The sequence below is a fragment of the Ramlibacter sp. MMS24-I3-19 genome (genome assembly GCF_050320135.1).
In the GTDB taxonomy this organism is placed as follows: domain Bacteria; phylum Pseudomonadota; class Gammaproteobacteria; order Burkholderiales; family Burkholderiaceae_C; genus Ramlibacter.
Genome location: NZ_CP190017.1, coordinates 1781580 through 1890633 on the forward strand (window position 1 = coordinate 1781580; position 109054 = coordinate 1890633).

114 protein-coding genes and 4 pseudogenes (2 of these 118 only partly in view) are annotated in these 109054 nt (G+C 69.1%); 56 read left to right on the top strand and 62 right to left on the bottom strand.

The window, feature by feature from the left end:
* Positions 1–125: the 3' end of a tripartite tricarboxylate transporter permease gene (locus tag ACPWT1_RS08920; protein ID WP_427915019.1), read on the top strand. The gene continues 1390 nt to the left of window position 1, outside the view; only the last 125 of its 1515 coding nucleotides appear in the window; its start codon lies beyond the left edge, outside the window; the stop codon is at positions 123–125.
* A gap of 37 nt (positions 126–162) precedes the next feature.
* Positions 163–1062, top strand: coding sequence for a DMT family transporter (locus ACPWT1_RS08925; protein ID WP_427915020.1), 900 nt, complete (start codon positions 163–165; stop codon positions 1060–1062).
* Positions 1063–1077: 15 nt separating this feature from the next.
* Here the strand turns inward: ACPWT1_RS08925 and ACPWT1_RS08930 are convergent, their stop codons facing one another.
* Genes ACPWT1_RS08930 through ACPWT1_RS08940 form a run of 3 tightly spaced genes read right to left on the bottom strand, consistent with a single transcriptional unit; the run spans position 1078 to position 6908 of the window.
* The gene (locus tag ACPWT1_RS08930; protein WP_427915021.1) at positions 1078–2487 is read right to left on the bottom strand and encodes an efflux transporter outer membrane subunit; all 1410 of its coding nucleotides are present in this window, start codon (positions 2485–2487) and stop codon (positions 1078–1080) included.
* Positions 2487–3710 (bottom strand): efflux RND transporter periplasmic adaptor subunit, encoded by a 1224-nt coding sequence (locus ACPWT1_RS08935; RefSeq protein WP_427915022.1) that lies wholly within the window; start codon positions 3708–3710, stop codon positions 2487–2489. The genes ACPWT1_RS08930 and ACPWT1_RS08935 overlap by 1 nt, the downstream gene beginning before the upstream one ends.
* Before the next feature lie 3 nt (positions 3711–3713).
* Positions 3714–6908 carry an efflux RND transporter permease subunit gene (locus ACPWT1_RS08940; RefSeq protein WP_427915023.1) on the bottom strand — a complete coding sequence of 1065 codons (3195 nt, stop codon included), beginning with the start codon at positions 6906–6908 and terminating at the stop codon, positions 3714–3716.
* Between the two features lie 202 nt (positions 6909–7110).
* Here ACPWT1_RS08940 and ACPWT1_RS08945 point away from each other — a divergent pair, with 202 nt between their 5' ends.
* Positions 7111–7452: a hypothetical protein gene (locus tag ACPWT1_RS08945; RefSeq protein WP_427915024.1), complete on the top strand. Its 342-nt coding sequence runs from the start codon at positions 7111–7113 to the stop codon at positions 7450–7452.
* A gap of 69 nt (positions 7453–7521) precedes the next feature.
* On the opposite strand, the gene ACPWT1_RS08950 is transcribed toward ACPWT1_RS08945, so the two are convergent.
* The 4 genes from ACPWT1_RS08950 to ACPWT1_RS08965 all read right to left on the bottom strand — a co-directional run bounded on the left by ACPWT1_RS08950 (position 7522) and on the right by ACPWT1_RS08965 (position 10217).
* Complete coding sequence (locus ACPWT1_RS08950; protein ID WP_427915025.1) at positions 7522–7662, bottom strand: hypothetical protein; 141 nt, start codon at positions 7660–7662, stop codon at positions 7522–7524.
* A gap of 31 nt (positions 7663–7693) precedes the next feature.
* Entirely contained in the window at positions 7694–8638 is a 945-nt protein-coding gene (locus ACPWT1_RS08955; RefSeq protein WP_427915026.1) for a M48 family metalloprotease, read from the bottom strand.
* Positions 8635–9234, bottom strand: coding sequence for an SH3 domain-containing protein (locus ACPWT1_RS08960; RefSeq protein WP_427915027.1), 600 nt, complete (start codon positions 9232–9234; stop codon positions 8635–8637). The genes ACPWT1_RS08955 and ACPWT1_RS08960 overlap by 4 nt, the downstream gene beginning before the upstream one ends.
* Positions 9235–9314: 80 nt before the next feature.
* A complete protein-coding gene (locus tag ACPWT1_RS08965) occupies positions 9315–10217 on the bottom strand; it encodes a DMT family transporter (RefSeq protein ID WP_427915028.1) in 903 nt (300 codons plus the stop codon).
* Between the two features lie 104 nt (positions 10218–10321).
* Here ACPWT1_RS08965 and ACPWT1_RS08970 point away from each other — a divergent pair, with 104 nt between their 5' ends.
* The 3 genes from ACPWT1_RS08970 (at position 10322) to ACPWT1_RS08980 (ending at position 12624) form a co-directional block, all read left to right on the top strand.
* Positions 10322–11305 carry a quinone oxidoreductase family protein gene (locus ACPWT1_RS08970; protein WP_427915029.1) on the top strand — a complete coding sequence of 328 codons (984 nt, stop codon included), beginning with the start codon at positions 10322–10324 and terminating at the stop codon, positions 11303–11305.
* The gene (locus ACPWT1_RS08975) at positions 11302–12108 is read left to right on the top strand and encodes an NUDIX domain-containing protein (RefSeq protein WP_427915030.1); all 807 of its coding nucleotides are present in this window, start codon (positions 11302–11304) and stop codon (positions 12106–12108) included. Before ACPWT1_RS08970 ends, ACPWT1_RS08975 begins: the two co-directional genes overlap by 4 nt.
* A gap of 129 nt (positions 12109–12237) precedes the next feature.
* Positions 12238–12624, top strand: a complete 387-nt coding sequence (locus ACPWT1_RS08980) for a response regulator (RefSeq protein WP_427915031.1) — start codon at positions 12238–12240, stop codon at positions 12622–12624.
* On the opposite strand, the pseudogene ACPWT1_RS08985 reads toward ACPWT1_RS08980, so the two are convergent.
* From ACPWT1_RS08985 to ACPWT1_RS09000, 4 genes and pseudogenes are all read right to left on the bottom strand, one after another.
* Positions 12625–14324, bottom strand: a pseudogene (locus tag ACPWT1_RS08985) (Na/Pi cotransporter family protein).
* 45 nt (positions 14325–14369) lie between these two features.
* The gene (gene lspA, locus ACPWT1_RS08990; protein ID WP_427915032.1) at positions 14370–14879 is read right to left on the bottom strand and encodes a signal peptidase II; all 510 of its coding nucleotides are present in this window, start codon (positions 14877–14879) and stop codon (positions 14370–14372) included.
* Positions 14879–17731, bottom strand: coding sequence for an isoleucine--tRNA ligase (ileS, locus tag ACPWT1_RS08995; RefSeq protein ID WP_427915033.1), 2853 nt, complete (start codon positions 17729–17731; stop codon positions 14879–14881). The genes lspA and ileS overlap by 1 nt, the downstream gene beginning before the upstream one ends.
* A 155-nt stretch (positions 17732–17886) precedes the next feature.
* On the bottom strand, positions 17887–18885 hold the full coding sequence (locus tag ACPWT1_RS09000; protein ID WP_427915034.1) for a bifunctional riboflavin kinase/FAD synthetase: 999 nt from the start codon (positions 18883–18885) through the stop codon (positions 17887–17889).
* 144 nt (positions 18886–19029) lie between these two features.
* Between ACPWT1_RS09000 and ACPWT1_RS09005 the strand changes: the two genes are divergently transcribed.
* Positions 19030–19587: an HNH endonuclease gene (locus tag ACPWT1_RS09005; RefSeq protein WP_427915035.1), complete on the top strand. Its 558-nt coding sequence runs from the start codon at positions 19030–19032 to the stop codon at positions 19585–19587.
* Positions 19588–19737: 150 nt separating this feature from the next.
* Here the strand turns inward: ACPWT1_RS09005 and ACPWT1_RS09010 are convergent, their stop codons facing one another.
* A complete protein-coding gene (locus ACPWT1_RS09010) occupies positions 19738–21141 on the bottom strand; it encodes an alpha/beta fold hydrolase (RefSeq protein WP_427915036.1) in 1404 nt (467 codons plus the stop codon).
* A 178-nt stretch (positions 21142–21319) separates the two neighbouring features.
* On the opposite strand from ACPWT1_RS09010, the gene ACPWT1_RS09015 reads away from it, so the two are divergent.
* Complete coding sequence (locus tag ACPWT1_RS09015) at positions 21320–23272, top strand: hypothetical protein (RefSeq protein WP_427915037.1); 1953 nt, start codon at positions 21320–21322, stop codon at positions 23270–23272.
* Between the two features lie 18 nt (positions 23273–23290).
* On the opposite strand, the gene ACPWT1_RS09020 is transcribed toward ACPWT1_RS09015, so the two are convergent.
* From ACPWT1_RS09020 to ACPWT1_RS09030, 3 genes are read right to left on the bottom strand one after another with little or no spacing between them, the layout of a single operon-like run.
* Positions 23291–24406: an acyl-CoA dehydrogenase family protein gene (locus ACPWT1_RS09020; RefSeq protein WP_427915038.1), complete on the bottom strand. Its 1116-nt coding sequence runs from the start codon at positions 24404–24406 to the stop codon at positions 23291–23293.
* A gap of 10 nt (positions 24407–24416) precedes the next feature.
* Positions 24417–25598 carry an acyl-CoA dehydrogenase family protein gene (locus tag ACPWT1_RS09025; protein WP_427915039.1) on the bottom strand — a complete coding sequence of 394 codons (1182 nt, stop codon included), beginning with the start codon at positions 25596–25598 and terminating at the stop codon, positions 24417–24419.
* A 54-nt stretch (positions 25599–25652) separates the two neighbouring features.
* On the bottom strand, positions 25653–26312 hold the full coding sequence (locus ACPWT1_RS09030) for a YceH family protein (RefSeq protein WP_427915040.1): 660 nt from the start codon (positions 26310–26312) through the stop codon (positions 25653–25655).
* Positions 26313–26339: 27 nt separating this feature from the next.
* On the opposite strand from ACPWT1_RS09030, the gene purN reads away from it, so the two are divergent.
* The 3 genes and pseudogenes from purN (at position 26340) to ACPWT1_RS09045 (ending at position 29555) form a co-directional block, all read left to right on the top strand.
* Entirely contained in the window at positions 26340–26924 is a 585-nt protein-coding gene (gene purN, locus ACPWT1_RS09035; protein WP_427915041.1) for a phosphoribosylglycinamide formyltransferase, read from the top strand.
* A 3-nt stretch (positions 26925–26927) separates the two neighbouring features.
* A pseudogene (locus tag ACPWT1_RS09040) lies at positions 26928–28197 on the top strand (RsmB/NOP family class I SAM-dependent RNA methyltransferase).
* 143 nt (positions 28198–28340) lie between these two features.
* Positions 28341–29555 carry a DesA family fatty acid desaturase gene (locus ACPWT1_RS09045; protein WP_427915042.1) on the top strand — a complete coding sequence of 405 codons (1215 nt, stop codon included), beginning with the start codon at positions 28341–28343 and terminating at the stop codon, positions 29553–29555.
* A 53-nt stretch (positions 29556–29608) separates the two neighbouring features.
* Here ACPWT1_RS09045 and ACPWT1_RS09050 read toward each other — a convergent pair whose 3' ends face one another.
* The 4 genes from ACPWT1_RS09050 to rpmB form a co-directional block, all read right to left on the bottom strand.
* Positions 29609–30052, bottom strand: a complete 444-nt coding sequence (locus ACPWT1_RS09050; protein ID WP_427915043.1) for a DUF3597 domain-containing protein — start codon at positions 30050–30052, stop codon at positions 29609–29611.
* 74 nt (positions 30053–30126) lie between these two features.
* Positions 30127–30621, bottom strand: a complete 495-nt coding sequence (locus ACPWT1_RS09055; RefSeq protein WP_427915044.1) for a RidA family protein — start codon at positions 30619–30621, stop codon at positions 30127–30129.
* Between the two features lie 99 nt (positions 30622–30720).
* Positions 30721–30891 (bottom strand): 50S ribosomal protein L33, encoded by a 171-nt coding sequence (gene rpmG, locus ACPWT1_RS09060; protein WP_340060315.1) that lies wholly within the window; start codon positions 30889–30891, stop codon positions 30721–30723.
* Between the two features lie 21 nt (positions 30892–30912).
* Complete coding sequence (gene rpmB / locus ACPWT1_RS09065) at positions 30913–31146, bottom strand: 50S ribosomal protein L28 (protein ID WP_427915045.1); 234 nt, start codon at positions 31144–31146, stop codon at positions 30913–30915.
* Positions 31147–31410: 264 nt separating this feature from the next.
* On the opposite strand from rpmB, the gene ACPWT1_RS09070 reads away from it, so the two are divergent.
* Positions 31411–31638 (top strand): sulfurtransferase TusA family protein, encoded by a 228-nt coding sequence (locus ACPWT1_RS09070; protein ID WP_427915046.1) that lies wholly within the window; start codon positions 31411–31413, stop codon positions 31636–31638.
* A gap of 15 nt (positions 31639–31653) precedes the next feature.
* Here ACPWT1_RS09070 and galU read toward each other — a convergent pair whose 3' ends face one another.
* Complete coding sequence (gene galU, locus ACPWT1_RS09075) at positions 31654–32541, bottom strand: UTP--glucose-1-phosphate uridylyltransferase GalU (RefSeq protein WP_427915047.1); 888 nt, start codon at positions 32539–32541, stop codon at positions 31654–31656.
* Between the two features lie 109 nt (positions 32542–32650).
* On the opposite strand from galU, the gene ACPWT1_RS09080 reads away from it, so the two are divergent.
* A complete protein-coding gene (locus ACPWT1_RS09080) occupies positions 32651–33637 on the top strand; it encodes an NAD(P)-dependent oxidoreductase (protein WP_427915048.1) in 987 nt (328 codons plus the stop codon).
* 18 nt (positions 33638–33655) lie between these two features.
* Here the strand turns inward: ACPWT1_RS09080 and ACPWT1_RS09085 are convergent, their stop codons facing one another.
* Positions 33656–34708: a CDP-6-deoxy-delta-3,4-glucoseen reductase gene (locus ACPWT1_RS09085; protein ID WP_427915049.1), complete on the bottom strand. Its 1053-nt coding sequence runs from the start codon at positions 34706–34708 to the stop codon at positions 33656–33658.
* Positions 34709–34754: 46 nt separating this feature from the next.
* On the opposite strand from ACPWT1_RS09085, the gene ACPWT1_RS09090 reads away from it, so the two are divergent.
* From ACPWT1_RS09090 to pdeM, 6 genes are all read left to right on the top strand, one after another.
* On the top strand, positions 34755–35684 hold the full coding sequence (locus ACPWT1_RS09090; RefSeq protein ID WP_427915050.1) for an NAD-dependent epimerase/dehydratase family protein: 930 nt from the start codon (positions 34755–34757) through the stop codon (positions 35682–35684).
* A 53-nt stretch (positions 35685–35737) separates the two neighbouring features.
* Positions 35738–36628, top strand: a complete 891-nt coding sequence (gene argB, locus ACPWT1_RS09095; protein WP_427915051.1) for an acetylglutamate kinase — start codon at positions 35738–35740, stop codon at positions 36626–36628.
* 13 nt (positions 36629–36641) lie between these two features.
* Entirely contained in the window at positions 36642–37343 is a 702-nt protein-coding gene (locus tag ACPWT1_RS09100; protein ID WP_427915052.1) for a response regulator, read from the top strand.
* Positions 37344–37390: 47 nt separating this feature from the next.
* Positions 37391–38791, top strand: coding sequence for a sensor histidine kinase (locus ACPWT1_RS09105; RefSeq protein WP_427915527.1), 1401 nt, complete (start codon positions 37391–37393; stop codon positions 38789–38791).
* A 103-nt stretch (positions 38792–38894) separates the two neighbouring features.
* Positions 38895–39554, top strand: coding sequence for a nucleoid occlusion factor SlmA (gene slmA / locus ACPWT1_RS09110; protein WP_427915053.1), 660 nt, complete (start codon positions 38895–38897; stop codon positions 39552–39554).
* A gap of 47 nt (positions 39555–39601) precedes the next feature.
* Positions 39602–40288: a ligase-associated DNA damage response endonuclease PdeM gene (gene pdeM / locus ACPWT1_RS09115; RefSeq protein ID WP_427915054.1), complete on the top strand. Its 687-nt coding sequence runs from the start codon at positions 39602–39604 to the stop codon at positions 40286–40288.
* On the opposite strand, the gene ACPWT1_RS09120 is transcribed toward pdeM, so the two are convergent.
* The 6 genes from ACPWT1_RS09120 to ACPWT1_RS09145 all read right to left on the bottom strand — a co-directional run bounded on the left by ACPWT1_RS09120 (position 40289) and on the right by ACPWT1_RS09145 (position 46646).
* On the bottom strand, positions 40289–41353 hold the full coding sequence (locus ACPWT1_RS09120) for a malate/lactate/ureidoglycolate dehydrogenase (RefSeq protein ID WP_427915055.1): 1065 nt from the start codon (positions 41351–41353) through the stop codon (positions 40289–40291).
* On the bottom strand, positions 41353–42879 hold the full coding sequence (locus ACPWT1_RS09125; RefSeq protein WP_427915056.1) for a UxaA family hydrolase: 1527 nt from the start codon (positions 42877–42879) through the stop codon (positions 41353–41355). Before ACPWT1_RS09125 ends, ACPWT1_RS09120 begins: the two co-directional genes overlap by 1 nt.
* Positions 42879–44273, bottom strand: coding sequence for a TRAP transporter large permease (locus tag ACPWT1_RS09130; protein ID WP_427915057.1), 1395 nt, complete (start codon positions 44271–44273; stop codon positions 42879–42881). Before ACPWT1_RS09130 ends, ACPWT1_RS09125 begins: the two co-directional genes overlap by 1 nt.
* Positions 44274–44287: 14 nt before the next feature.
* Positions 44288–44827 (bottom strand): TRAP transporter small permease, encoded by a 540-nt coding sequence (locus tag ACPWT1_RS09135; protein WP_427915528.1) that lies wholly within the window; start codon positions 44825–44827, stop codon positions 44288–44290.
* Positions 44828–44910: 83 nt separating this feature from the next.
* Complete coding sequence (locus ACPWT1_RS09140) at positions 44911–45888, bottom strand: sialic acid TRAP transporter substrate-binding protein SiaP (RefSeq protein ID WP_427915058.1); 978 nt, start codon at positions 45886–45888, stop codon at positions 44911–44913.
* Between the two features lie 29 nt (positions 45889–45917).
* Complete coding sequence (locus ACPWT1_RS09145) at positions 45918–46646, bottom strand: FadR/GntR family transcriptional regulator (protein ID WP_427915059.1); 729 nt, start codon at positions 46644–46646, stop codon at positions 45918–45920.
* A 163-nt stretch (positions 46647–46809) separates the two neighbouring features.
* Here ACPWT1_RS09145 and ACPWT1_RS09150 point away from each other — a divergent pair, with 163 nt between their 5' ends.
* The 3 genes from ACPWT1_RS09150 to ACPWT1_RS09160 are packed head-to-tail and all read left to right on the top strand — an operon-like array spanning position 46810 to position 49162.
* Positions 46810–47547: an SDR family oxidoreductase gene (locus ACPWT1_RS09150; protein WP_427915060.1), complete on the top strand. Its 738-nt coding sequence runs from the start codon at positions 46810–46812 to the stop codon at positions 47545–47547.
* Positions 47544–48290, top strand: a complete 747-nt coding sequence (locus tag ACPWT1_RS09155) for an SDR family NAD(P)-dependent oxidoreductase (RefSeq protein WP_427915061.1) — start codon at positions 47544–47546, stop codon at positions 48288–48290. The genes ACPWT1_RS09150 and ACPWT1_RS09155 overlap by 4 nt, the downstream gene beginning before the upstream one ends.
* A 23-nt stretch (positions 48291–48313) precedes the next feature.
* Positions 48314–49162: a fumarylacetoacetate hydrolase family protein gene (locus ACPWT1_RS09160; RefSeq protein WP_427915062.1), complete on the top strand. Its 849-nt coding sequence runs from the start codon at positions 48314–48316 to the stop codon at positions 49160–49162.
* On the opposite strand, the gene ACPWT1_RS09165 is transcribed toward ACPWT1_RS09160, so the two are convergent.
* Together ACPWT1_RS09165 and ACPWT1_RS09170 are read right to left on the bottom strand one after the other, a co-directional pair.
* Positions 49149–49871, bottom strand: a complete 723-nt coding sequence (locus ACPWT1_RS09165) for an RES family NAD+ phosphorylase (RefSeq protein ID WP_427915063.1) — start codon at positions 49869–49871, stop codon at positions 49149–49151. The two genes, ACPWT1_RS09160 and ACPWT1_RS09165, sit on opposite strands and share 14 nt — an antisense overlap.
* Positions 49868–50251 carry an MbcA/ParS/Xre antitoxin family protein gene (locus tag ACPWT1_RS09170; protein WP_427915064.1) on the bottom strand — a complete coding sequence of 128 codons (384 nt, stop codon included), beginning with the start codon at positions 50249–50251 and terminating at the stop codon, positions 49868–49870. Before ACPWT1_RS09170 ends, ACPWT1_RS09165 begins: the two co-directional genes overlap by 4 nt.
* Positions 50252–50388: 137 nt before the next feature.
* Here ACPWT1_RS09170 and ACPWT1_RS09175 point away from each other — a divergent pair, with 137 nt between their 5' ends.
* Together ACPWT1_RS09175 and ACPWT1_RS09180 are read left to right on the top strand one after the other, a co-directional pair.
* On the top strand, positions 50389–50835 hold the full coding sequence (locus ACPWT1_RS09175; RefSeq protein WP_427915065.1) for a LexA family protein: 447 nt from the start codon (positions 50389–50391) through the stop codon (positions 50833–50835).
* Between the two features lie 22 nt (positions 50836–50857).
* On the top strand, positions 50858–52162 hold the full coding sequence (locus tag ACPWT1_RS09180; protein WP_427915066.1) for a Y-family DNA polymerase: 1305 nt from the start codon (positions 50858–50860) through the stop codon (positions 52160–52162).
* 14 nt (positions 52163–52176) lie between these two features.
* Here the strand turns inward: ACPWT1_RS09180 and ACPWT1_RS09185 are convergent, their stop codons facing one another.
* The 21 genes from ACPWT1_RS09185 to ACPWT1_RS09285 form a co-directional block, all read right to left on the bottom strand.
* Positions 52177–53040 carry a class I SAM-dependent methyltransferase gene (locus ACPWT1_RS09185; RefSeq protein WP_427915067.1) on the bottom strand — a complete coding sequence of 288 codons (864 nt, stop codon included), beginning with the start codon at positions 53038–53040 and terminating at the stop codon, positions 52177–52179.
* Between the two features lie 49 nt (positions 53041–53089).
* Positions 53090–53863 (bottom strand): class I SAM-dependent methyltransferase, encoded by a 774-nt coding sequence (locus tag ACPWT1_RS09190; protein WP_427915068.1) that lies wholly within the window; start codon positions 53861–53863, stop codon positions 53090–53092.
* A 9-nt stretch (positions 53864–53872) separates the two neighbouring features.
* Complete coding sequence (locus ACPWT1_RS09195; protein ID WP_427915529.1) at positions 53873–54628, bottom strand: glycosyltransferase family 2 protein; 756 nt, start codon at positions 54626–54628, stop codon at positions 53873–53875.
* Entirely contained in the window at positions 54628–55395 is a 768-nt protein-coding gene (locus ACPWT1_RS09200) for a lysophospholipid acyltransferase family protein (RefSeq protein ID WP_427915069.1), read from the bottom strand. Before ACPWT1_RS09200 ends, ACPWT1_RS09195 begins: the two co-directional genes overlap by 1 nt.
* A gap of 27 nt (positions 55396–55422) precedes the next feature.
* Positions 55423–56151, bottom strand: a complete 729-nt coding sequence (gene fabG, locus ACPWT1_RS09205) for a 3-oxoacyl-ACP reductase FabG (protein WP_427915070.1) — start codon at positions 56149–56151, stop codon at positions 55423–55425.
* A complete protein-coding gene (locus tag ACPWT1_RS09210; RefSeq protein WP_427915071.1) occupies positions 56148–56618 on the bottom strand; it encodes a hydroxymyristoyl-ACP dehydratase in 471 nt (156 codons plus the stop codon). Before ACPWT1_RS09210 ends, fabG begins: the two co-directional genes overlap by 4 nt.
* A complete protein-coding gene (locus ACPWT1_RS09215) occupies positions 56612–57409 on the bottom strand; it encodes a beta-ketoacyl synthase chain length factor (protein ID WP_427915072.1) in 798 nt (265 codons plus the stop codon). The genes ACPWT1_RS09210 and ACPWT1_RS09215 overlap by 7 nt, the downstream gene beginning before the upstream one ends.
* Complete coding sequence (locus tag ACPWT1_RS09220) at positions 57406–58599, bottom strand: beta-ketoacyl-[acyl-carrier-protein] synthase family protein (RefSeq protein ID WP_427915073.1); 1194 nt, start codon at positions 58597–58599, stop codon at positions 57406–57408. The genes ACPWT1_RS09215 and ACPWT1_RS09220 overlap by 4 nt, the downstream gene beginning before the upstream one ends.
* A 48-nt stretch (positions 58600–58647) precedes the next feature.
* Positions 58648–59352, bottom strand: coding sequence for a class I SAM-dependent methyltransferase (locus ACPWT1_RS09225; protein WP_427915074.1), 705 nt, complete (start codon positions 59350–59352; stop codon positions 58648–58650).
* Positions 59349–60158, bottom strand: coding sequence for a polysaccharide deacetylase family protein (locus ACPWT1_RS09230; protein WP_427915075.1), 810 nt, complete (start codon positions 60156–60158; stop codon positions 59349–59351). The genes ACPWT1_RS09225 and ACPWT1_RS09230 overlap by 4 nt, the downstream gene beginning before the upstream one ends.
* 3 nt (positions 60159–60161) lie before the next feature.
* Positions 60162–62483 (bottom strand): MMPL family transporter, encoded by a 2322-nt coding sequence (locus ACPWT1_RS09235; RefSeq protein WP_427915076.1) that lies wholly within the window; start codon positions 62481–62483, stop codon positions 60162–60164.
* Positions 62480–63052 (bottom strand): LolA family protein, encoded by a 573-nt coding sequence (locus ACPWT1_RS09240; protein ID WP_427915077.1) that lies wholly within the window; start codon positions 63050–63052, stop codon positions 62480–62482. Before ACPWT1_RS09240 ends, ACPWT1_RS09235 begins: the two co-directional genes overlap by 4 nt.
* 7 nt (positions 63053–63059) lie before the next feature.
* The gene (locus ACPWT1_RS09245; protein ID WP_427915078.1) at positions 63060–63986 is read right to left on the bottom strand and encodes an acyl-CoA synthetase; all 927 of its coding nucleotides are present in this window, start codon (positions 63984–63986) and stop codon (positions 63060–63062) included.
* Complete coding sequence (locus ACPWT1_RS09250; RefSeq protein ID WP_427915079.1) at positions 63983–64282, bottom strand: 3-hydroxyacyl-ACP dehydratase FabZ family protein; 300 nt, start codon at positions 64280–64282, stop codon at positions 63983–63985. Before ACPWT1_RS09250 ends, ACPWT1_RS09245 begins: the two co-directional genes overlap by 4 nt.
* Before the next feature lies 1 nt (position 64283).
* Positions 64284–65627 carry an AMP-binding protein gene (locus tag ACPWT1_RS09255; RefSeq protein ID WP_427915080.1) on the bottom strand — a complete coding sequence of 448 codons (1344 nt, stop codon included), beginning with the start codon at positions 65625–65627 and terminating at the stop codon, positions 64284–64286.
* A 61-nt stretch (positions 65628–65688) separates the two neighbouring features.
* On the bottom strand, positions 65689–66333 hold the full coding sequence (locus ACPWT1_RS09260; protein WP_427915081.1) for an acyl carrier protein: 645 nt from the start codon (positions 66331–66333) through the stop codon (positions 65689–65691).
* Positions 66330–66626: a phosphopantetheine-binding protein gene (locus ACPWT1_RS09265; RefSeq protein ID WP_427915082.1), complete on the bottom strand. Its 297-nt coding sequence runs from the start codon at positions 66624–66626 to the stop codon at positions 66330–66332. Before ACPWT1_RS09265 ends, ACPWT1_RS09260 begins: the two co-directional genes overlap by 4 nt.
* On the bottom strand, positions 66627–67124 hold the full coding sequence (locus ACPWT1_RS09270) for a 3-hydroxyacyl-ACP dehydratase FabZ family protein (RefSeq protein ID WP_427915083.1): 498 nt from the start codon (positions 67122–67124) through the stop codon (positions 66627–66629). It lies immediately after the preceding gene.
* 36 nt (positions 67125–67160) lie between these two features.
* Positions 67161–67805 (bottom strand): phosphatase PAP2 family protein, encoded by a 645-nt coding sequence (locus ACPWT1_RS09275; RefSeq protein WP_427915084.1) that lies wholly within the window; start codon positions 67803–67805, stop codon positions 67161–67163.
* A gap of 141 nt (positions 67806–67946) precedes the next feature.
* A complete protein-coding gene (locus ACPWT1_RS09280; protein ID WP_427915085.1) occupies positions 67947–69131 on the bottom strand; it encodes a beta-ketoacyl-[acyl-carrier-protein] synthase family protein in 1185 nt (394 codons plus the stop codon).
* A gap of 5 nt (positions 69132–69136) precedes the next feature.
* A complete protein-coding gene (locus ACPWT1_RS09285; protein WP_427915086.1) occupies positions 69137–69427 on the bottom strand; it encodes an acyl carrier protein in 291 nt (96 codons plus the stop codon).
* A 339-nt stretch (positions 69428–69766) separates the two neighbouring features.
* On the opposite strand from ACPWT1_RS09285, the gene ACPWT1_RS09290 reads away from it, so the two are divergent.
* The 11 genes from ACPWT1_RS09290 (at position 69767) to ACPWT1_RS09340 (ending at position 80897) form a co-directional block, all read left to right on the top strand.
* Positions 69767–70519, top strand: a complete 753-nt coding sequence (locus ACPWT1_RS09290; RefSeq protein WP_427915087.1) for a hypothetical protein — start codon at positions 69767–69769, stop codon at positions 70517–70519.
* Between the two features lie 112 nt (positions 70520–70631).
* A complete protein-coding gene (locus ACPWT1_RS09295) occupies positions 70632–71339 on the top strand; it encodes a TetR/AcrR family transcriptional regulator (protein ID WP_427915088.1) in 708 nt (235 codons plus the stop codon).
* Positions 71340–71346: 7 nt separating this feature from the next.
* Positions 71347–73143, top strand: a complete 1797-nt coding sequence (locus ACPWT1_RS09300) for an acyl-CoA dehydrogenase C-terminal domain-containing protein (protein WP_427915089.1) — start codon at positions 71347–71349, stop codon at positions 73141–73143.
* Positions 73140–73568, top strand: coding sequence for a DUF2147 domain-containing protein (locus tag ACPWT1_RS09305; protein ID WP_427915090.1), 429 nt, complete (start codon positions 73140–73142; stop codon positions 73566–73568). Before ACPWT1_RS09300 ends, ACPWT1_RS09305 begins: the two co-directional genes overlap by 4 nt.
* Before the next feature lie 17 nt (positions 73569–73585).
* A complete protein-coding gene (locus ACPWT1_RS09310; protein ID WP_427915091.1) occupies positions 73586–76045 on the top strand; it encodes a 3-hydroxyacyl-CoA dehydrogenase/enoyl-CoA hydratase family protein in 2460 nt (819 codons plus the stop codon).
* 14 nt (positions 76046–76059) lie between these two features.
* A complete protein-coding gene (locus ACPWT1_RS09315; protein ID WP_427915092.1) occupies positions 76060–77268 on the top strand; it encodes an acetyl-CoA C-acyltransferase in 1209 nt (402 codons plus the stop codon).
* 68 nt (positions 77269–77336) lie between these two features.
* Positions 77337–78146, top strand: coding sequence for an acyl-CoA thioesterase (locus ACPWT1_RS09320; RefSeq protein ID WP_427915093.1), 810 nt, complete (start codon positions 77337–77339; stop codon positions 78144–78146).
* 3 nt (positions 78147–78149) lie between these two features.
* Positions 78150–78872 carry an SDR family oxidoreductase gene (locus ACPWT1_RS09325; protein WP_427915094.1) on the top strand — a complete coding sequence of 241 codons (723 nt, stop codon included), beginning with the start codon at positions 78150–78152 and terminating at the stop codon, positions 78870–78872.
* Positions 78872–79462: a 2-hydroxychromene-2-carboxylate isomerase gene (locus ACPWT1_RS09330; RefSeq protein ID WP_427915095.1), complete on the top strand. Its 591-nt coding sequence runs from the start codon at positions 78872–78874 to the stop codon at positions 79460–79462. Before ACPWT1_RS09325 ends, ACPWT1_RS09330 begins: the two co-directional genes overlap by 1 nt.
* Positions 79459–80232 (top strand): enoyl-CoA hydratase, encoded by a 774-nt coding sequence (locus tag ACPWT1_RS09335; RefSeq protein WP_427915096.1) that lies wholly within the window; start codon positions 79459–79461, stop codon positions 80230–80232. The genes ACPWT1_RS09330 and ACPWT1_RS09335 overlap by 4 nt, the downstream gene beginning before the upstream one ends.
* A 26-nt stretch (positions 80233–80258) precedes the next feature.
* A complete protein-coding gene (locus tag ACPWT1_RS09340) occupies positions 80259–80897 on the top strand; it encodes a glutathione S-transferase (protein WP_427915097.1) in 639 nt (212 codons plus the stop codon).
* Positions 80898–80901: 4 nt separating this feature from the next.
* Here ACPWT1_RS09340 and ACPWT1_RS09345 read toward each other — a convergent pair whose 3' ends face one another.
* Both ACPWT1_RS09345 and ACPWT1_RS09350 read right to left on the bottom strand, forming a co-directional pair.
* Positions 80902–81846 (bottom strand): beta-propeller fold lactonase family protein, encoded by a 945-nt coding sequence (locus ACPWT1_RS09345; RefSeq protein WP_427915098.1) that lies wholly within the window; start codon positions 81844–81846, stop codon positions 80902–80904.
* Positions 81843–82388, bottom strand: coding sequence for a cytochrome b (locus ACPWT1_RS09350; protein ID WP_427915099.1), 546 nt, complete (start codon positions 82386–82388; stop codon positions 81843–81845). The genes ACPWT1_RS09345 and ACPWT1_RS09350 overlap by 4 nt, the downstream gene beginning before the upstream one ends.
* Positions 82389–82537: 149 nt before the next feature.
* Here ACPWT1_RS09350 and ACPWT1_RS09355 point away from each other — a divergent pair, with 149 nt between their 5' ends.
* From ACPWT1_RS09355 to ACPWT1_RS09390, 8 genes are read left to right on the top strand one after another with little or no spacing between them, the layout of a single operon-like run.
* Entirely contained in the window at positions 82538–84304 is a 1767-nt protein-coding gene (locus tag ACPWT1_RS09355) for a methanol/ethanol family PQQ-dependent dehydrogenase (RefSeq protein ID WP_427915100.1), read from the top strand.
* Positions 84301–85107 carry a quinoprotein dehydrogenase-associated putative ABC transporter substrate-binding protein gene (locus ACPWT1_RS09360; protein WP_427915101.1) on the top strand — a complete coding sequence of 269 codons (807 nt, stop codon included), beginning with the start codon at positions 84301–84303 and terminating at the stop codon, positions 85105–85107. The genes ACPWT1_RS09355 and ACPWT1_RS09360 overlap by 4 nt, the downstream gene beginning before the upstream one ends.
* Positions 85104–85685, top strand: a complete 582-nt coding sequence (locus tag ACPWT1_RS09365; RefSeq protein WP_427915102.1) for a c-type cytochrome — start codon at positions 85104–85106, stop codon at positions 85683–85685. The genes ACPWT1_RS09360 and ACPWT1_RS09365 overlap by 4 nt, the downstream gene beginning before the upstream one ends.
* A complete protein-coding gene (gene coxB / locus ACPWT1_RS09370) occupies positions 85682–86734 on the top strand; it encodes a cytochrome c oxidase subunit II (protein WP_427915103.1) in 1053 nt (350 codons plus the stop codon). The genes ACPWT1_RS09365 and coxB overlap by 4 nt, the downstream gene beginning before the upstream one ends.
* On the top strand, positions 86731–88689 hold the full coding sequence (ctaD, locus tag ACPWT1_RS09375; protein WP_427915104.1) for a cytochrome c oxidase subunit I: 1959 nt from the start codon (positions 86731–86733) through the stop codon (positions 88687–88689). Before coxB ends, ctaD begins: the two co-directional genes overlap by 4 nt.
* On the top strand, positions 88686–89300 hold the full coding sequence (locus ACPWT1_RS09380; protein ID WP_427915105.1) for a cytochrome c oxidase subunit 3: 615 nt from the start codon (positions 88686–88688) through the stop codon (positions 89298–89300). The genes ctaD and ACPWT1_RS09380 overlap by 4 nt, the downstream gene beginning before the upstream one ends.
* A gap of 15 nt (positions 89301–89315) precedes the next feature.
* A complete protein-coding gene (locus tag ACPWT1_RS09385; RefSeq protein WP_427915106.1) occupies positions 89316–89657 on the top strand; it encodes a hypothetical protein in 342 nt (113 codons plus the stop codon).
* Positions 89630–90544, top strand: a complete 915-nt coding sequence (locus ACPWT1_RS09390; protein ID WP_427915107.1) for a cytochrome c oxidase assembly protein — start codon at positions 89630–89632, stop codon at positions 90542–90544. Before ACPWT1_RS09385 ends, ACPWT1_RS09390 begins: the two co-directional genes overlap by 28 nt.
* Before the next feature lie 21 nt (positions 90545–90565).
* Here the strand turns inward: ACPWT1_RS09390 and ACPWT1_RS09395 are convergent, their stop codons facing one another.
* Positions 90566–91840 (bottom strand): glycosyltransferase, encoded by a 1275-nt coding sequence (locus tag ACPWT1_RS09395; RefSeq protein WP_427915108.1) that lies wholly within the window; start codon positions 91838–91840, stop codon positions 90566–90568.
* A gap of 204 nt (positions 91841–92044) precedes the next feature.
* On the opposite strand from ACPWT1_RS09395, the gene ACPWT1_RS09400 reads away from it, so the two are divergent.
* The 5 genes from ACPWT1_RS09400 to ACPWT1_RS09420 all read left to right on the top strand — a co-directional run bounded on the left by ACPWT1_RS09400 (position 92045) and on the right by ACPWT1_RS09420 (position 95131).
* Positions 92045–92404 carry a YciI family protein gene (locus ACPWT1_RS09400; RefSeq protein WP_427915109.1) on the top strand — a complete coding sequence of 120 codons (360 nt, stop codon included), beginning with the start codon at positions 92045–92047 and terminating at the stop codon, positions 92402–92404.
* 119 nt (positions 92405–92523) lie between these two features.
* The gene (locus ACPWT1_RS09405; protein ID WP_427915110.1) at positions 92524–92919 is read left to right on the top strand and encodes a VOC family protein; all 396 of its coding nucleotides are present in this window, start codon (positions 92524–92526) and stop codon (positions 92917–92919) included.
* 10 nt (positions 92920–92929) lie between these two features.
* Complete coding sequence (locus ACPWT1_RS09410) at positions 92930–93349, top strand: YciI family protein (RefSeq protein ID WP_427915111.1); 420 nt, start codon at positions 92930–92932, stop codon at positions 93347–93349.
* A 50-nt stretch (positions 93350–93399) separates the two neighbouring features.
* Positions 93400–93807: a VOC family protein gene (locus tag ACPWT1_RS09415; protein WP_427915112.1), complete on the top strand. Its 408-nt coding sequence runs from the start codon at positions 93400–93402 to the stop codon at positions 93805–93807.
* 16 nt (positions 93808–93823) lie between these two features.
* Positions 93824–95131 (top strand): RNA polymerase sigma factor, encoded by a 1308-nt coding sequence (locus tag ACPWT1_RS09420; protein WP_427915113.1) that lies wholly within the window; start codon positions 93824–93826, stop codon positions 95129–95131.
* On the opposite strand, the gene ACPWT1_RS09425 is transcribed toward ACPWT1_RS09420, so the two are convergent.
* On the bottom strand, positions 95089–95361 hold the full coding sequence (locus tag ACPWT1_RS09425; RefSeq protein ID WP_427915114.1) for an H-NS histone family protein: 273 nt from the start codon (positions 95359–95361) through the stop codon (positions 95089–95091). The genes ACPWT1_RS09420 and ACPWT1_RS09425 overlap by 43 nt on opposite strands.
* An 86-nt stretch (positions 95362–95447) precedes the next feature.
* On the opposite strand from ACPWT1_RS09425, the pseudogene ACPWT1_RS09430 reads away from it, so the two are divergent.
* Positions 95448–95932, top strand: a pseudogene (locus tag ACPWT1_RS09430) (thioesterase family protein).
* A gap of 3 nt (positions 95933–95935) precedes the next feature.
* A complete protein-coding gene (aroD, locus tag ACPWT1_RS09435) occupies positions 95936–96706 on the top strand; it encodes a type I 3-dehydroquinate dehydratase (protein ID WP_427915115.1) in 771 nt (256 codons plus the stop codon).
* On the opposite strand, the gene ACPWT1_RS09440 is transcribed toward aroD, so the two are convergent.
* A complete protein-coding gene (locus tag ACPWT1_RS09440; protein ID WP_427915116.1) occupies positions 96695–97780 on the bottom strand; it encodes an AI-2E family transporter in 1086 nt (361 codons plus the stop codon). The genes aroD and ACPWT1_RS09440 overlap by 12 nt on opposite strands.
* 11 nt (positions 97781–97791) lie before the next feature.
* Positions 97792–98199, bottom strand: a complete 408-nt coding sequence (locus tag ACPWT1_RS09445; protein ID WP_427915117.1) for an acyl-CoA thioesterase — start codon at positions 98197–98199, stop codon at positions 97792–97794.
* A gap of 38 nt (positions 98200–98237) precedes the next feature.
* Between ACPWT1_RS09445 and ACPWT1_RS09450 the strand changes: the two genes are divergently transcribed.
* Genes ACPWT1_RS09450 through ACPWT1_RS09470 form a run of 5 tightly spaced genes read left to right on the top strand, consistent with a single transcriptional unit; the run spans position 98238 to position 101846 of the window.
* On the top strand, positions 98238–100082 hold the full coding sequence (locus ACPWT1_RS09450; RefSeq protein WP_427915118.1) for an ABCB family ABC transporter ATP-binding protein/permease: 1845 nt from the start codon (positions 98238–98240) through the stop codon (positions 100080–100082).
* 8 nt (positions 100083–100090) lie between these two features.
* Complete coding sequence (locus tag ACPWT1_RS09455) at positions 100091–100441, top strand: GlpM family protein (protein WP_427915119.1); 351 nt, start codon at positions 100091–100093, stop codon at positions 100439–100441.
* 26 nt (positions 100442–100467) lie between these two features.
* On the top strand, positions 100468–100884 hold the full coding sequence (locus ACPWT1_RS09460) for a PaaI family thioesterase (RefSeq protein ID WP_427915120.1): 417 nt from the start codon (positions 100468–100470) through the stop codon (positions 100882–100884).
* Positions 100881–101366 (top strand): GNAT family N-acetyltransferase, encoded by a 486-nt coding sequence (locus ACPWT1_RS09465; RefSeq protein WP_427915121.1) that lies wholly within the window; start codon positions 100881–100883, stop codon positions 101364–101366. Before ACPWT1_RS09460 ends, ACPWT1_RS09465 begins: the two co-directional genes overlap by 4 nt.
* A 51-nt stretch (positions 101367–101417) precedes the next feature.
* The gene (locus ACPWT1_RS09470) at positions 101418–101846 is read left to right on the top strand and encodes a GFA family protein (RefSeq protein ID WP_427915122.1); all 429 of its coding nucleotides are present in this window, start codon (positions 101418–101420) and stop codon (positions 101844–101846) included.
* Between the two features lie 12 nt (positions 101847–101858).
* Here the strand turns inward: ACPWT1_RS09470 and nadB are convergent, their stop codons facing one another.
* From nadB to ACPWT1_RS09485, 3 genes are all read right to left on the bottom strand, one after another.
* A complete protein-coding gene (gene nadB, locus ACPWT1_RS09475) occupies positions 101859–103433 on the bottom strand; it encodes an L-aspartate oxidase (protein ID WP_427915123.1) in 1575 nt (524 codons plus the stop codon).
* A 128-nt stretch (positions 103434–103561) separates the two neighbouring features.
* Positions 103562–104359: a segregation and condensation protein A gene (locus tag ACPWT1_RS09480; protein ID WP_427915530.1), complete on the bottom strand. Its 798-nt coding sequence runs from the start codon at positions 104357–104359 to the stop codon at positions 103562–103564.
* Between the two features lie 58 nt (positions 104360–104417).
* The gene (locus tag ACPWT1_RS09485) at positions 104418–104651 is read right to left on the bottom strand and encodes a DUF3460 family protein (protein WP_427915124.1); all 234 of its coding nucleotides are present in this window, start codon (positions 104649–104651) and stop codon (positions 104418–104420) included.
* A 46-nt stretch (positions 104652–104697) separates the two neighbouring features.
* On the opposite strand from ACPWT1_RS09485, the gene ACPWT1_RS09490 reads away from it, so the two are divergent.
* Positions 104698–105198 carry an outer membrane protein assembly factor BamE gene (locus ACPWT1_RS09490; RefSeq protein WP_427915531.1) on the top strand — a complete coding sequence of 167 codons (501 nt, stop codon included), beginning with the start codon at positions 104698–104700 and terminating at the stop codon, positions 105196–105198.
* Positions 105199–105201: 3 nt separating this feature from the next.
* Here ACPWT1_RS09490 and ACPWT1_RS09495 read toward each other — a convergent pair whose 3' ends face one another.
* From ACPWT1_RS09495 to metG, 3 genes and pseudogenes are all read right to left on the bottom strand, one after another.
* Positions 105202–106848, bottom strand: coding sequence for a SulP family inorganic anion transporter (locus tag ACPWT1_RS09495; RefSeq protein WP_427915125.1), 1647 nt, complete (start codon positions 106846–106848; stop codon positions 105202–105204).
* 168 nt (positions 106849–107016) lie between these two features.
* Positions 107017–107250 (bottom strand): hypothetical protein, encoded by a 234-nt coding sequence (locus tag ACPWT1_RS09500; protein WP_427915126.1) that lies wholly within the window; start codon positions 107248–107250, stop codon positions 107017–107019.
* Positions 107251–107350: 100 nt separating this feature from the next.
* A pseudogene (metG, locus tag ACPWT1_RS09505) lies at positions 107351–109054 on the bottom strand (methionine--tRNA ligase) (it continues 370 nt past the right edge of the window).

Below are 109054 nucleotides of genomic sequence, written 5' to 3' on the forward strand. Positions count from 1 at the left end.
GGGGCGTGCTGGTGACGCGCCCGCTGTCCGCCGGCCTTCTCGGCGCCGCGGTGCTGCTGCTGATCATCGTGCTGCTGCCCTCGGTGAAGTCCAAGCGCGAAGAGGCGTTCCAGGAAGACGACTGACGTGCGAGGCGCGGCCGCAGTGCACAATCGCGGCCGCGTGAACGAACGACCTCCCCATTTCGCCTCCGGCCTGCTGTTCGCGGTGTCGGGGGCGATCGCCTTCAGCGGCAAGGCGATCATCGTCAAGCTGGCCTATCGCCACGGCGTCGACGCCGTCACGCTGATCATGCTGCGCATGCTGTTCGCGCTGCCGCTGTTCGTGGCGATGGCGTGGTGGGCCAGCCGCGGGCAGCCGGCGCTGAGCCCGCGCGACTGGGGCGGCGTCGTCTGCCTCGGCGTCCTGGGCTACTACCTCTCCAGCTTCCTCGACTTCGCGGGCCTGCAGTACGTGACAGCCTCGCTCGAGCGCCTGATCCTGTACCTCAATCCCACGCTGGTGCTGCTGCTCGGATGGCTGCTCTATCGCCGCACGATCCGGCCGCTGCAGCTGGTGGGCATGGCCATCAGCTACAGCGGCGTGCTGCTGGTGTTCGGCCACGAGGTCGGGGTGATCGGCAAGGACGCGGCCTGGGGAACCGCGCTGGTGTTCGCCAGCGCGGTGACCTATGCGATCTACCTGGTCTACAGCGGGCAGATGGTGAAGCGCCTGGGATCGCTGCGGCTGGTGGGCCTCGCCACCAGCGTGGCCTGCCTGTGCTGCATCGCGCAGTTCGTGGTGCTGCGTCCGGTGGCGACCGCGTTCGACGTGGCACCGGCGGTGATCTGGCTGTCGGTGCTCAACGCGACCTTGTGCACCGCCGTCCCCGTGCTGCTGGTGATGATGGCCATCGAGCGCATCGGCCCCGCGTTGTCGGCCCAGAGCGGCATGGTCGGTCCGCTGTCGACCATCCTGATGGGCGTGCTGATCCTGGGCGAGCCGTTCACCGGCTGGATCGCCGCCGGCACGGTGCTGGTGATCGCCGGCATCTGGGTGTTCACGCGCGCCAAGGCCGTTTGACACGCACCCAGGCCGTCACCACTCTCCGCCGAGCGCCTTCACCAGGAACACCGACACCAGCATGCGCTGGCCGGTGAGCTGCGCCAGTTGGCGCTGCGCCGTCAGCAGCGACTGCTGCGCGGCCAGCACGTCAGTGAAGGCGGTGGCGCCGCCTTCGTAGCGGTCCGTCGCGATCTGCAGCACGCGGTTGGCGCTGGCCACGGCCTGCCGCGCCTGCACCAGCGCGCGATCCAGCGCGGCACTGCCGGTGATGCCGTCCTCCACCTCCTGCATCGCCGTGAGCACGGCGCGCCGGTAGTTGGCGACGGCGACCTGGTAGCCCGCATTCGCGATGGCCACGTTCGCATCGACCCGGCCCGCATCGATGATCGGCTGCGTGAGCGACACGCCCAGCGACCACAGCAGGCTGGGCGCGTCGAACAGACGCGAGAGCACGCGGCTTTCCTCGCCGACCGAAGGACCCAGGGCAATGCTCGGGAAGTAGGCCGCGCGTGCCACGCCGATCTGTGCATTGGCAGCGGCCATCGCGCGTTCGGCCGAAGCCACGTCGGGCCGCCGCTGCAGCACGGCCGAGGGCAGGTCCAGAGGGATCGCCGGCGGCTTGCGGTCGCCCGCATTGGCCGGCAGCGCGAACAGCGGTGCGGGCCGGCCGACCAGCGCCGCGATCGCATGCTCGAACTGGTCACGCTGGCGGCGCAGCACGTCGACCTGCGTCAGCGTGCTGTCCACCAGCGCCTGCTGCTGCGCGACGTCCAGGCCCGAGGCGGCGCCGAGCTCGTGGCGCGCGCTGGCCAGGTCGAGCGCGCGACGCTGCAGCGCGATGGACTGGGCGAGGACGTCCAGTTCGATGTCCAGTTCGCGCAGGTTGAAGTAGGCCGCGGCGAGATCCGTGGTGAGCACCAGCCGCACGTTCTGCCAGTCGGCTTCGGACTGCTCGGCCGACGCACGTGCCGCCTCGACGGAGCTGCGCACGCGGCCCCACAGGTCGGGTTCGTACGCGACGTTGAACGACAGCGTGAAGTCGTTCTGCACGGTGGAGAAGTTGGGCGCCGTGTAGTTGCTGAGCGGGCGGTTGGCCGACGTGCGCTGGCGTGCGGCCCGCGTCGTCAGCGCCACCTGCGGGAAGAGGCCGGCCGACGAGAGATCCACGCCGGCGCGCGCCTGCGCCAGACGGGCCGTGGCTGCCGCGAGGGTGGGGCTCGCGGCGAGCGCCTGGTCCATCAGCGTGTCCAGCTGCGGGTCGCCGAAGCGCCGCCACCACGGACCGCGCGGTGCGGCATCGTCGGGGCGCGCCACCTGCCATGGCTCCTCGAGCTTCCACTGCGCGGGCACCTCGACCTGCGGCTGCTGGTAGGCGGGCCCCACGGCGCAGCCGGCGAGCAGGAACGCAACGCCGGCCGCGACCGGCGCGAGCAGCGCCCGCATCACCGTGCGGCCTTCGCGGCCGAGGCGGGCGGCTGGCCCGCGTCCGCGACGACCTGGACCTTCTCGCCGTCGGCCAGCGAATCGGACGGATTCAGCACCAGCGATTCGCTGCCCTGCAGGCCGTCGAGCACCTCGATGGTTTCGCCCAGGTTGCGGCCCAGCCGCACGGGCTGCAGCCGCACGGTGCCCGCGCCGTCGACCTTGGCGACGAGCGCGCCCTGGCTGCGGAACAGCAGTGCGTTCGACGGCACCGTCAGCGCGCCGCTCGGGGCGGCGGCGAGCTGGACGTTGACGAAGGCTCCTGGCAGCAGCGCGCCATCGCGGTTCGGCAGCGAGATCTCCACCTGCATGCTGCGGCTGGCCGTGTCGATCGATCCGGAGGTGCGGGCCACCTGGCCCTTGAACGTGCGGCCGCGCAGCTCGGTCTGCGTGACCACCGCCGTCTGGCCGGCTCGCACCAGCTGCGCGGAGGACTGCGGCACGTTGACGTACACGCGCAGCGGGTCGGTCTGCGACAGCAGGAACAGCGGCTTGTTGCTGTCGATCAGGTCACCCACGTCGACGTTGCGGCGGGTGATGACACCGGAGAACGGCGCCACCACGCGCTTGAAGCTTTCCAGCTGGCGCAGCCGCTCGACGTTGGCGTCGGCGCCCGCCACGTTGGCGCGCGCCTGGTTGTAGGCGCTGCGCCGCTCCTCCAGCTCCTGCTGCGAGACGGCATCGCGCTTGCGCAGCGCCTCCCAGCGGTCGAGCGTGCTCTTGGCCAGCTCCAGGCTCGCGGCGGTCTGGTTGCGGGCGGCGATGGCCTGCGAGAGCTGCTGGTCAAGCTCCGGCGATTCGATCTCGGCCAGCAACTCGCCCTGCTGCACGCGGCTGCCGATGTCCTTGGTCCAGCGCCGCAGGTAGCCACCGGCGCGCGCCGCGATCGGCGCCTGCACATAGCCTTGCAGCGTGCCGGGCAGCTCCAGGGTCTGCGATGCGCCTGCGGCCCGCACGGTGGTCGTGCGCACGAACTGCAGCGACCCCTGCTCGGAGCCGGACTCCAGTGTCTTCGCGTTGGCCATGCGGCTGACGATGGTGCGGGCCGCGCCCGCGGCCAGCAGCACCAGCACCACGATGGTGGCGATGCGGGCGCGGCGCGCGATCTGGCCGCGCTTGAGCAGCTCGCCCTCGTCTCCCTCCGGGGCGTGGATCGCGAGCTGCGAGTGACTCTGGTGCGACATGGGTCAGCTTTCCTGGGGCAAGGCGGCCGGCATCGCCGCGCCGCGCGCCGCCGCGCGGCGGGCCAGGCGTTCATGCACGCCGGCGTAGAGGACGGGAACGAACAGCAGGGTGGAGACGGTGGCGAACAGCAGGCCGCCGATGACGGCACGGCCGAGCGGCGCGTTCTGCTCGCCGCCTTCGCCCAGGCCCAGCGCCATCGGGATCATGCCGATGATCATCGCCAGGGCCGTCATCAGCACCGGACGGATGCGGGTGGCGCCGGCCTCCAGCGCCGCGGCCAGCGGGGTGGAGCCGGCCTCGCGCTGCTGGCGCGTGAAGGCCACCACCAGGATCGAGTTGGCCGTGGCGACGCCCATGGTCATGATGGCGCCCGTGAGCGCGGGCACGCTGAGCGTGGTGCCCGTGATGAACAGCATCCAGGCGATGCCCGCAAGCGCCGCGGGCAGGGCCGCGATGATGATTGCCGCGTCGATCCACGACTGGAAATTGACGACCACCAGCAGGTACACCAGCACGATCGCCATCGCGAGGCCGATGCCCAGGCCCACGAACGAGGACTGCATGGTATGCACCTGGCCGCGCAGCTCGACGGAGTTGCCGCGTTTGAGCTTGGGCCTTGCCTGATCGACCAGCCTGCGCACCTCGCTCGCCACGCTGGCCAGGTCGGTGCCCTGCACGCTGACGTAGACATCCACGGCGGGCTTGATGTCGTAGCGCGAGACGATGGGCAGCTGGCGGCCGGGACGCGCTTCCACCAGGTTGCCCAGGAGTTGCGGACCACTGCCATTGGCACCGGCACCGGCCGGAGCGACAGGGATGTTCAGCAGCGAGTCCATCGAATCGACCTGGTACTGCGGGCTCTGCACAACGATGTTGTAGACCACGCCGTTCTGCGGGTTCAGCCAGAAGGCAGGCGCGGTCTGCGAACTGCCGGACAGCGCGATCAGCACGTTCTGGCCGACGTTGCTCGCAGTGAGCCCCATCTGCTGCAGGCGCGAGCGATCCATCTGCAGGTTGATGGCCGGGCCGTCCAGGCGCTGGTGCACGTGGGCATCGACCGCGCCGGGGACCTTGCGGATCGCCTTGGTCAGTTCGGCGGCCAGTTGCGCATTGCCCTCGAGGTCGTTGCCGCTGAACTGCACGTCGATGGCGGCGGGCAGGCCGAAGTTCAGGATCTGCGTGACGATGTCCGCCGGCTGGAAGAAGAACTCGATGCCGGGGAAGCGCCTGGGCAGCTCGGCGCGCAGCAGCGAGATCCAGTGCACGGTGGGACGGTGGCCCTCCTTCAGCGACAGCAGGATCTCCCCGTCCAGCGTGCCGATCGTGCCTGCGTTGCTGTACGACAGGTTGATGCCGCTGTTCGGAATGCCGAGGTTGTCGAGGATGGTCTCGAGCTCCTCGCGGGGTACCAGCTCGCGGATGGCGTTCTCCACCTGGTCGGCCAGCCGCGCCGTCTCTTCGATGCGGGTGCCGGTGGGTGCGCGCATGTGCAGGCGGATCTGGCCGGCATCGACCGAGGGGAAGAAGTCGCGCCCGAGCAGCGGCACCAGCAGGCACGACAGCAGGCAGAAGCCCATGAACAGGATGCCGAAGCGGCGCCGCTGCACCAGCAGCGTGGAGAGCGCCAGCGCATAGCCGCGGCGCAGGTGCTCGAACTGGCTGTCGAACGCGCGGTACAGGCGCTGCAGCGCGCTGGGCGAGCCGGCATCCGCGCCGTGCGAGCCGCCCATGAGCAGCATCACCAGCGTGGGCACCAGGCTGCGCGAGAGGAAGTACGACGCGATCATCGCGAACACCACCGCTTCGGCCAGCGGCACGAACAGGAACTTCGCCACGCCCGAAAGGAAGAACATCGGCACGAACACGATGCAGATGCACAGCGTGGAGACGAAGGCCGGCACGCCGATCTCGCCGGCGCCGACCTCGATGGCCTCGCGCAGCGGCTTGCCCAGGTGCAGGTGCCGCTCGATGTTCTCGATGGTGACGATGGCCTGGTCGACCAGGATGCCCACCGACAGCGCCAGGCCGCCCAGGGTCATGATGTTCAGCGTCTCGCCCAGTGCGAACAGGGCCAGGATCGACGCCAGGATCGACAGCGGGATGGTCAGGCCGATGATCAGCGTGCTGCGCCAGTTGCCCAGGAACAGCAGCACCATCGCGGCCGTGAGGCCGGCGGCGATCAGCGCCTCGGCCACCACGCCCTTGATGGCGGCGGTGACGAACAGCGACTGGTCGAACAGGGGCGTGATCTTGATGTCCTGCGGCAGCTGCTCGGCCGCGCGCGGCAGCATCGCGCGCAGGTTCTTCACGATGTCCAGCGTGGAGGCGCCGCCGTTCTTCAGGATCGACAGCAGCACGCCGCGCTGGCCGTCCTGGCGCACCACGTTGGTCTGGGGCTGGAAGCCGTCACGCACATACGCGACGTCGCGCAGGTAGGTGGTCACGCCAGCGGCGGTGCGCACCGGCAGGTCGTTGAGGCCGGCGATCGCTTCGGGCGAGCCGTTCATGCGCACCGTGTATTCGGTGCCGCCCATCTTGGCCGTGCCGGACGGCAGGATCAGGTTCTGCGTGTTGACCGCGTTCACCACGTCGGCCGGCGACAGCCCGCGTGCCTGCAGCGCCTGCGTGTCCAGGTCGACCGAGATGACCTTCACCTTGCCGCCATAGGGGAACGGGATCGCCACGCCGGGGATCGTCACCAGCTGCGGCCGCAACGCGTTCACGGCGGCATCGAACACGGATTGCTCGGGCAGCGTGCCGCTGGACAGCGCGAGCTGCACCACCGGGATGCTGGAGGCCGAGTAGCGGATCACCAGCGGCGGCGTGATGCCGGGCGGCAGCTGGCGCACCTGCGCCTGCATGCCCGCGACCACCTGCGCCATGGCGCTCTGCAGGTTGGCGTTCGGCTGGAAGAACACCTTGATCACCGCGATGCCCGGCAGCGACGTGGACTCGATGTGCTCGATGTCGCTGACCAGGGTGGTGAGGCTGCGCTCCGACTGGGACGAGATCCGCTGGCCCATCTCCTGGACCGGCAGCCCGGTGTAGTTCCAGATGATGCTCACCACCGGGATGTTGATCTCGGGGAAGATGTCCGTCGCCATGTTGCGCAGCACCAGCGGCGTGGCCAGGACGATCAGCAGCGCCATCACGATGAACGTGTAAGGGCGCCGCAGCGCCAGCGAGACCATGGACATGGGACGGACTGCGTGGAGGGACTCAGGAATGATACGAGAGGGCCCTGTTGCTGCCGTGTAAAGCCGAGGCGGCCCACCGGTGCCTGCCCAGTCGACTTCCGACGACATCGATGGTCGCGGACTGTCCGGCAGACTGCCTGCTCGCGTTGCGCCGAAATGGACGTGCGCCCGACGTGGGCGCGCATTCGAGAAGGACGCACACATGCAGGCGGATCAATTGAAGGAGCGGATCAACCGCATCGAGGAATGCGCGGACGAAGCCAAGCGGGCAGTCCAGGCAGGCTCGGTGCCCGAGCCGTTGCGGCAGGCGGTCGACCAGCTGCACCAGCAGGCGCGCCAGGCCAAGCAGCAGGCCGGTGGGCAGCAGCAGGGCCAGCAAGGCCAGCAGGGGCTCGAGCAGGCCGTGGTGCAGATGGAGCAGACCGGCGACCGGGCGATGCAGGCCTGCCGCAGCGCCGGCAACGTCGACCCGCAGGCCCAGCAGGCCGTGCAGCGCGCGCACGACGAGATCTCCAGCCTGAAGAAGCAGATCCAGATGGGATAGGGCGCTTGCCGCGCCCCCGGGGCGCCCGGCCCCGTGAATGACGCCCGCGCTCCGACGCGGGCGTTGCGCTTACTTGTTCTTCAACTTGCCCTTGGGCAGCACGGTCGTCACCGGCGGGGTCGGCCGGTCGGAGAAGCTCTCCTTCGGCGGCGCCGTGTCCTTCTTCGGCTTCTTCGCCATCTTGTTGCTGCGCTGGTCGCCTTTGGCCATGGTGTTGCTCCTTCGTGGTTGATTGGGTGGGTCAGCGCTTCTGCGCGAGACGCTGGTCGATGCGCACCGAAGGCTTGCCCGCGAGCGCGTCGAGGCGATGGCCCATGGACTGTTCGAGCAGGTCCAGCCGCTGCTGTGCCGGCGGATGCGTCGACAGCGACAGCGCGAACAGCGGATTGTCCGGCGACTGCGATCGCAGCTGCTGCAGCACGCCCGGAAGTCCATAGGGATCGAAGCCCGCATGGGCGGCGAGGGCCACGCCGCGGCGGTCGGCCTCGAACTCGTCGCCCTGGTCGAGGCCGCTCGAGTACAGGCTGCGACCGAGCAACAGAACCTGCTGCGACACCAGGCCGCCGACGGCATTGCTGGTGCGGATCTGCGAGCCGAGGAACTGGGTGGCGAGGCCCGCGCGCGCCTTGGTGCGCAGCGCGTTCAGGTGGTGGCGCTCGGTGACGTGAGTGACCTCGTGCGCGAGGATGCCGGCGAGTTCGGCCTCGTCGACACGGTCCACCAGGCCCTTGGTGACGAACACGAAACCACCGGGCGCGGCGAACGCGTTGAAGCCGGGATCGTCCAGCACCGCGAACGTCCAGGGCAGCAGCGGGCGCGCCGACTGCAGGCTGATCCAGCGGCCCAGCTGGTTGACGTAGCGCTGCAGGGGCGCGTCGGCCAGCAGCGGCTTGCTGCCCAGGAGCACCGCGGCCAGCTGGCGGCCGATCTCGATCTCCTTCGTCTCGTCGATCTCGCCCTGCGACTGCGCCAGCAGCGAGAACAGGTCGCCCCCCGTCGCTTGCGTGGCTTGCGTCGGCGCAACGGCCTGGGTGGGGCCGCCAGGGATCAGGTTGCCCAGCACGTTCGACGCGCCGGGCTGGCCGAGGATGGAATTGAGCGTGCCGCCGAACCCCTTGGTTTGCGCGAAGGCCCCTGGTGCTGCGAGAGCGGCCGCGAGCGTGGCGGCGATCAGGAGGCGCTTCATTGCGGGTTCCCCGGCACGTTGCTGGTCGTGGAGGCCGCGGGCACGCGCGAGGGCTCCGGCAGGGGCTCGACGCTCACCGGCGTGAGCTGCGCGCGGCGGGCGAACTGGCGCGCGTCGTTGTCGCTCTGGCGCAGGGCCTCCATGCGGGCGACAGCCTGCTCGTCGGGCTGGGCCTGCGCCAGGTCTTCGGCCCCGAGGCCGCGGATGCCGATGGTCGACGTCGACGTCGTGGTGCGCTGGGCGGCCGGCTTGCTGAACAGGCTGGTCACGCTGCGGAAGGCGCCGGCCACCGCGCCACTGCCGTTCCCGCTGCCGGTCGCCGGGCCGACGTCGAAGAGGTGCAGCCAGCCCGCGGTGCCTTCGGCGGTCCGAACCCGCACCCACGCACCCTTGCGTTCGCCTGTGCGCGTCACGGCCGTGTCGGCGGCCAGTGGTGCGAGCACGCGGCCGGTGTCGCCCGGTGTCTCGCGCAGTTCGCTGCCGCGCCTGACGACGGCGGCTTCCTCCTCGGCCCGTGCCGGTCCCGGCAGGGCACTGGCCACCAGCAGCGCGGCGATCCAGGCGCTGCCGGCACCACGAAAGAACCGTTGAAGCATCGCTCCTCCAGGGAACTCGACAATGGCCCGATTCTAGGGAGCGGCGCTGCGGGAGCCCATGCTCCCGGGTGTCCCGAGGCTCAGGCGCGTCGCGAGGTGACGACGATGCCGCCGACGATCAGCGCGAACGCGATCGCGTGGAATGCACGTGGCGCCTCGCCCAGGAACGCGGTCGACAGCACGGCTGCGAAGAGCGGCGTGAGGTTGCTGAAGAAGCTCGCGATGTTGGGGCCGGCGCGTTGCACGCCCAGGCCCCAGCAGCGGTAGGCGACGATCGCCGGCCCGATCGCGATGTAGGTGAGCGCCAGGAGCACGGGCCAACCCCAGGCGATGTGCTGCGGCGCCGCCGCCCACTCGCCGGCCGCGAACAGGCCCGACCACGCGACGCCGAACACCATCTGCGCGGCGAGGAACGCCGCCCAGTCGCCCCGGATCTCGGCCGGGTCGCCGGGGCGCACCAGCAGCCAGCTGTAAAGCGCCCAGGCCGCCGTGGCGACCAGCACGAAGAAGTCGCCGGGCACCAGCCGCACCTGCAGCAGCACGTCCCAGTCGCCGCGGCTCAGGACCACCAGCACGCCGGCGATCGACAGCAACGCACCGACGACGTGCCGCAGCGTGAGGCGCTGTCCGAAGAACAGCACGCCGAAGCCCAGCATCCAGGCCGGCATGCTGGCGGCCACCAGCGTCACGTTCAGCGGCGTCGACGTCTTGAGCGCGAGGTACTGCAGGGCGTTGTAGCAGCCCACGCCCAGCAGGCCGAGGACGGTGAAGCGCCGCCACCGAGGCCAGAGCGGACTGCCGGGGCGCAGCAGCCACGCGGTCGAGGGCAGCAGCAGCACGAACGCGATGGCCCAGCGCAGGAAGTTCAGCGTCATCGGCGGCACCTGGCCGGCCATCAGGCGGCCGGTGACCGCATTGCCAGCCCACAGCAGCGGCGAGATGGTGAGCAGGACGGCGGTGGCGGGCGTGAGGCGCTGTTGCATGGCGCCGCCACTGTAGCGGCGCGCGCGTGCCGGCCGCGTCCGGCGCCGCCGGGCCGTTCGTGGCACGATGGCGCCCGCCTTTTTCCAGCCGACAGGAGACACCCATGAGCAGAGCCGTCCAGATCGACCAGCACGGCGGTCCCGAGCAGATGAAGATCGTCGACGTGCAGGTCGGCGAGCCCGGTCCCGGCCAGATCCGCATCCGCCACAAGGCCGTGGGCCTGAACTTCATCGACGTCTACCAGCGCACCGGCCTGTACCAGCTGCCGATGCCGGTGCGCCTGGGCATGGAAGGCTCGGGGATCATCGAAGCCGTCGGTCCCGGTGTCACGCACCTGAAAGTGGGCGACCGCGCGGCGTACGCGAGCCATCCGCCCGGCAGCTACTGCGAGGTGCGCGTGATGCCGGCCACCACGGTGTGCAAGCTGCCCGATGCGATCGACTTCGACACCGGCGCGGCCATGATGCTCAAGGGCCTGACGGCGGAGTACCTGCTCAAGCGCACGCTGCCGCAGGGCGGCCTCAAGGCCGGCGACCATGTCCTGTTCCACGCGGCGGCCGGCGGCGTCGGCCTGATCGCCACCCAGTGGGCCAAGGTGCTCGGATTGCAGTTGATCGGTACCGCGGGCTCGGACGCCAAGTGCCAACTGGCCAGGGAGATGGGCGCCGCCCACGTGATCAACTACGCGAAGGAAGACTTCCTCGCGCGGGTCAAGGAGATCACCGGCGGCAAGGGCGTGAAGGTGGTCTACGACTCGGTGGGCAAGGACACCTGGGACAAGTCGCTCGACTGCCTGCAGCCGTTCGGCCTGATGGCCAGCTTCGGCAATGCCTCCGGCCCGGTGCCGCCGTTCGCACCAGGCATCCTCGGCGCCAAGGGCTCGCTGTACGTGACGCGCCAGACCCTCTTCACGCACATGGCCACGCGCGAGAGCACTCAGGCCATGGCCGACGACCTGTTCGACGTCGTCGCCAGCGGCAAGGTGAAGATCCGCATCGACCAGCGCTATCCGCTGGAGCAGGTGCAGCAGGCCCATCGCGACCTGGAAGCGCGCAAGACGACGGGCTGCACCATCCTGACCCTGTGAGGGCCGGGCTGGAGCCGCTGCCTCCCGAGTGGCGGGCCACGCTGCGGGCGCGACTGGTGCAGCCACCCGCGCGCCCGCGCGTGGGCCTCTGGTGGCAGGACGCGGCGTTCGGGTCCGTGGAGTCGGCGTTCGTCGCGCGCCTGCATGCGGCAATGCCCGCCACACGCCAGTTGCTGCGGGCGGCCGACGAAGGCTTCCGCCTCCATGCCGACGTCCTCACGCCGGCGCTCGCGCAACTCGCGACGTCCTTGCGCGAGGCCGGGCTGGCGCATGTCTGGCGCGATGAGCAACTGCCCGTCACCGCGGCTGACGGTCGCCTGCTGGGCACGATCGAGCGCGCGGTGGTGCGGCCGCTGGGCGTCGCGACGCGTGCCGTGCACCTGGTCGGCTGGACGCCCGACGGCCGCCAGTGGGTACAGCAGCGCTCGCACACGAAGGCGAACGATCCCGGCCAGTGGGACACCCTGATGGGAGGCATGGTCCCCGCGAGTGACTCGCTCGAGCAGGCGCTGGCGCGCGAGACCTGGGAGGAGGCCGGGCTGCGGCTGGAGCAGCTGCAGGACCTGCGCTGGGGTGGACAGGTGCACACCGCCCGCCCGGCCGGCATCGACGGCGGCTACGTGCGCGAGGTGATCGACTGGTATCGCTGCACGGTGCCGGTCGGCCTGGAGCCGATCAACCAGGATGGCGAGGTCCAGCAGTTCCGGGCCATGTCGCCCACCGAGTCGCGCCAGCGCCTTCTCGCCGGCGACTTCACCCTGGAGGCCGCGGGCGTGATGGCGGCCGACGCCACCGGCATGTGAACGGGCGCTGACCGCGCTCTCCTACAGAGGCGCGGCAGCATCGCTTGCACTCGGGCTGCCGGACCGTGGGTACATTGAACCCATCGAAGCGGCCGTGCCATTCCAGGCCGCGCCCGACGGAGCACTGAATTGGCCTTGCGCGCCTACATCGTCGAAGACAGCCCGACCATCCGCGAGAACCTCATCGAAACGCTGCACGAGCTGGCGGAGGTCGACGCCGTCGGGCTGGCGGACACCGAGCGCGAGGGCAAGGCCTGGCTGGCGCAGCATCCGGACGAGTGGGACGTCGCCGTGGTCGACCTGTTCCTGCGCGAAGGCAGCGGACTGGGCGTGGTGGAGTCGTGCCGCAGCCGCCGGCGCGGCCAGAAGGTCATCGTGCTGAGCAACCACGCCACCTCGGACATGCGGCGCCGCTGCGCGCAGCTGGGTGCCGACGCCGTGTTCGACAAGTCGACCGAGATCGACGCGCTGCTGGACTACTGCGTCAAGGCGCGCGGCGAACTCGAAGCCGCCTGATCACTGCGCTTCGCGCGGCTGCTGCGTTACCGCCACTGACCCGCGATCCGCTTCGCCCGTGAGCACGTCCGCACGCAGCCGGCTGGGTGCCAGCGCGCCGGCCGACTCCAGGATCGGGTAGGCGATCGAGCAGATGTGCGAGTTGATGCGCTTCAGGTCGCTGATCAGGTCGATGTGCAGCGAGCTCGTCTCGATGCTCTGCACGGTGTTGCCCGACAGCCGCTGGAGGTGGCTGGCCGCGTAGGCGTGCTCCAGGTCGCGGAAGCGCGCCTTCTCCTCCAGCAGCCGCTGCGCGTCGCGCACCGAGCCGTTGAGGAACACGCTCATGCCCAGCCGCAGGTTGTCCAGCAGCCGCGCATGCAGCTCGCAGATCTCGGCCATGCCGGCGTCCGAGAAGCTGCGGCCCTTGCGGATCTTCTTGTCCTCGATGTCGATCAGCACCCGCTCGATGGTGTCGCCGATCTGCTCCATGTTGATCGTGAAGCTGATGATGTCGGTCCAGCGCCGGCTCTCCGCCTCACCCAGCGCCTCGCGCGAGATCTTGGTGAGGTAGTACTTGATCGCCGAATAGAGCTCGTCGACCGTGTCGTCCAGCTTGCGCAGTTCCTCGGCCAGCCGCAGGTCGTTGGTACGGATCACGGCCAGGATGCCCACCAGCATGGTCTCGACCACGTCGGCCTGGTGCAGCGCCTCGCGGCCGCGCAGGAGATGGCCAGCGATGGCGTCTCCAGCGCCGACGGATCCAGGTGCCGCGGCCGCGCGCCGGGTCGCTGCGCCGGCCGCGGCAGGACGTCGAGCACGAGGCGCGCCACCGGCTTGGTGATGGCCAGGAACAGCACGCCCATGCCGACGTTGAAGGCCAGGTGGAACATCACGACCGTGCCTGCGTCGCTGCCGACCAGGGGGCGCGCGTGCTGCATCCAGAGGTCGATGAAGGGGGCGGCGATCAGCACGCCCAGGGCCTTGAAAGCGAGATTCCCGAGTGGCACGTGCCGGACCTCGACCGCTGAATTGGCGGTGGTGGCCACGCCCAGCAATCCGCTGCCGAGGTTGGCCCCGAGCACCATGGCGAGCGCCATGTCCACCGGCACGATGCTGCTGGCCGCCAGCGCCGCCACCAGCAGCACGACCGCCAGGCTGGAGTACGACAGCAGCGCGAGGCCGGCACCCACGAACAGCTCCAGAAGCAGGTCGCGGTTGGTCGACGTGAGCAGGGCCTGCACCACCGGCGACTGCACCATGATGCGGGTCGATTCGGAGACCAGCCGCAGTGCCAGCAGCATCAGGCCCAGCCCGATCAGCACACGGCCGAAGCGCCCTGGGTTGGTGGACGGCTTGCCGATGTACAGCACCACGCCGACGAAGATCAGCAGCGGCGAGAGCCACGACAGGTCGAACGAGAACACCACCGCCACCAGGCTGGTGCCGATGTCGGCGCCCAGCATCACGGCCAGCGCGAGCGGCAGCGTGATCAGGCCCTGGCCGACGAACGACGAGACGATGAGGGCCGTGGCCGTGCTCGACTGCAGCAGGGCGGTGATGCCGATGCCGGAGAGCGCGGCGGTCACCCGGTTGCCGATGCTGCGCGCCAGGACGTGCCGCAGGTTGGCGCCGAACACCCGCAGGATGCCCGCGCGCACGAGGTGGGTGCCCCACACCAGCAGCGCGATGGCCGCCAGCAGGTTGAGCAGATGCTTCATGCTTGAAGCATCATCATAGGCCGGACAGCGCGGCCGTAGGGGCGATCAGCGGCTGCGACGCACCCGCAACAGCTCGTCCAGCACCAGCCCGATCGCGCCGATCGTGATGGCCGCGTCGGCCACGTTGAAGGCCGGGAAGTACCACTGGTTGCGCCAGTGGAACTGCAGGAAGTCGACCACGTAGCCGTGCATCAGGCGGTCGACCAGGTTGCCCACCGCGCCACCCAGGATGCACGCGAGCGAGAAGCAGAACAGTCGCTGGCCCGCATGGCTGCGCAGCAGCCACAGGATGAACCCGACCGCGGCCACCGCGATGCCGGTGAACAGCCAGCGCTGCCAGCCCGAGGCGTCCGCCAGGAACGAGAACGCGGCGCCCGTGTTGTGCGCGCGGACCACGTTGAAGAAGCTGGTGACGTAGGTCGACTCGCCGAGCTTGAAGTAGCCCAGGATCAGCACCTTGGTGAACTGGTCGGCGATGACCAGGATCAGGGCCAGGCCCAGCCAGGGCAGAAGCCCGGCCGAGAGGGGGGCGGAGGAGGTGGCGGTGCGGGCCATCAGGCGTGCACCCGCTTTTCGCCGGGGCCGTACAGGTTGCTCACGCAGCGGCCGCAGATCTCCGGATGCGCCGGATCGCTGCCGACGTCGGCGCGCCAGTGCCAGCAGCGTTCGCACTTGGGATCGGCCGACGGTGTCGCGGCGATCGCGAGTCCGGCCGCTTCGCGCAGTGCGATGGCCGACGTGATGAAGACGAACTTCAGGTCGTCGCCCAGGCTGGCCAGCAGCGCATGGTCGTCCGCCGGCGCGTCGACCGCGAGGTTGGCCTGCAGCGAGGAGCCGATGCGGCCCTCGGCGCGCACGGCCTCGATCTCCTTGTTGGCGGCGTCGCGGATCTCGCGGATGCGGTTCCACTTGGCGAGCAGCGCCTCGTCGGGGCCGCCAATCTCGGCGTACTCCTCCAGGAAGATCGATTCGGAATCGCCGAACACCTGCCATGCCTCCTCGGCGGTGAAGCTGAGGAAGGGCGCCATCCAGCGCAACATCGCGTGCGTGATGTTCCACAACGCGGTCTGCGCGCTGCGGCGCGCATGCGACTTGGGCGCCGTGGTGTACAGGCGGTCCTTGCAGATGTCGAGGTAGAACGCGCCCAGGTCCTCGGAGCAGTAGACCTGCAGCTTGGCCACGACGGGGTGGAACTCGTACACCTCGTAGTGCGCCAGCACCTCGGCCTGGAACTGCGCCGCACGGCTCATCGCGTAGCGGTCGATCTCGAGCATCTCGGCCAGCGGCACCGCGTCCTTCGCGGGATCGAAGTCGCTGACGTTGGCCAGCAGGAAGCGCAGCGTGTTGCGGATGCGGCGGTACGCATCGACCACGCGCGCCAGGATCTTGTCGTCGCCGGCGATGTCGCCCGAGTAGTCGGACGCGGTCACCCAGAGCCGGATGATCTCGGCGCCGAGCTTCTTCCAGGTTTCCTGCGGATCGACGCCGTTGCCCAGCGACTTGGACATCTTGCGGCCCTGGCTGTCGACCGTGAAGCCGTGCGTCAGCAGGCCGCGGTAGGGCGCGCGGCCGTACATCGCGCAGGCGGTGAGCAGCGAGGAGTGGAACCAGCCGCGGTGCTGGTCGTGCCCTTCGAGGTACAGGTCGGCCTCGGGGCCGTTCTCGTGCGCCGCGCCCTTATGCGATCCCTTGAGCACCGTCGTGTGCGTGGTGCCCGAGTCGAACCACACCTCCAGGATGTCCGTGCTCTTGGTGTACTGCGGCGCGTCGGCCGCCGCGCCCACCTTGCCAAGGATCTCCTCGGTCGTGGCCTTGCTCCAGGCCTCGATGCCACCGGCCTGCACCATGTCGGCGGCCAGGTCGAGGATCTCCATCGTCTTCGGATGAAGCTCGTGCGTGTCCTTGTGCAGGAAGAACGGCAGCGGCACGCCCCAGCTGCGCTGGCGCGAGATGCACCAGTCGGGGCGGCCCGCGATCATGTCGCGCAGGCGGGCCTTGCCGTTCTCGGGGAAGAAGCTCGTCTCCTCGATCGCGGCCAGCGCCATCTGGCGAAGGGTGGCTGGCGCCTTGTCTTTGGTGAACACGCCTTCGCCTTCGTCCATGCGGACGAACCACTGCGCCGCGGCGCGGTAGATCACCGGCGTCTTGTGGCGCCAGCAGTGCGGGTAGCTGTGCGTGATGCCATGGGTGGCGAAGAGGCGGCCGGCCTTCTCCAGCGCCTCCAGGATGTGGGGCACGGCCTTCCAGATGTTCTCGCCACCAAAGAGGGCGAAGTCGGCCGCGTAGCTGCCGTTGCCCTGCACGGGATTGAGGATGTCGTCGTAGGTCAGCCCGTGCGCCACGCAGCTGTTGAAGTCGTCGAGGCCGTAGGCGGGCGAGGAGTGGACGATGCCGGTGCCGTCATCGGCGGTCGCGTAGTCGGCCAGGTAGACCGGCGACAGGCGCTTGAACGCCGGGTGCACGTCGTACAGCGGATGACGGAACTGCAGCATGCCGAGCTTTTCGCCCTTGACCGTCGCCAGCACCGTGCCGCCCTGCAGGTGGAAGCGCTCGAGGCACTTCTCGACCAGCACCGAGGCCAGCAGCAGCAGGCCGCGCGAGGTGTCGACCAGCGAGTACTCGAGCTCGGGATTGAGGTTCAGCGCCTGGTTGGCCGGGATGGTCCACGCCGTGGTGGTCCAGATGACGGCGAAGATGTCCTTGCCGGCGGGCGCGCCCTGCAAGCCAAAGGCCCTGGCCACCGACTGCGGATCGTCGGCGAGGAAGCCCACGTCCAGCGTCTGCGACTTCTTGTCCGCGTACTCGATCTCGAACTCGGCCAGCGAGGAGCCGCAGTCGAAGCACCAGTACACGGGCTTGAGGCCGCGGTAGACGAAGCCGCGCTCGATGACGCGCTTGAACGCGCGGATCTCGTCGGCCTCGTTGCTGAAGTCCATCGTGCGGTACGGATGGTCCCAGTCGCCCAGCACGCCCAGCCGCTTGAAGTCGGCCATCTGCAGCGCGATCTGCTCGGTGGCGAACGCGCGGCTCTTCGCCTGCATCTCGTCGCGCGGCAGGTTGCGGCCGAACTTCTTCTCGATCGCGTTCTCGATCGGCAGCCCGTGGCAGTCCCAGCCCGGGATGTACGCCGCGTCCAGGCCCTTGAGCTGGCGCGACTTGACGATCATGTCCTTCAGGATCTTGTTGACCGCGTGGCCCATGTGGATCTGCCCGTTGGCATACGGCGGGCCGTCGTGCAGCACGAACTTCTCGCGCCCGTGGCGCGCATCGCGTAGGCGCTTGTAGAGGCCTTCCTCCTCCCACTGCTTCACCCAGCCGGGTTCACGCTTGGCCAGGTCGCCACGCATAGCGAACGGCGTGTCGGGCAGGTTGAGGGTGGCGCGGTAATCGGTTTTCTTGTCGGACATCGCTGGCTCGCTGGGGCCCTTCGGCGGGCCCGGGACATGTGCTTCGACAGGCTCAGCCCGAACGGAGCGGCGGTGACTCCAGGCAGGGCGATCGGCGGCAGCGGGATCCGTTCGCCCTGAGCTTGTCGAAGGGCAGCGACCGGAAGCTCCCGCTTCTAAATTCGATCGCGGGTGGTCTGGCGACGGGTGGCGGCGAACCAGGCGCGTGCTTCGTCGCAGTCGCGAGCGATGCCGGCCCGGAGCGCATCCAGGCTGTCGTACTTCAGCTCGTCGTGCAGTTTGTGCAGCAGGTCCACCTGGATGATTTTACCGTAGCCCCCCTGCAGGCCCAGCTGTTGCGGCCATTCGAGGCAATGCGTCTCCAACAGCACGCGGCCGCCGTTGGCGTCGCGAGGGTCCAGCGAGGGCCGGATGCCCAGGTTCGCGACACCGGGGACGGGCTCGTCCGCGAGGCCGTGCACCTGCACGACGAAGATGCCGCTGGCGGCCGACTTCCAGTGCGAGAAGCGGAGGTTCAACGTCGGGAAGCCCAGTTCGCGGCCGAGCTTGCGGCCGTGCACCACATGGCCGCTGATGCTGTAGTGCCGGCCCAGCAGGATGGCGGTCGATTCCATGTCGCCGCGCCCCAGCGCCTCGCGCACGGCCGAACTCGACACGCGCAGGTTGCGCACCTCGTAGCTGTTCATGCGCGCGACGTCGAAGCCATGCGCCTGGCCGGCCGCATCGAGCATCGCGTAGTCGCCCGCACGCTTCGCGCCGAAACGGAAGTCGTCGCCGACCAGCACGTACTTCGCGCCCAGGCCCTTGACCAGCACGTTGTCGATGAAGGCTTCGGGAACCTGGCTCGACAACCTGGCATCGAACGGAAGCACCACGCACTGCTCGACCCCGCATGCTTCCAGCTCGGTGAGCTTGTCGCGCAGGGTGGCGATGCGTGCCGGCGCCAGTTCGGGCCTGCGGGTCGCCTTGGCGAAGTAGTCGCGCGGATGGGGCTCGAAGGTCAGCACGCAGCTGGGCACGCCGCGATGCCGTGCCTCGCTGCTCAGCAAGGCCAGCATGGCCTGGTGCCCGCGGTGCACGCCGTCGAAGTTGCCGATGGTGACCGCGCAGGCGCTGGCGATGCCCGGGTGGTGGAAGCCGCGGAAGATCTGCATGGGGCTGGTGGCCGGCCGGTATCGATTTGATAGCAACGCGCGCTGATGCGCAGAGCGCGGCGCGGCGAAATGTCACGTGAATCGGGGTATATTGTGCTTGCTGTTCCGTTCCCCGTTGGCCCTGGTTGTCAGAAGGAGCGTTCGTTGAAGGTCTTGAAGCTGTCCGCTCAGGGACTGCCCCAGTCCTGGATCTCGCTGGAGCAGGCCGTGCTGCACTACGCCGCCGATGAGGTGCGCTGGGAAGTGGGCGCGCAGGTCGCGGTCTTCCGCGGCGGCCACAACGCCATCACCGGCCAGCAGTCGGTGGTCGAGATCAGCAGCATCATCGGCACCAAGGGCGTGCCGAACATCAACCCCTTCGACCTCAAGCCCGGTCTCACCAACGCCAAGCTGTTCGCCCGCGATCGCAACGTCTGCGCCTACTGCGGCACGGTGCACCGCGACGACGAACTGACCCGCGAACACATCATCCCGTTCGCGCAGAACGGCAAGGACCACTGGATGAACGTGGTCACGGCCTGCCGGGCCTGCAACCACCGCAAGAGCAACCGCACCCCCGAGCAGGCCCACATGCCGCTGCTGTACGCGCCGTATGTGCCAAGCCTCTGGGAGGACTTCATCCTGCGCAACCGCCGCATCCTGGCGGACCAGATGGAGTTCCTCATGGCTCATTTGCCGAAGACTTCGCGGCTTCACGCTTGACGCGTGAAGGCGCTTTCGCCTTCGGCGCGAGCCTGCGGCGCTTCAGGAACCCCCTCACCCCAGCCCGACCCCTCGCGCGCTTCGCTTGCTCTCCCCCGAGGGGGAGAAGGGGCAGATCGCTGGGGTGCAGGCTGCCTGCTCGACGCCAGCTCAGTAGGTCAGTTCCAGAACGCTCACTTCGCCCATCCACGGCGTTCCTGCGGTGCGCGCGCCGCTATCGGGCCAGGTGCGGCCGACGACGCGCTCGCCGTTGAACTCGGCGACGATGGGGCGCGCCGGGCCAGTGGGACGCACGCGCGAGGTCGCCACCCCGGCTCCGGGGAGGGCGCCGGGCGGCGGTGACTGGCCATCGAACGCCATGCGGTCGCGAGTCGGGTCGAGATAGCCGCGCGGCCGCGTCATGATCGCCACGGCCGGTGCTGCGCGATCCGCTTCGGGCAGGCGCTCGGGCCGCACGGTCACCAGCGAACTGGAACGCGGAAAGGGGCTGCGGTAGATGTGCGTGATGGCGTAGCCCGGCGCGGCCACCACGAACTCGTAGCGCGCATCCCGCGCGGCTGCCATCGGGCCCCACTGTCCGTCGGCGCCGATCGTCTGCGCATGCACGGCGCCGCCCAGCCGCTCGCCGGTGTTGCCGTCGATCGCATAGACCGTGAGCTGCGCGCCCGGCAGCGGCAGGTTGTTCGGGTAGGTGCCGGAGGCCGGATCGGTGGACGACAGCCCCAGGCCCGTGACCTTGCCGCGCAGCACCACGCGGTCCTCGGGCACGATGCCCGGCGCCGAAGGTGCACGGCCGGTGATGAAGCGGTGCATGGCATCGAAGGCGGCCGGCGAGAAGGCGGTCTCGCGATGGTCCACGCGCGGGATCACGACGTTCAGCGCGCCCTTGAGTTCCGGGCCCGCGAAGGTGACATGCGTCGGCTGCCCGCGCCGTCCGATCCACTGCCCGTCGGGCTGTGCGAACTTGTCGTTGCTGTCCGAGCGGATGGTCATCCACTTCACCGGCCCGACGACTTCGTCGCCCGCCGCGTCCTTGGGTGCGTTCAGCGCCTTCAGGAACGGTCCTGCGCCATTGAATTCAGCGCCGGGCAGGAAGGCGGGATCCGCCCAGACACCGTGGTTCGGCGTGCCGCCCAGGATCACGTGGCTGACCTTGGCCGCGCCGCCCCCGTTCTGGATGTAGTTGCGCACCGCGTAGCCGCCCCGCGAGTTCGCGATCAGCACCACCTGCTTCGCACCCGTCGCGGCGAGGAACTCGTCGACTTCGGCCTTCAATGCGCCCATGTGTTCCTCGGCCGACGTGCGACCGGGTTGCGGCTTCGCATCGTCGTCGCGAGCGGTGGGGTAGGGCACGTCGATCGCCAGCAGCCGGTCGCGCGGCCAGCCGTTGGACTCGAACCGCCACAGGGTCGTGAGCCAGATGGAGGCGCTGTCGCCATTGCCATGGACGAACACGATGGGCGGCTTGTCCTGCAGCGAAGGCGTGGTCGTGGCGCACGCGGCCAGCAGCGCCGCGGCGGCGCCGGCGCCCAGCAGTTCACGTCGGGTGGTCAAGGTCGGTGTCTCCTCGTTGTCGGATGTGGTGCGGATGCCGCGACGGCCGGCGCATTGTGCATGCCGCCCGTCGGCCAACCGTTGAACATGCCACACATCCGGCAAGCACGGCATTGCACACGGGTTGCACTCCAGGGGGGAAGTGCAAATCATCGTTGCAAACAGAGGAGGGCCGGAGATGCCTGACAACAACCTGGGGAGCCCGCAACCGGCTCGAACAAATGCGGTGTGGGTGCTGGTGGCGGTGTGCTACCTGCTCACGATGCTCGTGCTGCTGCCGTGGCAGCCGGGCATGCCCGCACCGACAGTCCAAGCATCGTGGAACGATGCGATCAACGTCGCGACCGCCAGCCACCTTCGCTTCGGCAAGGACCTGGTCGTCGACGTCGGGCCGCTGGCGTCGGCCTTGACGCACCAGTACTCGCCGGGCACCGACGCCCTCATGCTGGTGGCGTCCTGGCTGCTGTCGACGGGCGTGTTCCTCGGATTCGTCCTGCTCGCGATGCCGGGGCGCTCGACGGGGCTGCTGGTCATCGTCCCCCTGCTCCTGACCCAGTTCGCCGGGCGCGAGGCGCTCTTCGCGGTGCTGCCCCTGATGCTGCTGCTCGCGGCCGAGAAGCACGAGTGGGCCAGGTGGCACCGGCCGCTGCTGTTCCTCGTGGCGGCCGCTTGCGCGCTGCTGCCCCTGGTCAAGGCGAGCCTGCTGTGGCCGGTGCTCCTGTGCACCCTGCTGGCCGTGCTGGCGCTGTGGGAACGCTCGCCGCGCGACGCGCTGGCCCTGGTGGTGATCGAACTGCTGGCGCTCCCCGCCGCCTGGGTGGCCGCAGGCCAGGCCGTCCCTGACCTGCCGCGGTACTTCCTGTCGCAGTGGACGCTGCTCGGCGGTGTCGCGGAGTCCAGCGCATCCGGGTTGCCGCTGGAGGACATGGCCGTGTACCTGGGCTCGGCCCTGTTGCTGCTGTGTGCGGCGCAGTCGGCTGCACCGCACCCACGCTGGCGCGTCACGGTCGCGACCGTCGCGATCCTGTTCTTCGGCTTCAGGGCGGGGTTCGTGCGCCATGACGCTTCCGCCCTGGTGGCCGCGGCGGCGCTCGTGCTGGTCGCCTTCCTGCTCGCGGCGCATCGCCTGACCATCGTCACCGCAGGGGGCCTGGCGGTCGCCGTGGCGGCCTGGGTGTCGATCGTGGGAAACCACGAGTCGGTCGATCCGATGGACCGGGTCGAGCGATTCACGCAGGTGGTCGTGCGCTCCCTCGACGGCCTCCAGATGCGTGTCCTCCAGCCCGACGGCATGCAGGCGCAGTTCCGCACGGCCCAGCAGGACATCGCGCGTCGGCAGCCGCTGCCGCACTTCGCCGGGACTGCGGATCTGTACCCGGCCGATGTCTCCGTGCTGCTGGCCAGCGGTGCCACCTGGGTGCCCCGGCCCGTGCCGCAAAGCCAGGCGGCCGCGACGCCGGCGTTGGCGACGCTGAACGAAGCGCACCTGCGATGGGCCGGGCCCGAGCGGCTGTACGTGGCGGTGGATCCGGCCGACCGCCACTACCCGGCCTTCGAGGACGGCCGCAGCTGGCCGGTCCTGCTGGCCCACTACGCGCCCGCTGGCATCGCGGGCAACTACGCCGTCTTCACGCGGCGCGCGACACCGGTGAAGGTGCAGGCCGGCGCGACGGTGTTCGATGGATCGGGGCACCTGGGAACGCCGTTCCGGCTTCCGGCTGCGGGGCCGCTGTGGGCCGAGATCGACGTTTCGCCGACCGTGCTCGGCCGGCTGGCCGGCCTGGTGTTCAAGCTGCCGCCACTGACGCTGGTGGTCCGTTATGCCGACGGCAGCCGCAAGACGTTCCGCTTCGTCCCCAGCATGGCGCGCGCCGGATTCCTGCTGTCGCCGACGGTGTCCAGCGCGCGCGACCTCGTCGCCTTGCAGTCCGCGCAATCCAAGGCGCTGTCGGGTGCGGCGACGCCGGTGTCGTTCGGCTTGCGCGGCAGCACCGCCACGCGGCTGTTGTGGAACGAGAGCTTCGACGTCCGGATCGCTGCCTTGCACGTCGACCCGGTGCCGGAGGCGGACGCGGTGCTGGCGAAAGCCGCCGAGGCACCGGCGGCGGCGACGCCAGCAACGTCGCACTGAGTCCCGGGACGCGCTCCGTCAGGCGAACACGCCGGCCGTGTCCTGCATGCGCGCGGACACTTCGCCCAAGTGGTGCAGGGTGTCGCCGAACGTGAGCTCCAGCTGGGTGAGCTTCTTGAAGTAGTGGCTGCCGATGTATTCGTCGGTGACGCCGATGCCGCCATGCAGCTGCACCGAGTTCTGGCCGACGAAGCGCATCGCCACGCCCAGCTGGTACTTCGCGCGGGAGAGCGCACGCCGACGCTCGTCGGCCGGCGCATTGAGCTTCAGGCTGGCGTAGTAGCTCATGGAGCGGGCCAGTTCCTGCTGCATCTTCATGTCCGCCATGCGATGGCGCAGCGCCTGGAAGCTGGCGATGGGCACGCCGAACTGCTTGCGCGTGTTCATGTACTCCGCGGTGAGCGCCATGGTCTTGTCGATGACACCCACGGCTTCGGCGCAGGTTGCCGCGATGCCGATGTCGACCGCATGCTCCAGGGCCTTCAGGCCGTCGGCCGTCACCAGCGTGGCTGGCGCGTTCTGCAGATTCACCTCGGCGGCGCGGCTGCCATCCATGCAGACGTAGCCACTTGCGGTGACGCCTTGTGCCTTGCGCTCGACGAGGAACAGCTGCTGCTTGCCACCGGCAACGGCCGGCACCAGGAACGCGTCGGCCTGGTCACCGGCCGGGACGATGCTCTTGGTGCCGCTGACCGACCAGCCGCCGCCTTGCTGCGCGGCCTGGGTGTCGCAGACATCGAGGCGGTAGCGGGCCTTGCGCTCGATGTGCGCCAGCACGACCAGTGCCTCGCCCGAGGCGATCTTCGGCAGCCAGGCCGACTTGACTGCGTCGGGGGCATAGCCACTCAGCACGCCACCCGCGATCAGCGCCTGGCCGACCGGCTCCAGCACGATGCCGCGGCCCAGTTCCTCCATCACCACCATGCCCTCGACCGGGCCCATGCCCATGCCGCCCTGGTCGTCGGGAACGTAGAGGCCGGTGAGGCCCAGCTCGGCCAGTTCGCCGTAGGTCTTGCGATCAAAACCTCCCGCGCGCACGGCGGCGCGACGGCGCTCGAAGTCGTAGCTGCGGTCGACCCATTTGCGCACCGCGTCGCGCAGCTGTTCCTGGTCGTCGGAAAAATCGAAATCCATGTGTGCCTCCTCAGCCCAGGACGGTTTGGGCGACGATGTTGCGCTGCACTTCGTTCGACCCGCCGTAGATCGTCGTCTTGCGCAGGTTGAAGTACGTGGCCGCCAGCGGCGCGAGGCCCTGGGCCCCACCAGGGAAGTCACCCTGCCAGCCCGCTTCCATCGCTTCCTTGATGAAGGGAATGCTGAAGGGACCGCCCGCCAGCATCATCAGCTCGCTGTAGCGCTGCTGGATCTCGCTGCCCTTGATCTTCAGCAGGCCCGCGATGTCCAGCGAGTTCTTGCCCGATTTCTCGGCGGATAGCACGCGCAGCACCAGCATCTCCAGTGCCACGACGTCGACCTCCAGCTTCGCGATCTCGTCGCGGAAGCGCACGTCGTCCCACACGCCTTCGGCTTTCGCGATGCGCTTGACGCGCTCCAGTTCGCGCTTCGCGCGATTGACGTCGGCGATGTTGGTGCGCTCGTGCGAGAGCAGGTGCTTGGCGTACGTCCAGCCCTTGTTCTCCTCGCCGATCAGGTTCTCGGCCGGCACTTCGACGTTGTCGAAGAACACCTCGTTCACCTCGTGGCCGCCATCGAGCATGATGATCGGCCGCACGGTGACGCCGGGCGACTTCATGTCGAGCAGCAGGAACGAGATGCCGGTCTGCGGCTTGCCCTCGGTGCTGGTGCGCACGAGGTTGAACATCCAGTCGCCGTACTGGCCCAGCGTGGTCCAGGTCTTCTGGCCGTTGACGATGTACTTGTCGCCCTTGCGCTCGGCGCGGGTCTTGAGCGAGGCCAGGTCGGAGCCGGAGCCCGGTTCGCTGTAACCCTGGCTCCACCAGACCTCGCCGCTGGCGATACCGGGCAGGAAACGCTTCTGCTGCTCGGGGGAGCCGAACGCCATGATCACCGGCGCCACCATCACCGGCCCGAACGGGATGATGCGGGGTGCGCCCGCGAGGGCGGTCTCTTCCTCGAACAGGTGCTTCTGGATGGCGTTCCAGCCAGGGCCGCCGAACTGCTTGGGCCAGCCGTAGCCGAGCCATCCCTTCTTGCCCAGGATCTTGGCCCAGCGCTGCATGTCGTCGCGCGTGAGATGCAGGTTGTTGTGGACCTTGTGCGCGATGTCCTGGGGAAGGTTCTCGCGCACCCAGGCGCGGATCTCCTCGCGGAACTTCTGTTCCTCGGGCGTGAAGGCCAAATCCATGGTGGGTCGTCTCCGGTCTGCGGTACAGCCGGAGTTCTAGCACGCCCGTGCGCTTCAGCCCTGTCCGAGGCGCGACAAACCGAGCTGTTGCTGGAGGGATTGCACCGTGGCGCGCAGCTCGGCGAGATCGGTCTCGAGCTGCGCCACGCGGTCGTGCAGTTCGGCGCCGTCACCGGCTCGCACTGGCGATGGCGCCGGCTCCGAGGCTGCCGCCACCGGGCCGCACAGCAGGTGGGCCCAGCGCTGCTCGCGGGCACCCGGCGCCCGCGGCAGGCGAACGACCAGCGGACCGCCCTTGGCTTCCGGCCGCTCCTCCAGCTCTGCCAGGAACGCCTCGACCGACGAGATGTCGGCGAAGCGATGCCAGCGCTCGGCGTTGATGCGCAACTCGCCCGCAGTCTGCGGACCGCGCAGCACGAGGAGCCCGACGATGGCGGCCGACTGGTCCGGGATCGCCAGCGCACGCGGCGCGTTGTGCTCCCAGCGGGCGACGCGGCTGCCGCTGGATTCGAAGGCCAGCGACAGGCGCTTGAGTTCGTCGAGCGCCTCCTGCGCCTCGGCGTCGCTGACGCTCATCACCGGGTCGCGGCTGCTTTTCTGGTTGCAGCCCGCGACCACCGCATTGAGCGAGAGCGGATAGCTGTCGGGAACGGTGCGGGCCTTTTCCATCAGCGTGCCGAGCACGCGCGCTTCGATCGGTGTCAGGGGACGCATGGTCGGGATGGGACAATCGTGGTCTGCATGAAGAACATCGTGATTCTGATCTCGGGCGGGGGCTCCAACATGGCCGCGATCGTGCGGGCTGCCCGTGCACGCGACTGGGCCCGCCGCTGCGGCGCGCGCGTGGCCGCCGTGCTGAGCAACCGGGCCGATGCGGGCGGGCTGGCGTTCGCGCGCGAGCAGGGCATCGCCACGGCGGTGATCGACCACAAGACCTTTCCCACCCGCGAGGCCTTCGATGACGCGCTGGCTGCGCAGGTCGATGCGCACCAGCCCGCGCTGGTGGTGCTGGCCGGCTTCATGCGCATCCTCACGCCGGGCTTCGTGGCGCGCTACGCCGGCCGACTGGTGAACATCCATCCCTCGCTGCTGCCCGCGTTCCCCGGCCTGCACACGCACCGCCGGGCGATCGAGGCGGGTTGCCGGTTCGCGGGCGCCTCGGTGCACATGGTCACGGCCGAGCTGGACCATGGCCCCATCCTCGACCAGGCCGTCGTGCCCGTGCTGCCGGACGACACCGAGCAGGTCCTCGCCGCGCGCGTGCTGACGCAGGAACACCTGCTGTACCCGCGGGCCATCGAAGCCTGGCTGCAGAAAGGGCACTGAGGCATGCATCCCAAGGCATTGCTGGAAGCCTGCACCGACCTGCTGCAGCAGGTGCTGCGGCTGGACCATCCTGCGGACAGCGTGGTCTCGCGGTACTTCCGCGAGCACCGCGCACTCGGTCCGCGCGAACGGGCAACGCTGGCCGAGACTGTCTACACGGTGCTGCGTCGCAAGCTGTTGTTCGACCATCTCGCCCCTTCGGGCAGCGGTCCCAGGGCGCGCCGGCTCGCCATCCTGGGATTCCACGGGCCGCGCGACTTCCTGGCTGCCGCACTCACGCCGCAGGAGAAGGACTGGCTCGCGCAATGCGATGCCATCGATCCGCGCGACCTGCTCGAGCGGCACCGGCACAACCTGCCGGACTGGCTGGCGACGCCACTGAAGGAGCAGCTGGGCGACGAGTTCTGGGCCCTGGCGGAAAGCCTGAACCAGCCGGCGCCGCTGGACCTGCGTGTCAATGTGCTCACGGACAAGCGCGACGAGGTGCGCCAGGAACTCGCGCTCGCCGGCATCCAGGCCCAGCCCACGCCGCATTCACCCTGGGGCCTGCGCCTGGCCGACAAGCCGCCGCTGACGAAGCTGGACGCTTTCGCGCGCGGCGCGATCGAGGTGCAGGACGAGGGCTCGCAGTTGCTGGCGTTGCTGCTGGACGCCAAGCGCGGCGAGATGGTGGTCGACTTCTGTGCCGGGGCTGGTGGCAAGACGCTGGCGATCGGCGCGGCCATGCGCAACACCGGCAGGCTGTATGCGTTCGACGTGTCGGCGCACCGGCTCGACGCGCTGAAGCCGCGGCTGGCGCGCAGCAAGCTCAGCAACGTGCATCCGGCCGCCATCGCGCACGAGCGCGACGACCGCATCAAGCGGCTCGCCGGCAAGATCGACCGCGTGATCGTCGATGCGCCGTGCACGGGCCTGGGCACGTTGCGGCGCAATCCCGACCTGAAGTGGCGCCAGTCGCCCGATGGCCGTGGCCGAGATGACCGTGAAGCAGGCCGCGATCCTGCGCAGTGCAGCGCGGCTGCTGAAGCCCGGCGGCCGGCTGGTCTACGCCACGTGCAGCCTGCTGCAGGCCGAGAACGAGGCGATCGCCCTCGGCTTCACGGCCGAGATGGCGGAGTTCCGTCCGCTGCCGGTCGCGCAGATCCTGCGCGACGCCAAGGTCGACCCGAGCGGGCTCACCAGCGGCGGGGAGAGTGGGGAGGAGTTCCTGCGGCTGTGGCCGCATCGACACGGAACGGACGGATTCTTCGCGGCGGCATGGCAACGGAGTTGACGGATCTCAACAAAAGGCAAGTTCCTCGCAGGCGAACGCGCCAGTAACACGAAAAGCTGCCGTTCGGGAACCCCAAGCCCTAAAATCAATCGGATGGGTTGACGGTGTCCCGCCGTGCCCGATGCGAAAGAGATCCCGAACGTATGCTGCTTCCTGACTCGGCCGTCCTGTACGCGGCCACCGACTGGCTGGCCAACGGCCTCTGGAACCTGTCCTGGTGGCAGATCGTCCTGTACACGCTGGTGACCACGCACATCACGATCGCGTCGGTCACGATCTTCCTGCACCGCACCCAGGCGCACCGCGCCATGGACCTCGGGCCCATCCCGTCGCACTTCTTCCGCTTCTGGCTGTGGATCGGCACCGGCATGGTCACCAAGGAGTGGGTCGCCATCCACCGCAAGCACCACGCCAAGTGCGAGACCGAAGACGATCCGCACAGCCCGCAGACGCGCGGCATCGACACGGTGTTCTGGCGCGGCGCCGAGCTGTACCGCGCCGAAGCGAAGAACAAGGAGACCATCTCCAAGTTCGGCCACGGCACGCCGAATGACTGGATCGAGCGCAACCTGTATTCGCGCTACAGCTGGCAGGGCGTGGGCCTGATGCTGGTGCTGAACCTTGCGCTGTTCGGTGCCCTGGGACTCACCGTGTGGGCGGTCCAGATGCTGTGGATCCCGATCACGGCGGCCGGCATCATCAACGGCATCGGCCACTACTGGGGCTACCGCAACTTCGAGGCGCCTGACGCCAGCACCAACATCTCGCCCTGGGGCCTGATCATCGGCGGCGAGGAACTGCACAACAACCACCACACCTACCCGACCTCGGCCAAGTTCTCGGTCAAGAAGTACGAGTTCGACATCGGCTGGGTCTACATCTCGCTGATGCAGCGCATCGGCTGGGCCAAGGTCAAGAAGGTGCCGCCGAAGCTGCGCCTGGGTGCCATCAAGCCGGTGGCCGACGAGAAGACGCTGGAGGCGCTCATCGCGCACCGCTACGAGGTGATGGCCGGCTACGCGCGCGAGATGCGTCGCGTGTGCAAGGACGAGATCGCCGGGCTCAAGGCGAAGCAGGCCGACCTGTCGCCGCTGCGCGCCGCCAAGCGCTGGCTGCACCGCGACGACGACAAGGTGCCGGCGGCCGCTCGCGTGCACCTGCAACAGGCCCGCGCCGCGCACCCGGTGCTGGACCAGATGGTTACCATGCGCGAGGAACTGCGCCAGATGTGGATGAACACCTCGCACTCGCGCGAGCAGCTCGCGGCCGACCTGCAGGCGTGGTGCCACCGCGCCGAGGAGAGCGGCATCGAGGCGCTGCGGCAGTTCTCGCTGCGCCTGCGCGCCGCGCACGCCTGACCGGCTGCTGCCGCGAGACGAAAGGCCCCGATCGGGGCCTTTTTCATTGGTGCTCAGTCCTTGAGGTCGGCAGGCACCTTGCCCCCGTTGGCGGCCAGCTTCTGCATCACCTGCTTGTGCAGCCAGATGTTCATGCTGGCCGAGTCATTCTTGTCGCCGGTGTAGTGCAGTTCGTCGGCCAGCTGCTTGCGCGCCTGCAGGCTGCTGTCCAGGTCCAGCAGCTTCATCAGGTCCACGATGGACGTGCGCCAGTTCAGCTTCTGCGGGTTGTTCTTCGCCATGCCGTTCAGCACCGCCTCGACATCGACGGGTTGCTGTACCGGCGCGGCCGGCATCGCGGGTGCGGGCGAGGCCGGCGCTACTGCGCCGGCAACGGAAGCAGGCCCCGCCTGCGGCGTGACTTGCTGGGGCGCCGGCGCAGCTGTGGTGGTCGTTGCCTGCGGCTGCGATTCGCCGCGATGCAGGATCTTGCCGAAGATGGACGAGAGGATGCTCATGCGTTCTCCTTTGGATGGATGTGCCATCCATCCTCGACAGCGGGCCGCGCGCCCGGTGTCGGAGAACGGCGCGTTCAGGCCGTTCCCGAGGCCGTCGGGCGCGTGCGCACGGTCATCTCGATTTCGACCGAAGCATCCTTGGGCAGCTGGTACACGCCGACCGAGGTGCGCGTGTGGGCGCCGGCATCGCCAAGGACGGTCTTGAGCAGCGCCGAGGCCGCGTCCGCCACTTCGCTCTGCTGGGTGAAGGTCGCCGCCGACTGCACGTAGACGCCGACTCGCAGCACGCGTGCGATGCGGTCCAGGTCGCCCAGCTGCGCCTGCAGCAGGAGCAGGCCGCGGATGGCGCAGATGCGCGCCGCCTGCTGCGCTTCGGCGAGCGTGACCGACCCGCCGACGCGACCGGTGACCACGACTTTCCTGCCCACGCGCGGGACCTGCCCGCTCACGTACGCGACGTCCCCGTCGTGGACCACCGGCACATAGTCGCCGCCGCCCAGGATCGGGCCCTGGAACGTGTGGCCGGTGTCGGCGATGGCCTGTTGCAGGCGCTGGGTGCGGGTCGTCATGGGAGGAGCATGCCAAAAGAAAAAGGCCCGCGACAGCGGGCCTCCTGGATCCCCGCTTGCGCGAGGATGAAGCGATGCGGCGCGCGAAGCGCGCCTGTGTCACTTCAACTTGGTCTCTTTGTACTCGACGTGCTTGCGAGCCTTCGGGTCGAACTTCATGATCGACATCTTCTCGGGCATCGTCTTCTTGTTCTTGCTGGTCGTGTAGAAATGGCCGGTGCCCGCCGAGGACTCCAGCTTGATCTTCTCGCGTCCGCCTTTGCTTGCCATGGTGCTGCTCCTTCGCGGGGGTTAAGCCTGGTCGCGGGCGCGCAGGTCCGCCAGCACGGCTTCGATGCCGTTCTTGTCGATCAGGCGCAGGCCGGCATTGGAAATGCGCAGACGCACCCAGCGGTTCTCGCTCTCGACCCAGAAACGGCGGTATTGCAGGTTCACTTCGAACCGGCGCTTGGTCTTGTTGTTGGCGTGGGAAACGTTGTTCCCGACCATCGGGCCCTTGCCCGTCACTTCGCAGACGCGTGCCATGGAGCACTCCATCAATCAACGGCGGTCACTGGACGGTCAGGTCGGAATCGACCCGGCCTCGCGACCTGCCTCACCTCGCCAAGTGGGGTGGCGGTAACCCTGCGGCCACACGAAAGTGGCCAGCTCATGCCCCGCAGCCTTCCCAGGCGCGCGCAGCAAAGCCAACCATTATAGCCGGCCCGCGATGGACCGGTCGAGCGCACCCCAAGCCCAGCGTTCGGGCATGCACGGCGGCCCTAGAATTTCGGATCCACCGGGCCGGCCATGCACATCGACAAGGAAATCGACACCCGGGGGCTGAACTGCCCCCTGCCCATCCTGCGGGCCAAGAAGGCGCTGAGCGACCTCGCTAGCGGGCAGTTGCTGAAGGTGGTGGCCACCGACCCGGGGTCGCTGCGCGACTTCCAGGCCTTCGCCAGGCAGACCGGCAACGAGCTGGTCGAGCAGCAGCAGGTGGGCGACGAGTTGATCCACGTGCTGCGCCGCCGCTGAGGCGGCGCAGCCCGGTCAGAACTTCACCGACTTCAGGTATTCGCGGAATTCCGGCCCGACTTCGTCGTGCTTGAGCGCGAAGTCGACCGTGGCTTCCAGGAAGCCCTGCTTGCTGCCGCAGTCGTAGCGGCGGCCCTGGTACAGGTACGCGTGCACGCCTTCCGTGGTCATCAGGCGCGCGATGCCATCGGTCAACTGGATCTCGCCACCGGCGCCACGAGGGTTGTTGCGGATCATGTCGAACACGCCCGGCGTGAGGATGTAGCGCCCAGCCACGCCCATGCGCGAAGGCGCCTGGTCCGGATTGGGCTTCTCGACCATCTTCTCCACCTTGGTGAGGCGCTCGCCCGCGGGCTGGCCTGCCACGATGCCATAGCGCTTCACGTGGTCGCGCGGCACTTCCTGCACGGCCAGGATGCAGGTCTGGGTCTTCGCGAACTGCTCGACCATCTGGCCCAGCACGGACGGGCCGCCATCCGGCCCGCACATCAGGTCATCGGCCAGCAGCACGGCGAACGGCTCGTCGTTGACGAGCGGCTGGGCGCACAGCACGGCGTGGCCGAGACCGAGGGCGCGGGGCTGGCGGACGAAGGAGCAGAACATGTCCTCGGGCGCCAGCGAACGCACCAGGGCCAGCAGTTCCTTCTTGCCATGGGCCTCGAGCTCGCTCTCGAGCTCGTACGCGGTGTCGAAGTGGTCCTCGATGGCGCGCTTGTTCCGCCCGGTGACGAAGATCATGTGCCGGATGCCGGCGCCATAGGCTTCCTCGACCGCGTACTGGATCAGAGGCTTGTCCACAACCGGCAGCATCTCCTTCGGCTGTGCCTTGGTGGCCGGCAGGAACCGGGTCCCCAGTCCAGCCACCGGGAAGACTGCCTTGTTGATCCTTGTGACGTTTTTCATCGACTGGTGAATGCGTTGTGGTTAAAGTCCGGGCAGTTTTTCACGCGCTGCTGCCTCATCGCGGTTGCAGCGGCTGATCTTCCTGTCGGACAACGGCGCATTCACTGCAGTGGACATCTTACTGGTCGATCGCCTCGTGCCCGAGGCGCAGAGCTGGCTGAAGGAGCGGCACTCGGTCGAGGTGCGGCCCGAGCTTGCCGACGACCCCAGCCTGCTGCGCAGGACCATGTACAACGCCCGTGCCCTGGTGCTGCCGCGCAAGGCCGTGGTCACCAAGGAGTTCCTGGACTTCGCGCCACGCCTGACCGCCGTGGCCCGGCTGCACGTGGGCACCGACAACACCGACCTGGAGGCCTGCCGAGAGCGCAACGTGCGGGTCATCCATGCCAGCACCGCCAACGTGCGCTCCAACGCCGAATACCTGCTGGCCAGCATCCTGCTGCTCTACCGCCGCGGCATCGGCTCGGCCCTCAACGGCGATCGCAAGGCCGAGGTGCGCGTCGGCCGCGAACTGGCCAACAGCGTGGTCGGCATCTTCGGCCTGGCTGCGTCGGCGCACACGCTGGCCGGCATGCTGCACGGCCTGGGCGCCAAATTGATCGGCTACGACCCTGCCGTGCACCACACCGCGCCCATCTGGCAGCGGCTGAACATCCAGCCGGTGAGCGCCCAGGAAGTGCTGGCCCATGCGGACGCGGTCTCGGTGCAGGTGATCTACGCGTCGCGCTACCAGGGTTTCTTCAACGACAAGCTGCTGGCGCACTGCAAGCCCGGCCAGGTGTGGGTGGGCATCAGCCGCTCGCAGGTGTTCGATGTCCAGGCGTTCGCGCGCGCCTTGGGCGACGGGCGCATCGAGGCCGCGCTGCTCGACGGCGCCGAAGCCGGTTTCGCCTCGCGCGGCTCGCCGCTGCACGACGCCCACAACCTGTTCCTCACCCCCAGGCTGGGCACGCAGACGCGCGAGGCGCGCCAGCGTTCCAGCTGGTACGTGGCGCATCGCCTGCACGAGTCGCTGACCGCGCCCCCGCACGGGGTCTTCGAGCCGATGCCCACGGGGATGATGGATCTCGACGGGCACCGCTCCGCGCTGATCTAGCCCGCGCCCTGTGGCGTCTCAGTCGCGATGCTTGTCGGCCTCGGTGGTGAAGGCGTCGGCGTAGAACTCCTCCGGCGGCAGGCCGGCGACCGCGGAGTACTCTTCACGCGCTGAATCCACCACGATCGGCGCACCGCAGGCATAGACCTGGTGGCCCGACAGGTCCGGGAAGTCCTCCAGCACCGCCTTGTGCACGAAGCCCGTGCGGCCGGTCCAGTCATCCTCGGGAAGCGCGTTGGAGATCACGGGCACGTAGGTCAGCTGGCCCATCTCGGCGCATTTCGCGCGCACCCAGTCGTCCATGTACAGGTCGTGCGGGCGACGGCCGCCCCAATACAGCACCGCCGGCCGCGAGATGCCTTTGAACTGCATGTGCTCGATCAGCGCCTTGATCGGGGCGAAGCCGGTGCCGGAGGCCAGCAGCACCATCGGCTTGTCGGAGTCCTCGCGCAGGAAGAAGCTGCCGTACGGGCCTTCGACCCGCAGGATCTCCTTCTCCTTCATCGCGCCGAACACATGGTCGGTGAACTTGCCGCCGGGCATGTGGCGGATGTGGAGCTCGACCCCCGGCCCGTTGTGCGGCGCGTTGGCCATCGAATACGAGCGACGGGATGCGTCGCGCAGGATGAATTCGACGTACTGCCCCGCGTGGTAGCGCAGCGTGTCGTTGGCAGGCAGCTGCAGCTTCACCACCATCACGTCGTGCGACTTCTTCTCGAGCGACAGCACGCGCGACGGCATCTTCTTGATCGGGAACGCGCTCTCGTCGGTGACCTGCCGCGACTCGAGCACCACGTCGGAGTGCGCCACGGCACTGCAGGTGAGCACGTAGCCGTTGGCCTCTTCCTCGGCCGACAGCGCCTTGCTCTGATGCGCGCGGTGCGTCACCGTGCCCTCGAGCTTCCTGCACTTGCACGAGCCGCATGCGCCGTCCTTGCAGCCGTACGGCAGCCCGATGCCCTGGCGGATGGCGGCGGCCAGCAGTGCCTCGTCGGCATTCGCGCTGAAGGTCCTGCCGCTGGGCTGCACGGTCACCTGGAACGGGCCTGCGGCGGCCGGGGCGGTGGTCATGTTTGGGTATCCTCGATGGGACGTCGTCACTCGAACAGACGCGATTTTGCCTTCAAACCAGAGCCCTCTCGGCGCACCGCCGGCCCGCTTCCGTCGAGCGCGCGTCCTGATCGTCGGATGCGGCGACGTGGGCCTGCGCACGGCACGCCAGCTGCGCGGACGCGTGCGCCTGATGGCCCTGACCTCGTCACCCTCGCGGGTCGATGCACTGCGTGCACAGGGCATCACGCCCTTGCCGGGCAACCTCGACCGGCCCTCGACGCTGGCCCGGCTGGCGGGCATCGCGACGCATGTCGTGCACCTCGCGCCACCGCCCACTGAACCGCAGGCGCAGTGGTGGCGTGACACGCGCACCAGTGCCTTGCTGCGTGCGCTGCTGCTGCGCAGCCCGCCGGCCTCGCTCGTGTACGGGTCCACGAGCGGCGTGTACGGCGATTGCGGCGGTGAGCGGATCAGCGAGTGGCGGCCCGTTGCGCCCCGCACGCCGCGTGCGCAGCGGCGCGTCGATGCCGAAGCCGCCGTGCGGCACTTCGGCCGTGTCACCGGCGCGCGCGCGAGCATCCTGCGCATCCCCGGCATCTACGCGCCGGACCGCGACGGCGGCACGCCGCGCGAGCGGCTGCTGCGCGGCACGCCGGTGCTGCGCAGCGAGGAGGACGTGTACACCAACCACATCCACGCCGACGACCTCGCGCGTGCCATCGTGGCTGCGCTGTGGCATGGACGGTCGCAGCGCGTCGTGCATGCGAGCGACGACACCGAGTTGAAGATGGGCGACTACTTCGACCTGGCGGCCGACCTGTACGGACTGCCGCGGCCCCCTCGCGTGGCGCGCAGCACGGCGCAGGACGCGCTACCGCTCGTGCTCCTGAGCTTCATGAGCGAATCGCGCCGCCTGGACAACTCCCGCCTGAAACACGAACTGCGCGTGCGGCTGCGGTACCCCACCGTCGCGGCGGGACTGCGCGGGGGCTGACCCGGGGCGCCAGGGGCCGTGAGGCACAATTTAGGGCTCCCCTCCCGCCGCCCATGACCGACATCCTCCAGATCGCGCCGCGCGACAAGGCCGAGATCCTCGCCCAGGCACTCCCCTACATCCGCAAGTTCCATGGCAAGACCATGGTGATCAAGTACGGCGGCAACGCCATGACCGATCCCGAGCTGCAGGCCGACTTCGCCGAGGACATCGTGCTGCTCAAGCTGGTCGGCATGAACCCTGTCGTGGTGCACGGCGGCGGCCCGCAGATCGAGCAGGCCCTGAACCGCCTGGGCAAGAAGGGCGAGTTCATCCAGGGCATGCGCGTCACCGACGCCGAGACCATGGAAGTCGTCGAATGGGTGCTGGCCGGCGAGGTGCAGCAGGACATCGTGGGCCTGATCAACCAGGCCGGCGGCAAGGCGGTGGGCCTCACCGGGCGCGACGGGGGCCTGATCCGCGCGCGCAAGCTGAAGATGATCGACAGCAAGGACCCGACCAAGGAGCACGACGTGGGCCAGGTCGGCGACATCGTGGAGATCGACCCCTCCGTGGTGAAGGCGCTGCAGGACGACCAGTTCATCCCCGTCATCAGCCCGATCGGCTTCGGCGAGGCCAACGAGAGCTACAACATCAACGCCGACGTCGTCGCCGGCAAGCTGGCCACCGTGCTCAAGGCCGAGAAGCTGGTGCTGCTGACGAACACGCCGGGCGTGCTGGACAAGCAGGGCAAGCTGCTCACGGACCTGAGCGCGCAGGAGATCGACGGCCTGTTCGCCGACGGCACCATCTCCGGCGGCATGCTGCCCAAGATCAGCGGTGCGCTCGACGCAGCGCGCAGCGGCGTCAATTCGGTCCACATCATCGACGGCCGCGTGCCGCATTCGATGCTGCTCGAGATCCTCACCGAGCAGGCGTACGGGACCATGATCCGGTCGAGATAAGGGCGGTCCGGCAGTGCGTCTTCTCCTCGTCGAAGACGATGTGATGGTGGCCAGCGGCATCAAGCTGGGCCTCTCGGGCGCGGGCTACGCGGTGGACTGGGTCGGCACCGGCGAGCGCGCCGAGGAGGTGCTGCGCAGCGAGGTGTTCGACGCCGCCATCATCGACATCGGCCTGCCGCAGATGGACGGCCTGGAGCTCACGCGACGCCTGCGCCGGCCCGACATGGCCAGTCGCAAGATGCCGGTGCTGATCCTCACCGCGCGCGACGCGCTGCAGGACCGGGTGCAGGGCCTGGACCTCGGCGCCGACGACTACATGGTCAAGCCGTTCGAGCTGCCGGAGTTGCTGGCGCGCCTGCGTGCGCTGCTGCGCCGATCGCAGGCCGCCACCAGCGCGGTGCTCAGCTTCGGGCCGGTGGAACTCGATACGGCCAACCGCCGGGCCAGCGCCGTGCACGACGAACAGCGCACACCGATCGAGCTGGGTCCGCGCGAATGGACCGTCCTCGAGTACCTCCTGATCCACGCGCCCAAGCCGGCCAGCAAGGAAAAGCTGCTGCAGGCCCTCACCGGCTGGGACAAGGAGATCACGCCCAACGCCGTCGAGGTCTACATCTCGCGCCTGCGCGGCAAGCTGGAGCCGCACGGCGTGGCGCTGCGCTCGATCCGGGGCTTTGGCTACCGGCTCGAACTGCAGGGCGCGCTGCAGCCGTGATGCGCTTCCTGCCGGCCCGCGGGGGCAGGGCGCCCGCCGCGGGCCGCATGCTCTCGGGGCTGCGCCGCCGGCTGCTGGTGATGCTGCTGCTGCCGCTGGTGGTGCTGGCGCTGCTCAACGCCTGGTTCGACTACCGCTCCGCCGACAACGTGGCCGAGCAGCAGGACCGTCGGCTCGCAGCCCTGGTGCCGCTGCTTGCCGATTCCGTCATCGGCGAGGCGCCCCATGCCGGCGATCCGCCCGTGATGCTGCTGGCACCCGCGCTGGCGGAATTCCTCAAGGACCACAACGGCTCGGCCGTCTTCGCCATCGCCGACCCGGACGGCCACCTGCTCGCCGGCGAACCGTGGCTGGCGGCTGCCCTCGCGCCCACCTCGCCCGAGCCCGAATTCCACACCGAGGAGAACCGGGGCACCACCTGGCGCATCGTGCGGCAGCGGCAGCAGACGGTCCTGGGCGAGGTGATGGTGGCCCTGGCCGATGGCTCCGACTCGCGCCAGCAATGGGCGCGTTCCATCCTCTACAAGGTCCTGCTGCCCAACCTCATCCTGATCGGCGCCGCGGCGTTCGCGGTGGGCTGGGCGGTGGAGCGCGCGCTCGCGCCGCTGCTCGCGCTGAAGGAAGCGGTGGAGCGTCGCTCGCCGCGCGACCTGAGTGCCTTCGACGACAGCCGCTCGCCCGAGGAGGTGCGGCCGCTGGTGCAATCGCTCAACCGGCTGTTCGGGATGGTCAACGCGCACGCCGAGAGCCAGCGGCGGTTCGTCGCGGATGCGGCGCACCAGCTGCGCACGCCGCTCGCCGGCCTGCAGGCCCAGGTGGAGGCCTGGGCGCAGGCCGTTGACGGCCACCAGCCCGGGTCCACGCTCCAGCTGCAGGCCGAGCAGGTGAACAAGCTGCGCGGCGCCACGCGCCGCACCTCGCAGCTGGCCAACCAGCTGCTGGCCCTGTCGCGCGCCGATGCGCGCACGATGCAGAACCAGCCGCAGCAGCGGGTCGACCTGAAGGCGCTGTGCGAGGACATGCTGGGCACGCACCTCGATGCGGCCAGTGCCAAGCACATCGACTTGGGCCTGGACGCGCAGCCGGTGCAGGTGCTCGGCCACGACTGGCTGCTGCGCGAACTGCTGTCCAACGTGGTGGACAACGCCGTGAAGTACACGCCCGCGGGCGGCACCGTGACCATCCGCTGCGGGCTGGTCGGCGAGAGGGCGCTGCTCGAAGTCGAGGACGACGGCCCCGGCATCCCGGTCGACGAACGCGCCCGGGTCCTGGAGCGGTTCTACCGGGTGCAGGGCACGGGCGGCGAGGGCAACGGCCTGGGCCTGGCCATCGCCCAGGAGATCGCGCGCGTGCACCACAGCCAGCTGGTGTTGCAGGGAGGCCTCCACGGGCGCGGGCTGCGGCTGTCCGTGCTGCTCGAACCGGCGCCGACGATGGCCGCGTTGTAAGCACCTACTTGGGCGTTGGGCCGCGCATTTGCGTGGCTTCAAGCCAACGGTGGCTGCCCATCCGTGTGCGAGAATGAACCAAACCCATCCATTCAACGTGCCCATGTCCGACGCCGACCTCAGCACCTCCGCCTCTGCCGCCGCCCTCGAGACGGCGCCCGCCCGCAAGCGTCCCAAGCCGGGCGAGCGGCGGGTGCAGATCCTGCAGGCGCTGGCGATGATGCTGGAGCAGCCCGGCGCCGAACGGATCACCACCGCCGCGCTGGCCGCGCGGCTGGACGTCAGCGAGGCGGCGTTGTACCGCCACTTCGCCAGCAAGGCGCAGATGTTCGAAGGCCTGATCGAGTTCATCGAGCAGAGCGTGTTCACCCTGGTCAACCAGATCCTCGAGCGCGACGCTGGCACCGACGACGCGGGCGGGGCCGGACGTCGCCAGGCCAGCCGCATCGCCGGGATGCTGGTGCAGTTCGCCGAGAAGAACCCCGGCATGACGCGCGTGATGGTCGGCGACGCGCTGGTCTACGAGAACGAGCGCCTGCAGCAGCGCATGAACCAGTTCTTCGACAAGATCGAGGCCACGCTCAAGCAGTGCCTGCGCGGCGTCGCCGAGACCGACGGCTCGGCCACGCCCAGCGTCGATGCGCAGGTGCGCGCCTCCATGCTCACCGCCTTCCTGGTTGGCCGCCTGCAGCGCTTCGCGCGCTCCGGCTTCCGCCGCAGCCCCTCCGAGCACCTCGAGGCCAGCCTGGCCTGCATGCTCTAGTCCTTGCTTCGCACGCGATCCGGCCCGCGCCGGATCGTTCTTCTCCGATGTTGCGCATTTCCCTGGCCGGCCACGAGGCGCTGCTGCACGCCAGCGGTGCGCTGCTGCTGCCTGCGACCGGTGCCCTGCTGGTCGCCGACGCCCACTTCGGCAAGGCGGTGAGCTATCGCAAGCTGGGCGTGCCCGTGCCGGAGGCCACGACCACCGCCACGCTGCACGACCTGACCAAGGCGATCGCCGAGACGTCCGCGCGCCGCGTCGTGTTCCTCGGCGATTTCCTGCATTCGGCGCGGTCGCATGCGCGCGAGACGCTGCAGGCGCTGGCGGAGTGGCGCCAGCTGCACGCGCACGTGGACCTGACCCTGGTGCGCGGCAACCATGACGAGCGAGCGGGTGATCCGCCGCCGAGCCTCGGCATCGCCGTGGTCGACGAGCCGCTGCGCGTCGGCGACTTCGCGTTGTGCCACCACCCGCGGCCGGTGCCGGGCGCCTACGTGCTGGCGGGCCACTGGCATCCCTGCGTCAGCGTGCGTGGCCGCGCCTACGACCACCTGCGGCTGCCGTGCTTCTGGTTCGGGGACGACAGCGGACAGCCGGGTGCACACGCCGTGGGCGTGCTGCCTGCGTTCGGCAGCTTCACGGGCATGCATCCGATCGATCGCCGCGAAGGCGACCGGCTCTATGCGATCGCCGACGGCCACGTGCGGGCGCTGCCCGCCGCGACCGTCGCCTGATCAGGCCGCGGGAAGTCCGACCTTCGCTGCGGCCGCGCCGATCTCGCCCCAGGTCGCGGCATCGATCGCGATGCCATCGCGCCGGCGCTCTTCGCGGGCCTTCCGTTCGGGATCCCCGGCCAGCAGCACGCCGTCGGTGCCGGGTCCGGGCGGGCTCTTCTGCAGCCAGTCGACGAACTCGAGCGCCTCACGCGTGAAGGTGTCGGCCGTGCCCAGCCGCTGCGGGTCGATGACGATCGCCAGCATGCCGTTGTAGACCGAGCGTGCCTGGTCCGCGGGACGGTGCCAGGTGCCGCCGCCGGTGAGCGCGCCGCCCAGCAGCTCGCACGCGACGGCCAGGCCATAGCCCTTGTGCTCGCCGAACGTCATCAGCGCGCCGAAGCCGCCCTTGGGCTGCGGCACCACGACGACGCCGGGATCCGTGGTCGGCCGGCCGTCCTCGTCGATCAAGGTCCCGGGTTCGGCGCGCTTGCCGGCGTTGTGCGCCACGCGCATCTTCCCCTGCGCGACGCGGCTGGTCGCGAAGTCGAGCACGAAGGGCTCGCGTGCTTGCAGCGGCACGCCGATGCAGCAGGGGTTGGTGCCGAAGCGGCCGTCGCCACCGTGCCAGGGCGCGACCACCGGCCGCGACAGCACGTTGACGAAGTGGATCGAGACGAGGCCCTGCGCCACCGCCATCTCGGCGAAGTGGCCGATGCGGCCGAGGTGGTGCGCCTGGCCCAGGGCCATGACGCAGCTGCCCACGTCTTTCGCGCGGGTGATCGCCAGTTCCATCGCCTGCACGCCGACGACCTGGCCGTAGCCGCGCTGGCCGTCGAGGGCAAGGAGCGCTCCGGTATCCAGCGTCACGCGAGCCGAGGTGTTGGGCTTGAGGCCGCCCTCGAGCACCGCATCGACATAGCGCGGCACCATGCCCACGCCGTGCGAATCGTGGCCCGAGAGATTGGCCAGCACGAGGTTGGCCGCGACGGCTTCGGCTTCCTCCGTCGAACTGCCCGCCTTGCGCAGGATGGCCGCGATGCGCGCCTGCAGCTCCGGCGCCTGGATCGTGATTCCCGCCGCCATCACATCACCGCCCCGACCTGCCACGGCACGAACTCGTTCTGTCCGTAGCCGTGCTTCTCGCTCTTGCTCGCCTCGCCCGACGCGGTGGCGAGCACCAGCCGGAAGATGCGCTCGCCCATCTCCTGCACCGACGACGTGCCGTCGATGACCTCGCCGCAGTTGATGTCCATGTCCTCCTCCTGCCGCTGCCACAGCGCCGAGTTGGTGGCGAGCTTGAGCGACGGCGAAGGCGCACAGCCGTACGCCGAGCCGCGGCCGGTCGTGAAGCAGATCATGTTGGCGCCGCCGGCCACCTGGCCCGTGGCGCTGACCGGGTCGTAGCCCGGCGTGTCCATGTAGACGAAGCCATGCGCCGTCACCGGCTCGGCGTATTCGTACACCGCCTGCAGGTTGGTGGTCCCGCCCTTGGCCACCGCGCCCAGCGATTTCTCGAGGATGGTGGTCAGCCCGCCGGCCTTGTTGCCGGGCGACGGGTTGTTGTTCATCTCGCCTTCGTTGACCTTCGTGTAGTGCTCCCACCACTTGATGCGCGACACGAGCTTCTCGCCGACTTCGCGCTTCACGGCGCGCCGCGTCAGCAGGTGCTCGGCGCCGTAGATCTCGGGCGTCTCCGACAGAATGGCGGTGCCGCCATGGGCCACCAGCAGGTCGACCGCCGCGCCGAGCGCCGGGTTGGCGCTGATGCCCGAGTAGCCGTCGGAACCGCCGCACTGCAGGCCGATGGTGATGTGCTCGGCGCTGCAGGGCTCGCGCCGCACGCGGTTGGCCTGCGGCAGCATCTCCTTCACGAGCGCGATGCCGCGCTCCACGGTCTTGCGCGTGCCGCCGGTGTCCTGGATGTTGAACACGCGCAGCGTTTCGCCTTCGCGCAGGCTCGAATGCGCGAGCCAGGCATTGATCTGGTTGGCCTCGCAGCCGAGGCCGACCACGATCACGCCCCAGAAGTTTGCATGCGTGGCATAGCCGGCAAGCGTGCGCTCCAGGATGTGCATGCCCAGGCCTTCGGTATCCATGCCGCAGCCGGTGCCGTGCGTGAGCGCCACCACGCCGTCGATGTGCGGGTAGTCGGCCAGCGCCGCCGGGTTGGTCTGGCGCGAGAAGTGGTCGGCGATGGCACGCGCCGCCGTCGCCGAGCAGTTCACGCTGGAGAGCACGCCGATGTAGTTGCGCGTCGCCACGCGGCCGTCGGCGCGCTTGATGCCCATGAAGGTGGCCTGCTGGCGCACCGGCTCGGGCTTCACGTCGGCGCCGAAGGCGTAGTCGCGCTCGAAGGCGCCGCCTTCCGGTCCCATCCAGAGGTTGTGCGTGTGCACGTGCTCGCCGGCCTCGATCGGCTTGCTCGCGAACCCGATGATCTGGTTGTAGCGCCGCACCGGCTCGCCGGTCGCGATCGCACGCGTGGCCACCTTGTGGCCGGGCGGCACCAGGCCGCGCAGGGTGACGCCGTCGACGACCGCGCCGCCCACCAGCTGGGCGCGCGCGATCAGGACATCGTCGTTGGGATGGAGGCGGATGAAGGGGGTCATCAGAAGAACAGCTTGGGCAACCAGAGCACCAGTTTCGGGAAGTAGGTGATGACGACGAGTGAACCCAGCAGCGGCACGAGCCAGGGCAGGATCGCCACCGTGGTGCGCTCGACCGACAGCCTGGCCACGCGGGCGAGCACGAACAGCACCATGCCCATGGGCGGGTGCAGCAGGCCGATCATCAGGTTCAGCACCATCACCAGTCCGAAGTGGACCAGGTCGATGCCCAGTTGCTGGCAGATCGGCACCAGGATCGGCACGAGGATGGTGATGGCGGCGGTCGGCTCCAGGAAGCAGCCCACGAACAGCATCAGCAGGTTGGCCAGCAGCAGGAACACCCAGGGGTCCTTGGTGAACGCCAGCACCCACTCGGAAATGGCTGCCGTGACGCCGGTCGCGGTCAGCATCCAGCCGAAGATGCTGGCGGCCGCCACGATGAACAGCACCGTCGCCGTGGTCTCCACGGTATCGAGGCAGACCTTGACGAACAACGCCCAGCTCATGGTGCGGTACCAGAACAGCCCCAGCACCATGGCCCAGAGGCAGGCCGCGATGGCGCCTTCGGTCGGCGTGAACAGGCCGGTGGTCATGCCGCCGATCAGCAGGACGGGCGTCATGATCGGCAGCACCGCCTGGAACTTGAACATCCTGTCCGCCGCGAACAGCAGCACCAGGCCGGTCAGCACGGTGGCCTGCGCCGGCAGGCCGAGCTTGGCCACGAGCAGCCACAGCAGGGTGGGCCAGCCGATCACGACCGCAAGTTCGCCCAGCGCCTTGAGCACGCGAGGCCATTCGAACTTGATGTCCGCGCCCCAGCCGTTCTTGTGCGCGTAGTAAGCCACCGTCAGCATCATGAGGATGGCCATCAACGCGCCCGGCAGGATGCCCGCGAGGAACAGCGCGCCCACGCTGACGTTGGCCATCATCCCGTAGATCACGAACGGCAGCGAGGGCGGGATGATCGGGCCCAGCGTCGCCGAGGCCGCGGTGACGCCGACCGCGAACTCGATGTCGTAGCCGTGGTCCTTCATGGCCTTGATCTCGATCGTGCCCAGGCCGGCGGCGTCCGCGATGGCGGCGCCGCTCATGCCGGCGAACACCACCGAGCCGAGCACGTTGACATGGCCGAGACCGCCCTTGAGCCAGCCCACCAAGGCCAGCGCGAAGTTGTAGATGCGGTTGGTGATGCCGGCGTTGTTCATCAGGTTGCCGGCGAGGATGAAGAACGGCACCGCCAGCAGCGGGAAGCTGTCGATGCCGCTCACCATGCGGTGGATCACCACGAAGGGCGGCGTGGTCTGGGCCCACAGCAGGTAGATCAGCGACGCACCGGCCATCGCGATGGCCACCGGCAGGCCGCCGGCCATCAGGAACAGGAAAACGACTTTGAGCAAGGCTATCCCGGGGGTCAGCCCCGGTCCTCCATCGTGGATTCGGGGCGTTCCAGCACGGTGTAGCCGCGCTGCAGGTGCACGCGCATCACCCACACCGAGCGAAGCAGCATCGCGCAGAAACCGATCAGGCAGACGCCGTACACCAGGTTCATCGGCAGGTCGATGATGGTCATGCGGGCGTTGCCGAGCTTGAGCATCATCTGCACGGTGAGGATGACGGTCGCGCCGAAGAACAGGATGCGCAGCACGTCGACCAGCCTTGCCAGCCAGCGACACATCGCGGCGGGCATGTGGCGGTAGAAGAAGTCCACCTGGATGTGGTTGTTCTTGGCCACGCCGACCACCGCACCGATGAACACGGTGGCGATGAGCAGGTAGCGCGCGATTTCCTCGGTCCAGGAGGCCGAGTCGTTCATCACGTAGCGGGTGAAGAACTGGTAGAAGACCGTCAGTCCCAGCAGCCAGAAGAAGCCCAGTGCGAGCCAGGCTTCGGGCGGGGTGCCGCTGAGATCCACGGCCTCGTCCTGGGCGTGGAACTCGCCATCGTCGCCCATCACCTTGGGACCCGCCAGCGGGTCCGCGGGGATGGAGGAGGCGGCGCCCGCCGCCGCCGTGGTGCTCGTGGAGGGCGCCTGCATCACTTGATCGCCTGGATCTTGTCGTAGTCGGCCTGGCGGTAGCCCTGGTCGGCCGGCTTGGTCGCCTTGAGCACGGCCTGGGCGAAGGCCTTCTTGTCGACCGTGATCACGTTGAGGCCCTTCTTCTTGAATTCGTCGGTCAGGCGCGTTTCGGAGGCGACGATGTCGCGGCCGGCCTTCTCGGCCGCTTCCGTCATCACGTCGGAGAAGATCTTCTTGTCGGCGTCGGACAGCTTGCCCCAGGTGGAGCCGGACACCACCGTCAGCAGCGAGTCGACGATGTGGCCGGTGAGCGAGATGTTCTTCTGCACTTCGTAGAACTTCTTGGCCTCGATCGTCGGCAGCGGGTTCTCCTGCGCCTCGACCGTGCCGTTCTGCAGGGCGAGGTAGACCTCGGCGAACGCGATCGGGGTCGGGTTGGCGCCCAGCGCCTTGGGGAACGCCAGGTAGGCCGGCGCGTCGGGCACGCGGATCTTCAGGCCCTTCATGTCCTCGGGCTTGGCGATCGGGCGGTTGCTGGTGACGTGGCGCGCGCCGTAGTAGGTCATCGCGGTGATGTGGTTGCCGCTGGCCTTGTCGTAGCCGGACGCGAGGTCCTTGAAGACGTCGCTCTTGGCGTACTTGAACTGGTGCTCTGCGTCCCGGAAGACGAACGGGAAGTACGAGATGGCCAGCGGCGGGTAGCTGCGCGCGGCGAAGCTGGCGCCGGTGAGGACGATGTCCACGGTGCCCAGCTGCAGGCCCTGGTTGATGTCCGATTCCTTGCCGAGCGTGGAGGCCGGGAACACCTGCACCTCGTAGCGGCCGTTGGTGCGCTTCTTGATCTCGTCGCCGGCCCAGACCGACCACTTGTGGAACGGCTCCGAGGTCTCGTAGACGTGGGCCCACTTCAGCTTGGTCTGCGCGAACGCCGGGGCGGCCGCGGTGGCGGCCAGCGCGCAGGCGGCGAGCAGCTTGAGGGTGAGGCGTTTGTGCATCGATGTCTCCTTCATTGGTGGTTCTGGCGTCAGGAACTGTTGGCGCGGCGCCAGCTCGCGCTGTATCGGGTGTAGGCGCGCTGCAGGTGGTGGTGCATCGCGGCGCGCGCGGCCTGCGCGTCGTGCTCGCGGATCGCGTCCAGCACGGCCTGGTGCTCGACCAACGCCGCATTCCACGACGGCGGGTTCTCGAAGTGGTCGCTCATCCGCGCGAACAGCGGGCCGCTGCGCGCCTGCCAGTAGCCGACCACGGTGTCGCGCAGCACCTCGTTGCCGCAGGCCTGCGCGATCGCTTCATGGAACAACTCGTCGCCTTCGCGCGGCACCACGCCGGCGTCGGCATCCTCCTGCATGCGTTCGAGCGCGCCGGCCATGGTGGCGATCTGCGCCTTGCGCGCGTGGCGCGCCGCCAGTGCGGCGACCTCGCCCTCGACCAACTCGCGGGCGCGCATCAATTCGAGGGGTCCCCATTCGGCAGGCCCGGCGGCGTGGCCGCTGCTCGGTCGCGCATGGCCGTTGCCCTGCACCTGCGGCCGGATGTACACGCCGGAGCCCACGCGCACCTCGACCCAGCCTTCGACCTCCAGCGCGATCAGCGCCTCGCGCACCGAGGGCCGGCTCACGCCCAGCTGGCGCGCCAGGTCGCGTTCGGCCGGCAGGCGGCTGCCCGTCGCGAACTCGCCAGCCGTGATCAGCCCGCGCAGCTGCTCGGCGATCTGCCGGTACAGGCGTTGCGATTCGACGGCTTGGAGAGGCATGGGGCGGCTAGGGCCGGAAGCTAGGGGTTACGCTGATTGGCCAAGTGGTCAGGCCAGTTACTATCGCGCCGGATGACTGGAGGCGCATCCGGCCAAACCCGGAGGCTGGCTGTTCCCCTGGTCCCTGGACCCTAGTCTCTAGCCCTTACGAAGGAGCACGCCAGTGCGACTGAAGAACAAGACCGCCCTCGTCACCGCCGCGGGCCAGGGCATGGGGCGCGCGTGCGCGCTCGCCCTGGCCGCCGAGGGCGCGCAGGTGTGGGCGACCGACGTCAAGGCGTCGCTGCTCGCCGGCTACGAAGGCGTGGCCAACGTGCGCGCCCTGCCGCTGGACGTGCTGGACAAGGACGCCATCCAGCGCGTCGTCGCGCAGATGCCGGCCATCGACGTGCTGTTCAACTGCGCCGGCTACGTGCACGGCGGCACCGTGCTGCAGGCCACCGACGACGAGTTGAACTTCGCGTTCAACCTGAACGTGCGGGCGCAGTTCTGGGCCATCCAGGCCGTGCTGCCGAAGATGCTGGCGCAGGGACGCGGCGGCAGCATCATCAACATGGCCTCGGTGTGCGGCAGCATCAAGGGCCTGCCCAACCGCTTCGTCTACGGCACCACCAAGGCCGCGGTGATCGGGCTGACCAAGAGCGTGGCGGCCGACTACGTGGCCGACGGCATCCGCTGCAATGCGCTGTGCCCCGGCACCGTCGACACGCCGTCGCTGCAGGACCGGATCAATGCCAACGCCGATCCGGAGGCCGCCCGCAAGGCCTTCGTGGCCCGCCAGCCGATGGGCAGGATCGCGCAGGCCGAGGAGATCGCGCCCCTCGTGGTGTTCCTGGCCAGCGACGAAGCCACGTTCGTCACGGGGCAGGCCTATGCCATCGATGGAGGGATGACGATTTGAACCAGCTCGACTTCCAGGGCCGCCACGCGGTCGTCACCGGCGGGGCCACGGGCCTCGGCTACGCGATCGCCGAACGGCTGGTGAACTCCGGCGGCACCGTCACGCTGTGGGACCGCGATGACGCGGCTGCCCAGCAGGCCGCCGTGAAGCTCGGCGCGCGTGCGTCGGCGGTGCAGGTGGACGTGGCCGACTACGCATCGGTGCTGCAGGCCGTGAAGCGCACCGTCGCCAAGGCCCAGCGCATCGATGCGCTGGTCAACAGCGCCGGCATCACCGGTCCCAACACCAAGGTGTGGGATTACCCGCCCGACGCTTGGCGGCAGGTGTTCGAGGTCAACGTGCATGGCCTGTTCCAGTGCTGCCGCGAGATCGCGCCGCTGATGCGCCAGCAGGGCTACGGACGCATCGTCAACATCGCCTCCGTCGCCGGCAAGGACGGCAATCCCAACGCCAGCGCGTACAGCGCCAGCAAGGCCGCTGTGATCGCGCTGACCAAGTCGCTGGGCAAGGAACTGGCCGACGTCGACGTGCGCGTGAACTGCGTGACGCCGGCCGCGGTGAAGACGGCGATCTTCGACCAGATGACGCCCGAGCACATCCAGTTCATGCTGTCCAAGATCCCCATGGGCCGCTTCGGCACGCCCGAGGAAGTGGCCGCGCTGGTCGGCTGGCTGTGCACCGAGGATTGCTCGTTCTCCACCGGCGCGGTCTTCGACCTGTCCGGCGGCCGCTCGACCTACTGAACTCCACCAACAAAGGAAGAACCATGAAACTGGTGCGCTATGGCAATCCCGGCCGCGAGAAGCCGGGCCTGATCGACGACGACGGCAAGCTGCGCGACCTGAGCGGCGTGGTGCCGGACATCGGTCCCGCGCAACTGGCGCCCGCCATGCTGGCGAAGATCCGCAAGGCCGCGGCCAAGGCGCCGCTGGTGCGCGGCAAGCCCCGCATGGGCTGCCCGGTCGCGCAGGTGGGCAAGTTCATCGCCATCGGCCTGAACTACTCCGACCACGCGGCCGAATCCAACATGCCGATCCCCAAGGAGCCGATCGTCTTCATGAAGGCGACCTCGTGCATCCAGGGCCCCAACGACGACGTGATGCTGCCCAAGGGCTCGGTCAAGACCGACTGGGAGGTGGAGCTGGGCATCGTCATCGGCACCACCGCTCGCTACGTCTCGCGCAAGGACGCGCTGTCGTACGTGGCCGGCTACTGCGTGGTCAACGACGTGAGCGAGCGCGAGTACCAGCTCGAGCGCGGCTCGCAGTGGGACAAGGGCAAGGGCTGCGACACCTTCGGACCGATCGGCCCCTGGCTGGTGACCACGGACGAGATCCCCAACCCGCAGCGCCTGGGCATGTGGCTCGACGTCAACGGCCAGCGCATGCAGACGGGGAACACGAAGACCATGATCTTCGGCGCCGCCGAGCTGGTCAGCTACTGCAGCAGGTTCATGACGCTTCTGCCCGGCGACGTCATCACCACGGGCACGCCGCCCGGCGTCGGCCTGGGCATGAAGCCCCCGCGGTACCTGAAGAAGGGCGAGGTCATGACCCTGGGCATCGACGGCCTGGGCGAGCAGCGCCAGCAGGTGGTGGGCTTCAAGGCGGCGTGAGGCCGCCCTCGGCATCGACCGCGTACTCCAGGCGGTCGGTGTCGTGCGACCACAGCACGCGCGTGCGCGTGGCCTTGCACACCCAGGTCTGCTGCACCGGCACGCGCGGCAGCTTGAGCGCGCGCACGTCGAACACCACGTCGCACAGGCCACCCTCGCGGCGCGCCGACTCGTAGCGGATCGCCTGCACCGGCGGCGTGAGCGCGCGCGCCTGGGCCGCCAGTTCCTGGCACGCAGCGTAGTCGCGCGGATGGCGCCACGTGGTGCGCAACTGCGTCCATGGCGGCACCGTGAGGTCCAGCTCCAGGCCGTCGAAGCGTGCCTTGAAGAAGGTGTGCTCGGTGACCAGCGCCGCATCGCGCAGTCCGTCCGAGTCCATCAGGAAGCGCCAGCGCCAGTGCGCCAGTTCGGCCGCCACGGTGCGCGGCTCGTCGGCGCCGTACCACTGGCCGGTCTCGCCGGCGGGACGAAAGCGTGATGGCCATTCAGGCGCGTAGCGGAACGGCGTGAACAGCAGGTAGTCGCTCGCGCGGGCCTGCGGCGGCAATGGAGGCTTGCTCTGCTCGAGCAGCTGCTCCAGCAGGTCCTGCTCGCGCAAGGTGTCCACCAGCCGCATGGTGGCGACCCGGTGCTGCGCCTCGACGCCGCGCCAGAGGTCACGCCTGGCGTCGGCCGCGCCGGAGAGCCACTTGCGTGGCCAGCGGCTCATCCCAGCGCCCGTGCGCCGTCCAGGTAGCGCACCACGCGCACGAGGCCCTCGACGCTCTCGATGGCTTCGCGCGGCGCGGCGTTGAAGGCCTGGTTGAAGCTGGTCATCCAGCGCTGTCGATGGCTGTCGCTGTTGCCCACCAGCGCATCGAGCGAGCGGTACACGCGCACCAGCAGGGCCGCCAGTTCGGCCGGCTTGCTGCCGATGTCGAACTGCCGGTCGCCCGCCGCCATGCGCGACACGGTGGATTCGCTTACGCCGACCACGCGCGCCAGCGCGGCGTTGGTCAGCCCCAGCAGGCCAGCCGCCCGCAGGGTGGCCTTGGTGAGGACGGACGCGGCGGCGTCGGCGCGGGAAAGGGGTGCGGCAGCGTGCGGCATGGCAGGGTGGTGACGGCAAGAATACATGCTGGATCTTGCCATGGCAAGATCCGGTGCAGGGCTGGATCGCGCTCGATTCCCGACGCAAGCGTGGTGGCGGCCTTTGTGGGCAAGCCCTGCGCTGCTAGACTGGATGCGTGAACAGTAGTTTTGCTCACCCACCCGGCAGCTGGCCCTTCGTGCCGGGCGCCCCGCTCCAGCTGCCGATGGCGCCGGGCACGGTCCGCGCCGGCTTTCCATCGCCCGCCGACGATTTCAGCGCCCGCCGGCAGGACCTCAACGAGCTGCTCATCACGCACCCGACCGCCACCTTCTTCTGGCGCGTGCGCGGCACGTCCATGCAGGGCGCCGGCATCGCCGATGGCGACATCCTGGTGGTCAATCGCGCGCTCGTGCCGCGCCACGGAGACATCGTCGTGGCGGAGGTCGAGAGCGAGTTCACGGTGAAGTACCTGTTCCAGCGCCATGGCCGCGTGAAGCTGCAGGCGGCCGACCCGACGTTCCCAGACCTCGTGTTCGACCGCGAGGGCCAGCGGCTCGCGGTCGTCGGCGTGGTCACCTGCACGATCAAGCGCTTCCGCTGATCGGGGCGCGGTGGAGGCGGGCATGTTCGCGCTGGTCGACGGCAACAACTTCTACGTGAGCTGCGAGCGCGTGTTCCGTCCCAGCCTGCGCGGCCGCCCGGTGATCGTGCTGTCGAACAACGACGGATGCGCCATCGCACGCAGCAACGAGGCCAAGGCGCTGGGCATCGCGATGGCGGAGCCCTGGCACCTCATTCGCGCCAGGTTGCCCGACGCCGGTGTGCTGGCGCTGTCGGCGAACTTCACGCTGTACGGCGACATGAGCGATCGCATGATGGCCATCGCGGCCCGGTTCGGCCCCGGGCAGGAGGTCTATTCGATCGACGAGTGCTTCGTCGACGTCGACGGCATCCCCGGCGACCTGGTCGCCGCGGGTCATCGCCTGCGCGCGCGCATGGAGCAATGGATCGGCATCCCGTGCGGCATCGGCATCGGCGGCACCAAGACGCTCGCCAAGCTCGCGAACCACATCGCCAAGGAAGCGGACCGCCGGCCGGGAGAGCCGTATCCCGCCGACTTCGGGCGCGTGTGCAACCTGGCGGCGCTTCCCGCCAGCGACGTGGATGCGCTGTTCGCGGCCACCGGCGTGGGCGAGGTGTGGGGCATCGGGCGGCGCCTGTCGGCGCAGCTTGAGGCCGACGGTGTGCACACGGTGCTCGACCTGGTGCGCATGGACCCGGCGGTGGTCCGGCGACGCTGGGGCGTGGTGGTCGAGCGGACCTTGCGCGAGTTGCAGGGCCGCCCCTGCATCGCGCTGGACGATGTCCCGGCGCCGCGCCGGGAGGTCTCGTGCACGCGCGCCTTCGGCGATCCGATGGCCACCCTGCCGCCGCTCGTGGAGGCGGTGAGCGAGTACGCCAGCCGCGCCGCCTTCAAGCTGCGCGAGGACGGCAGCCACGCCGCGCAGGTGCTGACGTTCGTGCACACCAATCCGTTCCGGCGCTCGGAGAAGCAGTACTCGCGCTCGGCGACCGTGCCCCTGCGGCGGCCCACCAGCGACACGGCACCGATCGTGCAGGCCGCCTTGCGGGGACTGGAGCAGGTGTTCCGCCCGGGCTACCGCTTCCACAAGGCCGGCGTGATCCTGCTGGACCTGCAGCCTGCGACGGTACAGCAGGGCGAGCTCGCGCTGGAGGACGATGCGGCGCCCCGGCAGGGCCGGCTGGCCGCTGCCATGGACCGCATCAACGATCGCTACGGCCGTGGCACGCTGCACGCCGCCAGCACGGGGCTCGGCGGCGCGGCGCGCAGCTGGACGATGAAGCAGGGTGCGCTGACGCCGCAGTACACAACCAACTGGGAGCACCTGCCTGCGGCGCGGGCCTGACCCCGCCGCGGACGTCAGTCGAGATCGAGCGGAATCGGCAGGCCGGCGATGCGGAACCACCGCGACAGGTTGCCGAAATCCCTCTGCTGCGCCCGCGACAGTTCGGACACCATCTTCATGGCCAGGTCCCTTGTGGCAGCGCTCGCCGCGGCCTGCGTCGGGCGGCTCAGGACGACCATGAACGGCGCCAGCGCGGTCTGGTGCACGCCGACTCCTCCGCCCAGCAGCGCCGCGGCCCTGCGCAGATCGGCCAGGGTGAACGCAGCCTTCAGGGAATTGAGGAAGTCCTGCGTGAAGAGGTCGGTCTGCTGCTCACGCCGTTCGTGCGCAAAGTACGCCTGGGTCGAGTGCCGCTTGAGCCGGCCGAAGTCGCAGATGTAGATCCCGCCGCCCGGCTTGAGCACGCGTGCCACTTCGCGAAATGCCTGCTGCAGGCTGCCCTGCTCGGGCAGGTGGTGCAGCGAGAACGTGCAGGTGACGCAGTCCACCGAGGCGTCGGCAAGGCCGGCCAGCGAAGTCATGTCGCCGGACCGCAGCGCCACGTTGCGCACGCCGCTGCGCGCCACCGTGTCGCGCGCGCGGTCGATCATCGAGGCTGCGTGGTCGATGCCGAGGAAGTCAGCGTCGGGATGCAGCCGCGCGAACTGGACCAGCTGGTTGGCGGGACCGCAAGCCAGGTCGAGCACCTTGTCGCCGGGCCGGATCACGTGCGCCGTCTGCACGGCGTTGAAGAGATAGGTCGACGCCAGCACGCCGGCAGCGCTTCCGCATTCCCAGAACGCCTCGACCTGCGCGGGGTCGTCCATCGCCATGGTCGGCTCCGGCACGCGTTGCAGTTCGCGCAACGACACCCGCTCCAGCAGGAGGTGTCCCAGCATGGCGGCGACAGACATCTCGTGGCGGCCTGGCAGGAACCGAGCGCGCGGCTTACTGCGGCTTGGTGGCTTGGTACTCGGCCAGGATGCTCATCCCCTTGACCTCGATGTGGCGCTTCACCTCCGTGAACCCGGCAGCGCGCAGCCCGGCGAGGATCTGCTCGGGCGGAACGCACGCTTCGATCGTGTCCCAGTAGTAGCGCCACAGCTTGCGGGTGTTGCTGCTCTTGCCGACGACGAGGGCCAGCAGCGGCACGATGCCCTTCATGTAGATCTTGAGCAGGAACCGGCCCCATGCCGTCTCGGGGCAGGTGATCTCGAGCAGGCAGACCTTGCCGCCCGGCTTCAGGACGCGATGGAATTCATGGAACGCCACCGTCAGGTCGCTGATGTGGCGCAGCGCATACCCCATGCTCAGGAAGTCGAAGCTCGCGTCTGGCGAGGGAATCGCCTCGGCGACGCCTTCCACCAGGTTCACGCCCTGCGGCACCTTGGCATTGGCCATCATGCCGACGCTCGGATCGACGCCCGTGACGGCGGCCGGGTTGCCGCAGATCCTGGCAGCCTCGCGCGCCACCAGTCCGGTGCCGACACCGACGTCGACCACGCGCATGCCCGGGCGAAGGCCGGCGCGCTCCAGCGCCTGCCCGCGGTACCACGAGCCCGATCCCAGGCCCAGGATGTATTCCATCCGGTCGTAGTCCTCGGCGGTGCTGTCGAACATGGTGCGCACGAAGGCGGGCCGGCTCGACTCGTCGGCGTAGTAGTCGGTCAGCGGAACGTGCGGGGCGCGAACAGGCGTTGCCATCTTGGTCTCGTGGTTCATGGTGGTACTTCAGGCGATGATCTTCTTCACACAGAAGAGGGGAAGGCGCAGGATGAACTCGGTCATCAGCCGGAAGTGCATCCAGGTCAGCAGGCGGTTGTCGCGCCAGTAGTTGAAGTGGGAGATGCCGCCTTCATCCGCCCTCAGGTACTTGACGGGCGCCGGCAGGTTCACCGGGGTCACGCCGTGCCAGCACAGCCGCACCGCCGCCTCCGGGTCGAAGTCGAACCGGCGCATCCAGCGTTGCCGCTCCATCACGCGGCGCAGCGGTGCGATCGGGTACACGCGAAACCCGTAGAGGGAGTCGCCGATGCCGGCCCAGAAGGTTTCGAGGTTGGCCCACCAGTTCGAGATCTTGCGGCCCTTCACGCGCAGGGCGGGCGCACTCGCGTCGAAGACCGGGACGCCCAGCACCATCGACGTGGGCGCGGCTTGCGACGCGCCCATGAACTGCGGGATCAACGCGGCCGGGTGCTGTCCGTCGGAGTCCATGCAGAGCGCATGCGTGAAGCCCTGTTCGGCCGCCAGCGTGATGCCTGCCAGCACGGCAGCGCCCTTGCCCCGGTTTTCGGGCAGCACGCACACGCGCAAGCCGGAGTCGGAGGCGGCCAGTGCCTGCAGCTGTTCGGCCGTGCCGTCGGTGCTGCCGTCGACCACGACCCACACCGGATTCCAGTAGCGACGTGCTTCCTGCACGGTGGCCAGCACCTTGCTGCCGGGGTTGTAGCTCGGGATCAGGACCAGATGCGTGCGCGAGGGCGTCATCAGCTTGGCTTCAAACACGGATTGATCGACAGGGACAGCGCATTCTCGAAACACTCCTGCAACTGGCGCGCCGTCTCCGAGACGCTGGAGGAGGGCTGCAGGCGCGGCCCGAGCGTGGCCTTGTAGACCAGCGGAAACTGCGGCGGCCGCCAGATCTTCCAGCCCTGGCCCAGGTACGGTGAGTTGGTCTCGATCAGGATGACCTGCAGCGGTGCCTTCGACCGCTTGGCGATCAGGGCCAGCCCCGGCTTGAGCCTGTTGACCGGTTGCGTGGTCGTTCGTGTTCCCTCCGGGAACGCCAGGACGGTCTGCCCCGCGGCGGCGGCCTCGCTCGCCTGCCGGATCATCCGGTCGACCCGCCTGTTGGAGATGTAGCCGCCCAGCCAGGCGCCCACAGCCAGGAACAGGTTGAACCCGATGCTGGCCTTCATGAGGCAGGCCACGTGCCGCACCCGCGAGACCACCAGGAACACGTCGATCATGCTGGGGTGGTTGGCCGCCAGCAGCAGGCCCCGTTCCCCGTTCAGCGCGTCCAGCGCCGAGAGATCCAGCCGCATGAGGCCGCAGCGCGATGCGCCGGCAAGGAAGAGCGCCAACGTCGTGCTGATGGCAGCCTGGATCAGGGGTTGGCGCACGTGCCGGGGCAGCACGATCAGCGGCAGGCAGAGCAGGTTGCCGAGCAGCAGCATCGCCCCGAGCCACAGCAGCATCGCCGCGAACAGGATCACCTGCCGCACGCGGCGCAGGGACACGGCGTCAGTCGGCATGGCTGCGGGAATCGGGAGCGGCGGCGATCACACCATGCCGCCATTGACCGAGATCACCTGGCCCGTGATGTAGCTGGCCTGCTCGGACGCAAGGAAACTCACGAGGCTGGCGACTTCGTCCGGTCGGCCGGTGCGCTTCATCGGAACCAGCTGCTTGATCGTGTCCGCGTCGAAGGCGGAAGCACTCATGTCCGACTCGATGATGCCGGGTGCGATCGCATTCACGGTGATTCCCCGTGAGGCGACTTCGAGCGACAGGGACTTGGTGGCGGCGTGCAGCGCGCCTTTCGCGGCGGCGTAATTGACCTGGCCGCGGTTGCCCATCAAGCCCGCGATCGACGAGATCGTGATGATGCGGCCCCAGCGCGTGCGGATCATGGGCAGCGACAGCGGCTGCGTGACGTTGAAGAAGCCGTTCAGGCACACGTCGATGACCCGGTCCCACTGCGTGCGCGACATGCCCGGGAACGCCGCGTCGTCGTGGACGCCGGCGTTGTTGACGACCACCTGGATCGGCGGTCCGGCGTCCAGCAACCCGGCCAACGCGCGCGAGCATGCGTCGGCGTCCGTCACGTCGAACTGGACGGCGACGGCGCTCGCGCCTGCTTCACGCAATTCGTCGCACAGCCGCTGCGCGGCCGCAATGTTGCCGTTGGCATGGACGATGACCTGCATGCCGTCCTGCGCGAGGCGCCGGCTGATGGCAGCGCCGATCGCGCCGCTGCCGCCGGTGATCAGTGCACGTCTTGCTGTCACGATGCTTCGGTTCCGGTTGGTGCCTTGGAAGGATCGACGCTGGCCGCATCGAGGACGACGGTGGCACGGCCGCTGAGGACTTCGTCCGCGCCCGCGTGCAGCGAGAACCGGTACATGATGGTGGAGGCCGCGCCCGAGAGCCGCTGTGCGCGAACGCTGAGCGGACCCTCGAGGAGGTCGAGGCGCTGTGTGGACCAGGTGACGTCCCGTGCGCTCACCAGGTAGCCTCCGCGGCTGGATGCGTTGCCACCATCGCGCAGGGCGCCGTGGACCGCCATCGCCTGCGCCGCATACTCGATCCCCACCACGATGCCCAGGCCCGAGTCGTCGCGCAGCGGGTTGCCGGGCAGCCGGTGGCTGAGCGTCGTGCAGACGATCTCGTCGTCGGTGTGGCTCTCGACGGCATCGAGCAGGCACATCGATCCCTTGTGGGGAATCCGCGATTCGATCCACGCGCGGTTCAGCATGGCTTCACGTCCACCCTCAGGCTCAGGTCGTCCAGGTAGTCGATGACCACCGAGCCGCCGTCACCACGCGCGAGTGCGCGCATGAGCGGCAGGCTGCGCGCGGCGGGGACGCTCGTGCGCAATTGCTCCAGCTCGGGCTGCGACAGCACGGTCGGCGCGGCATCGCCGAGCGCCAGCGAGAGGCTGCACAGGGTCCTGGCCGTCTTCTCGGGTCTCAACACCATGGCGAGACCGAAGGCGTGCGGAATGGGGCGGCTGGCGTAGAGCGGCTCCGGATACGCCGTGTCATAGGCGACCAGCAGGCAAGCCGACTGCGTGCTGGTGACCTGGCACGCCGCCTCCAGCAGGCCAGCCGCGAAAGTCGCGTCGTAGGCGCACAGGCTCGTCGTCGGCGCCATGCACTTGGTCGCGATGCTCCAGTAGCCCGCCGGCATGTTGTGCACGGAATTGTGGAAACGCGTCGGCGACACCGTGCGGTCCGCCGATGCCAGCGTTTCCAGGATCAGGTGGCAGTTGTCGCAGTCGCCTCCTGTCGACGAAAAGACCGACGGCAGCGAACCGGCATCGACCTGGGCCTGCGTGACGGCTTCGAAGCCGGCGGCCATGGCGAGCTTGAGTGCGAGGCCGACACGGCGCCGCTCGGCGGGCGGGAGCGCTTCGGGCGCGGGCAGCGTGACGGGGCCGATGGCGATCGGGCCCGAGGCGCCCAGGAGCTCGCGCGCCTGGGACCAGCCCGTCAATCCGGGGCCGTACAGGCCGATGCCTTCGACGTGGACTTGCAGCGCGGTCATGCCGGCACCTTCGACAGCACCAGGCTGCAGTTGCTTCCCCCGAAGCCGAAGGAGTTGCTCAACGCATGCCGGATGGGCTTGCGGATGTTGTCCAGCACATAGTTCACCGGCAGCGCCGGGTCGACTTCCCTGGTGCCGACGCCAGCGGGGGCGAAGTCATGGCGCAGCGCCAGCGCGCAGATCACCGCATTGGCAGCGCCTGCGGCTCCCAGGGTATGGCCGATGTGGCCCTTGAGCGAGCTGCAGGGCGTGCGTGCGCCGAACACCGCGGACACCGCTTTCGCTTCGGCGGCATCGTTGCTGGGCGTGGACGTGCCGTGCAGTGCGATGTAGTCGATGGCGCCCGCGTCCAGCTGCGCCATCTGCAGCGCGGACTGCATCGCCAGCGTGGCGCCGAGCCCCTGGGGGTGGGGCGCCGACATGTGGTGCGCGTCGCTGGACTCACCGATGCCCGAGAGCACGATGCTGCCAGGGGCGGAGCGGGTGGAGCGCTCGAGCAGGCCGAACGCGGCGGCTTCGCCGATCGTGATCCCGTCGCGATCGCGGTCGAAGGGACGGCAGGGCTGGGTGGAAATCAGCTGCAGCGAATTGAAGCCATACAAGGTCGTGAGGCACAGCGAATCCACCCCACCCACCACGGCGGCGTCGATCAGGCCGAGGTCGACCATCCGCTGCGCCGACGCGAAGACCTTGCCGCTGGACGAGCATGCCGTGGACACGACGAAGGCGGGCCCGGCCACGCCGAAATACTGGCGGACGAAATCGGCGACCGAGAAGCTGTTGTGCGTGTGGCGATAGTCAAGGCCCGGCGGCAGTGCACCGGTGAGCGGATCGCGGTGCCGGTACGCCACTTCCGAGCTCAGGATGCCGGACGTGCTCGTGCCCAGGAACACGCCCACGCGCCTGGGTCCCCACTGCGTGACGCTGTCGCGCACCGCGTCCGCGAAGCCGTCCTGCTCCAGCGCGATCTGCGCGAGGCGGTTGTTGCGGCAGTCGAACGCGCGAAGGTCCGGCCGGATCTCGACGTCATCCAGGCCGGCCACTTCGCCGATGCAGGTGTCCAGGTCGACGGTTTCCCAGGCCTTGCGCGCGATGCCGCTGCGTTGGTGGCGCAGCGCATCGAGCGTGGGGGCCAGGCCGGCGCCGACGGCGCTGGTCATGGTGAACGAGCGGAGGATGAGGGGTTCCAAGGGACGCTGCTGGATCGTTGTGGGCTGGTGGGAAGGCGCAGTGACCGGCTACGGTACGCGGCACACCAACATCACATTGGCGAAGGGGGTGCCTGCGCTCATCGCGCAGGCCTCGACTGTAAAACCGCGCCGCTGCAGCGCCGCCGTCCATTCCGCGGCGGAGCGGCACCACATGCGGCTGAGGCGATGCCCCTGGACGTACGAGATGCAGCGGTCCACCCACTGGCTGATGCGAAACGGCAGGCCCGCGTGCGCGTCGCCGACGCGGGTGACGAAGACGCCACCCGGTCGCAGGGCCGAGCGGATGCGATCCAGGAGCTGCTCCTGGTCGGCCGTGGGGATGTAGTGCAGCACGTCCAGCGCGGCGACGGCATCGACGCCGCTCAGGTCCGCGGACCTCATGTCGCCGCCGGCCAGGTCCACCCGCGAGCCATACAGGGGCTGCAGTGCCGTGTTGCCGCACTCGGCTTCGCGCGCCATCAACTCGACGCCGCGGAACTTCAGTCCGCGCGGCGGCGCGAACGTGGCGGACCAGCTTCCCTGCTGCGCCAGGCGTTCGGCGGCAAGGCACCAGGCGGCGAGCAGGCCGCGTCCGCAGCCCAGGTCCATGACGGTCGCCCCGTCAGGCAGGACCTGGTGCTGCAGCAGCGCCATGAAGATGGGATCGTGCTTGAGCTTGCCGCGCGCCCACCCGAAGTTGGCCCGGCCGGTCGCCTTGTACGGAAGGCATGCGTTGGACAGCAACTGGTTCATGGCGAAGCGAAGGCTTGCGAGAGTGTGACGGGATTCAGGCCGCGCTCGCGCAGTTCGTGCAGCAGGAGTGGCAGCGTGCCAACAATGACGGGAGCTCCATCCCGCATTCGAGCCGCGTGGCCATCGTGCAGGAGGAGGATCGCACCGGGTCGCGTGCGCGCCAGCAGGCGCGCCAGAACGGTGTGGGGATCGCCGCAGCGCGTGTCGAACCCGCGTGCCGACCATGTCGCCAGCCGCAGGCCCAGGCGGTGCAGCACGGGATCGAGGAAGGGGTTCCGCAGGCCGGCGACGGCGCGGTAGAACCGCGGAGGCCGGCCGGTGATCGACGCCAGCGTTCGTTGCGCACCGTCGATTTCCGCATGCCAGCCGCGCGCGCCCATCAGGGACGCGGTGTTCGGATGCCGCTGGCCATGGTTCTCGATGTCGTGGCCGGCGGCGACGATGGCGCGGCACAGATCGGGGTGCAGGGCTGCGCGCTTGCCGACGCAGAAGAAGGTCGCCTTGGCCCCGTGTCGGGCCAGGATGTCGAGCACCTGCGGCGTCACCGCCGGATCCGGCCCGTCGTCGATGGTGATGGCGATCTCGCGTCGCGCGCATGCGGCCGGCGGCAGTTTCACCACGTTGGGGCCGAGCAGCGTGCTGCGCGGCCAGAGGCCCGCCGCCGTCATGGCGAGATGGTCGACGACGAGCACCAGGAGCAGCACGGGCCACCACCGCCACGCCACGACCAGCAGCACGAGCACGGCAACGTGGCATGCCGCGCTGAGGAGCATGAAGGGGGAGGGGCGCCAGCGTGTCGTCGTCATCGCTCAGTGCATCGCCGAGAAGAGCAGCGCGAGGAACGTGCCGGCGGACACGGTGCCCCCGATGGCCGACAGGATGGGCACGCTGGACAGCCCGAGCAGGCCGAAGCTGCCGACGGTGGCCAGGTTGGCCAGCACCAGCGAGGTCTGCATCCGGCGGCGCTCGTCGTCCGAGGTGCCGGGCATGCCAGTGTCGAAGAAGAGCACGTAGTTCGAGCCCACGGCCACCACGAGCAGCAGGCCCACGATGTGGAGGATCGTGAGCTGGTGGTGCGTCAGCAGCAGTCCGGCCGTCACGCAGGCGACGGCTGCCAGCAGCGGCAGGATCACGAGGGCCGTGCGCCGCACGGAGCGCAGGCTTGCCAGCAGGAGGGCGAAGATGGCCAGCGCGCCGAATCCGGACATCAACACCGCATCGCCCAGGTACCGGTCGAAGATGTCGGTGGTCTCCTGCAGGATGTCGATGACGGTGATCTGCGGCATGCCCGGCCCTGCCAGCGCGGCACTGACCGTTTGCAGGTTCATCGTGTCCGGGTTCGATCCCTGTCCCGAAGCGCGCAAGGGCATGAGCACGAGGATGTCGTGCGGGCGGTGCACCAGCAGGGAATCCACCAGCATCGCCATGGAAGTGCCATCCAGGTCGGCGCGGGCCAGCGGTGCGCGTTGCCTGGCTGCCGACACGTCGGTGATGAAGCCGCCCAGCTTGCCTTCGCTGATCGGCATGCCGCGCAGGGCCTCGGCCAGGTTCTTCCGCAACTCGGGTTCCGGCGGCAGGGCCGCTTGCCGGCGGCGCTGCGTTTCGACGCTGGGCAGCACCGACGCCGGCGAATTGAAGCCGCCCAGCTCGCCGGCAGCGACCAGTCGCCGCAACACCTGGCCGGCCGCTTCGGCGCCGCGCAACGCCGATTGCTCGTCGGGCGCCGTGAAGCTGGCGATGTAGCGCATGTCCAGCGCGCCGAGGTCGCCCCGCAGCGAGGCGTCCAGCTTCTGCTCCTGGCTCGTCACCGGGCTGAGCGCGGACAGTTGCCGGTTCCAGATCGTGTCGTGGCGCCAGGCCACCACGGCCGTCGCGGCGACGAGCAGCAGCAGCACCAGCCATGCGTGGCCGGCAAGCCGGCGGAACACGTGGTCCAGCCCGCGACCAACGCCGGAGAGGTCCCGCAGCGCAACTTGCGAGGGCATCAGCAGGGGCAGCACGAAACGGGTGGCCAGCGCCGCGGCGACCAGGCCGCTGATCGAATACAGGCCCAGCTGCGACAGGCCGGGGAACCCGGAGAACAGGAGCGCGGCGAAGCCGGCCACCGACGTCATGACGCCGAGCCGGATCGTGCGCCAGAACCCGCTCTGCCCTCGTCCCCCGCCGTGCTGGATGAAGGTGTAGATCGAATAGTCGACGGCTTCCCCGATCAGGGTGGTGCCGAAACCGAGCGTCAGGCCGTGGACGTGCCCGAACGCCAGGCTCACCGCCGTGATGCCGACCGGCGCGCCCGTGAGCACCGGCAGCAGGCCGAGCAGGAGCAAGCGCACCGAGCGATACACCGGCAGCAGCAGGGCGACGACCAGGACCATGCCCCCGAGGCCCAGCAGCGTGACCTCGTGCTCCACGCGGGCGCGGGACGACACCGAGAACACCCCGGCGCCACTCATCACGAGACGCGTGGCGGAAGGACGATCCGGGAGGCGGTCGAACGCCTGGCGGATGTGGTCCATCGCGGCGCTTTGCGCATCGAGGTCGGAGCCGTCGGCGCGCGTCTGGACCAGCAGGATCGCGCGCGTGCCATCGCGCGAGCTCCACGCGCCTTCCTGCGAACGCGGCTCCGAGTCGCCGGAGAACTGCTCCAGGATGGCGAGCGTCTCGGCAGTGGGGTCCCGGGGGAGCAGGTGCTTGAGGGCCATGCCCGTGTTGCCGGACAGGGAGCCCAAGGTGTCGCCGATCGCCTGGCGCAGGCCTTGCGCGGTGAAGCGGTCGGGCACCACCGCGGGGCTGAGCAGGTAGCGGTTGCCGAAGACGTAGGCCTGGTCACGGTCCCGTGTCGCGGCGTCGCCGTTCTGCACGCCCAGGAAGGCCGGGTCCTTGCGCAGGGTCTGCCCCAGTTGCTGCGACAGGCGGGCGCGCTGCGCCGCGTCGCCGCCCTCGATGCCGACCATGATCAGGCGCGTGATGAAACCGTCGCGCAGCTGGTCGACGAGCAGCTGCTGGCGCGCCGTCGGCATCTTGGGCATGAACGCCGACAGGTCGGCGACGAAGGTGGTGTGCACGATCACGCGCGCGCACAGCAGCAACGCCACCAGCCAGGCGAGCAGCACCCAGGCCTTGGCGTGTTTCATCGAGCCGGGACCTGGGTGATCCGCATCTCGGAGCGGTCGCCATCCGCCTGCTCGAACACGATCAGGTTGACGGCCGATTGGTTGCCTTCGAAGCGGATGCGGCTGACGATCCTGAGCATCTCGGGCTGCACGGGCACCAGTTGCAGGGTCCAGCGCTCGGCGGGCCCGCTCAGTTGCAGCGAGTAGTACCTCTCCAGCGCGCCGAGGTCGCCGGCCAGCGTGCCGCGGATGCTCTCGACGAAGGGCGCCGCTTCGGGGTGGGACAGCAGGTTGATGTTGACCTTCTTGCCGTTGGCGTCGATCGAGAGCCGGTCGCCCTCGAGCACGAGCGACTCGGGCTTGGGCGACAGCGTGCGCTTCTCGAGCCGGTCCGGCGCGGTGAACGACAGCTCGCCGGACGAGACCACGGGCTTGTCGAGCAGCGAGATGTACTTGCGCTCGACGAACGTCGCCTTGCCGGACTTCTGCAGCGCCAGCAGCCGCATCAGGTCAGGCAGCTGCAGGTCTTGTGCGCCTGCCGCGCAGACCATCGTGACCAGCGCGGAGGCAGCGGCGAACAGGCGCAGCAAGGAACGTCTATGGTTGCGCACGGCGCTCGGGTCCCCAGAAATCGAAGAAATTGAACCAGTTGTACGGTGCGCTGCGGCACTGGCGCTCCAGCGCGTCGACGTAGCGAACCAGCATCTCGCGCACGACCTCGTCGCGGGGCAGCGCAGCGTCGCGCGCCGGGTCGTGGATCAACTCGAAGTGCACGTCGTAGCGGTTGGACCCGCGATAGAGCCCGACCATGAAGTACACCGGCCGCTTCATCAGGGCCGCCAGCCGGAACGGGCCCGTCGAGAACTGCGCCGGCGCGCCAAGGAACGGCAGCGTGATCGACTGGTCGGCCCGCACGGCGCGATCCGCCAGGATGCCGACGAGGGCCCGCTCCTTCAACGCCTGGTTGACCCTGAGCATCGAGTCGACGTGCCCCAGCGGGATGATGTCCTGCACGGCCTTCGGGCTGATCGCCGCCAGCGTCTGGTTGATGCGGCGCGCGTTTTCCGGATACATCGCGACGCTCACCTTCAGCCGCGGGTCGGTGGATGCCAGCGAGCGCAGCACCTCGAAGCTGCCGACGTGCGCGCCGAGCAGGAGGGCGCCCTGCTGTTCGACGCACTTGAGCATCGCGGCCAGTTCGTCCTCGCTGGTGCGCAGGTCGAACAGGTCGTGGCGATCGTTCAGGAGGTAGATGCGGTCATGGATCGTGCTGGCGAACGACAGCACGTGCCGATAGAGGTCCAGCCAGGTCGCGCGGCGGCCCAGGCAGCGCTGGAGATAGTCGCGCGAGGCCTTGCGGGCCGCGGAGGCCGCAACGACGAAGTAAAGCGCGATGCCATGGAGCACGACGCGCGAAGGGTTGCGGCCGGCCCACACCGACAGCGCGCTCATCACGCGCAGCCAGAACAGGTTGCCGCGCTCCTTGCGCTGCATCCATTGCGGCGAGGACGTCGAGGCGCTCACGGCGAACCATCCTGTGCAAGGACGAACGTGCCGGTCGCGACCTGCCGCGTGTCGCTGCGGATCTCGAAGCGCACGCCGGCCGGGCCCGCGTTGAATTCGACGTCCAGAGGCTGGCCGGGCAGTACCGGACTGAGGAACTTCACTGCCGCGAGGCCGCGCACGGTGGCGGACAGTTCGGCCTCGATGGCTCGCTGCGCGTGCTGCAGCAGGAGCACGCCGGGTGCGAGCGGGCGACCCGGGAAGTGGCCCGGAAACGCCGGATGGTCGGCGGCGATGTGGAGTGCAACCTGCGGCATGTCAGGCGACGCCATGTTGCTCGCGCAGCTGCCGCAGCGTCGAGGCCGTGATCTTGCCGTTGGAGTCGCGCGGCAGTTCGGGCACGAAGACGAGGGGCCGCGGCAGGAAGACGGGGTCGACGTGGGTGCGCAGCGCGTTGAGGATGGACGCGGCGTCCAGGTCGGGTGCGACGACGAAGGCGGCCAGCCGTGCCGCCGCGTCTCCGGTCGTCGGCCCGGGCACGCAGAACACGCCATCCTTCACCCCGGGCACCTGCGTGAGCAGGTGGTTCAGGAGGCTCAGCGTGCTTTTCTTGCCCGCGATGTTGACCAGGTTCGCCCCCCGGTCGATGAGCCGGAAATGCGTGGCGCTGACAAGCTCGAGGACGTCATTGAGCGCCTGCGGCCGGTCCAGCAATGGCCCGCTGGCGATCGTCGTCCCGTCGACCTGGGCCAGCTGCATGCCATCCATCAGCCACCAGCGGGTGTCTTCGGTCGGGCGGCGCGTGGCTACCTGCCCGGTCTCGGTGGCGCCGTAGATCTCGAAGACCGGTGCCTGCAGCCGTGCCTGCGCCTGGCTCGCCAGCTCCAGCGACAGCGGTGCCGTGGCAGACAGCACCGCGGCCACTTTCGGGAGGGCGATGCCCGCCTCGAGCAGGTTGCGCAGGTGGAAGGGCGTGGTGACGAGCAGGCGCGGTTCGGGCAATTCCGCCAGCGCCGAAGCCACGTCTGCCGGGAAGTACGGCACCTTCGAACTCATCTGGCCACCGCCCAGCAAGGGCAGCAGCACCGTGGATTCGAAGCCGTACATGTGCCGGAAGCTCGACGTGCCCAGGACTGCGCAAGGACCTCCCGTCACTTCCCAGACCCGCCGCGCCGCGGCAGCGACGCTGTGCTGCAGGCAGCCGAAGAACTTGTCGTAGGACTGGGGCACGCCGGTCGATCCCGACGTGAAGACGCGCGCCACCAGGCGGTCCTGCGGAATCAGCGGCATGGCCACGTCGGGCGATGCACCTGCGAACCTCTCGCCCTGCCCCACGCGGAGATAGGGCACCCGAGGCACGATCGACTCGGCGGCATCGCCGATGGCAAGCAGGCCGTCGGTATCCGCGCAGACCGCGGCCAGGTGCTCCGGCGCCGCCGAATTGGGCAGCAGGCTCACGATGCCGCGCTGGATGCAGGCGAAGATCGCCACCGCGAACCAGTACCGATCCGCGCAGATGTTGACGGCCCGCTCGACGTGGGGCAGCCGCCGGGCAAGTTGCGCAACTTCCCACAGGAATTCCTCGCAGCTGACCGGGCGCCCGTCGTGACGGGCCACCACGGCGCCAGCTTTGGCCAGCGGAAACAAGGGCAGTGTCTTCATGTGAACAGAAGATCGGGGCGGTGCCGGAAGGGGAGGGGCCTGGCGGGCATCGGACGATGCATCAACCGCGTCGATATGCCTGGTACGCCTGGATCGTCTCGGACAGGTTCAGGTGCGGTCGGCTCGGCAGGGCCACGAGGCGCACTCCGTATTCGACGACGAACATGGCGCCGACGAGGACAGGGGACACCACGTTCGCGAAGAAGGACCACCACACCACCGGTCCCCAGCAAAAGAGGATGACGGACACGGCGCCGGAGAGTGCGAAGAAGATGGTCCAGGCGAGGGTCACCTTCCAGGTGTAGAGAAGGTACTGCGCGTCCAGGCGGCCCGGCATGACGAAGGCTGCGATCCGCGAGCAGAACGCCTGCTCCGGGCCGGCCCACAAGGTCGAGCCGAAGGTCAGGCCAAGCGCGCCCATGGCGCCCATGTGCTGGATGAAATAGACGAAAGCCACGTGGTCCTGCAGCCGCTGCAGGTTCAGCAGGAGCAGCACCAGGGCAACGGCGCAGGCCGAGAGCGCCGCGTACCGGGCGCGCGACGCCCATCCGGCCGCGACCGCCAGGGCGGCCATCGGCAGCATGCCGGCGAGCACCAGCAGCAGCGGCGGGCGTTCCATGGCCGATGCCGCGAACGCCACACCCAGGTACGCGGCGCCCCCGAGCGCAAACGCGGAGACGCGGATGAGCTTTCGCGTCCGGGTCATGTCGCGCGGTTCTTGACGATGTAGGCGGCCAGGCTGCGCAGCGAGCTGAAGATCTCGAAGTTGTCGGCGCTGTCGGCCTTGATCTGCAGGCCGTACTTCTTCGAGATGACCAGGGCGATCTCGAGGATGTCGATCGAATCGAGCCCCAGGCCGTCGCCGTACAGGGGAGCTTCGGGCTGGATGTCGGTCGCCTGCACGTCCAGGTTGAGGCTGCTCACGATCATTTCGGCCAGTTCGGCCTCAAGGCCGAGATCGTGCTCCGATGTGCTCGGGGCGGTAGCGGGTGTTTTCATTCAGGAAGCTTGTTGGGATTGCATGTCCAGGCTGTCGCGCGGCACGTTCACCACGAAGATCTCGATGGTGGCGACCTCGTCGCCGCGGACGGTGACCTTCCCGGTCACCGTGGCAGCGGTCTGCGACATCTGGCGCGACGTGGCATCGATCACCACCGCCTCGCCGGCGAGCACCGGGCGCTTGAAGCTGCACTTGCGCACGCCGACCAGCACGCCGACATAGCCGGGTCCCATGCTACGGGCGTACGCGTCACCGACCAGCATGCCTGCGCCGGCCACCTGCGCGACGGCCTCGATCAGGAAGACGCCTGGAACGATCGGCATGCCTGGGAAGTGGCCCTGCAGGATCGGCAGATTTTCCGGCCAGTGCGCATGGCCCTGGTACCGATCATGCTGCAGCACGGTCAGCGAGCTGACGAATTGGATGTCGCCGCGGTGCGGCAGAACCTCGTGGATCTCCTCGCGGTCCAGCTCGATCGGATAACTCAGCTCTGTCATGAAGATGCAGGCACGTGATGTGGCGACCGGCCCGATCTATGTCGGGAGCGACCAGCCGGCCGTGGGAAGCGGGCGCGGCTTGAGCGCCAGGGCCATGACGGTGCCGAAGATCGTGCCGACCAGCACGTCGATGGCCACGTGCTGCTTCGTCGCCATCGTGGAATAGACGATGGCCACGCACCACGCTGCACTGAACCACCGCGCGCGCCGGTCGACCCGCAGGCTGGGCACCATCCAGTGCAGCCAGAAAGCCGCGAAGACGGCCGTCGCGACGTGCAGGGACGGGCACGCGTTACCCGCTGCGTCGACGCCCTTCAGGAAGGCCATGCCGGGATAGCGATCCCAGTCGATGTGGGCCGGAGGCACCGCGTTGGGCCAGAGATAGAAGACGGCCAGGCCTGCGAGGCACAGCGCCCCGATCCGCAGGCCGTAATCGATCACCTGTGCGCGCGTGAGCATCAGCGCGGGCGGCAGGCTGATGTAGACCCACAACGACAGGTAGACCGGCAGTGCCAGCGGCTCGAACGGAATGCGGTGGTCGAGCCAGGTCAGGGGCACGGTCGTGACCGATCCGGCCGGGCTCTTGAGCAGGTACAGATAGGCCGCGAAGAAGCACGAGGTGAACGCGGTCGTCCCGAAGCACTTGAACCAGAAGTGACGCCGGATCCTCGACAGGAACACGGTTGCGACACCCTCGACTGCGTCCCGCGCGCCTGGGCAGGGTCGAGTGCGGTCATCGACGGGACAGCTTGCGGTTCCATCAGATCCAGCGACGCGCGATCAGCGACGCATTGCTGCCGCCGAATGCAAACGAGTTGGACATCACGGCGTCGATGTGGCAACCGTGGCGTGCGTGCAGCGGGACGTAGTCCAGGTCGCAGCGCGGGTCGGGCTTCTCCAGGTGCGCGGTCGGGGGATGGAACCGCTTTCCATGGCCATGATGCTGAGCGCAAATTCCACCGCGCCACCGGCCCCGATCAGGTGGCCATGGACCGCCTTCGTGGAGCTGACGGCGAGCCGGTCCGCGGAGGACCCGAACACCTCGCGGATCGACGCTGTCTCGGTCACGTCGCCTGCATCGGTGGCGGTGCCGTGCGCATTCAGGTACTGGATCTCCGATGCAGGCAGCCTTGCTTCCGAGATCGCCTGGCGCATCGCGGCCGCCTGGCCCTCGACGCTGGGCGCCGTCAGGTGCTTGGCGTCGCTGCTGCAGCCGTAGCCGGCCAGCTCGGCGCGCGGTGTCCCCCCGCGTCGCTGCGCATGCGCCTCGCTCTCCAGCACCAGCGAGGCACCGCCTTCGCCGAGGACGAAGCCGGTGCGGTCGGCCGAGAACGGCTTGCAGCTGGCCGAAGCGCGCGCGCGGTCGGGCTTCGCCATCACCCGCAGGGCGTTCCAGGCAAGCATCGATCCGGCCGTCAGCATGGCTTCGGTGCCGATCACCACGGCCGCGTCGAGATAACCATGCTTGATCGCGCGATACGCCTCGCCAGCCGCAACGGCGGACGACGAGCAGGCCACGGTGTACGTGTGGCCCATGCCGCGGAAGCCGTAGCGCATGGACACCGCCGCCATCGACGCGTTGGCCATCATGCGCGGCACGGAGAGCGGATGGACGACCGTCGCGCCCTTGCGGGCCTGCGCGTCGCCCTGCATGGCCGCGAAGTAGCGCGCGTACATGGCGTCGAGCGTGTGCGCTCCACCGAAGCCGATGCCGACGAACACGCCGATGCGATCTGCGTCGACCGCCGTCTCGCAGATCCCGGCATCGCTGACCGCCTCGTGCGCGGCGACGACGGAAAACTGCGTGGCCCGGTCGAGCCCGAGGAATTGCCGGTCCAGCAGGGTCTCGGGTCCGGCGGCGGCAGGCGCGGCCAGGAGGTCCGGGAGACCCGCGCAAAGATGTTCAGGTGCGGGACCGATCGCGCTTCGACCCTCGACCGCGGCGGCGAAACTCGAGCGGGCATCTGCTCCGAGCGGACAGATCATGCCCAGCCCGGTGATCGCCACCCGTGTCATTTGGCTGGCGCGACCGAGCTGACCGAGGGAACCTCCGCAAGCTGCCCGTTCGAGTGCTCACGCACGGACTCCTCGATCGCGGCCACCATCTCGGCGAACGTCATCGTCTGGAATCGCATCGGGTCGGGAATCTGGAAGCCGAAGCGGTCCTCGACCTCGAACAGCATCTCGACGAGCCCCAGGGAGTCCAGGCCGAGGTCGGCGACCATCAGGTCCGGGTTCTCGAACTTGGCCGCGTCGACGCCTGCGTTCTTGGTCAGGTACTCAATAATGACTGTGTTTAGCATGAGTTGCATCCAAAAGTATGCGATTCATCTTGCGCCCCGGTCGCTGCTCACGTCCGGGGGGCGCGCTGGGACAGGCGATTCGGCGTCTCAGGTCATCCACCCGTGCACGGTCAGCCATGCGGCTGACCACCGGATGAACCCCCTGATCGGCGGTGACGCCGACGCGCCAAGGGCAGATTGACACTCTATTTTGAGCTCATCAGCGCCCGGGATTGGTGCAATTGGCCCATTGGCCGGAGGAACATCACAGACTGTTGTTTCTTAACGCCGCCTTCGGGAACCGTGGGCGGGTCGGCAGTCTTCATGGCCCAACGCCCACTGATGTCTCCAATGAAAAGAATGCGCCTGCCCTGGTGGTCATCACTCCTGCTCTGCGTCGGCATCCTCTCCGGATGCGTCCAGTTCGGAGATCCATCCAAGCCGATACCCACATCCCTCGCCCATGCCCCCACGAAGCCGCGGCGGCTGGTGGTGGTGCTGCCCGGCCGTGCCGACGACGTGGGCGACCTGCAGAAGAGCGGTATCGCGCAAGCCGTGCAGTCGGCCTGGCCCGACGCGGATGTCGTGCTCACCGGACTGGGACTTGGCTATTACCTGCAAGGCCGGGCGGAGCAGCGCCTCCACGACGAGGTCATCATGCCCGCGCGCGGGCGCGGCTACGCCCAGGTCTGGCTGGTGGGCGCATCGCTTGGCGGCATGGGCGCAGTGCTGTACGACCGCGCCTATCCGAACGACGTCGACGGGATGGTGCTGCTCGCCCCCTACCTGGGCGACAAGAAGACCCAGGACGAGGTCGCGGCGGCCGGCAGCCTCTCGGCCTGGCAGCCGCCGCCGCCCGCGAAGATCATCACCCCTGACAACTTCCAGCAGGAAGTGTGGCGGCATCTGCATGGCTGGTCGCGGCAGCCAGCAGCCACTCGCAACGTATGGCTGGCGTATGGCAAGGACGACGAGTTCAGTGCGGCCATGCCCCTGCTGGCGCCCATCCTCCCGTCCGGTCACGTGCTCCTGCGCGACGGCGGCCACGATTGGGACGTGTGGTCGCCAGTCGCCGGCGAGATCCTCGCCCGGATCGGCAGGCAGCCCGGCTGATCTCGCGCCCCGGTCTTGACAGGCCGGTGCGAAAAAACCGGCGACCGGCGGATTTCCGGCGCGACTTCCTGCAAAATAGCACGACCGTTCGTTTTATTCCTGGGGCGTGCCGATGACCGTGACCGACTTGCCGCTGAAGCCGCCGCGTGGGCCGCGGGATGGGCGCGCCTTGCAGAAAGGGCAGCAGACCAAGGCTGCCATCGTCGATGCCGCCCTCGGGCTGGCCACGCAGATCGGGGTCGAAGGCCTGTCGATCGGCGCCCTGGCCGAAGTCACGGGCATGAGCAAGTCGGGCGTCTTCGCGCACTTCGGCTCGCGCGAGGAACTGCAGATCTCCGTGATCCGCGAATACCACGCCCGCTTCGAGGACGAGGTGTTCTATCCGGCCATGTCGGCGCCGCGCGGCCTGCCCCGCCTGCAGTCGATGTTCGCCAACTGGATGAAGCGCACCTCGGTCGAACTCGACTCGGGCTGCATCTACATCAGCGGCGCCGTCGAATTCGACGACCGGCCCGGCCCCGTGCGTGACGCGCTGGCCAGTTCGGTCGCGACCTGGCACGAGGCCATGAAGCGGGCCATCGTGCTGGCGCGCGAAGAAGGCCACCTGCGCGCCGACGTGGACGAGGAGCAGATGCTGTTCGAGATCCACGGCCTGATCCTCGCGCTGCACTACGAGGCACGCTTCCTCAAGAGCCCCGGCGCCATCGCCCGCGCGAGCGCCGGCTTCGAGAACATCCTGCGCCGCTACGGCACGCAGGCCGCCGCCGAGCCCGCCCAGCGGCGAGGCAAACAGACCCGCATCAAATCCGTCAAGGAGTAAGCCGCCCATGCCCAGCTACACCCCGCCCCTGCGCGACATGCAGTTCGTGATGCACGAGGTGCTGAAGATCACCGAGGACTACAAGGCGATGCCCAGGCACGCCGACGTGGACGTGGACACCATCAACGCCATCCTCGAGGAGGGCGGCAAGTTCGCCGCCGAGGTGACCTTCCCGCTGAACATCACGGGGGACGAGGAAGGCTGCACGCTGGACAAGGCGACGCACGAGGTGAAGACGCCCAGGGGCTTCAAGGAGGCCTATGCGAAATACATCGAAGGCGGCTGGCCGGCACTGTCCTGCGACCCCGAGTACGGTGGCCAGGGCCTGCCCATCGTGGTGAACCAGGCGTTCTACGAGATGCTGAACAGCGCCAACCAGGCCTGGACCATGTACCCCGGCCTGTCGCACGGCGCCTACGAGGCGCTGCACACGCACGGCACCGACGCGCAGAAGAAGCTGTACCTGCCGAAGCTGGTAAGCGGCGAGTGGACCGCCACCATGTGCCTGACCGAGCCGCACTGCGGCACCGACCTGGGCCTGCTGCGCACCAAGGCCGAACCGCAGGCCGACGGCACCTACAGGCTCACGGGCAACAAGATCTTCATCTCCGCCGGCGAACACGACTTCGTGCCGAACATCGTGCACCTGGTGCTGGCCCGTCTGCCCGACGCGCCCAAGGGCAGCAAGGGCATCAGCCTGTTCGTGGTGCCCAAGTTCAACGTCAACGCCGATGGCTCGATCGGCTCGCGCAACGGCATCTTCTGCGGCGGCCTGGAGCACAAGATGGGCATCCACGGCAACGCCACCGCGCAGATGGTGCTGGAAGGCGCCGTCGGCACGCTGGTGGGCGAGCCGAACAGGGGCCTGCAGGCGATGTTCGTGATGATGAATGCGGCCCGCATCGGCGTCGGCATGCAGTCGCTGGGCCTCACCGAGGTGGCCTTCCAGAACGCGCTGGCCTACGCGAAGGACCGCCTGCAGATGCGATCCCTCAGTGGGACCAAGGCCAAGGACAAGCCGGCCGACCCGATCATCGTGCACCCCGACGTGCGCAAGATGCTCCTGACCGCCAAGGCCTATGCCGAAGGCGGCCGCGCGCTCACCATGTTCTGCTCGCTGCTGATCGACCGCGAACTGAACCACCCCGATGCCAAGGTGCGCAAGGACGCCGAGGAACTGGTCGCGCTGCTCACGCCCATCGTCAAGGCCTTCATCACCGACAACGGGCACATCGCCACGAATGCCTGCATGCAGGTGTTCGGCGGCCACGGCTTCATCAAGGAATGGGGCATGGAGCAGTTCGTGCGGGACAACCGCATCAACATGATCTACGAGGGCACGAACACGGTGCAGTCGCTCGACCTGCTGGGCCGCAAGGTGCTGGGCAACCAGGGCGCCACGCTGAAGAAGTTCGGCAAGCTGGTGGCGCAGCTGGTGGAAGAGGAGGGCGTGAACGAGCAGATGGCCGAGTTCATCAACCCGATCGCGATGCTCGGCGACCAGATGACCAAGTTCACCACCGAGATCGGCTTCAAGGCATTCCAGAACCCCGACGAAGTGGGAGCGGCGGCGGTCGACTACCTGCGCGTCGCGGGCCACCTGGTGTTCGGCTACTTCTGGGCCCGCATGGCGCAGGTCGCGCTGCGCCAGATCGCGGCCGGCAACACGGACCCGTTCTACAAGGCCAAGCTGCAGACGGCGCGCTTCTACTTCGCCAAGCTGTTCCCCGAAACCGCGATGCTGATGCGCACCGCGCGTGCCGGAGCGAAGGTGCTGCTGGACACGAACGAGGCGCTCGCGTGAGGCTGGTGGCGGCAGCCGCCGCGCTGTTCTGCGGCGCGGCCTTCGCGCAGTCCACGCCCGTGGGCCTCTGGCGCACCAAGGACGAGAAGACCGGAGAGCCGAAGGCCGAGGTCCGCATCAGCGAATCGGCCGGCGTGCTCACCGGCCGCATCGTGCGCCGGCTGCGCAGCGATGCGAAGCCGCAGGATCGTTGCGACGAGTGCCCCGGCGAGCGCAAGGGCCAGCCCTACGACGGGCTGGAGATCATCCGCCAGGCCCGCAAGGCCGAAGGCAAGGACGTCTGGGAGGGCGGCCGCATCCTCGATCCGGAGAGCGGCGGCGACTACGCGCTGCGCCTGACGCCGGTCGACGGCGGCCAGCGGCTCGAGGTGCGCGGCTCCATCGGGCCGTTCGGCCGCACCCAGACCTGGGTGCGGGTGCAGTGATGACGACGAGGAACGAGATGTACAGAGACCAAGACCAACGCGCAGCCGCCTCCGCGGGTGCGGAGGCACAGGCCGCGACAGGCCGGTTCCTGGTGAGGAAGGTGGCCGTGCTCGGCGCCGGCGTGATGGGCGCGCAAATCGCCGCCCACCTGGTGAACGTGAAGGTGCCGGTGGTGCTGTTCGACCTGCCTGCGAAGGAAGGGCCGAAGAACGGCATCGTCACCAAGGCCGTCGAGGGACTGAAGAAGCTCAAGCCGTCGCCGCTGGGCATCCCCGAAGACGCCGCGCTGATCCAGCAGGCCAACTACGAGGAGCACCTGGAACTGCTGCGCGAGTGCGACCTGGTGATCGAGGCGATCGCCGAGCGCATGGACTGGAAGCTGGACCTCTATCGCAAGATCGCGCCGTTCGTGGCGCCGCATGCGATCGTCGCCTCCAACACCTCGGGCCTGTCGATCACGAAGCTGTCCGAGGCGCTGACCGACGCGATCAAGCCCCGCTTCTGCGGCATCCACTTCTTCAACCCACCGCGGTACATGTACCTCGTGGAGCTGATCGCCACGCCCAGCACGCAGCCGCAGATCCTCGACCAGCTGGAGACCTTCGTCACGACGAGCCTGGGCAAGGGCGTGGTGCGGGCCAAGGACACGCCCAACTTCATCGCCAACCGGGTCGGCATCGCCGGCATGCTGGCGACGATGCGTGAGGTGGAGAAGTTCGGCCTCACGTTCGACGTGGTGGACGACCTCACCGGCAAGAAGCTGGGTCGCGCGTCCAGCGGCACGTTCCGCACGGCGGACGTCGTCGGGCTGGACACGATGGCGCACGTCATCAAGACGCTGCAGGACACGCTGAGCGCGGACACTGATCCGTTCTACGCCAGCTTCGGCACGCCCGAGGTGCTGAAGAAGCTGCTCGAGCTGGGCAACCTGGGACAGAAGACCAAGGCCGGCTTCTACAAGAAGGTCGGCCGCGACGTGCTGCGCTTCGAGCTGGAGAGCGAGTCGTACGTGCCGGGCGGCCAGAAGGCCGACGAGGTGTACGGCCGCATGCTGAAGAAATCCGCCGCAGAGCGGCTCAAGCTGCTGCGCAACAGCACGGGGCCGCAGGGGCAGTTCCTCTGGGCCATCCTGCGCAACAGCTTCCACTACGCCGCCGTGCACCTGGCTTCCATCGCCGAGACGGCGCGCGACGTGGACTTCGCGATGCGCTGGGGCTTCGGCATGAAGCAGGGCCCGTTCGAGTTGTGGCAGGAAGCCGGCTGGTTGCAGGTCGCGCAGTGGATCCAGGAGGACATCGATGCGGGCAAGGCGCTGTCGAAGGCGCCGTTGCCCGAGTGGGTGTTCAAGGGCCCGGTGGCCGAAGCGGGCGGCGTGCACACGCCGCAAGGTTCGTGGAATCCGACGGCGGGCCGCTTCGAGCCGCGCCGCGTGCTGCCGGTGCACAAGCGCCAGCATTTCCCCGAGGCGGTGCTGGGCAGCGACGCGCAGGACTGGCGCACCGCCGGCCGCACCGTGCACGAGGACGACACGCTGCGCCTGTGGACGCTGGATGGCGAGGTGCTGCTGGCCAGCATCAAGACCAAGATGCATGCGATCAGCCCCGAGCTGTGCGAGAGCCTGCAGCTCGCGGTCGACACCGCGGAGAAGGACTTCCAGGGCCTGGTGATCTGGTCCGGCGACGAGATGTTCTCGGTCGGCGCCGACCTGCAGGTGATGCTGCCGGCGTTCATGGCCGTGGGCGTGAGTGCCATCGAGGATGCCGAGGGCTTCATGCAGCAGACCATGCTGAAGCTGCGCTACGCGGGCGTGCCGGTCGTCTCCGCAGTCCGCGGCATGGCCCTGGGCGGCGGCTGCGAGCTGGCGGTGTACTCGCACCGGCGCGTCGCGGCCATGGAGAGCTACATCGGGCTGGTCGAAGTCGGTGTGGGCCTCGTGCCGGGCGCCGGCGGCCTGACGTACATCGCCCGCCGCGCCGCCGAAGTCCAGGCGCAGAGCACGCACAAGGACCTGCTGCCGTTCCTCACCGAAGATTTCACCGCGGCGGCGATGGCGAAGGTGGGCACCAGCGCGATCGAGTCGCGCAAGCTGGGCTACCTGCTCGACAGCGACGTCGTCGTGCCGAACAAGGACGAGCTGCTGTACGTCGCGGTCGCCGAAGCGAAGGCGATGGCGAATGCCGGCTGGCGTGCGCCGCTGAAGCGGCTGTTCCCCGTGGCCGGGCGCAGCGGAAAGGCGACCATCCAGGGGCAACTGGTGAACATGCGCGACGGCGGCTTCATCAGCCAGCACGACTTCCGCATTGCCTCGCTGATCGCCCACGTGGTGACCGGCGGCGACGTGGACGCCGGCACGCTGGTGAGCGAGGAATACCTGATGACCCTGGAGCGCCAGGCGTTCTGCGAACTCGTGCAGCACCCGAAGACGCAGGAACGGATCCTGGGGATGCTGTCGACGGGCAAGCCGGTGCGCAATTGAGCGGAGACAAGGACATGAGCAAACAACTGCAAGACGCCTACATCGTCGCCGCCACCCGCACGCCCATCGGGCGGTCGCATCGCGGCTTCTTCCGCAACATGCGGCCCGACGACCTGCTGGCCACGGCCTTGCGCGCGGCGCTTGCGCAGGTGCCGTCCCTCGACCCGAAGGCCATCGAGGACATCGTCTGCGGCTGCGCGATTCCCGAGGCGCAGCAGGGCCTGAACGTCGCGCGCATCGGCGCGGTGCTCGCCGGCTTGCCCAAGAGCGTGGGCGGCATCACGGTCAACCGCTTCTGCGCGTCGGGCCTGTCCGCCGTGCAGATGGCGGCCGACCGCATCCGCGTGGGCGAGGCCGACGTGATGATCGCCGCCGGCACCGAGAGCATGAGCATGGTGCCGATGATGGGCAACTCGCCGTCGCTGTCCCCCACCATCTTCTCCAACCCCGACGACATCGAGAGCTACGGCATCGCCTACGGCATGGGCCTCACGGCCGAGAAGGTGGCGCAGCAGTGGAAGGTCGGGCGCGAGGCGCAGGACCAGTTCGCGTACGAGTCGCACATGAAGGCGATCGCGGCGATGAAGGCCGGCGAGTTCGCCGACGAGATCACGCCGGTGGACGTGGCCGAGCGCTCGGTCGATCTGGACAGCGCGGAAGTCGAAGTGAAGACCCGCACGGTGAACCTCGACGAGGGCGCGCGTCCCGACACCACGCCCGAAGGCCTGGCCAAGCTCAAGACGGTGTTCGCCGCGCGCGGCAGCGTCACCGCCGGCAACAGCTCGCAGACCTCCGATGGCGCCGGTGCGCTGATCCTGGCGAGCGAAGCGGCGCTCAAGCGCTTCAACCTGCAGCCGCTGGCGCGCTTCGTCAGCTATGCGAGCCGCGGCGTGCCGCCGCACATCATGGGCATCGGCCCCGTGGAGGCGATCCCCGCCGCGCTCAAGGCCGCAGGCCTGAAGCAGGACGCGATCGACTGGATCGAACTCAACGAAGCCTTCGCCGCGCAATCGCTGGCGGTGATCAACACCCTGGGCCTGGACAAGTCCAAGGTGAACCCCATGGGTGGCGCCATCGCGCTGGGCCACCCGCTGGGCGCGACCGGCGCTATCCGGTCGGCGACAGTCGTGCACGCACTGCGCCGCAAGAATCTGAAGTACGGCATGGTGACCATGTGCGTCGGCATGGGCCAGGGAGCCGCCGGCATCTTCGAGCGCGTCTGACGCACACCGCCGAGTGAGGCCACCACCGCGTGGCCTTTTTTCATCGCGATCGCACGGAGACGCCCCGCATGCCTTTGCACCCTTTCGACGAGGCCACGGCACTCGAGACCGCGGGCGAGCACACCTGGCAGGGCCGCACCAGCCCCGCGTACGGCAACATGGTTGGCCCGTTCGGCGGCATCACGGCGGCGCAGGCGCTGTCGGCGGTCCTGCGGCACCCGCAGCGGCAGGGTGAGCCGGTGGCCCTCACGGTCAACTTCGCCGCACCGCTGGAAGACGGTCCGTTCGAAGCGATCGCGCGCCCCGCACGCACCAACCGCTCCACGCAGCACTGGCAGTTGGAGTTGCGGCAGCAGGGCCAGGCCGTCCTCACCGGCACCGCATTCACGGCCCTGCGCCGCGACACCTGGGGCGCCGACGAACACACCATGCCCAGCGCGCCAAGGGCCGCCGAAATTCCGCTGCCGACTGCCCGCAAGCGCGTCGAGTGGGTCAACCGCTACGAGATGCGCTTCATCGACGGTGGCTTCCCCGAGCACTGGGACGGGCGCGACACCGGCAGCAGCCGCACCCGCCTGTGGGTGCGCGACGCGCCGGCTCGTCCGCTCGACCATGCCTCGCTCACGGCGCTGTCGGATGTGTTCTTCCCGCGCGTGTGGCGCCGCCGCGCGACGCTGGTGCCGATCGGCACCGTGTCGATGACGGTGTACTTCCACGCCGATGCGGCCCAGCTTGCCGAGGTGGCGGACGGCTACCTGCTGGGCCAGGCGCAGGCGCAAGTCTTCCGCGCGGGCTACTTCGACCAGTCCGCGCAGCTGTGGACCGAAGGCGGCACACTGCTCGCGACCACGCACCAGGTCGTCTACTACAAGGAGTAGGCCATGCAGAAGGTCGCACTCATCGTCGGCGCCGGTGACGCCACCGGCGGCGCCATCGCCCGGCGCTTCGCCCGCGAGGGCTACGTCGCCTGCGTCACGCGGCGCTCGGCCGACAAGCTGCAGGAGCTGGTCGCGGCGATCGAAGCCGAAGGCGGACGCGCCCGCGGCTTCGGCACGGACGCGCGCAAGGAAGAAGAGGTCGTCGCCCTGGTCGAGGAGATCGAGTCCACCGTCGGCCCCATCGAAGTCCTGGTGTTCAACATCGGCGCCAACGTGCGCACCTCCGTGCTGGAGGAGACCGCGCGCAAGTACTTCAAGATCTGGGAGATGGCCTGCTTCGGCGGCTTCCTCAATGCACGCGAAGTCGCCAGGCGCATGGTCACGCGCGGCCGCGGCACCATCCTGTTCACCGGCGCGACCGCGTCCCTGCGCGGCGGCAACGGCTTCGCCGCGTTCGCAGGCGCCAAGCACGCGTTGCGCGCGCTGGCCCAGAGCATGGCGCGCGAGCTCGGACCGCGCGGCATCCACGTCGCGCACGTCGTCATCGACGGCGCCATCGACACGGCGTTCATCCGCGACAACTTTCCCGAGCGCCATGCGCTCAAGGACCGCGAGGGCATCCTGAGCCCCGCGCACATCGCCGACCAGTACTGGATGCTGCACTCGCAGCCGCGCGACACGTGGACCCACGAGCTGGACCTGCGACCCTGGATGGAGACGTTCTGATGGCCAAGGACCTGGACTTCTACTTCGACGTCGGCAGCCCGGCGGCGTACCTGGCGTGGACGCAGATGCCCCGGCTCGCGCGCGAGACCGGCGCCACCGTGCACTACCGGCCATTCCTGCTCGGGGGCGTGTTCCAGGCCACCGGCAACCGCTCGCCGATGGAGGTGCCGGCCAAGAGCAAGTGGATGGACGTCGACCTGCAGCGCTTCGCGCGCCGCTATGGCGTGCCGTTCCGGCTCAATCCGCATTTCCCGATCAACACGCTCGCGCTGATGCGGGCGGCCGTCGCGCTGCAGATGCGCCAACCCGAACGCCTGCTGCCGTTCGGCGACGCGGTGTACAAGGCCATCTGGGTCGACGGCCGCAACATGAACGACCCGGCCGAGGTGGGCCGCGTGCTGCAGGAGGCCGGCTTCGATCCGCAGGCCGTGCTGGCGCTCACGCAGGACCCCGAGGTGAAGGAGCAGCTCAAGTCGGTGACCCAGCAGGCGGTGGTGCGCGGCGTGTTCGGCGCGCCCACCTTCTTCGTCGGCGACCAGATGTTCTGGGGCCAGGACCGCTTGGATTTCGTGAAAGAGGCATTGCAATGACACAGGACATCCTCACCCACGTCGAGTCCGGCGTGATGACCATCACCCTCAACCGGCTCGCGCGCAAGAACTCCGTCACCACGACGATGTATGCGGCGCTGGCCGACGCGATCGCGCAGGCCCGTGACGATGCCGCGGTGCGTGTGGCCGTGATCCAGGGCCACGAGACCGTGTTCTCGGCCGGTAACGACATCGGCGATTTCCTCGACCAGCCGCCCGCCGGCCCGGCCGAGGAGCGGCCGGTGTTCCGCTTCATGCATGGCCTGGCCACGTTCCCGAAGCCCGTCATCGCCGCGGTGTGCGGTCCGGCGGTGGGCATCGGCACCACGCTGCTGTTCCACTGCGACCTGGTCTACGCCGGCGACAACGCGGCGTTCTCCATGCCCTTCGTCAACCTGGGCATCTGCCCCGAGTTCGGTTCCACGCTGCTGGTGCCGCAGATGTTCGGCTACCACCGCGCCGCGGAAGCGCTGATGCTGGGCGAGCCGTTCATGGCCGAGGCCGCGCTCGAAGCGGGCCTCGTCAACCGTGTGCTGCCCCCGACCGAGGCCAACGGCTACGCGAACGGCGTCGCGCGCAAGCTCGCGGCCAAGCCCAGCAGCTCGCTCGCCGAGACCAAGCGGCTGATGAAGAAGGGCCAGCAGCAGCTGGTGCAGCAGCAGATCCAGGAAGAGGGCGCGATCTTCACGCGCATGCTGCGCGAGCCCGCCGCGCGCGAGGCGTTCGGCGCGTTCATGGACAAGCGCAAGCCCGACTTCTCCAAGCTCTGAGCCGCGCACCGCGCAGGGAGGCCACGATGTCGAACGAGTACGTGCTCTATGGCGCCAAGGGTTCCGGGTCGGCCGCGGTGGAAGCCGCGATCACCGTCGGCAACCTGCCGCACCGCATCGTCGAGGCCGCCACCTGGTTGCCCGAATCGGCGGTGCAGGAACTGCGGGCAGTCAATCCGCTGCAGCAGATTCCCACGCTGGTGATGCCGGATGGCTCGGTGCTCACCGAGAGCGCGGCCATCCTGATCCAGCTGGGGCTGCACCTGCCTGCGGGCGTGCTGCTGCCGGCCGATCCTGCGCATCGCGCGCAGATGCTGCGGGGCCTCGTCTACATCCCGGCCAACTGCTACAGCGCGATCAGCATCATCGACTACCCCGAGCGCTGGACCGACCAGCAGGACGAGGCCTCGCTCGAAGCCGTGAAGGCGGGCACGCGCAAGCGCCTGCACCGGCACTGGGAGATCTTCGCCGATCAGTTTCCGCAGCGTCCCTTCCTGAGTGGCGATGCACCGGGCGCGCTGGACATCCTGGCGGCCGTCGTCTCGCGCTGGGCGGGCACGCGCAAGCACCTGCAGGAACACCGTCCGGATTTCCATGACCTGCTGCAGCAGGTGGACAGCCATCCTTCGTTGGCGCCGGTGTTCCGGCGGCACTGGAACAGCTGATCGTTCAACCGACCACGACGCCCCAGGGCGACTGGCCCACGGCCACGTCCTTCAGCTTCTCCGACCTGACGGTGTCCACCACGGCGACGGCGTTGGAGCGGCCGCAAGCCACGTACAGCTTGGCGCCATCGGGCGTGAGGCCCATGTTCCACGGCCGCTGGCCGACGGGGATCGTCGAGAGCACCTTGCGCGTCTTCGCATCCACGATGGACACGCTGCCGCCGCGGCCGTTCGACACGTACACGCGTGCGCCGTCCGGCGCCACCGTGATGCCGTTGCAGAACTCGCCGGTGGCGAAGTCACCCACGGCTGCGTGGCGCGCGACGTCGATGACGAACACCCGGCTGTCCAGCTCGCAGGCCGCCCAGGCCCACGCGCCGTCGGGACTGAAGCCGATGCCGCGCGGACGCCGGCCGACGTCGATGCTGCGCACCACGGACCGGGACGCGACGTCGATCACGTCGACCTGCGCGCCTTCCTCGGCGCCGACATAGATCCAGCGGCCATCGGGCGAGAACACCGCGTGCTCCGGATTCTTGCCCTTCACCGGGATGTTGCCGACGACCGCGTGCGTGGCGGTGTCCACCAGTGCGACGGCGTTCGCTTCCTCGACCGCAACGGCAAGCCAGCGACCATCGCGCGAGGCGTAGACGCCCTCGGGCGACTTGCCGACCGCGACGGTCTGGCGCAACCGACCGGTGCCCGTGTCGACAGCCAGCAGCCCGCGCTCCTCGTCGGTGAGGTAGAGCACCTGCGCGTCGCGCGAGAGCGCGATGCCGCGCGGCCGGCCGCCGAGCTTGAACTCGCCCTGCACCTGGTCGGTGGCGGTGTCGATCACGCTCACCGTGCCCGACTTCTCGTTGGGCACGAAGGCGCGCGGCGTGGCGGCCCACGCGGGAACGACTGCGAGTGCGGGCAGGGCCTGCAGGAGATGGCGGCGTCGGATCACGGATGCTCCACGGCGAAGGGAAGGCGCATGCGCGCCGCGACACCGTCGCGGCGCGTCCAGTGCCACAAGGCGGCAGCCACGTGCAGCAGCACGAGCGCCATGAACAGCACGATGCAGGTGAGGTGCAGGCCGGACATGAACGTCTTGGCCGCAGGCCATGCATGGGCCCACGCCGGCAGCGTGGTGCCGAAGTACTTCACCGGATAGCCGCTGAAGACAGAGCCCAGGTAGCCCGACAGCGGGATGACCAGCATCAAGACGTAGAGCAGCCCATGGTTGATGCGCGCCGCGCGCTGCTGCCAGGGCGGCAGGAAATCGGGGATCGCCACGCGGTGCGTGAACCGCCAGGCCAGCCGGACGAGCACGACGACCGCGATGGTGAGGCCGATCGACTTGTGGGTGTTGAACCAGCCGGCACGCAGGCCGGGTGGCGACTTGGGGAGGTTGATCATCCACCAGCCCAGGGTCAGCTGGCCGATCAGCGCAACCGCCAGCAGCCAATGCAACAGAACCGCGATGCGCCCATAGCGCTGACCGTGCATTCGCAATCTCTCCTCTGCCGTCCCATGATGCCCCAACTCAGTGACCCTTGTGTACACTGGCTCGACCACGACACGGCGGTCCACCGCCGGAAGCGAATGAAGCGCAGCGAATGCGCGCAGGAGCAGGGGCACCGAAGGGAGAGACAGGAATGCGGTGTTCGCTGCTCGCGCTGGCGGGCTTGCTCGTGGCGTCGATGGCCTGGTCGCAACCGGCCGATGACGGCCAGTGGACCATGGCGGCCCACGACCACGCCAACACCCGCTTCTCCACCCTCGACCAGGTCAATGCCGGCAACGCGGCGCAGCTGAAGCTCGCGTTCTCGTTCCCCACCGGGCTCTCGCGCGGCCACGAGGCGGCGCCGCTGGTGGTGGACAACACGATGTACATCGTGGGGCCGTTCCCGAACCCGCTGTTCGCGCTCGACCTCACCAAGCCCGGCGCGCCGCTCAAGTGGCGGTTCGATCCGCATCCGGATCCCGGCGTGCAGGGCGTGGCCTGCTGCGACACCATCAATCGCGGCGCCGCCTACAGCCAGGGCCGCATCTTCTTCAACACGCTGGACAACCAGACGATCGCGGTCGACGCGAAGAGCGGCAAGGAGGTGTGGCGCACCAAGCTCGGCGACCTCAAGATGGGCGAGAGCATGACCATGGCGCCCCTGGTCGTGAAGGACAAGGTGCTGGTGGGCAATGCCGGCGGCGAGTTCGGCGTGCGCGGCTGGCTCACGGCGCTGGACGCCGCCACCGGCAAGATCGCCTGGCGCGCCTACAACACCGGCCCCGACAGCGAGGTGCTGATCGGCCCGAACTTCAAGCCGTACTACGCCAGCGATCGCGGCAAGGACCTGGGCGTGACCAGCTGGCCGGCCGAAGCCTGGAAGATCGGCGGCGCCACGGTCTGGGGCTGGGTGTCGTACGACCCCGAACTCGACCTGCTCTATTACGGCACCGGCAATCCCGGGCCCTGGAATCCGGAGCAGCGTCCGGGCGACAACAAGTGGAGCTCGGGCGTCTTCGCGCGGCGGCCCGAGACCGGCGAGGCGGTCTGGTTCTACCAGCTCACCCCGCACGACCTGCACGACTACGACGGTGTCAACGAGAGCATCCTGGTCGACCTGCCGGTGAACGGGCAGCCGCGCAAGCTGATGCTGCGGCCCGAGCGCAACGGCTACGTGTACGTGATGGACCGCGCCACCGGCCAGGTGCTGTCGGCGACGCCGTTCGTGCACGTGACGACCACCCTGGGCGTGGACCTGGAAACCGGCGCACTCAAGTACAACCCGAAGAAGGATCCGCGCGGCGGCGAGACGGTGCGCAGCGTCTGTCCCGCATCGCCTGGCGCCAAGGACTGGCAGCCGGCTGCGTTCTCGCCACGCACGCGGCTGCTGTACATCCCGCACCAGAACCTGTGCCAGGACTCCTCGAACTACCAGGCCAGCTACATCGCCGGGACGCCGTTCGTGGGCATGGACGTCAAGATGTATCCGGGCCCCGGCGGCAACCGCGGTGTGTTCACGGCCTGGGACCCGCTGGCCGGCCACAAGGTCTGGGACGTGAAGGAGAACTTCCCCGTGTGGAGCGGCGCGCTGGTCACGGCCGGCGACGTCGTCTTCTACGGCACCATGGACGGCTGGTTCAAGGCGCTCGATGCGAAGAGCGGCAAGCTGCTGTGGCAGTTCAAGACGGCGTCGGGAATCATCGGCCAGCCGATCACCTATCGCGGCCCCGACGGGCAGCAGTACGTGGCCATCCTGGCCGGCGTGGGCGGCTGGGCCGGCGCGATCGTCTCGGGTCGCCTCGACCCGCGCGATGGCACTGCCGGGGCCGGCTTCGTGAACGTCATGAAGGACCTGCCGCAGGCCACGCAGGCCGGCGGGATGCTGTACGTGTTCTCGCTGCAGGGAGCCGCGCGATGACGCGCGCCGCGTTGCTCGCCTCGCTGCTCGCGGTGCTGGCCGCACCTGTGCACGCCGACACGGCGCCGCCGGACGTGCTGCGCGTCTGCGCCGATCCCGACGACCTGCCGTATTCCAGCGCGGACGGCACCGGTTTCGAGAATCGCCTTGCCCGCCTGCTGGCCGTGGACCTCGGCACCGACCTGCAGTACGCGTGGCTGCCCGACCGGCGCGGCTTCGTGCGCAAGACACTGGGTGCGGGCTTGTGCGACGTCGTGCTCGGCGTGCCCGTGGGCGACGCGCGGCTGCAGACCACCCAGCCCTACTACCGCTCCAGCTACGTGTGGGTGCAGCGTGCCGACGCGGGCGATCCGCCGGCGGGCTTCGACGACCCGCGGCTCGCACGGATGCGTGTCGGCGTGCAGTTGATCGGCAACGACATGGCCGCATCGCCACCGGGTTTCGCGCTGGCACGCCACGTGCCCCAGGCGCGCGTGACCGGCTTCCCGGTGCCCGGCGCGACGCCCGCCGCGCAGCGCATCGTCGATGCCCTCGTGGCCGGCGAGCTGGATGGCGCGCTGGTGTGGGGGCCGCAGGCCGGCTTCTTCGCGCAGCGCGCCAGCGTGCCGATGCGCCTCGTCCGGCTCGCTGCGCCCGCCGACCTGCCGCCGGGGCAGACGTTCGAGTTCGACATCGCGGTCGGCGTGCGCCGTGGCGACGACGGGCTGCGCCTGCGGGTGCAGGATGCGCTGCATCGCCGGCAGGCCGACATCGATCGCTTGCTGGCCGAGTACGGCGTGCCGCGCACGGAGGCCAGGCCATGACACTGCGTGTCCTGCCGTTGCTCGTGGTCGCGGCCAGCCTGCTCTCGGCGTGCGAGCGCGAACAGCGCTCCTTCACCACCCCCATGCCCAATGCGCAGCCGGCCGCATCCGCGCCGCGCATGAGCGACAACCAGCCGGCACTCGCGCTGCCCGGCGGCGTGAAGCCGCCGGCCGGCGAGGGCAGCCCGTACGAGAACAACGCCTATGCCGTCGCGCAGGGCAAGCATCTCTACCGCTGGTACAACTGCAGCAGCTGCCATGCCAATGGCGGCGGCAGCATCGGCCCGGCGCTGATGGATGCGGAATGGCGCTACGGCAGCGAGCCGGCGCAGATCTACCAGAGCATCGTGCAGGGCCGGCCCAACGGCATGCCCTCGTTCGGCGGCCACATCCCCGAGGACCAGGTGTGGCAGATCGTGGCCTACGTGCGTTCCATGAGCGGGCAACTGCGCAAGGACGTGGCTCCTTCGCGCGGCGACAGCATGTCGACCAACGAGGCCGAGAACGCGCGGCGCCGCGAGACCACCAAGGCCGAAGACATGCCGCCAGAGCAGCCCACCGGAGGACCGCAGCGATGAAGCGCGCCACCTTCCTCGTCACGCTGGTTCCGCTGGTCCTGTTCGTCGCGGCAGGCGTTGCCCTGGCCGCCACGCCCACACCCGGCGCGCCGCACGACGCGCTGCACGCCGTGGGCCCGCAGTCGGCCCACATCGTCGACCTGTGGCGCGTGTTCGTGTGGACCTGCGCCATCGTGTTCGGCCTGATCCTGGCCGTGTTGCTGGCGGCGCTGTGGCACGGCCCGCGCGCGACCGAGCTGGCGCCTGCCGACCTGTCGTCCACCATCGCGCCCGAGCCGCGACCGACCCGGCGGGTGACGCTCGCCGTGGCGGGCTGCTCGGTACTGCTCGTGCTGCTGATCGTCGCCAGCGTGTTCACCGACCGCGCGCTGGCGCACCTGTCGCTGCGCGACGCGGTCAACCTGGAGGTGACCGGCCACCAGTGGTGGTGGACCGTGAAGTACCTCAGCAAGGACTCGGTGTCGCAGATCGTCGAGACCGCCAACGAGATCCATGTGCCGGTCGGGCGGCCGGTGGTGGTGACGTTGAAGTCCGACGACGTGATCCACAGCCTCTGGATGCCCAACCTCGCCGGCAAGCGGGACCTGATTCCGGGACGCACCGCGCAGCTCACGTTCCAGGCCGACAAGCCCGGCCCGTACCGCGGCCAGTGCGCCGAGTTCTGCGGCTATGAGCACGCGCTGATGGCGCTGCTGGTCGTGGCCGATCCGCCCGAGCAGTACGAAGCCTGGCTGCAGGCGCAGCGCCACCCGGCGCCGGAGCCGACGGACACGCTGGCGCAGCGCGGCAAGGTGCTGTTCCAGTCGACCTCGTGCGCGATGTGCCACACGGTGCAGGGCACGCTGGCGCAGGGCAAGCACGCGCCGGACCTCACGCACGTCGCTTCGCGGCAGACGCTGGCCGCCGGCACGCTGCCCAACACGCGCGAGGCGCTCAGCCAGTGGATCGCCGATCCGCAGAAGTACAAGCCCGGCACCAACATGCCGGCCACGCCGCTGTCGCCGCAGGACCTGCAGGCGATCGTGGCCTACCTGGGAGGGTTGCGATGAGAGGACCGCTCGGCCTCCAGCCGGACGAGAGCGTCACGCGGGTCAAGGACGGTGCGCCGGCGGGTTCCGCGGCGGCCCGGCTGCTCGACCAGACCTGGGCCGATCCGCCCGGGCTGCTCGGATGGTTCTGCGCCATCAACCACAAGACCATCGCCAAGCGGTTCCTGGTGACCACGCTGGTGTTCTTCGCGCTCGGTGGCCTGCTGGCCGCCGCCATGCGGGCGCAGCTGGCGCGCCCCGACAGCAAGCTGATGGGACCGGACCTGTACAACCAGGTCTTCACCATGCACGGGTCGACCATGATGTTCCTGTTCGCCGTGCCGGTGATGCAGGCGCTGGCGATCTACCTGATCCCGCTGATGATCGGCTCGCGCAGCGTGGCCTTCCCGCGCATGAACGCGTATGCCTACTACGTGTTCCTGTTCGGCGGGCTGATGCTGTGGATCGCGTTCGCGTTCAACAGCGCCGGCGACGCCGGCTGGTTCGCGTACCCGCCGCTGTCCGGTCCCGACTACTCGCCGGGCAAGCGCATCGACTTCTGGGCCCAGATGATCACGTACACCGAGCTCGCCGCGCTGGTCGAGGCCGTGGTCGTGGTCACCACCGTGTTCAAGCTGCGCGCGCCCGGCATGACGCTGGGCCGCATGCCGCTGTTCGTGTGGGCCATGCTGGTGACCGCGTTCATGGTGATGTTCGCGATGCCCGCCGTGATGCTGTCCAGCACGGCGCTGCTGCTGGACCGGCTGGTGGGCACGCATTTCTACAACCCGGCCGAAGGCGGCGATGCGCTGCTGTGGCAGCACCTGTTCTGGTTCTTCGGCCATCCCGAGGTCTACCTGATCTTCATCCCCGGCCTGGGCTTCATGTCGTCGATCCTCTCGACGTTCTCGCGCCGGCCGATCTTCGGCTACACGGCGATGGTGCTGTCGCTGATCGCCACCGGCTTCCTGGCCTTCGGCCTGTGGGTGCACCACATGTTCGCCACCAACCTGCCGGACATGGGCAAGACGTTCTTCACCGCGGCGAGCATGCTGATCGCGATCCCGAGCGCCGTGCAGATCTTCTGCTGGCTGGCCACCATCGGCACCGGCCGGCTCGTGCTGCGCACGCCGATGCTGTATGCGCTGTCGTTCTTCGTGATCCTGGTGATCGGCGGCATGACGGGCCTGATGCTGGCGTCGGTCTCGCTCGACTCGCAGGTGCACGACACCTACTTCGTGGTGGCGCACCTGCATTACGTGCTGATCGGCGGAGCGGTGTTCCCGCTGTTCGGGGCGCTGTACTACTGGTACCCGAAGTTCGGCGGCCGGCTGATGTCCGAACGCCTGGGCAAGCTGTCGTTCTGGACCATGTTCGTCGGCTTCAACGTGGCGTTCTTCCCCATGCACCTGCTCGGGCTGCACGGCATGCCGCGGCGCATCTACACCTACCAGTCCGGCATGGGCTGGGACGGGCTCAACCTGCTCTCCACCGTCGGTGCCTACGTCTTCGCCTTCGGCATCTTCCTGACGCTCGCCAACGCCGTACTCAGCGGGCGGCGCGGCCTGGTGGCCGGCCCTGATCCCTGGGGCGCCGGCACGCTGGAGTGGATGACCGATTCGCCGCCCGCACCAGCCAACTTCCCTGTGGTGCCCGTCATCTACGGTCCCTATCCGCTGTGGCAGCCGCCGGCGCCCGGCGAGCCCACGCATGTCAGTGGACTGGCGGCCGGGATGCGCGAGCACCTGGTGACGACGGTCATCGACGCGCGGCCCGACAGCCGCACCAACTTCCCGACTCCGTCGATCTGGCCGTTCCTGGCGGCGATCGCCACCACCATCCTGTTCACGGGCCTGGTCTTCACGCCGTGGGCCGCCATCTGGGGGACGGTGCCGGTGGCCATCGCCATGACCGCCTGGTTCTGGCCCAAGCACGCCACCGTGCGCAAGGCGCTGGTGCTGGAGAAGCTGCAATGACCGATGCGGTTCTCGAGAGCAGGACGATCGACGTGTCGGCGCTGCCGACGCTGGCCTTCTCGCATCGCAGCCTGATGTGGTGGGGAATCCTGGGGCTCATGGCCATCGAAAGCACCGTGTTCGCGCTCACGGTGGTGACGTACTTCTACCTGCGCAGCCATGCGGATAACTGGCCGCTGACGGCGCCTCCGCCGGTGCTGCTGTGGGGCACGCTCAACACGGTGGTCATGCTGGTGAGCCTGCTGCCCAACCACCTGGCCAAGCGCGCGGCCGAGCGCCTGGACCTGCAGGGCGTGCGGCTGTGGCTCTGGGTCGGTATCGCGATCGGCGTGGTGTTCCTGGTCCTGCGCGTGTTCGAGTTCGCCGGGCTCAACACGCGGTGGGACAGCAACGCCTACGGCTCGGTCGTGTGGCTGCTGCTCGGGTTCCACACCACCCACCTGCTCACCGACGTCTTCGATTCGGTCGTGCTGGGCGTGCTGTTCTTCACCGGCCCGCTCGAAGCCAAGCGATTCACCGACGTCAGCGAGAACGCGTTCTACTGGTACTTCGTCGTGTTCTCATGGCTGCCGATCTACCTGGTGATCTACTGGGGCGCGCGCGCCACCTGACCTTGCGAGGCATCCATGCGCACCTTCCTCGGCCTCATCGTCGCCCCGTCGCTGGCACTGGCCTGCCAGAGCGCGATGTTCTCGCTGGTCACGCCGTCGTGCTCGGTGCAGACCCGCGTGGGCATGCACGTGGTGGCGGTCGCCGTGCTCGTCATCGACCTGCTGCTCGCGCTGCTCTCGTGGCAGGACTGGTCGATGTACCGCGCGGCTTCGGGCGGCCGCGACGAGAGCACCCAGGGGGCGTCGGAGACCCGGCGATTCCTGGCCGCGTCGGCGACGGCTGTCGCCGCCTTGTCCAGCCTGCTGGTCCTGATGATGTGGTTCGCCGCATGGGCGCTGTCTCCCTGCTCCCCCTGATCCTCGGGCTGCTGCTGCCCGGCGTGGCGGCGGCGCATGTGCCCGGGCCCGTGGCGGCACCGCCGTCGCTGTGGGAATGGAACCTCGCGCCCTGGCTGCTCGCGTTGCTGCTCGGCTCGGGCGTGTTGTATGCGCATGGCATCCGGCGGCTGTGGCGCAGCGCGGGTCGCGGGCGTGGCATCCCCATGACCGCCGTCGTGGCCTTCGCGCTCGGCTGGCTCACGCTGGTGCTGGCGCTCGTCTCGCCGCTCGATCCACTGGGCGGTCGCCTCTTTTCCGCGCACATGGTGCAGCACGAGTTGCTGATGGTGGTGGCTGCGCCGCTGCTCGTGATGGGCCGCCCGCTCGCGGCCTGGACCTGGGCGTTCGAGCCGCCCGTGCGCCAGGCACTGGGCCGCACGGCCCGGACCGCGCCGGTGCAGGCTGTGTGGCAGGTGCTCACGGAACCCATGATCGCCTGGGGCCTGCACGCGGTGGCGCTGTGGTCCTGGCATGTGCCCAGCCTGTTCACCGCCGCGCTGGAGAACGAGGGCCTGCACGTCCTGCAGCACTTCACGTTCTTCGCCAGCGCGCTGTTCTTCTGGTGGGCCGCGCTGGGCCACGATCCGCGGCGCGGCCAGGGCACGGGCCAGGCGATCGCGCTGCTGTTCACGACGATGCTGCACACCGCGGCGCTGGGCGCGCTGCTGAGCCTCGCGCCCACGCCCTGGTACGAGCCGTACATCGCGACCACGAATGCGCTCGGCATCGATCCGGTGGATGACCAGCAGCTCGGCGGACTCGTGATGTGGGTGCCGGCCGGGCTGGCTTATGTGGTCGTCGCGCTTGTGTTGCTGGGGCGGTTGATCACGCGGCAGGGGCGGGAAGGGCGGCCGCGCGTGCATTGAGGGCCAGCCGCGATGGCAGGTTCAGATCGGCCCTGCGGGCGGCTGCGGCATGAGCACGCCCAACTCGGCGTCCAGGCCGCGGTGCAGGTGGAATCGCGGCTGGAACGCGGCGTACAGGTCCAGGTACTGCTCAGCCAGGCGCGACATGAGGAACTGGCGCGTGACGCGGCTGCGCGCCTCGGCGCCGAGCCGACGCTGCAGGTTGCGGTCCCGCAGCAGCGTCACGATGCGATCGGCCGCTTCCTGCACGGAGGAAACCAGGAAGCCACTGACCCCGTCCTCGATCTGGTGAACGATGCCGCCGCAGCGCCCTCCGATGACGGCTGCGCCCTTCCACATCGCTTCCGTGACCGTCAGGCCGAAGCCCTCGCGCAGCGACTTCTGCAGGACCACCGCCGCGCGGCGTTGCAGTGCATTCACGAGGGCGCTGTCCTCCGCCGTGAGGATGATGATGCGATCTTCCTTGTTCGCCAGCAGGGACTCGAACACGGACTGCCCTTCGGGGTCATCCGCGGCGACGTTCCCGAGCAGGACCAGGGTTGCATCCACTTGCCTGCGCGCGATCTTGAATGCCTGGATCACTCCCACCGGGTCTTTCCAGCGATCGAAGCGGGACACCTGGGCCACGATGGGCAGGTCCTGCGGAATGCCGAACTTGCCCAGCCGCTCGTCGATCTGCGCGTCCGTGAGCTCGCAGTTCTTCGGGGCGAAGGGGTCGATGGCCGGCATGAAGAACAGCTGCGGGATCGGCAGCCTGCGCGCGTACTCCGGCAGCGAAAGCACGGTCGCGTCGTATTCCGCGACGAATCCGCTCAGGTACTCCCACGTGCCCGCATGGGGCTGCGACAGGTCGACGTGGCAGCGCCAGATCCAGGGGCCGCAGCGACGGAAGTGCCGCATCAGGGGCAGGGGTTGCGGGTCGTGGACCACCACGAAATCCGACGTGAGGTCCATGCGCATCGCGTTCTGGGCCACCACGCCTTCGTAGACTTCCTTCTTGGAGTCGTCCAGGTCGATATCGGCCCCCTGCAAGGCGTTGTGCAGCTTCTTCGTCACGCTGAAGAAATCGGGGCTGCCCTGGATCAACCGCCAGTCCGCGCGGACGCCCAGCGTCTGCTGCAGCAGGGTGAGCGACGAGAGCAGTTCCGCGACACCGCCGCCATAGAACGTCGAGCTGACATTCACGACGCGAAGACCGGCAAGCCGGCGCGCCTTTCGTTCGATGCGCTCGACGGCCTCGTTCCCGATCAGGTTTGCGTACTGCTCGATGCGGACGGGTCGGAATCGATGGTCCATGCACGGATTGCCGGATCGATGGATGAATGCTCACAGCCTTGACAGTCCGGGCCTGCGCAGCCACAGCCGGCCTCGACTGGACGCCCCAGACTAGGGCGATCTGCCGAGCAGCGCAATGCTTCGCAGGTAAAACGCGCGGCCGAGCTCCGACAACAGCACCTTCCTCTGCTCGACGCTCGACGGGGCCCATGCCATCATCGGCCCATGCCTGCCTACATGCTGCTCATCGTTGAAGACCCCGCCCAGCGCGGCACGCGCACCGAGGCCGAAGGACGCTCGGTGTATGGCCAGATGGTGGACTACGCGGCTCAGCTGAAGGAGCGCGGCGTGCTCAAGGCCGTGGAGTCGCTCAGCTCGCCCAATGAGGGCGCGGCGCGCGTGCAGGTGCGCGGTGGCCAGGCGCGGCTGGTGGATGGGCCGTTCGCCGAAGCCAAGGAGATGGTGGGCGGCTTCTTCCTCGTCGACGTGGCCGACAAGGACGAGGCGGTGATGCTCGCGCGCGAGTGTCCCGCCGCACGCTGGGCCACGGTTGAAGTTCGCGCCGTCGGGCCTTGCTTCACCTGAGCTGCGGCGCCCTGTCCGCGGGTTTGCCCTAGTTCGGCAGGCCGTCGATTTCCGGTCCGCTCCTTCGTCGTGCATCGGAAGGCCCGGTGGGCCTCCACAACTGACCGAAGGAGAACGCCATGGATCCCGTCGTGCATTTCGAACTCCCGTGCGATGACCGCGAGCGCATCGCGCGCTTCTTCACCCAGGCCTTCGGCTGGAAGACGCAGATGCTGGGCCCCGAGATGGGCAACTACGTGGTGGTGACCACGTCCGACAAGGACGGCCGGCCCGACGCGCACCGCGACACCATCGGCGGCGGCTTCTTCACCCGCAGCAAGGACATGCCGGCGCAGTACCCCGGCATCGTGATCGCGGTGGAGGACATCCGCGCCGCCATGCAGCGCGTCACCAACGCCGGCGGCAAGGTGCTCGGCGAACCGATGGACATCCCCGGCGTCGGCGCCTACGTGGCCTTCATGGACACCGAAGGCAACCGCTCCAGCATGCTGCAGCCCTTGCCCGTGGGCCGCTGAAGGCGGTGCCATGCGCTTCATGATCATGGTCCGCGCGAACGCGGACACCGAGGCGGGCGTGTTCCCGCCCGATGTCGACCGGCTGATGGCGGACATGGCCGCCTACCACGAGGAGCTCGCGCGGGCCGGCGTGCTGCTTGACGCGTCGGGCCTGCAGCCCTCCAGCGCGGGATGGCGGGTGCAATGGGACGGCGGGCACCAGCGCGTGGTCGATGGCCCCTACGCGGAAAGCAAGGAGCTGGTGGCTGGCTACACGCTCATCCAGGTGCGCAGCCGCGACGAGGCGCTGGAGTGGTCGCGACGTTTTCCCAACCCGATGGGCGATGGCCGCGCGGCCGAGATCGAGGTGCGGCAGCTCTACGAGCTCGAGGACTTCGAGCAGCGCGCGGTCCACGGCGCCGGGCGCTTCCGCGCTCTCGGGACCTTGTGAGCTTCGCGAGGACCCGGTCACCCGACAACACACAAGGAGGAAACGTTCCCATGGCACGCAAGATCTTCGTCAACCTGCCGATCAAGGACATGGCCCGCTCGCAGGCCTTCTTCAGGGCGCTGGGCTTCTCGTTCAACCCGCAGTTCACCAACGAGCAGGGCGCCTGCATGGTGATCAGCGAGGACATCTACGCGATGCTGCTGGTCGAGCCGTTCTTCCAGACCTTCACGAAGAAGCCCGTGTGGGACGGCAGGACGCGCGAGGTGCTGGTGTGCCTGTCGTGCGACAGCCGCGAGGAAGTGGACGCGCTGGTGAAGAAGGCGCTGGCCGCCGGCGGCACCGCACCCAACGCGCCGCAGGACCACGGCTTCATGTACGGCCACGGCTTCGACGACCTCGATGGCCACGGCTGGGAGCTGATGTGGATGGATCCGGCGGCCGCACCGCCGCACGCCTGAGCGACGTCACGCGCGCATGCACTCGGCGACACACGACGCCATCGCCGCCATCTGGCGCATCGACGCCGCGAAGGTGGTGGCGGTGGTCGCGCGGATGGTGCGCGATGTCGCGCTGGCCGAAGACATCGCGCAGGAGGCGCTGGTCGCCGCGCTGGAACGCTGGCCGCGCGACGGCCTGCCGGACCGCCCCGGCGCGTGGCTGATGACGGTGGCCAGGCACAAGGCGCTGGACCACCTGCGGCGCGCGAAGATGCAGGACGACAAGCACGAGGCCATCGGCCACGAGCTCGAGGCCCGGGAGGCGCTGGTCGTGCCCGACTTCACCGATGCCCTCGACGCCGCGCGGCAGGACGAGATCGGCGACGACCTGCTGCGCCTCATGTTCACTGCCTGCCATCCGGTGCTGCCCACCGATGCGCGCGTGGCCCTCACGCTGCGGCTGCTGGGCGGCCTCACCACGCACGAGATCGCCCGCGCCTACCTCGTGCCCGAGCCCACCATCGCGCAGCGCCTCGTGCGCGCCAAGCAGAAGCTGCGCGACGCGAAGGTGCCGTTCGAATCGCCCCGCGGGCAGGAACTGCAGGACCGCCTGGCCTCGGTGCGCGAGGTCGTGTACCTGGTCTTCAACGAGGGCTACACGGCCACGGCCGGCGACGACTGGATGCGGCCCGCGCTCGCGCAGGAGGCGGTGCGGCTCGCGCGCATGCTGGCCGAGCTCACGCCGCACGAAGCGGAGTCGCACGGCCTGGTCGCACTGCTGGAGCTGCAGTCCTCGCGCATGCATGCGCGCACCGACGCGCAGGGCCGGCCGATCCTGCTGGCCGACCAGGACCGCAGCCGCTGGGACCGGCTGCTGATCCGCCGCGGGCTGGCTGCGCTGGAGCGGGCCGAGGCCATCGCGGGTCCGCGTGGTTCGTACGCGCTGCAGGCGGCCATCGCCGCATGCCATGCACGTGCGGCGACGGCCGAGGCCACCGACTGGCGGCACATCGCCGCGCTGTATGCGCAGCTGAGCCTCGTGGCGCCGTCACCGGTCGTCGATCTCAACCGGGCCGTGGCCGTGGGCATGGCGGAGGGCCCGGCCGCGGGCCTCGCGATCGCCGACACCTTGCTGCGCGACAAGGGCATGGCGCGCTACCACTGGCTGCAGGCCGTGCGCGGCGACCTGCTCGCGAAGCTGGGGCGGGCCGCGGAAGCGCGCGATGCGTTCCTCGCGGCGGCCGAGCAGGCTGGCAATGCGCGGGAGAAGGCGCTGATGGCCGAGCGCGCGGCCGCGCAGGCTCAGCGCCTGCCCGGCGGGCCGGCCAGCGGGCGCTCGGTGTAGCGCGACTTGCGCTTCTTCTTCGCCGGTGCGGGGCCGGGCGGCGGCGCCTTCACGGCCTTCTCGGCCGTGTGCTTGCGGAAGCCCAGGTCCTCTTCGGTCAGGCCGTAGAACGCGATCGCCACCTTGATGCGCGCGATGACTTCCTCGACTTCGCGCCGGCGCACTTCCTCGGCCTGGTGCTTGAGCTGCTCGATCTCGGCCAGCATCTGGCTGTAGGTCTTGCGGGTCACGGGTCCTTCCTTCGGCAACGACGGTCGCAGTATGGCGCAGCCGCGCTGCGGGATGTGACCCCGGGTCGGTGCGGGACAATCGCCGCATGAGCAAGAACGCGCCGGCCGGCCTGACCGAGTTCGAACCCGACTTCGTCACGGGCCTCAAGACCATCTTCGAGGAGCGCATCGTCTTCAACCACCTGCTGGGCCTGAAGATCGCCAGCCTGCGGCCCGACGCGGTCGCGGCCGGCTGGCGATGCGGCCCGAACTGGTGGGCCACTTCACCTTCAACCGGCTGCATGGCGGCGTGGTATCGGCGTGCCTCGACGCGATGGGCGGCCTGGCCTGCATGGCCGCGATCGGCGCGCGCCACATGGACGAGCCACTGCACGCGCGCCTGCAGCGCTTCGGCAAGCTGGGCACCATCGACCTGCGCATCGATTACCTGCGCCCCGCCATCGGCGACCATTTCGACCTGCGCGCCGAGGTGCTGCGGCTGGGCTCGCGCGTGGCGTCGACCCGGATGGAATTTCTCGGCGCCGATGGCAAGCTGCTGTGCACCGGCTCCGCTGCCTACATCGTTTCCTAGACCATGCGACCCATCACCCTCCGAGGAGAACCGCTGGCCCGAGGCGCGCTGCCCGCGGTATGCATTCCGCTGGTGGCGCGCACGGCCGACGCGCTGCTCGCGGAGGCCGCAGCAGCGGCCGCGAAACGTCCCGACCTGCTCGAGTGGCGGGTCGACCACTTCGAGGGCATCGCCGACGGCGTGGCCGTGGCGGGCCTGGCCGTGCGCATCAAGCAGGAAGCGGAAGGACTGCCGATCCTGTTCACCTGCCGGTCCGCGCGCGAGGGCGGGGCGGCCGTGCCGCTGTCCGACGATGGCATCGCCGCCCTGCATGCGCAGGTGGCGGAGTCCGGCGCGGTGGACCTGCTGGACATCGAGATGGCCGCCGATCCGCGCCACGTCGACATCGTGCGCGCCGCCGCGCGCGAGCACGGCCTCGCGCTGGTGCTCTCGTTCCACGACTTCCAGCGCACGCCGCCGCTCGCGGACCTGCTGGCGCGGTTCCGCCGCGCGCACGCGCTGGGCGCCGACGTCGGCAAGGTCGCGGTCATGCCGCAATCACCGGCAGACGTGCTGACGCTGCTGCAGGCCACCTGGCAGGCGAGCGAGGCGTTGCCGATCGCCGTGGCCGGCATGGCGATGGGACCGCTGGGTGCCGTGTCGCGCCTGGGCGGCGGCGCGTTCGGTTCCGCGCTCACCTTCGCGGTGGGGCAGCAGGCGTCGGCACCGGGCCAGTTGCCGATCGACGACCTGCGCGCGGCACTGGCCGCCCTGCAGCGCGCCTCACTGCGGTGAGTCGGGGGTGCGGCTGCGCACCTTGTTCAGCAGTTCCCAGCAGGCGATGAACATCGCCGCGATCACCGGTCCGATCACGAACCCGTTGAGGCCGAACAGGCCGATGCCGCCGACGGTGGCGACCAGGATCACGTAGTCGGGCAGGCTGGTCTCGCGGCCCACCAGGATCGGTCGCACCACGTTGTCGACCAGCCCGATCACCAGCGTGCCCCAGACGACGAGGCCGATGCCGCCCACGATGTCTCCGGTGAACAGCTTGTAGAGCGCCACCGGTCCCCACACGATGGCCGCACCCACCGCGGGCAGCAGCGACAGCAGCGCCATGAAGGCGCCCCAGAGCACGGCGCCGGGCACGTCCAGCCACCAGAACGCCACGCCGCCCAACGCGCCCTGGATCAGCGCAACCACGACGTTGCCCTTGACCGTGGCGCGCACCACCGCGGCGAAGGTGGTGAGCAGCTCGTTGGCCTGTTCGCGGTGCAGCGGGATCGAGCGTTCGACCTGTGCCGACAGCGCCTTGCCGTCGCGCAGCAGGAAGTACAGCACGTACAGCATGATGAAGAACGACACCACGAAGTTCAGCGTGTTCTGGCCGAACCCGAGCAGTGTGGTGGTGATGAACTGGCTGCTGCGCGACAGCAGCTCGCCGACGCGCCTGCCAAGCGCCGGGATGTCGCTGACGCCGAAGCGCTGCAGGACCGACTGCGCCCAGGCGGGCAGGGCATCCAGCACCTGCTGCAGGTAGCGGCCCGGCTGCAGTTCGCCGGTCTTTGTCTTCTGGAACAGCACCGACGCTTCCTGCACGACCGACACGCTGACCAGCGTGAGCGGCACGATGACGATGACCACGATCGACAGCAGCGTGAGCAGCGCGGCCAAGGACGGACTCCGCACCAGGCGGCGGCAGTGCGCATGCATCGGCCAGAACACGATGGCCAGGAACAGCGCCCACAGCACGGCCCCGACCACCGGCCACAGCACCCACGCGAACGCGACCGTGAATCCCACGGCCAGCCACAGCAGCGTCTTGTGCTCCAGCGCCGGCGAGCGCATCGGGTCAAGGGGCGAGGTCATGGGGCGCGAGCCTAGCGATCTTCGATCGGCCGCGGCTTTCCGTTGTCGTCTATCGCCACGTAGGTCAGCGACGCTTCCGTCACCTTCACGTACTCGCCCTGGGAGCGGAAGCGTTCGGCGAACACTTCGATCTGGACGGTGATCGAGGTGCGGCCGATCCGCGTGATCGCGCCGAAGAACGACAGGATGTCGCCCACCCGCACCGGCTGCTTGAAGATGAACTGGTTGACGGCCACCGTCGCCATGCGGCCGTTGACGATGCGCGCCGGGATCACCGAGCCAGCCAGGTCGACCTGCGCCATGACCCAGCCGCCGAAGATGTCGCCGTTGCCGTTGGTGTCGGCGGGCATGGGGATGACCTTGAGCACCAGCTCCTTGTCGCTGGGCGGCGCGGGCCGCGGGCTCTGGATGTCTGACATGGGCACAATCCGTCCTCGTTCAGCCCCGATTGTTGCCGATGCGCCGTTCCGGCGAAGCCGCCTCCACTTCCCACGCTCCCGTTCCCGCTGGCCCGCAGCCGCGCGGCTCCGACTGGGCCACGCTGCGCCGCCTGCTGCCCTACCTGTGGAACTACAAGTGGCGCGTGCTGGCCGCGCTGCTCTTCATGATCGCGGCGAAGCTGGCCAACGTCGGCGTCCCCGTGCTGCTCAAGACGCTCGTCGACGCGATGAGCCTCAAGCCCGGCGACCCCAAGGCCGTGCTGGTGGTGCCCGCGGGCCTGCTGCTCGCCTATGGCCTGCTGCGGCTGTCGACGTCGCTCTTCACCGAACTGCGCGAGCTGGTGTTCGCCAAGGCGACGCAGGGTGCGGCGCGCAGCATCGCGCTGCAGACGTTCGAGCACCTGCACGCGCTCTCGCTGCGCTTCCACCTGGAGCGGCAGACGGGCGGCATGACGCGCGACATCGAGCGCGGCGTGCGCGGCATCGAGTCACTGATCTCGTACTCGCTGTTCTCCATCGTGCCGACGCTGGTGGAGATGACGCTGGTCCTCGGCATCCTGGCGGTGAAGTTCGACGCCTGGTTCGCGTGGATCACCGGGGCCGCGCTCGCGCTGTACATCGCGTACACGGTGAGCGTGACCGAGTGGCGCACCAAGTTCCGCCGCGAGGCCAACGAGTTCGATTCGGCCGCGCACACCAAGGCCATCGACTCGCTGCTGAACTACGAGACCGTCAAGTACTTCAACAACGAGGCGTTCGAGGCGCGTCGCTACGACGACAGCCTGGAGCGGCTGCGCAAGGCGCGGCTGAAGGCGCAGACCACGCTGTCGATGCTGAACACCGGGCAGCAGCTGATCATCGCCATTGGCCTGGTCGCGATGCTGTGGCGCGCCACCGAAGGCGTGGTCGATGGCCGCATGACGCTGGGCGACCTGGTGATGATCAACGCCTTCATGATCCAGCTGTACATCCCGCTGAACTTCCTGGGCGTGCTGTACCGCGAGATCAAGCAGAGCCTCACCGACCTGGACCGGATGTTTGCGCTGATGGAGCGCGAGCGCGAAGTGGCCGACAAGCCGGGCGCGACGGCACTGCTGGTGCGCCCCGCCGAGGCGACGGTGCGCTTCGAGCACGTCACCTTCGGCTACGAGCCCGCGCGCGTGATCCTGCACGACGTGAGCTTCGAGATCCCCGCTGGCCGGACGGTGGCCGTGGTGGGGCCGTCGGGGTCCGGCAAGTCGACGCTGGCGCGGCTGCTGTACCGGTTCTACGACGTCCAGCAGGGCCGCATCACCATCGGCGGCCGCGACATCCGCGAAGTCACGCAGGCCAGCGTGCGCCAGGCCATCGGCATCGTGCCGCAGGACACGGTGCTGTTCAACGACACGGTCGAATACAACATCGCGTACGGCCGCCCCGGGGCCAGCCATGCACTGGTGGAGGAAGCGGCGCGTGCGGCGCGCATCCACGCGTTCATCGCGTCCACGCCCAAGGGCTATCAGACGATGGTCGGCGAACGCGGGCTGAAGCTCTCGGGCGGCGAGAAGCAGCGGGTCGCCATCGCGCGCACGCTGCTGAAGGACCCGCCGATCCTGATCTTCGACGAGGCGACCTCCGCGCTGGATTCGGCCAACGAGCGCGCCATCCAGGCCGAGCTGAAGAGCGCGGCGCAGAACAAGACCACGTTGCTGATCGCGCACCGCCTGTCCACCGTCATCGACGCGCACGAGATCCTGGTGATGGACGCCGGCCGCATCGTCGAGCGCGGCACGCACCTGCAGCTGCTGGCGCGCGAGGGCCGCTATGCGCAGATGTGGCGACTGCAGCAGCAGCAGGGCGCCGAAGCGGCGGCCGAGGCCTGAGCACGCCGATGCTGTCGCTGCTCCTCAAGTGCTCGCTCGGCGCGGTCGCGGTGCTGGTGATCGCGCTCTTGTCCCGCACGCGCAGCTTCTACATCGCCGGCCTGGTGCCGCTGTTCCCCACCTTCGCGCTGATCGCCCATGCGATCGTCGGTGCGGAGCGGGGCGCGGCCAGCCTGCGCACGACGGCGCTGTTCGGGCTCTGGTCGCTGCTGCCGTATGCCGTGTACCTGGCTGCCGTCTACTGGCTCAGCGTGCGCACGACGCTCGTGGCGACGCTGGTTGCGGCGACCGGTGCCTGGTGCGTGGCCGCGCTCGTGCTGTTGCTGGCGTGGACGCGGCTGCATGCCACCGGGGCGTAGCCGCGCAAGTCCTCAAGGAGAGAGCCATGACCGACGTCGAGAAGATCCAGGCCATCCTCGCCCCGCTGCTGCCGGGCCTGCTGGGCATCGAGCTGCGCGAGGCGACGCCCGAGCGCGTGGTCGCCGCGATGCGCGTGCGGCCCGACCTGTGCACCACCGGCGACTCGCTGCACGGCGGTGCCTTCATGGCGTTCGCCGACACGCTGGGCGCCGTGGGAACCTTCCTGAACCTGCCCAGGGGCGCGCGCACGACCACCACCGATTCGTCGACCAAGTTCACGCGCGGCGCGCCGGTCGGATCGACCGTGATCGGCACGTCGACGGCGTTCCATCGTGGCCGCACGACGCAGGTCTGGCAGACCCTGGTGACGACCGAGGACGGCAAGCTGTGCGCGGTGGTCACGCAGACGCAATTGATCATCCCGGCGTCGCCGGCCCCATGAGCGCCGTCCCGCAGGTTCGGCGCGCGGACGTCCGCATCCGGCTCGAGTCGCCCGGCCAGCCCGACGTGCTGGCGCTGATCGAGGACCTGGACGCCTACCAGAAGCCGCTGTACCCGATCGAGAGCTTCCACGGCATCGACCTCGCCGCGCTGTCGAAGCCCAACGTGCTGTTCGCGGTGGCGCGCGATGCGGATGGCGTGGCACTCGGCTGCGGCGCGATGGTGCTCGGCGCGGACCATGGCGAGATCAAGCGGATGTACGCGCGGCCCGAAGCACGCGGCCTGGGCATCGGCCGGCGCGTGCTGGCGTTCCTCGAAGGCGAGGCGCAGGCGCGCGGCTGCAGGCTGTTCCGCCTCGAGACCGGCTACCTGCAGCACGAGGCGCTGCGTCTGTACGAGCGCTGCGGCTACGAGCGCCGCGGGCCGTACGGGGACTACGTCGACGACCCCACCAGCGTGTTCATGGAGAAGCGCGCGGCCTGAGTGCACGGTGGCGTGGCTAGGATGGGCGCAGCACGCCAGCAGGAGACATCGATGCGCATCGCCGGAAGCTGCCACTGCGGAACCATCCGCTTCACGCTCGACTGGTTGCCTGAGCCGACCGTGATCCCGGCCCGTGCCTGCACCTGCAGTTTCTGCACCAAGCACGGCGGCGTGTGGACGTCCTGCCCCACGGGCTCGCTGCGCGTGGAGATCGCCGATCCCGCACGAGCGCGCCGCTACGCGTTCGGGACGAAGACCGCGGACTTCCACGTGTGCACGGTGTGCGGCGTGGTGCCGGTGGTCACCAGCCGCATCGACGGCCGCGATTACGCGGTGGTGAGCGTCAACGCCATCGATGGCGTGGACCCTGCGCTGCTGCAGCGCGCGCCGGTGTCGTTCGATGGCGAGGGAGAAGGCGACCGGCTGGCGCGCCGGCAGCGCAACTGGATCGCGGACGTCCGCTTCGAGACGGCGGCGTGACGCCGCACGCGCTCAGGCCGAAGGCGACAACGTCGTCGGCTTGGGGTCGGCGATCTGGCCCGGATAGTCGCGGCTGAAATGCAGTCCGCGGCTCTCGTGCCGCGCCTGCGCCGAGCGCACGATCAGGTCGGCCACGGTCACCAGGTTGCGCAGTTCCAGCAGGTCGCGGCTGATGTGGAAGTTGGCGTAGAACTCCTGGATCTCGCCCTGCAGCAGCCGGATGCGGTGCGCCGCGCGCTCCAGCCGCTTGTTGGTGCGGACGATGCCCACGTAGTCCCACATGAAGCGGCGCAGTTCGTCCCAGTTGTGCGAGATCACCACCGATTCATCGGGGTCGGTCACCTGGCTTGCGTCCCAGGCCGGCAACTGCGGCACCGCGGGCTGCGGCGTGGCTTTGATGTCCTGTGCCGCCGAGCGCGCGAACACCATGCATTCCACCAGCGAGTTGCTGGCCAGCCGGTTGGCGCCGTGCAGGCCCGTGTACGCCGTCTCGCCGATGGCGTGCAGGCCCGGCAGGTCGGTGCGGCCGGACAGGTCGGTGTGGATGCCGCCGCAGGTGTAGTGCGCGGCCGGCACCACCGGGATCGGCTGCTTCGTGATGTCGATGCCCAGCTCCAGGCAGCGCGCGTGGATGGTGGGGAAGTGCTCGAGGATGAAGGGCGCCGGCAGGTGCGAGATGTCGAGGTACACGCAGTCGAGCCCGTGCTTCTTCATCTCGAAGTCGATGGCGCGGGCCACGATGTCGCGCGGCGCGAGTTCGGCGCGCTTGTCGTGCTGCGGCATGAAGCGCGTGCCGTCGGGCAGCAGCAGCCGGCCGCCTTCGCCACGCAGCGCCTCGCTGATCAGGAAGCTCTTGACGTTGGGGTGGTACAGGCAGGTCGGGTGGAACTGGATGAACTCCATGTTCGTCACCCGGCAGCCCGCGCGCCACGCCGCCGCGATGCCGTCGCCGGTGGCCGTGTCCGGGTTGGTGGTGTACAGGTACACCTTGCCCGCGCCGCCGGTGGCCAGGATGGTGTGCGGCGCGCGGAAGGTGACGACTTCGTCGGTGCGATCGTCCAGCGCATACAGGCCCAGGCAGCGCTGCGGCTGCTGGCCGACGCGGCGGCTGGTGACCAGGTCGACCAGGGTGTGGTGCTCGAACAGCTGGATGTTGGGCGTGTGGCGCACGTGCTCGATCAACGTGCGCTGCACCGCGGCGCCGGTGGCGTCGGTGACGTGCACGATGCGGCGCGCGCTGTGGCCACCCTCGCGCGTCAGGTGGAGCTGGCCGTCCTCCTGCGAGAACGGCACGCCCAGCTGGCGCAGCCACGCGATGCTCTCCGGTGCGTGCTCCACCACGAAGCGCGTGGCGGTGGGATCCGAGAGGCCGGCGCCCGCGACCAACGTGTCGTCCACGTGCGAGTCGAAGCTGTCGCTGCGGTCCATCACCGCCGCGATGCCGCCCTGCGCCCAGCCGCTGGAGCCGTCGGACAGCGCGCGCTTGGTGATCACCGCCACGCGGTGCGTGGGCGCCAGGTGCATGGCGGCGGACAGGCCGGCGAGGCCGCTGCCGACGATGACGACGTCGAAGTCGAGAGTGCTCATGAGTCCGTCTTGAAAAGGATTCAACGCAGATCAAGCGCAAACAACGCAGAAGAGACCCTGGAGCAATTCATTGGATCCTTCTGCGTCTTCTGCGCTCTTCTGCGTCCTCTGCGTTTGGGAGTTCGCCTTCAGGCAGGCTGGTAAGCCAGTCGCACGTAGATGGGCGCGAAGGCTTCGGCCTGCGTCACCTCGACCAGCGTTTCCTTGGCGAGTTCCAGCATGGCGACGAAGGTGACGACGAGCACCGGGACGCCACGCGAAGTGTCGAACAGCTGCTCGAACTCGATGAACTTGCGCCCCTGCAGCTTGCGCAGGACGATGCTCATGTGCTCGCGCACCGACAGTTCCTCGCGCGAGATCTTGTGGTGCTGCACCAGCTTGGCCCGGCGCAGGATGTCGCGCCAGGCTTCCTGCAGGTCGACCACGTGCACGTCGGGAAAGCGCGGCTGCAGCGACTGCTCGATGAACACCTGCGCGCGCAGCACGTCGCGGCCCACCTGCGGCACCGCGTTCAGGCGCGCGGCGGCAAGCTTCATCTGCTCGTATTCCAGCAGGCGGCGCACCAGCTCGGCCCGCGGGTCCTCGGCTTCCTCGCCTTCCGCTGTCTTCTTGGGCGGCAGCAGCATGCGCGACTTGATCTCGATCAGCATCGCGGCCATCAGCAGGTACTCGGCGGCGAGTTCGAGGTTGCGGCTGCGGATCTCGTCGACGTACGTCAGGTACTGGCGGGTGACCGCCGCCATCGGGATGTCGAGGATGTTGAAGTTCTGCTTGCGGATCAGGTACAGCAGCAGGTCCAACGGGCCTTCGAACGCCTCGAGGAAGATCTCCAGCGCGTCGGGCGGGATGTACAGGTCGGTGGGCATGGCGAACAGCGGTTCGCCATAGAGCCGGGCCAGCGCCACCTGGTCCACCACGTCGGGCATGCCCGGCACCTCGGGCGCCGGCGGCTCCGGCAGCAGGGCCTCGGTGCTGTCGGTCACGTCAGCCCTTGGCGGAGCCGTCGTTGCCGGAGCCGTAGACGTAGGGCTTCTGCGGCACGCGGGCCTGCTTCCACTCGCCGATGGCCTCGCGGTCGAGGTGCTTGTCCCACCAGAGGGCCCGGCCCGCGCGCTGCTGGGCCTCGATGTCTGGGCGTTGGGCCTTCAGCTCGTCGATGAACTGGGTGACGTCCGACCTGTAGTCGGGACGGCGGAAGATGCGGAGCAGGAAGGACATGGGGGAGACTGCCTGGGTGAACAAGACATTTTATCCGGGGTGGCGCATGCGGCTCGGTGGTTTGTGCGTGGTGGTGTCGGCGCTGCTGGGCGGATGCGATCGCGATCGCATCGGCAAGCTGCAGGAAGGCGTGTCCACCGAGGCCGACGTGCGCGCGGCCTTCGGCCAGCCCGAGAACGTCTGGGACGAACCCGGTGGCGCCCGCACGCTGGAATACAACCGCAACCCCGAGGGCCGGCAGAACTACATGGTGACGGTCGGCCCGGACGGGAAGATGACCTCGCTGCGGCAGGTGCTCACGCCGGCCACCTTCGAGCGCATCCAGCCCGGCATGCCGATGGAGCAGGTGCGCCGCATGCTGGGCAAGCCGGCGAAGAAGACGCCGTACGCGTTGCAGGCGCAGGAGGCCTGGGACTGGCGCTGGCTGCAGCCGCCGAACGTGCCGATGGTGTTCACGGTCTGGTTCGACCGCGACCTGCACGTGCAGCGCACGACGACCGGTCCCGATCCTGACGCGCCGGAAAACAAGGGCGGCGGCGGGAAGTAGCCCTCACGTGGCCACCTCGGGCGAGGCCTGGTGCGCCTGCAGTTCGGCCAGGAAGCCGGCGCGCTGCAGCACCTGGCGCGGATCGTCCTGCAGGTTGTCCAGCCGCAGGGTGCCGCCGCGCAGGAGGATCACCTTGTGCAGCTGGCGCAGCGCGTCGAGGCCCGAGGTGTCCAGGTGCACCAGCTGCAGCGCGTCCAGCACCACCAGCGGTGCCGGCGGGCCGTCCTCCACTGCCTGCACCACGGTGTCGATGCGAGCCACCGCGCCGAAGAACAGCGAGCCGTACAGCCGGAACCGCAACTCGGTGCCGCACTGCCCCACCGCCTCGACCTGGAACAGGCTGCTCATGCGGCGGATGAAGAGGGCGCAGGCGCTCACCAGGCCGACCTGCACGGCGACCGTGAGGTCGAACACCACGGTGAGCAGGAAGGTGCCGAGCATCAGCAACCGGTAGTGGACGCTGTAGTGGTGCAGCCGCGCGAACTCGCGCCACTCGCCCATGTTCCAGGCGGTGAACAGCAGGATGCCGGCCAGCACCGCCAGCGGGACGTTCAGCGCCAGCGGTGCGGCCGCCAGCACCACCACGGCCAGCGTGATCGCGTGCACCACGCCGGCCACCGGCGTGGTGGCCCCGGCCCGCACGTTGGTCACCGTGCGGGCGATGGTGCCCGTGGCCGGCATGCCGCCGAAGAAGGGCACGACGAGGTTCGCCACGCCCTGCGCCATCAGCTCCTGGTTCGGGTCGTGCCGCCGAAGCCCGCTCACCTGGTCGGCGACGCGCGCGCACAGCAGCGATTCGATGGCCCCCAGCAGCGCGATCGTGATGGTGGGCGTGAGCAGCAGCTTGGCCGTGGACCAGGAGAAAGCGGGCGGCGCGAACGCGGGCAGCCCCTGCGGGATGCCGCCGAAGCGGGTGCCCAGCGTCTCGACCGGCAACTTGAACCAGGTCGAGAGCGCCGTGAGCGTGACCAGCGCCACGATCGGCCCCGGAACCCTGGCGCCCACCTGCGAGGCACTGCGCATGCCGGGGATGTCGAGCTGCTGCACGGGCGACTCGGCATGCCAGAGTCGCGGCCAGGCGAACAGGCCCAGCACGCAGGCCGAGCACAGCCCGAAGGCCGCGGGCGTGAACGTGCCCGCGTTCGCCGCCAGCACCTGCAGCTGCGCGAAGAAGTCCGCCGGCATCTTTGCGACCCGCAGTCCCAGCGCGTCCTTCAGCTGCGAGACGGCGATCAGCACGGCGATCCCGTTGGTGAAGCCGATGACGATGCTCACCGGCACGTAGCGCACCAGCGACCCCAGCCGGAGGAGGCCGAGCAGGAACAGCAGGATCCCGGCGGCGCTGGTCGCGATCAGCAGGTTGGCCAGGCCATGGCGCTCGAGGATGCCGTAGACGATGACGATGAAGGCGCCGGCCGGCCCGCCGATCTGGACGTTGGACCCGCCCAGCAGCGCGATCAGCGCGCCGGCAAGGATGGCGGTCCACAGTCCGGCTTCCGGCTTCAGGCCGGATGCGATCGCGAAGGCCATGGCGAGCGGCAGGGCCACGATGCCGACGGTGGCGCCGGCACCCAGGTCGCGCAGGAAGCGGTCGCGGTCGTAGCCGGCGAGCGCGTCCAGCAGGCGCGGGCGGAAGGTGAAGGACAGCAAGCGGGTCTCCCGAAGTGGACGGAACGCGAGGGTTCAGTCCAGCTCCGGGGGACCGCAGTGGTGCAGGCGGGTGATGAAGCGCCGCCGCCGCGACAGCGGCAGGAGGACCGGCGGGGCAGGCGGCAAGGCCATCGGCGGAGTGTACGGCCGCGCCCTGCCGAGGCCGGGTTACTTGTCGCCGCTGTCGGGAATCACCGCATCGGCGGCGGCACCCACCACCTTGCCGGCGATGCGCGCGGTGCCGATGGCCGCGTCAGCAGCCAGGCCCACGCCCGAGACGGCGAGGCCGGCCGCGGTGTCCACCGCGGCAACGACGGCGCAGCCGCCCAGCGGCGCAACGCAGGCTGCGAGAAGACAGGCGGTGGCGACGGGGCGACATGGCAGGTGCAGGCGAAAGGGCATGGGCAAAGCTCTGGATGAGCCGGTCCATTCTATGGATGAGCCGCGCCCCGTCATGTAACGGGGCGTCAGCAGTGTTGGGTGCACGCGTCGCGCGCGGGCCTTAGCGCACGCGCATGCCCGGCTGCGCGCCGGGGAGGGCTCGAGCACGTAGATGCCCTTGTCCGCCTTGCCGTCGGCGTGGCTGGCGGCCAGCACCATGCCCTCGCTCACACCGAACTTCATCTTTCGCGGGGCCAGGTTGGCGACCAGCACGGTGAGCTTGCCCACCAGCTGCTCGGGCTTGCATGCGGAGGCAATGCCGGAGAACACGTTGCGCGTCCGGCCCTCGCCCACGTCCAGCGTGAGGCGCAGCAGCTTGGTCGAGCCCTCGACGGCTTCGCAGTTGACGATCTTCGCGATGCGCAGGTCGACCTTGACGAAGTCGTCGATCGTGATTTCGGCGGCGAGAGGCTCGCCACCGGGCTGGCTCCCTTCCGCTCCGGGGAGGGCAGGGATGGACGCGCTTCGCTGCCTGCCGGGGGCTCGAACAACGCATCCACCTGCTTCGGATCAACCCGTTGCATCAGGTGCTTGTACTCGCCGACCACGTGTTCCGCGCCCAGCGGCGTCGCGGCATTCGACCAGTCGAGCGGACCGCTGCGCAGGAACACCTCGGCCTCGGCCGCCAGCGCCGGCAGCACCGGCTTGAGGCACGCGGTCATGACCTTGAAGGACTCCAGGCAGTCGGAGCACACCAGCGCGGCTTCGTCGCCCTTGCCGTCCTTCACCAGCTTCCACGGCGCGGCGCCATCGAAGCGCAGGTTGACCTCGTCGGCGTAGGCCATGATCTCGCGCAGCGCCTTGGCGTACTCGCGGCCTTCGTACAGGTTGCGCACCTCGTCGACCAGCCGCTCGGCCCGGACCTGCGCCGCGGGGAACGGGCCCACCAGCTTGCCCCCGGGCACGAACTTGACGGCGCGGCTGGCGATGTTCACGTACTTGCCGATCAGGTCTGCGTTGACGCGCGCGATGAAGTCGTCGGGATTGAAGTCGACGTCCTCCACCTTGGCATTGAGCTTGGCGGCGATGTAGTAGCGCAGCCACTCGGGGTTCATGCCCAGCGAGAGGTAACGCAGCGGGTCGATGCCGGTGCCGCGGCTCTTGCTCATCTTCTCGCCACTGACGGTGATGAAGCCGTGCACGTTCACCTGGCTGGGCGTCTTGCGCTGCGAGAACTGCAGCATCGCGGGCCAGAACAACGTGTGGAAGTACACGATGTCCTTGCCGATGAAGTGCACCTGCTCGACCTGCGGGTCGGCCACGTACTGCGCGAAGCTGGCGTCGGTGCGCGAGGGCGCATGCCAGTGGTTCTTCGCCTGGCCCTTGTCGAAGTGGTTCTTCAGGCTGGCCAGGTACCCGATCGGCGCGTCGAGCCAGACGTAGAAGTACTTGCCTGGCGCGTCGGGGATCTCGATGCCGAAGTAGGGCGCGTCGCGGCTGATGTCCCAGTCGGCCATGCCGGCCTCGAACCATTCGCTGGCCTTCTTCGCCATTTCGGCCTGCAGCCGGCCGTCTTGCGTCCACGCCTTCAGGAAGTCGACGACCTTGGGGTCGGACAGCTTGAAGAAATAGTGCTCGGAGCTGCGCAGCTCCGGCTTCGCGCCGGTGAGGGTGGAGTAGGGCTCGATCAGCTCGGTGGGCGCGTACACGCTGCTGCACACCTCGCAGCTGTCGCCGTACTGGTCCTTGGCGTGGCACACCGGGCACTCGCCCTTGATGTAGCGGTCGGGCAGGAACATGCCCTTCACCGGGTCGTAGAACTGCT

What these genes read in the sequence shown, in the direction of transcription:
- ACPWT1_RS08930 (WP_427915021.1), bottom strand. Translation starts at nt 2,487, where the DNA reads ATGCGGGCGCTGCTCGCGCCGGTCGCGGCCGGCGTTGCGTTCCTGCTC.
- ACPWT1_RS08935 (WP_427915022.1), bottom strand. Translation starts at nt 3,710, where the DNA reads ATGTCGCACCAGAGTCACTCGCAGCTCGCGATCCACGCCCCGGAGGGA.
- ACPWT1_RS08940 (WP_427915023.1), bottom strand. Translation starts at nt 6,908, where the DNA reads ATGTCCATGGTCTCGCTGGCGCTGCGGCGCCCTTACACGTTCATCGTG.
- ACPWT1_RS08945 (WP_427915024.1), top strand. Translation starts at nt 7,111, where the DNA reads ATGCAGGCGGATCAATTGAAGGAGCGGATCAACCGCATCGAGGAATGC.
- ACPWT1_RS08950 (WP_427915025.1), bottom strand. Translation starts at nt 7,662, where the DNA reads ATGGCCAAAGGCGACCAGCGCAGCAACAAGATGGCGAAGAAGCCGAAG.
- ACPWT1_RS08955 (WP_427915026.1), bottom strand. Translation starts at nt 8,638, where the DNA reads ATGAAGCGCCTCCTGATCGCCGCCACGCTCGCGGCCGCTCTCGCAGCA.
- ACPWT1_RS08960 (WP_427915027.1), bottom strand. Translation starts at nt 9,234, where the DNA reads ATGCTTCAACGGTTCTTTCGTGGTGCCGGCAGCGCCTGGATCGCCGCG.
- ACPWT1_RS08965 (WP_427915028.1), bottom strand. Translation starts at nt 10,217, where the DNA reads ATGCAACAGCGCCTCACGCCCGCCACCGCCGTCCTGCTCACCATCTCG.
- ACPWT1_RS08970 (WP_427915029.1), top strand. Translation starts at nt 10,322, where the DNA reads ATGAGCAGAGCCGTCCAGATCGACCAGCACGGCGGTCCCGAGCAGATG.
- lspA (WP_427915032.1), bottom strand. Translation starts at nt 14,879, where the DNA reads ATGGCCCGCACCGCCACCTCCTCCGCCCCCCTCTCGGCCGGGCTTCTG.
- ileS (WP_427915033.1), bottom strand. Translation starts at nt 17,731, where the DNA reads ATGTCCGACAAGAAAACCGATTACCGCGCCACCCTCAACCTGCCCGAC.
- ACPWT1_RS09000 (WP_427915034.1), bottom strand. Translation starts at nt 18,885, where the DNA reads ATGCAGATCTTCCGCGGCTTCCACCACCCGGGCATCGCCAGCGCCTGC.
- ACPWT1_RS09015 (WP_427915037.1), top strand. Translation starts at nt 21,320, where the DNA reads ATGCCTGACAACAACCTGGGGAGCCCGCAACCGGCTCGAACAAATGCG.
- ACPWT1_RS09020 (WP_427915038.1), bottom strand. Translation starts at nt 24,406, where the DNA reads ATGGATTTCGATTTTTCCGACGACCAGGAACAGCTGCGCGACGCGGTG.
- ACPWT1_RS09025 (WP_427915039.1), bottom strand. Translation starts at nt 25,598, where the DNA reads ATGGATTTGGCCTTCACGCCCGAGGAACAGAAGTTCCGCGAGGAGATC.
- ACPWT1_RS09030 (WP_427915040.1), bottom strand. Translation starts at nt 26,312, where the DNA reads ATGCGTCCCCTGACACCGATCGAAGCGCGCGTGCTCGGCACGCTGATG.
- purN (WP_427915041.1), top strand. Translation starts at nt 26,340, where the DNA reads ATGAAGAACATCGTGATTCTGATCTCGGGCGGGGGCTCCAACATGGCC.
- ACPWT1_RS09045 (WP_427915042.1), top strand. Translation starts at nt 28,341, where the DNA reads ATGCTGCTTCCTGACTCGGCCGTCCTGTACGCGGCCACCGACTGGCTG.
- ACPWT1_RS09050 (WP_427915043.1), bottom strand. Translation starts at nt 30,052, where the DNA reads ATGAGCATCCTCTCGTCCATCTTCGGCAAGATCCTGCATCGCGGCGAA.
- ACPWT1_RS09055 (WP_427915044.1), bottom strand. Translation starts at nt 30,621, where the DNA reads ATGACGACCCGCACCCAGCGCCTGCAACAGGCCATCGCCGACACCGGC.
- rpmG (WP_340060315.1), bottom strand. Translation starts at nt 30,891, where the DNA reads ATGGCAAGCAAAGGCGGACGCGAGAAGATCAAGCTGGAGTCCTCGGCG.
- rpmB (WP_427915045.1), bottom strand. Translation starts at nt 31,146, where the DNA reads ATGGCACGCGTCTGCGAAGTGACGGGCAAGGGCCCGATGGTCGGGAAC.
- ACPWT1_RS09070 (WP_427915046.1), top strand. Translation starts at nt 31,411, where the DNA reads ATGCACATCGACAAGGAAATCGACACCCGGGGGCTGAACTGCCCCCTG.
- galU (WP_427915047.1), bottom strand. Translation starts at nt 32,541, where the DNA reads ATGAAAAACGTCACAAGGATCAACAAGGCAGTCTTCCCGGTGGCTGGA.
- ACPWT1_RS09085 (WP_427915049.1), bottom strand. Translation starts at nt 34,708, where the DNA reads ATGACCACCGCCCCGGCCGCCGCAGGCCCGTTCCAGGTGACCGTGCAG.
- argB (WP_427915051.1), top strand. Translation starts at nt 35,738, where the DNA reads ATGACCGACATCCTCCAGATCGCGCCGCGCGACAAGGCCGAGATCCTC.
- ACPWT1_RS09105 (WP_427915527.1), top strand. Translation starts at nt 37,391, where the DNA reads ATGCTCTCGGGGCTGCGCCGCCGGCTGCTGGTGATGCTGCTGCTGCCG.
- slmA (WP_427915053.1), top strand. Translation starts at nt 38,895, where the DNA reads ATGTCCGACGCCGACCTCAGCACCTCCGCCTCTGCCGCCGCCCTCGAG.
- pdeM (WP_427915054.1), top strand. Translation starts at nt 39,602, where the DNA reads ATGTTGCGCATTTCCCTGGCCGGCCACGAGGCGCTGCTGCACGCCAGC.
- ACPWT1_RS09120 (WP_427915055.1), bottom strand. Translation starts at nt 41,353, where the DNA reads ATGGCGGCGGGAATCACGATCCAGGCGCCGGAGCTGCAGGCGCGCATC.
- ACPWT1_RS09125 (WP_427915056.1), bottom strand. Translation starts at nt 42,879, where the DNA reads ATGACCCCCTTCATCCGCCTCCATCCCAACGACGATGTCCTGATCGCG.
- ACPWT1_RS09135 (WP_427915528.1), bottom strand. Translation starts at nt 44,827, where the DNA reads ATGGGCGACGATGGCGAGTTCCACGCCCAGGACGAGGCCGTGGATCTC.
- ACPWT1_RS09140 (WP_427915058.1), bottom strand. Translation starts at nt 45,888, where the DNA reads ATGCACAAACGCCTCACCCTCAAGCTGCTCGCCGCCTGCGCGCTGGCC.
- ACPWT1_RS09145 (WP_427915059.1), bottom strand. Translation starts at nt 46,646, where the DNA reads ATGCCTCTCCAAGCCGTCGAATCGCAACGCCTGTACCGGCAGATCGCC.
- ACPWT1_RS09160 (WP_427915062.1), top strand. Translation starts at nt 48,314, where the DNA reads ATGAAACTGGTGCGCTATGGCAATCCCGGCCGCGAGAAGCCGGGCCTG.
- ACPWT1_RS09165 (WP_427915063.1), bottom strand. Translation starts at nt 49,871, where the DNA reads ATGAGCCGCTGGCCACGCAAGTGGCTCTCCGGCGCGGCCGACGCCAGG.
- ACPWT1_RS09170 (WP_427915064.1), bottom strand. Translation starts at nt 50,251, where the DNA reads ATGCCGCACGCTGCCGCACCCCTTTCCCGCGCCGACGCCGCCGCGTCC.
- ACPWT1_RS09180 (WP_427915066.1), top strand. Translation starts at nt 50,858, where the DNA reads ATGTTCGCGCTGGTCGACGGCAACAACTTCTACGTGAGCTGCGAGCGC.
- ACPWT1_RS09185 (WP_427915067.1), bottom strand. Translation starts at nt 53,040, where the DNA reads ATGCTGGGACACCTCCTGCTGGAGCGGGTGTCGTTGCGCGAACTGCAA.
- ACPWT1_RS09190 (WP_427915068.1), bottom strand. Translation starts at nt 53,863, where the DNA reads ATGAACCACGAGACCAAGATGGCAACGCCTGTTCGCGCCCCGCACGTT.
- ACPWT1_RS09195 (WP_427915529.1), bottom strand. Translation starts at nt 54,628, where the DNA reads ATGACGCCCTCGCGCACGCATCTGGTCCTGATCCCGAGCTACAACCCC.
- ACPWT1_RS09200 (WP_427915069.1), bottom strand. Translation starts at nt 55,395, where the DNA reads ATGCCGACTGACGCCGTGTCCCTGCGCCGCGTGCGGCAGGTGATCCTG.
- ACPWT1_RS09210 (WP_427915071.1), bottom strand. Translation starts at nt 56,618, where the DNA reads ATGCTGAACCGCGCGTGGATCGAATCGCGGATTCCCCACAAGGGATCG.
- ACPWT1_RS09215 (WP_427915072.1), bottom strand. Translation starts at nt 57,409, where the DNA reads ATGACCGCGCTGCAAGTCCACGTCGAAGGCATCGGCCTGTACGGCCCC.
- ACPWT1_RS09225 (WP_427915074.1), bottom strand. Translation starts at nt 59,352, where the DNA reads ATGAACCAGTTGCTGTCCAACGCATGCCTTCCGTACAAGGCGACCGGC.
- ACPWT1_RS09230 (WP_427915075.1), bottom strand. Translation starts at nt 60,158, where the DNA reads ATGACGACGACACGCTGGCGCCCCTCCCCCTTCATGCTCCTCAGCGCG.
- ACPWT1_RS09235 (WP_427915076.1), bottom strand. Translation starts at nt 62,483, where the DNA reads ATGAAACACGCCAAGGCCTGGGTGCTGCTCGCCTGGCTGGTGGCGTTG.
- ACPWT1_RS09250 (WP_427915079.1), bottom strand. Translation starts at nt 64,282, where the DNA reads ATGCCGCAGGTTGCACTCCACATCGCCGCCGACCATCCGGCGTTTCCG.
- ACPWT1_RS09255 (WP_427915080.1), bottom strand. Translation starts at nt 65,627, where the DNA reads ATGAAGACACTGCCCTTGTTTCCGCTGGCCAAAGCTGGCGCCGTGGTG.
- ACPWT1_RS09260 (WP_427915081.1), bottom strand. Translation starts at nt 66,333, where the DNA reads ATGACCCGGACGCGAAAGCTCATCCGCGTCTCCGCGTTTGCGCTCGGG.
- ACPWT1_RS09265 (WP_427915082.1), bottom strand. Translation starts at nt 66,626, where the DNA reads ATGAAAACACCCGCTACCGCCCCGAGCACATCGGAGCACGATCTCGGC.
- ACPWT1_RS09270 (WP_427915083.1), bottom strand. Translation starts at nt 67,124, where the DNA reads ATGACAGAGCTGAGTTATCCGATCGAGCTGGACCGCGAGGAGATCCAC.
- ACPWT1_RS09285 (WP_427915086.1), bottom strand. Translation starts at nt 69,427, where the DNA reads ATGCTAAACACAGTCATTATTGAGTACCTGACCAAGAACGCAGGCGTC.
- ACPWT1_RS09290 (WP_427915087.1), top strand. Translation starts at nt 69,767, where the DNA reads ATGCGCCTGCCCTGGTGGTCATCACTCCTGCTCTGCGTCGGCATCCTC.
- ACPWT1_RS09295 (WP_427915088.1), top strand. Translation starts at nt 70,632, where the DNA reads ATGACCGTGACCGACTTGCCGCTGAAGCCGCCGCGTGGGCCGCGGGAT.
- ACPWT1_RS09300 (WP_427915089.1), top strand. Translation starts at nt 71,347, where the DNA reads ATGCCCAGCTACACCCCGCCCCTGCGCGACATGCAGTTCGTGATGCAC.
- ACPWT1_RS09310 (WP_427915091.1), top strand. Translation starts at nt 73,586, where the DNA reads ATGTACAGAGACCAAGACCAACGCGCAGCCGCCTCCGCGGGTGCGGAG.
- ACPWT1_RS09315 (WP_427915092.1), top strand. Translation starts at nt 76,060, where the DNA reads ATGAGCAAACAACTGCAAGACGCCTACATCGTCGCCGCCACCCGCACG.
- ACPWT1_RS09320 (WP_427915093.1), top strand. Translation starts at nt 77,337, where the DNA reads ATGCCTTTGCACCCTTTCGACGAGGCCACGGCACTCGAGACCGCGGGC.
- ACPWT1_RS09325 (WP_427915094.1), top strand. Translation starts at nt 78,150, where the DNA reads ATGCAGAAGGTCGCACTCATCGTCGGCGCCGGTGACGCCACCGGCGGC.
- ACPWT1_RS09330 (WP_427915095.1), top strand. Translation starts at nt 78,872, where the DNA reads ATGGCCAAGGACCTGGACTTCTACTTCGACGTCGGCAGCCCGGCGGCG.
- ACPWT1_RS09335 (WP_427915096.1), top strand. Translation starts at nt 79,459, where the DNA reads ATGACACAGGACATCCTCACCCACGTCGAGTCCGGCGTGATGACCATC.
- ACPWT1_RS09340 (WP_427915097.1), top strand. Translation starts at nt 80,259, where the DNA reads ATGTCGAACGAGTACGTGCTCTATGGCGCCAAGGGTTCCGGGTCGGCC.
- ACPWT1_RS09350 (WP_427915099.1), bottom strand. Translation starts at nt 82,388, where the DNA reads ATGCACGGTCAGCGCTATGGGCGCATCGCGGTTCTGTTGCATTGGCTG.
- ACPWT1_RS09355 (WP_427915100.1), top strand. Translation starts at nt 82,538, where the DNA reads ATGCGGTGTTCGCTGCTCGCGCTGGCGGGCTTGCTCGTGGCGTCGATG.
- ACPWT1_RS09360 (WP_427915101.1), top strand. Translation starts at nt 84,301, where the DNA reads ATGACGCGCGCCGCGTTGCTCGCCTCGCTGCTCGCGGTGCTGGCCGCA.
- ACPWT1_RS09365 (WP_427915102.1), top strand. Translation starts at nt 85,104, where the DNA reads ATGACACTGCGTGTCCTGCCGTTGCTCGTGGTCGCGGCCAGCCTGCTC.
- coxB (WP_427915103.1), top strand. Translation starts at nt 85,682, where the DNA reads ATGAAGCGCGCCACCTTCCTCGTCACGCTGGTTCCGCTGGTCCTGTTC.
- ctaD (WP_427915104.1), top strand. Translation starts at nt 86,731, where the DNA reads ATGAGAGGACCGCTCGGCCTCCAGCCGGACGAGAGCGTCACGCGGGTC.
- ACPWT1_RS09380 (WP_427915105.1), top strand. Translation starts at nt 88,686, where the DNA reads ATGACCGATGCGGTTCTCGAGAGCAGGACGATCGACGTGTCGGCGCTG.
- ACPWT1_RS09385 (WP_427915106.1), top strand. Translation starts at nt 89,316, where the DNA reads ATGCGCACCTTCCTCGGCCTCATCGTCGCCCCGTCGCTGGCACTGGCC.
- ACPWT1_RS09390 (WP_427915107.1), top strand. Translation starts at nt 89,630, where the DNA reads ATGGGCGCTGTCTCCCTGCTCCCCCTGATCCTCGGGCTGCTGCTGCCC.
- ACPWT1_RS09395 (WP_427915108.1), bottom strand. Translation starts at nt 91,840, where the DNA reads ATGGACCATCGATTCCGACCCGTCCGCATCGAGCAGTACGCAAACCTG.
- ACPWT1_RS09400 (WP_427915109.1), top strand. Translation starts at nt 92,045, where the DNA reads ATGCCTGCCTACATGCTGCTCATCGTTGAAGACCCCGCCCAGCGCGGC.
- ACPWT1_RS09405 (WP_427915110.1), top strand. Translation starts at nt 92,524, where the DNA reads ATGGATCCCGTCGTGCATTTCGAACTCCCGTGCGATGACCGCGAGCGC.
- ACPWT1_RS09410 (WP_427915111.1), top strand. Translation starts at nt 92,930, where the DNA reads ATGCGCTTCATGATCATGGTCCGCGCGAACGCGGACACCGAGGCGGGC.
- ACPWT1_RS09415 (WP_427915112.1), top strand. Translation starts at nt 93,400, where the DNA reads ATGGCACGCAAGATCTTCGTCAACCTGCCGATCAAGGACATGGCCCGC.
- ACPWT1_RS09420 (WP_427915113.1), top strand. Translation starts at nt 93,824, where the DNA reads ATGCACTCGGCGACACACGACGCCATCGCCGCCATCTGGCGCATCGAC.
- aroD (WP_427915115.1), top strand. Translation starts at nt 95,936, where the DNA reads ATGCGACCCATCACCCTCCGAGGAGAACCGCTGGCCCGAGGCGCGCTG.
- ACPWT1_RS09440 (WP_427915116.1), bottom strand. Translation starts at nt 97,780, where the DNA reads ATGACCTCGCCCCTTGACCCGATGCGCTCGCCGGCGCTGGAGCACAAG.
- ACPWT1_RS09445 (WP_427915117.1), bottom strand. Translation starts at nt 98,199, where the DNA reads ATGTCAGACATCCAGAGCCCGCGGCCCGCGCCGCCCAGCGACAAGGAG.
- ACPWT1_RS09450 (WP_427915118.1), top strand. Translation starts at nt 98,238, where the DNA reads ATGCGCCGTTCCGGCGAAGCCGCCTCCACTTCCCACGCTCCCGTTCCC.
- ACPWT1_RS09455 (WP_427915119.1), top strand. Translation starts at nt 100,091, where the DNA reads ATGCTGTCGCTGCTCCTCAAGTGCTCGCTCGGCGCGGTCGCGGTGCTG.
- ACPWT1_RS09460 (WP_427915120.1), top strand. Translation starts at nt 100,468, where the DNA reads ATGACCGACGTCGAGAAGATCCAGGCCATCCTCGCCCCGCTGCTGCCG.
- ACPWT1_RS09465 (WP_427915121.1), top strand. Translation starts at nt 100,881, where the DNA reads ATGAGCGCCGTCCCGCAGGTTCGGCGCGCGGACGTCCGCATCCGGCTC.
- ACPWT1_RS09470 (WP_427915122.1), top strand. Translation starts at nt 101,418, where the DNA reads ATGCGCATCGCCGGAAGCTGCCACTGCGGAACCATCCGCTTCACGCTC.
- nadB (WP_427915123.1), bottom strand. Translation starts at nt 103,433, where the DNA reads ATGAGCACTCTCGACTTCGACGTCGTCATCGTCGGCAGCGGCCTCGCC.
- ACPWT1_RS09480 (WP_427915530.1), bottom strand. Translation starts at nt 104,359, where the DNA reads ATGCCCGACGTGGTGGACCAGGTGGCGCTGGCCCGGCTCTATGGCGAA.
- ACPWT1_RS09485 (WP_427915124.1), bottom strand. Translation starts at nt 104,651, where the DNA reads ATGTCCTTCCTGCTCCGCATCTTCCGCCGTCCCGACTACAGGTCGGAC.
- ACPWT1_RS09490 (WP_427915531.1), top strand. Translation starts at nt 104,698, where the DNA reads ATGCGGCTCGGTGGTTTGTGCGTGGTGGTGTCGGCGCTGCTGGGCGGA.
- ACPWT1_RS09500 (WP_427915126.1), bottom strand. Translation starts at nt 107,250, where the DNA reads ATGCCCTTTCGCCTGCACCTGCCATGTCGCCCCGTCGCCACCGCCTGT.